The following is a 115,343-nucleotide window of genomic DNA, read 5'->3' on the forward strand; positions in this document are numbered from 1 at the left end:
AGACAGTGGCGTCACCAATGGCTCCTTGCTCACCGGCACCACCAGTGTCGATGGCCCGCTCAGCATTCAGAGCTTCAGCGTCGCCGGACAAACCGGTCCGTTCACCCTGGGCACCGCCTACGTGATCGCCGGCCAAGGCACCCTGACGGTCAATGCCAACGGCACCTACAGCTTTGAGCCCGCCGCCAACTGGAACGGCAACTTCCCGGTTGTCACCTACACCGTCACCGACGGCGTCAGCACGGACACYTCGACCTTGACTATCACGGTCACGCCAGATAATGACGGAGTTTCTTTAGGTGGTCTCAACGTCCAAGATGGTGAGCTAACAGTTAACGAAGCTAACCTTTCAACGGGTTCAGCGCCTAATAGCAATGCGCTGACTCAGACTGGTAACTTTAGTTTTACCTCTGTTGATGGATTAGCCTCTATCACCATCAAAGGACAAAGCTTTAATTTGGCGGCATTACTGGCACTAAGCCCCAATACTGCGGTAAATATTACAACTCCTTATGGTGTCTTAACACTGACTGGTTTCACAGGCGATGCAAGCGGTGGCTCCATCAGCTACAGCTACACCTTAAATAATAATGTCGACAATGACTCTCCCCCTGCAACTAACACTAGTTATTTAGATAGCTTTGCTGTAACCGTTGTGGATCAGGATGGTAGCCAAGCAAATGGCAGCCTTGATGTGAAGATTGTTGATGATGTCCCTAATGCCAAAAACGACACAGGCAGTGTCGATGTGATCGTGGATAGTTTTATCGTATCTGGCGTTGTGGCAAATTGGACATCATGGACAAATGGCACAAGCGTAACCAGGTTCGATGGTACAACTAGTCCTAATGGTGGTGGGACGGATAATGACAGTGGTTTAGATCAGATCAGATGGGGAAATCCAACTAATACCTATCAATCTGGCTATGGTTTTATTGATAATGACAGTGCATTAAATGGTCAGTTCTCATTAAACCAAGATATCATTTTAGGTACTTTTACCCACTATAATTTCCCAGTCTCTTCAGGAGGAGCAATTACCAAAGCAAGCATGGATGTCACTTTCTCGGTTACTGATGCCTATGGGGTAGTCACACCAGTGACCCTTAAAGTCAACTTTGAACACAATGAAACGCCTAACACCAACGATCCTGAAGCATCAAAGGATATTATTAAAGTCAGCAATACGAATGTAACCTTTGAATATCAGGGGGCAATTTATACTCTGCAGGTAATTGGTTTTAGAGATCCAATTACTAATCAAGTTGTGACTGAAATTAGGACTTCTGAAAATGATGCAAGTAGCTATGAACTAGTTGTTCGTGTAGTAGCTGGTAATGGTTATGAATTACCCTCAACTACTGGCAATGTGTTAGCTAATGACATAATCAGTGCTGGTGCTGATGATGATATCACGGTAATTGGTGCCGCAGCGGGCAACCAAACAGGTTCAGGTACCTCTGGCAACCTAGGAACCATTATTTCAGGGCAATATGGCACGTTAATCATCTTCGCCAATGGTAGTTACACTTATTCAGTAACAGCCAACGCCTCTGCGATTCCAGCTAATGCAACGGAAACCTTTACGTACACCATGCAAGATGCTGATGGTGATAAATCCAGTGCATTACTGACTCTAAATGTAAATACCGTTAATGCAAATACGCTTAAAGCGGCTCAAGATCAAGATAGTGGTCCTGAAGATACTACTGTAATCGGTAATGTGCTGGATAATGATGGCAATAAAAATACGTCTGTAACCCATTTCACTGTTGCTAACAATGCCGCTCAGCATGCCGCTGGTAGTAAAATCACCTTGGCAGAGGGTGAACTGACTCTCAATGCAGATGGTAGCTATACCTTCAAACCTGCCGCTGATTGGAATGGTCAAGTCCCAGTGGTTACCTACACCACTAATACGGGAGCAACAAACACGCTGACCATCAAGGTAACGCCTGTTGATGATCCAACGGTAACTCAGGCAGATAGCAAAACCATTTCTGAGGATGCCTTAGCTAATGGTAACGTGTTGGAAAATGATACGGATGTGGATAGCACATTATCCATTACCAGCTTCCAGGTGAATGGCACAACCTATAATGCCGGTAATGCTTGGTATCAATTACCTGAAGGCAAGCTGCAATTGAAGGCAAATGGTGAATACAGCTTTGATCCAAAAGATCACTGGAGCGGTTCATTGCCTGAAATCACCTACACCACTAATACAGGTGCCACAAGTACATTGAATATCACTGTTAAAGCAGTAGCAGATGTACCTAACCTGACAATTAATGGGTACACCTCTGTTGCTGCTATCAACTTTGAAGATGCCAAATTCTCTGGCAGTTGGGATGGTGTTAAGGCAAATGACATTAAGGGCCTAAATACTATCGGCACTTGGCATACCAGCAATAAAGGTGGCCAAGTTGAGATTGGTTATGAAAGTGTCTACGTCTCTGGTGGCTCCAATAGCAATAAAGTCATGGAAATTGAGTTCAATGGTGGCGATAAAACCTTATATACCGATATTCAAGCGGATGCTGGTCGATTCTACGAACTCGGATTTGATATTGCGGCCCGCTCAGGTAGCGTAAATACCTCTGGACTGACGATTAAGCTTATTCCGCTAGATGCTCAAGGCAACCCATTAAATGCTCAAGCCATAACGCTATACGATTTCGATCCAACGAATGCTAATTGGTTAAGAGATCAAAAGATCACCTTACCCATTGATCACTCAGGTAAATATCGTTTGCAGTTTGAAGGAGATAATGGGGACTCATACGGTGCCTTGTTGGATAACTTAGCGTTTAAAGTGGTAGACAATATGGGCTATCGCGGTGAGTTTATTAAACTCAGCAATATTTCGTCGTCGCTCAAAGATACAGATACTTCAGAAACACTGAATCTTAAGCTGCAAGGCTTACCTGAAGGCGCAGTGCTGAAAGATGCTGCGGGCAACGAAGCTACCGTAGGTGTTGATGGCACTGTGGATATCAGCAACTGGGATAAATCCAGCCTACAGATTAAAGTCACTAGCCATGGCAACTTCACCATCACTGTGGTGGCTACGGCGACTGAAACCAGTAATCAGGACACAGCGCAGAGCACTGCGGACTTCCAAGTCACCGTTCTACACCCCAACAATGTTGTCGGTGGTCAGAGTGTTGATTCATTCATCATGACCGATTGGATCAATAATACAGCTCAATTTGCCGTTAATTTAGGAGGATACGGTACTGTCGCTTCATCATCCAAGACTCAGTACATTGCTAAAGATACTGAGCTGCTGATTAACGCTGGCAATAGTAATGATTACATCGACCTTGGTGTTTCTACTGCTAACAATATTGTGAACACTGGCAGTTCTTTGCCAAACCTAAATAACCCTGTAGTCACTCAGGCAGAGATCCTTAGTAGCAAATTTATGGCTCAGGATGATATCACTACCGATGCAGGTACATTGATGGCTGATGTGCTGCAGCCACTGCAACCAAAAACTGACACTGTTAACCTTGGTAGCGGTGATGATACAGTCTATGGTGATCAAGGTAGTCAACTTGTCTACGGTGGTAGCGGTGATGACTTACTGATTGGCGGCGAAGGTATCGATGGCTTACGCGGCGGTGACGGCAACGACACTCTGATTGGCGGCCTTGGTAATGACGTTCTACGTGGTGATAGCGGTGCTGATACCTTCGTCTGGCGATATGCAGAAACGGGAACAGACCATATCACTGACTTTAATATCCATGAAGATAAATTGGATTTAAGCGATTTACTCCAAGGTGAAAGTAACAACACACTACACAGTTATTTAAACTTTAGCTTAGTTAGTGGTTCAACTGTGATTGATATCGATGGCAATAAAGATGGTGTGTTTGAGCAGCATATCGTTCTTGACGGTGTTGATTTGTATAGTGCGTATAACACTACAACAGAGACTGGCATTATTAATGGCCTACTAGGTACTAATGGCAGCGGTCCGTTAATTGTTGATACTCAGCCAGTCACACCAGAACCAAGTCCAGGTCTTGCTCCGTTGAATAGCAATGAGCAGCATAATATCCCTTAGATAAAATCGTTTGGATGGCCTATAGAAATATAGGCCATCATGACCGATACTTGCCATAACCATATAAAAATCCAAAGGATAAGTAATTAGGTGTCTGCTGCAGCTTCTGAAAAAATTGATCAATGGACCATTTCAGCCTCACAAAGAGTGTTAGTGGATCCTTTGCTGGATTGTTTAGTGTTACTCACTGAGCATTTTGGCAATCCGTGCTCGAGCGATTCGCTTGCGGCAGGTTTACCCTTGTCAGGTACCGTGTTATCACCTGATTTATTGCCTCAGGCAGCTTCAAGAGCGGGTCTAGCGGCTAAGCTGTCTCGAAAAGGCTTAAACGAAGTATCACCTATATTGCTCCCCTGTATTTTATTATTAAAAGACAAAAAAGCCTGTATATTGCGAGAACTTGATGTTGCATCAGATAAAGCAATTATTCAATTACCCGAGACGGGCGGTGAAGAGACACTGACAATTGAGTCGCTCGAAGCCTTATATGTGGGATATTTATTCTTAGTCAAACAAGAATACCGTGGCGACATGGGCTTTGATGTTTATCTACACGATAATAAAACCCACTGGTTAGTCCAAACCCTCAAAGATTCAGCACCCATTTATCGTGATGCATTAATCGCTTCTGTATTGGTGAATTTATTCGCCTTAGTTTCACCGTTATTTATTATGAATGTGTATGACAAAGTCGTCCCAAACCTCGCCTTTGAATCCCTTTGGGTTTTAGCGATTGGTGCGGCGATTGCTTATATGTTCGATCTTATCATGCGGCAACTTAGAAGTTACCTCATCGATGTTGCAGGAAAAAAAGTAGATATTATTGTGTCTTCGCAACTTTTTGCTAAAGCGATAGGTATTCCCCTAGAAAAACGTTCTCCTAGTATCGGCGGCATGGCGAAGCAGTTAGGTGAATTCGATAATATTCGTGAAATTTTAACTTCGGCAACGATCACAACTTTAGTCGATCTCCCCTTCGCGATATTTTTCTTAATCATTATTTTTATTGTCGCAGGTGATCTCGCTATAGTTCCAGTCATTGGCGGCATCATCATTATTGGCTTCACGCTTTATATTCAACCTAAACTCAAAGCGGCAATCGAAGAAGGCAATAAATTTTCAAGCTTAAAACATGGGCATTTAATCGAGAGCTTATCAGCGCTAGAGTCAATTAAAGCTAATGGTGCTGAAGGAATTGTGCAAAAAAGCTGGCAACAGATGATAGGCCACAGTGCAAACTGGCAATTAAGGTCAAAAAAGCTCTCCAACTCAGTATCGAACGTAGCGAACTTTACGGTGCAATTTACCGTTGTCTGTGTGGTGATTTTGGGCGTTTATCGTGTGGCTGATAATGCGATATCTATGGGCGGAATTATTGCTGCGGTCATGCTATCGAGCCGCGCCATTTCACCTATGGCACAACTTGCAGGCCTGATGACGAGAGCAAACCACACAGCCAGTGCACTACGCCAACTGAATGAAATCATGACTCAAGAAGATGAGTTTGAAAATAAAGGACATTTAGTTAGCAAACAAAGACTCATAGGCAAAATCAATGCTGATCATGTTGGTTTTAGTTATCCAGGTTCTGAAAAGCCTGTGCTGCATCCGATGTCGCTGACGATTAATCCTGGCGAACGCATTGCCATTATCGGTCGAAATGGTTCAGGTAAAAGTACGCTAGCTAAGCTACTGGTCGGGCTATTTCAACCCACGGCAGGAAGCTTGCGCTACGACGGTTTAGACTCAGCACAGATTCATCCGAGTGATTTACGTCGTAATTTTGGCTACCTACCCCAAGATGTCACCCTATTCCATGGTTCTATTCGCGACAATATTTTATTTGGTACACGTCAAGTCACTGAACATCAACTCATCCGCGCGGTACAGCTTTCTGGTGTGAGTCAATTCACCAACCTAGAAGCAGAAGGCCTAGACCAACAGGTCGGTGAAGGCGGCATGTCACTCAGTCGCGGGCAAAGACAAACTGTCGCCCTTGCTCGCGCCACACTGAATGATCCCCCTGTGTTACTGATGGATGAGCCTACGGCGAGTTTAGATGCTCGCGCTGAACAACAATTTATTCGTTCAATGCAAAATGTCAGCAAAGATAGAACGTTAATTCTTATTACCCACAAGATGCATTTATTGCAACTCGTCGACCGCATTATTGTACTTGAACGCGGCCATGTGGTTGCCGATGGACCTAAAGCAGAAGTGCTAGAAAAACTCAATTTTGGCCTAGTGAACGGAGAGGCTAAAAGATGAGTAAACATTTAACAACAAACGACTTAGACATGGTTGATGATGTCTATGGCGCCATGATGACAGACGCTCCCAGCGGACACAGATTAATCATATGGGCACTTGCTGCTATGGTAGTGTGTTTTTTACTGTGGGCGGGGTTTGCTCAATTAGATAAGGTTACTACTGGAACGGGAAAAGTGATTCCTTCATCACAAGTTCAAGTGATCCAAAGTCTAGATGGCGGCATAATGCAAGAACTCTACGTTCAAGAAGGTGAGATAGTCACAAAAGGGCAGCCTTTAGTGCGTATTGATGATACCCGCTTTCGCTCCGACTTTGCTCAACAAGAGCAAGAGGTTTATGGCTTAAAAACCAATGCTATCCGCATGCGCGCCGAACTCGACAGCATTCTAATATCAGACATGACCTCTGATTGGCGTGAACAAGTGCTAATCACTAAAGAAGCATTGATATTCCCTGAAGCTATCATTGCTGCGGAACCCGCCTTAGTGAAAAGACAACAAGAGGAATACAACGGACGCTTAGATAACTTAAGTAACCAACTTGAGATCCTCGTACGTCAAATTCAACAAAGACAGCAAGAAATTGATGATCTCGCCTCTAAAACAACGACATTAACGACGAGCATGCAGCTAATCTCCCGCGAGCTTGAACTCACTCGACCTTTAGCCAAAAAAGGTATTGTTCCTGAAGTTGAGTTACTCAAACTCGAACGCACGGTAAACGACTTGCAAGGTGAATTGAATTCAATGCGTTTACTCCGCCCTAAAGTGAAAGCTGCATTAGATGAGGCTATCTTAAAACGCCGTGAAGCCGTATTTGTTTACGCTGCAGAGCTGCGCGCGCAGCTCAATGAAACTCAAACCCGCCTCTCTCGAATGAATGAAGCACAAGTTGGCGCACAAGATAAAGTCAGTAAGGCGATTATCACCTCCCCTGTTAATGGCACCATTAAAACCACACATATCAATACACTGGGTGGTGTAGTGCAACCTGGGATCGATATTATCGAGATAGTACCGTCGGAAGATCAACTGCTGATAGAAACTAAAATCTTGCCTAAAGATATCGCTTTCTTACATCCAGGATTACCCGCCGTAGTGAAAATTACCGCCTATGATTTTACCCGCTATGGCGGCCTTAAAGGAACTGTCGAACATATTAGTGCCGACACTTCTCAAGATGAAGAAGGCAATAGCTACTATCTCATCAGAGTTAGGACAGCAGAATCTAGTTTAACCAAAAACGATGGCACACAGATGCCAATTATTCCGGGGATGTTAACTTCAGTTGACGTTATCACGGGACAAAGATCCATACTTGAGTACATTTTAAATCCAATTTTAAGGGCTAAGGACACAGCGCTCAGAGAGCACTAAGCCTTTTTTTTATAAACCGGGAGGTTGGTCATGAAGACTTCAGCAATACGACAATTTCAATGTTCAAAGATAGCCATAGTGCTGTCATTAATCCTGTTACCTTTATCGGCTCAAAGTCAGACGTTAGAACAAGCCGTTGCACATACGCTAGATACAAACCCAGATTTACGAGTGGCCTTCAACCGCTTTAAAGCGCGAGAAGAACAAGTTAATCAAGCGATAGCAGGCTATATGCCAACTATTGATGTCAATGGTGGCTACGGTTATGAACAAACCGACAGCGTATCGACACGTAGACGACCCAATATCGGCGAAGTCGATAGCAAAGGGGTGGCTGAATTAAATCCCGGAGAGTTTGGTGTTAGCATAAAACAAATGCTTTTCGATGGTTTCTACACCAGCAGTGAAGTTGATCGTTATAGTTTTGAAGCTAGCGCAGACCAGTGGGCACTGCTTGCTGCCGCTGAAGATATGGCACTCGATGTCAGTAAAGTCTATCTCAACTATTTACGCACCGATGAAGTGTTAAAATTAGCCGAGAAAAACCTTAACAGCCATAAAGAAATTTATGACCAGATTAAACAACGTACTGACTCAGGTTTAGGCTCAATCGCAGACCTATCACAAATCTCGGGACGTTTGGCGCGTGCTAATGCTAACGTTATTTCTGCTCGCAACAATTTACTTGATGCAAAAGCACAGTACGTCAAAATTGTAGCGGCGGCACCGGCAGACTTAATATTACCAGTGCCAGATGCAGACATGCTGCCAAAGGATCTTAGCTCTGGCATTATTGTTGCGCAAGAGAATCACCCCATACTCAAATCTGCAGCAAACGATATTAGTGCCGCAGAAAATGAACGCTCTTCAGTACAATCCAATTACTACCCTCAGGTTTCTTTAGAACTGAATGGTAACTGGAATAACGATATTAGCGGCGAAGATGGAATATCAGGTGCTGGTGCTTTCCGCAGTGATGTGGGTGGTCATAGTAACGATCTCGTCGCCATGGTGAGGGTGAGATACAACTTATTTGCGGGTGGTAAAGATCTTGCCCGTGAAAAAGAAACTGCTTACAAGTTAGGTGAAGCGAAAGAAATCCGCCAACGTGCCCAACGTGAAGTTGTTGAAGGGGTAAACCTAGCTTGGAACGCATTTGAAATGCTAGCGCCGCAAAAACAATATATTCGCGATCATGTCGTGGCCGCAAAGGATACTCAAACAGCCTATGCACAACAGTTCAACTTAGGCCAACGCAGTCTACTCGACTTATTAGATACCGAAAATGAGCTCTTCGAGGCGCGTAAAGACTACTTACAAGCTGAATATGATGAAGTTATTGCTAAGTATCGCGTGCTCAATTCTACAGGGCGATTATTAGACTCACTTAAAGTGACTAGACCTGATGCGTGGCGCGGAGAGCGCAATTATGAAGGAGGAGCTAACAAATGAAAACTCTCACATTTTTTCTAAGTGTCACTCTTTTAGCTGGTTGTTCGATGCGCGATACGGTTAATATTGACGAAATGGTCACAACTCAAACCTATGATCTATCAGATAAAGATAGCGATGGTGTCATTGAAGCCCGTGAACGCTGCAACGACACAGCCCAAGGGGCAGGTATTGATAACTATGGCTGTGGCAAAATAAAAGCGATTAACGAGCGAAAGGAAATAAATATTTTATTCCCGAATGACTCTGCTTATATTGCGCCTGAGTACTATCCTCAAATTGAAGAGGTGGCTATTTTTCTACGTCAGTATCCAACGACCAAAGTGACTATCGAAGGTCACACGAGTCGCACAGGAACCGATGAACGAAATACAGTATTATCTCAAGAACGTGCAAATGCTGTCACCGCAGTACTGGCTGAACGCTTTAGTATTGATAGAAGTCGATTAACTGCTATTGGATATGGGTCTAGCCGCCCAATTGTTTTAGAACAGACGCCGGAAGCAGAAATTCGTAACCGTCGTGTTGTTGCAGAAGTCACTGGTGATGATACGGCAGCAGACATGAAATGGACAATTTACTCGGTCGATGACAACTCAAAATAAAGGACTAACACATTAGGTTATGAACGGCAGACTTGATTATAAAGATTCATTATTGCGAGTCTGCCGCTTTAGCCTAATAGCGTCAGCCTTAGGCATATGTTGCCTATATGCGGCCCCCACACAAAACCTTGATGAAGTGAAGATAACTTCAACCCTAGAAAAACATTACGGCGAACGTGCTGGAATGCGAGCAAGGGCTTGGTTCAAAGTGTTATCGGAAGCGAGTACGCTAGATGAAAAAGAAAAGTTATTGAAGGTGAATAACTTTTTTAATTTATTCCGTTTTGTGGATGACAGTAAATTATGGGGAGACTCGAATTATTGGGCAACGCCGATGGAGTTTATTGGTGTGAATGGCGGTGATTGCGAAGACTTTTCGATCGCAAAATACTTCACCCTACTCCAACTTGGTGTTCAAGAGGACAAGATGCGGATCACTATGGTTAAAGCCACTACGGTTAATCAATACCACATGGTATTGGCTTACTATGAAACACCATCATCAATTCCTTTAGTGCTCGATAATCTTGACCATGAAATAAAACCCGCCACAAAAAGAAAAGATCTACTGCCTGTTTATAGCTTTAACGGTAAACAGTTATGGCTCAATAAAGAGCAAGGTCGAGGCGTACTGGCAGGGTCCTCAAAACGATTAGAAAAATGGAACGATCTTAACCATAGATTAGGTGTTGACCGTCTTAGGCAACCAAAATTAAAACTGGAGTAGCACCAAAAATGACACTGTTTAGACAGATTTATTCGCTGCTTTTTAGCCTATTCTTGCTTGTAGTTGCAAGCCTTGGCTATGTGCAATTCACTGAGACTCAAAGCTTTTTAACAAAGCAAATGGAGTCCGATCTAAACAATGCCAGCACTTCACTCGGTCTAATGCTTACCCCAGCACTCGAAGCCGGCGATACCGCGGCGGCAGAAACCTTAGTGAATGTTATTTTTGAAGGTGGTTACTATCAAAATGTAAAATTGACTTGGATGGTCGATGGTAAGCAACAAGAGTGGAATAATCCTTTAAAAATTGAAGATGTCCCTCAATGGTTTATCAATCTAGATCTGTTTAAAACCATCAAAAAACAAAGCACTATCACCTCGGGTTGGCTGCAGCTAGCGCAGCTTGAAATCACTGCTCATCCTGGTTTTGGTTATCATGAACTATGGCGAATCATGTCCAATACCATCATCGCCTTCTCACTACTTTTTCTCGTTGCTATTTTTACAGCAAGAGTAGGCTTAACATGGATATTGAAACCTCTCCACACCCTGTCTGAACACGCGAAAAGTATCGCAGCACGCCAATTTGGTCCAGACATGGCACTACCTAAAACAACCGAATTAAAAGACTTAGTGACTGCATTTAACAGCATGTCAGCTCAATTGAAACAAGTGTTCCATTCTCTTGACGAAGAGGTTGGCGCGTTACGTAAGAAGAATCTTGTCGATCCGGCGTCAGGCCTGCCTAACCGCCAATATGTAGTAAGTCGTTTAAATGGTTGGTTAAGTGAACCTAGCAGCGGTGCTTTATTCCTCGCCAAACTCGACTGGCTCGAAGAAGTGCACAGTAAATATGGCTATCAAGTTCGAGATGAAACCATACGGATCCTCGCAGAAAAGTTTCAACAGCAATTAAACGAAATAACACCTTCGGTCATAGGCCGTATTGCCGCCTATGAATTTGCATTTTTAGTGACCGATGTTGAACACGATCAGATCAGTAAATATTTACAAACACTTATCCGTACAATCAATCAAGAAATGTCAAAAGCAGGCTGTAAGCCCAACGAAGACTTTGCTATCGGTATTGCGGAACGTATTGGGCAAATGAATGTGTCGGATATTTTGGCCCAAGCCGACAATGCCCTTCAAAAAGCGTTACAAGAAAATAAAACCTTCCACTGGTTTGAAACCACAGAGCAGCAATTATTCACCCGCGAGCAATGGCGCGATAATCTCAGCCATGCTATCAGCAATAAGAAGTTTAAGTTTAGATGGCAACCCATCCAATTTTGCGATGGTGATGGCATAGCGCAACGGGAATTGTATTGCCAATTAGAGCTTGGTGATCAACTCGCTCATGCAGGGCAATTTATGCCGTATATCGAGTTATTATCACTTGGTGCCTTACTCGATAAATGCTTAATTGAAACTGTCTACGAGCAAAAACTGCTCGAGCGGAGCTATGAACCGCTCGCAATTAACTTAACCCACCAAAGTATTAACGATCCTCAGTTCCATGAGTGGCTAAATCAATTTTTGCGAAATGCCACATTTATTGAGCGCATCTGCTTCGAAATCCCTGAGGCTGGTGTTTATAGTGATCTTAAGTCATGCCAGCACTTATGTAACATCATTCGCGATAACGGTGCTAAGTTTGGTATTGACCACTTTGGTCGTCAGTTTGGCTCTATGTCTTATCTACAGGAATTAAGACCTAGCTATGTGAAGCTGGATCAATCCTTCGCCTACTATGATGAGACACACCACAATAGCGAATTGTGCCGCGCCCTAATCAACGTAGCAAAAGGATTGGACATTCAAGTCATAGTGACGGGTATTCAAGAAAAAGCTCAGCTAGAACGTTTTAACGAGCTTAGAACAGATGCCTATCAAGGCTTTATCGCCCCGCCAGTGAATCTTGACTAAGCCGTATTATTAAGAAGTGATGTTTGCAAACAAAAAGCTCCGTAAGGAGCTTTTTGTTTTTCTACGGTTGAGTGACTATGCCGATACAGTTCTGCTCTGCAAGTCTGCCAGGTGTAAATAAGAACTGTGGCCAACTTCTATACTCATTAAGGATGCGCTATCAAGCGACAACAAACATGATAATGTCAGTGAGTAGTTCCATTTCGCCAATGCAAAAAAGCCTCAGTGTATTCATTAATGAATGCTGAGGCTTTTCTACTTATTTGGTCGGTGATAGAGGATTCGAACCTCTGACCCTCTGGTCCCAAACCAGATGCGCTACCGGACTGCGCTAATCACCGTAAATTTTGCACTATTATTTACATACGCTTAGAGGGTTCACCCTCTCGTCCACTTTCATCCAAAACATCTGGATGCGTTATAGGACTGCGCTTATCACCGTAAAACATTAACTATTTACTTAACTTACATTAAGCTCGCTAGTCACACGAAGAATTTGGTCGGTGATAGAGGATTCGAACCTCTGACCCTCTGGTCCCAAACCAGATGCGCTACCGGACTGCGCTAATCACCGAGAATAAAAATCTTTATATCAAAGTAAATGAATGGGGTGACTGATGGGGCTCGAACCCACGACAACCGGAATCACAATCCGGGACTCTACCAACTGAGCTACAATCACCACTGATTTTTACTTACTTTGCTAACCTTAAAGCTCACAACTCTGTTCGGAAGTGGTGCGCCCAAAAGGATTCGAACCTTCGGCCTCACCCTCCGGAGGGGTGCGCTCTATCCAGCTGAGCTATGGGCGCTCGCCTTGGTTAGCGCCGCATATACTAGGGTCAAATCCCCTTTGAGTCTATAGCTGTTTTGCACTTTTTTTACTGACTGCTCAAGTTTTATCACATTAGCTGACTTTTAAAGCGGAATGCAGCCAAAATATGACTTGGATGTTACAGTATTTCATGCTAATTATAGACTTTGGTAAAAGCAAACATATATTTAACTAGTGAGTATCATGTTTAAGGATGAAGATGAAACTGGCCAGCCGCGTGTGAGTGAAACTGAACGCTTACGCAAAAAAATTATTCGCTTAAAACAATTAGCGCATAAATATAAGCATGCTGAGATCATTCAAAACGCATTACTCGAAATATCAAATATTGCGACTCATGCTTCTTCACTCGAAGAATTCTATGTAGGCGTACATAGCCATCTAAAACAGCTCATTCCCGCTGATAATTTTTTTATTTCAACCCTGGATACTCACACAGGTGAACTCGCCATCCCCTTTTTCGCTGATGAAAAAGATGCCCATCCAGCGGAGCTTTATCCTGAACAATCACTATCTACATTATTACAGCAAGGATTAACAGGCTACGTACTCAGAACTGGGAAAGCGTTGTTGTGTAACAATGACACAGTCAATGAACTGATTGCCGCTGGAGAAATTGTTAATTTAGGTTCTCCCTGTCATCTGTGGCTGGGCGTGCCCATCAAACAAGATGACATAGTAACGGGTGTGTTAGTGGTGCAAACCTATGACACAAACATCAGTTATGGTGAAATCGAACTCGAGTTAATGACGTTCATTTGTCACCATATTGCTGGGGTCATGGAACGGCTAAAACATCAAGAACAATTAGAACAAGCTATCCAGCAAAGAACAAAAGAACTCAGCCAAGCCTACGATAAGTTAAAACTAGAAGTCTATGAACGGCGTAGAGCTGAACGCTTACAAAAATCACTGTTCGAAATCGCCGAGCTAGCAAGTTCCAGTGCAGACAACCCAGACTTTTATACCCAATTGCATAATGTTATTCGACATTTAATTCCGGCTAATAACTGCTATATCGCCCTATTAGACGACACAGAAACCCATCTCACGTTTCCTTTTTATGTATCGCAATTAGCCAATAAGCACCCAGGCACTCGGCCGCTACAAGACGGCTTAACCGAATATGTGCTCAAACATAAGCGCCCACTACTGCTAGATCAAAGCAGTATCAATGCATTAATTGCCTCTGGTGAGCTGTATTCCCAAGCGCCAGCGTTAAATCATACTCAAACCATGCATCAGTGGATCGGAATCCCGCTTTTTATCCATGATCAAGTTCGTGGTGCGTTAACGATTTACAGTTTTAGCATGACACAGAATTACCAAGTTAAAGACTTAGAATTACTGACATTTGTATCACAGCATATAGGCTCGGCTATCGAGAAAAAGCTGTCCGCAGAGTCCTTACAACGCAGTTATGAAGAGCTAGAAGAAAAGGTTATTGATCGTACCAAAGCGTTAGCCGAACTCAATAAAAGTCTTGAGAAAGAAATTCAACAACGCCGTAGTATGGAAGCCAAGCTAGTTCACGATGCCAAACATGATGCACTTACAGGCCTGCCTAATCGCGCTATGTTTATGGAGCGTTTATCTCAAGCGATCAAGCATGTTCGTCGCCATAGCTTAGAACAGTTTGCCCTACTGTTTATCGACCTCGACCGCTTCAAACAGATTAACGACACTATGGGACACCTAGAGGGCGATAAATTCTTAATTGAGACGGCAAGCCGCCTCAAGTCCTGCATTCGTGATAATGACACCTTAGCGCGACTCGGTGGCGATGAGTTTGTGATACTGCTCGATAGCATTAACAACATCAACGACGCGAAAGATATATCAGAAAGAGTGATCCAAAAAATATCCCAGCCCTATCGACTTGGCACAATGGAATTTAGTTCTGGAGCCAGTATCGGTATCACCATCAGTGGCAAGCACAGAATTGATACCAGTGAATCTATGTTACGTAATGCAGATACTGCCATGTATCAGGCGAAAGCCAATGGTAAAGGCTGCTATGTTATTTTTGATGATAACGCCCAACATCAGGCCATGCAGGATGTCGAGTTAGAAACTGAATTTAGACATGCATTACACCATGCTGAAATCCAGCTTAGTTACTTACCAGTAGTCAATTTTAAAACAGGTCAAGTGCATGCATTAGAAAGCCGCCTGTTCTGGCAACATCCGCAGCGTGGGCTCTTACAGCAGGAACAACTTAGCACGCTTGCTGAACAGTCACACCTTACCGTTGAGCTCGATAAATATACGATCAACATCATAGATAGCAGCTATCCCCAACTCCTCAAGCAATATGATGAATCTGTTGAATTACATGTCATGCTTTCGAGCCAACATCTCAAGCATAAGCATGTACTGCGCAGTTTGAAAAACACTCTCAAGCAAACCCAGTTAAACCTGAGCCATTTGTGGTTATTCTTCAATGAAAAAGCCCTAGTGCAGGAAACTGAAAATCATATCAATGGCTTTGAATTGTTGCAGAAGCTCGGGGTAAAACTCGGTATCAGCCAGTACGGTAGCGGCTATAGTGCATTAAATAGCTTATTGTTTCTGCCGATAAAAGGCTTAAAACTCGATGCCAACCTCACCAAACAAATACAAGGCGAGCAACAGCTTAAGTTAATGTCAGCCTATCAAAAAACGGCATCAACCTTAGAGCTTCAAACCTTTGTCGATGGCATTGATAACCCTGAACAAAAACGTATCTTCAGTGAACTGGGTTATCAGCTGGGCCAGGGGGCTGCTTTAGCCGACACTTTTACCTTATGTGAAACCCAACCACAGATATGTGCTCAGCTCGAATATGCCTAGTAAAAAATAAGTAGCTGATTTAAAAGAATAGTAAGCGAAACCGCTCGCTATTTTTTAAACATATCTCTTAAGCTAGAAATATTTGCCCGCCCCGTTTGCATCCGCTCCTGTTCCGTTTGTTGTGGCTTACGATTTTCCCACACCACATCATCTTGAGGTAACTCAAGTAAGAAACGGCTTGGCTCACAACGCATGGTTTCACCAAATTGGCGCCTTTCGCGGCAGAGGGTGAACCAAAGCTCTCGTTGAGCTCGAGTGATACCCACATACGCCAACCGACGCTCCTCATCGACGTTATCTTCGTCTATGCTGGTTTGATGGGGCAAAATACGCTCTTCTACTCCAACCATAAACACGAAGGGAAACTCTAAGCCCTTAGAAGCATGCAAGGTCATCAACTGCACCTGATCGCCGCCTTCATCCTCACTATTGCGCTCCATCATGTCCCTGAGCGTCAATCGAGTCACCACCTCTGGCAAGGTCATAGGCTCATCTAACTCATCACCCGCGAGCATCTCAGTCACCCAACGGTAAAGCTCTGAGATATTCTTCATCCGCATTTCAGCGGCCTTGGCACTGGTGCTGGTTTCGTATAAGTAATCTTCGTAATTGATCTTACGGATCAAATGCTTCACCGCCTCGACGGGTTCACCACGTTCGGCATGATCCCCTGTCTCCACGATAAAACGACCAAACTGATACAAAGATGACATAGCCGCAGGCGGTAAATGATGATTCAGTTCAGGCTCAAAAATCGCCGCAAACATAGAAATATGCTTCTCGTTGGCAAAATTACCTAAACGCTCTAAGGTTGATGGCCCTATGCCACGTTTAGGTAAATTAACGATACGCAGGAAAGCGTTATCGTCGTCGGGATTCACCACTAACTTCAAATACCCCATGATGTCTTTAATTTCAGCACGGGCGAAAAATGATGTACCGCCACTCAATTTATAAGGAATACGATTCGTCATCAGTGCGCGTTCGAGTAACCGTGATTGATGGTTACCCCGATACAAAATCGCATAATCGCCAAACTGAGTACGGCCGACAAACTTGTGCCGCACAATTTCGGCAACAACACGTTCAGCCTCTTGCTCCTCATTGGCGGCAAACAGCACCCGCAACGGCTCACCATAGGCAAGCTCGCTAAACAGGGCTTTATCGTAAACATGGGGATTATTAGCGATAAGAATGTTAGCAGCCCGTAGGATCCGCTGGCTAGAACGGTAGTTCTGCTCCAATTTAATCAGCTTAAGCTGCGGAAAATCTTTACCCAATAACACGAGGTTTTGTGGCTTAGCACCGCGCCATGAATAGATTGACTGATCGTCGTCCCCCACCACAGTAAAGCGTGCCCGATCACCCACTAACAGCTTTACCATTTCATATTGGCTGGTATTAGTATCTTGATATTCGTCCACCAGCAAATATTGGATCTTGGTTTGCCAGCGCGTACGCACTTCTTCATGGTGGCGTAACAATAAGGTTGGCATCAGAATCAAATCGTCAAAATCTAAAGCGTTATAGGCTTTCATATGTTGAGCATAACGCTGATACAACATAGCAAATAAGTGCTGTTGCTCATCTTTAGCGATTTTGCGTGCATGCTCGGGAATAATTAAGCCACCCTTCCAGTTTGAAATCGTACTGGCAAGCGCTTTGAGTAAATCTTTATCTTCATCCAACTCGTCTTGGGTCAACTCTTTGAGCAGTGCCAAGGTATCTTGATCATCAAACAGCGAAAAGCCTGGCTTTAAGCCTAAGACCTTATGCTCGCGTTTAATGATCTCAAGCCCTAAAGTATGGAAGGTCGAAATCCACAGACCTCTGGCTTCCTTGCGGCCCATAGACTGAGCGACCCGCTCTTTCATCTCGCGGGCAGCCTTATTGGTGAAGGTCACCGCCGCGATATTACGCGCCTTATAGCCACATTTTTCGACCAAGTAAGCGATTTTATTGATAATTACGCGCGTTTTACCACTACCCGCACCCGCCAAGACTAGGCAAGGGCCTGAAACATAATGAACAGCATCGTTTTGGGCGGGATTGAGTTTCATCTTTGCGCAATATCCAAACAAGTCGACAGAAAGGGATGGGATCATAGCAGAATCGACAGTTTTAAGGCTAACAAATCCCCGCTTAGGTTGAGCAGAACTCAACTCTGTAGATAAGCTTCTCCGTGATATAAACCCCAACAACAGCCAACTAAAGTGTTCACGCGTCTGCTTTACTTTTGAAAGCTAACGTACTGAGTTACAATCGAGCTATTCAGTAAAGAGGCGGACAAGATTATGATCAATCCAAAGAAAATCGAAGAAATGGCGAAACAATTGAGCGAAAGTTTGCCCAGCGGTCTAAAGCAATTTGCCGGTGAATTTGAAGAGCGCAGTAAGCAAGTACTGCAAAATCAATTGCTCAAGTTGGATATGGTTTCCCGTGAAGAATTTGATGTGCAGCAACATGTACTACTGAAAACCCGCGAAAAATTAGAAGCCCTACAAGCTCAAGTCAATGAGTTAGAAAAAAAGCTCAACGCGGCGGGCTAACTTATCATGCATGTTTGAAAGAGCACAGTTAGCAATAGCGCAGCTGTGCTTTTTTGTTTTTAACACTTCAAGCATTGAGTCACTTGGGGAAATAATGCAACAACTCGCCAGCTATATCCTTGCTATTGAAGGCTATCCAAGCCCTGTCTACGTGGTAAGCCAATCAAACGAGCAGCAAACCTATCACGATGATAATGTGGAGATTTGTGAGTCCATAACGCTTTATCACTTCGATAACGGGGTTGTGATTAGCAAGCTAAGCGAGCAAGATAAACAAGTTTATGAGTCAGACATGGTTTGTGAAGATTATTGGCTCAGCTATCGGGTTGTAACAGCTCATATTGCGATTTCGCCGCAGCAAAAATCCTTTAGCAATCTATGTCAGCAAAGCTTTTGGCTTAAGATGCAGCAAGGGCTGGCAGTAAAGCTACCGCTGCAACCAGAGCATAAACAGACTTAATGCTTTAGCGTCGAACAATCAAGGAATGAAGCTACAATGGATGTCACAATCAGCACACACTATCAGGACTATCTTCTTTGGGGATTATTGTTGCTTGGTGGCCTGCCGCTACTCACTTATCCCGGTGTGCTTCTCGCCAGTTTGATGGGATTGGCCAGTCAATCAAGCATTAAACCCGCTTTTATCTATCGATTGATGAATCAGTGTTTTCTATGGGGAAGCCTAGTTTATCCCGCCGTGTATATTCCCTGTTATCGCATTACGAGCGATAGTACTGCGACTTCTTCATCTTTAGTCATTGCTGCGTTGCCACTGCTGTATCTAATCTTACTGTATGGCTGCTTTCGCTTTATGGATGCTCCAACTAAAGAGACAAATAGTTAAAGCTTTTGTTGGCGAGCATACTTTTGCTTAAGGCCTTTATGGTTAGCCTTAACTAACTTCCAGCGGTCACAACCATTGAAACGAGCATATTCACTGACTGCGATATCAAAGGCCGCACAGAAGTCCTCATCTAAGCCATTCACCATCACGCCCTCTTCTAAAATCAATTGCTGTAATAGCAATAGGTTAGCTTGACGATCGGCTTTAACATCCACGCGACCAACAAAAGTGTCGCGCCACAGAATTGCTAAAGAATAATAACCATACTGACGCTTTTCGGCTGGGACATAGACTTCAATTTGATAATCAAAATCAAACCATTGCTTTAATCTTTGCCGTTGGATCAATAAATTATCGAAGGGATTAAGCAGCCACACTTTATTAGGTAATGGTGCATTTAGCTGTAATGAAGGGCGATAAAAGTAGCTTTGGCCCGCCGTCTTAAAACACGCTAATAGCCCGTGAGCTAGCAGCTCTGCCAACTCTTGGGCTACTGCTGATTTCATACCTTTGCGTAAATAAGCCATTTGCGCCGCAGTACCGAAGGCGTGGGCATCGAGATAACGATCAATCAAATAGCGCGTAAACTCACTATCTGTCGGTGCTTTGGCATTTACATCTTGTGACAACACCCGCGCAGTGAGATCGTAAACCTTCTGGAATTTTTCCCGCCGCACCACCATCAGCTCACCACGCATAAAGAGCTGCTCTAGGGCTTTTTTCGCGGGTTTCCAATCCCACCAGGTTCCGTTTTTAGCTTCACTATGTTCGAAATCACTGGCCTTGAGTGGCCCTTCTGCAAGGATTCGCGCCCGCACTTCCTGCATTATTTTATCGTCGGGCTCAAACCAATGCTTACCGCCATTTTGCAGCTGCTGTTTACGCTGCAAACTAAAACGGTAATCGGCAATCGGTAAATAAGCTGCCGCATGGGACCAATATTCGAAAATCTCTCCTTTGGCTAAAGCCATATCGAGCATCTTTGGCTGATATTCTGGCATACGACTATGCAGCACATGATGATGCGCTCGCTCAACCACGTTGATAGAGTCAATTTGTACATAACTGAGACGTGAAATTGCCTCGGTGACAGAGGTATATGGTTGCAATAATCCTTGCTGCTGCATATTTAATTGCAGCCACTCGCGGGGTGAAAAGGGATTAGACATCGATTCTCCAAATTCAACGGCAAGCAAATATCTGACCAGAGAAAAAATATAACAAACTGAAAATAAAAGTATTTAGCACACTATTCAATGAGCAGGTTTGTGAAATGTACGCACAAGTCTACTCACTAGGCAGTATCTTCGGATAACATAAGCCATTTATACCTTAACGGCTATCGGTTTACCTGCCCGTTAGTTTCACGACTCGAAATAGAGCCTATCTGGCATAGGCTCTTCATTAAGGATTGATGATGAATATCTACTATCGCCAAGCACAACTCTGCGGCCGCAAAACAGGTAATGGCACTAAGCTGCCATTTTTAATGAATATCTTGTATTCACTTGCTGCTAAAAATGGCGATCACCAGCCCTTTTCAATGGATGACATTAACGCGGTACTGTTTAATCAGCATCAGTCGATTGGTTGCTCTATCGAGGCGCCGCTACCGATAGTGAGTTGGCGCACCGAAGCGATAGAGTATGAGTTATTTAAAGGCGAAGAGCTGGTGTACCTGCCCCAATGTATCATCTTTAGCAATGGCGCCATTGCCTATGTCATTGTCGTCATGGGTGATGAGTATGAGCTACGTATTTGGCCTGATTACAGTAACCGTGATCGAGAAAAACACCACTGGTTTTCCCACCATGCCGTAGTCTATTCCGCAGAACTTGACGTCTTTAAGCAAAGCTTCGAAGCACTGCTCAAGCATATTAAAAAAGAAAATGACTACGAGAAAAAACACCCAAAATTTGGCAAAGACATCCCACTATCAGATTCATAAACTTGAATAATGAGTATGGGTTTAGCGGCAATCGCCATAATGTTGCCACTATTGATCAGCAACTTGCCCGCAACTTTTGTAAGAAAATCTGTTTTAATACCCGCCGTGATACCGAGTTAACTCTGCACAATCTTAGCGGATAAGTCTCGATCGTATTTCATAGGGAATGAAATTCAATGTTCAGCATTATTTTCTGGGTACTCACCCTACTTAGTTTGGCCTTATTTGGTAGCGCAGCCTATTTAGTGGTGCGCGCACTCCTCAAAAAATTTAATCGAAGTCAAGGAATCGATATGTCAGCACAAGAACCGTTGGCAGTAGCCACCGCAAAGGGAACTGCATTAAAAAACACCACCTTATTAAAAGCCTTAACCATTGGCATACTCTCAATCCTCGCGTTGATCCCGCTGGGGATCATTATGGATATGACTTCTGATCGCCAAGCCCTTTACCACAGCGTTGTCGATGAAATCGGCCGTTCATGGGGTGAGCAGCAAACCCTCTCAGGTCCTGCGCTAGTGATCCCTTACAGCTATTTTGTGTTGCAAGAAGAAGTCAGTAACGACGGTAAAACTCGCCATGAAGTGAAGCGTACCTATCAAGATGAGCTAGTGATCCTACCGAAAAAGCTCACCCTCGACTTAGACCTAAAACATGATTTTCGCACCCGTGGCATTTATCAATCGCTGGTGTATAACGCAGCTCTACAAGGTCAGGCCGACTTCAGCCTTAACCGTTATGATATTCCTAACCTTATCGCCTTCGATAACAAAAATGCCCGGTTAGTCTTTGGGGTGTCATCGAATCAAGCAATTGATAAAGTAGAAAAAATTGAAATCACCGGTGAATCGACCTTACTCTCTGGCTCGCTGATGTCGGGCACGGGGTTAACCACTGGCGGTTTAGAAAAAGGCTTTAATCAAAAGATCCAAGTCAGCGAAGCGAGTGATTTTAGTGTGGATTTTGCCATGACACTACGCGGCTCTCAGTCTATCAGCGCATTGCCACTAGGCGAGCAAACGCTAATCAATATTCGCGCCGACTGGCCGCATCCAAGCTTTAAGGGATTATTACCCGCAGAACGGGACATCAACGCGCAAGGCTTTACTGCTAGCTGGAATATCAGCCACTTAACCCGTAACTATCCACAAGAGTTTATTAAGAGTAATCAATCGACTCTCACTGAAGTGTCGGCCAATGCGATTTTATTCGAACCAGTGACTCACTACGGCAAGATTGATCGCTCGGTAAAATACGGCCTACTGTTTATCGTGCTGACTTTTATCATGTTGTTTATCTTCGAAATCGGACAAAAAACCAGCCTAAGCACGATTCAATATGTGTTAGTCGGCAGCGCCATGGCCTTGTTCTATTTGCTACTACTCTCGCTATCTGAGCATCTAGCCTTCTTGCATGCCTATTTAATTGCCGCCTGTATTCCCGTGCTGTCGGTATCGGCTTATGTAGGGAGTGCCACAGCAAGTATTAAGCGCGGTGCATTAGTGGGCATTATGCTGGTGAGTTTATATGCAGTGCTGTACTCGATACTGCAACTGGAAGATTACGCCCTATTGATGGGTTCAGGTTTACTGTTAGTCGTACTGTTGATTTTGATGTTCGTGACTAGGCATCACCCTAAGAACACGGCGCAATAGCGCCCTACCGATCCACCCTTGAAGACCCCCGACAGCGCCATCTTTTGCTGTCGGGATTTTTTTATTGGCAAAACCATTGCCGCGTTGTAGCCTATGGCGTTTTATGAAGAGGCTTATATTTTGACCCATAGCGTCTATCTTTTACGCCGTTTAGGTTTAGCTTGGATACTGTTGGCAACCATTCCGGGCTTACTATTACTGACACAGAATCAGCTGTTTCCACTGATCGATCTGCACTCTACCTTAGCCAAAACCTTATATTGGATTACCATGACGGGCACTGCGCCCTATGGCGTCGCAACAGTCTTGTTTGTATTGGCGATCGCCTATCGTCATATGCCTAAACCACTCTTTATAAGTTTATTTTTTGCCATCAGCCTCAGCCAAGTTATCAGTTTAGGCTTAAGCCACACCCTCAAATCCTATTTTAAAGAACCCAGACCTAATCTCGTTTTTCTAGCAGAACAAGCACTGCCTAAGCATGAACCGCTTTCACTCGATGCCTTTTATCAATTGGATAAACAGTCACGTTCAAAGACAATTGCCAATGCACTCGATGGCTTGATCGCTGCAGAACCCGCCTTGAAACTCGACTCACGGATCCATCAGCATTGGGAAGATGAAATCGGCTATTCTTTTCCTTCGGGACATACCATTTTTGCTGTGACGCTAGTGCTTACCGCCAGCTACTATTTGCTACTCGCTGGATTACCTAGCTTAGTCATGGCGTTATGGAGCTGGGGATTTTTGATGGGATTAAGCCGTATGCTGCTTGGCATGCATTGGCCGCAGGATGTGCTGTTTTCAACCTTTTTAGCCGCCATCATCAGCGGATGTAGCGTGTTTTTTGTCAGTAAGTTGCGTCCACTCTCCCATGCGTTTGCTAAAGAATCTGAACGCTAACGCTGTTAATTCAGCGTCTCGATTTGGCTGTCGACTCAAATACGATAGCTTCAAACACTATGAAGTTAAATACTTAGGCATTGCTAAGCACTGCCTAAGTATTTTGCCACTAGGGCCTGATAAATCCCATTGGCCTTAATTCTAGCGAGCCCTTGATTGAAAGTATCCCGCGCCACTGAGTTGTGGAACACCATTCGATAGGATGTTGGGGGGAAAATAAAGTGGTAGCTTAATGCTTGCTGGGTATCAACATCATCCTCAACGAACTTATTCAGTTGAGCGAATATATAACGATCGGCAATCACAGTATTAATGCGACCTAAGTACAACATACGGTTCTGGCTTAATTGGCTATCGACTTCACGATAAATAGTCTGTTGCGCTACGGCATTAAACTCAGGGCCAAGTAAGAAGCGAGCATTTTCAAAAGCGGCGACACTGTACTTTTTAAGATCCGCAATACGTGTTATTTCAAGGCGTTGTTCGGCCAAACTGATCGCTACATTGGTATATTCAACATAATCATTAGACCAATAACCATCAACGCCATTCGCAGGGTTCATCGTCATTACAGCATCCAATCGATCTTTATTGAAATATAAAACTTGGCGTTTACGAGAGTAGAATTTGAAGTTGACTGGCTGCCCCATTTCCTTAAACGCGGCCTTAATAATATCGATCTCAAGCCCTGATTCAGCATCTTCGATAATATAAGGCGGTCGATTTAGAGCGCTACCAATGGTTAACGATGCAGAAAATGCATAAGTCGGTAATATGAATAAGCAGATTAGCAACAAACTCAAGCGCATACAGTGTCTCACTCTTATTAGTATCATAACAATAGCGGTAAATAACGGGAGTTCCAAACCGCGCGACTCCCAAAATCTCTATCCGTTATCACTGTCACAACCTTAAAATGTCTCATTTGATCAAGATTTTTGGCAAAGTCCGCTAAGACTGGCAAACTAGAGGCTGACTCAGTTAACCCTAAGCTTTCGATGACAGACACTCACCCCTACAAACTCGATCAACTCGATTTAACGATTCTGCGCTTACTGCAAACCCACGGCAGATTATCAAATCTCGAACTGGCCAATAAAGTCGGACTATCGCCATCTCCTTGCTCGCGCCGTGTTAAAGCCTTAGAAGAAGCGGGTTATATTGCCGATTATGCAACGCGTCTGTCGGCGGATAAGTTCAACCTGCATTTGACCGCGTATATCCATGTTCGAATGGAGAAACATACACCGGCGATTCTCAATCAATTTGAAACCAATGCACTCGCCTACGAAGAAGTCCAAGAATGCGCGCTGATCACGGGCTCAGAGGCCGACTATCAACTTAAAGTGCTAGTACAAGATATGGCGCACTTTCGCACTTTCCTGTTAGATAAACTCACGACCAACGTGCATATCGCAGGGGTGCATTCCAGCTTTGTCCTCAAAAAGGTTAAGGACCACACGGCCATTCCCTTAGGGCATGTCAACATTCAAGCATAAGCCAACACCCAACAGTCACAGCAAACACCGCAAACAAGACAGAGGCACAAGTAACAGTCATAGCACAAAATAGCGGTTAGACATCTGCCATACGGTATTTTTTGACCATAAGATCACAATTCAATGAATTTTTATCATCGCAATGATTCGCCAAATCTCAACCATCAGTCGCACCTGATAGCAATAAAATCTCGCACAAAACAGATAGGCGGCACACAACATCAACTTATAGCCAAAAACCGATAAATTATTGCAGATTAACACCAAATTAACGCACTAAAATTGCGTTGAAATCCTAATTTATCCGCCTAAGATACGCCTTCTTTTTACGGGAGGCACAATGCAATCGGCCAATACAAGTTCAACTAACCACTTCAGCTCACGCTTAGGTTTTATCATGGCGGCCGCTGGTAGCGCCGTTGGCGTCGGCAATATTTGGGGATTCCCCACCCAAGCGGCTACCCATGGTGGCGGCGCCTTTCTACTTGTGTACCTAGTGCTGATTTTCATCCTAGGCATTCCCATGCTGATGGCCGAACTTATGATAGGTCGCCACGGACAAACCAACCCCGCCGATGCCATGGGCAAACTCGGCTTCAACACGCTCACCCGCGGTTTAGGCAAGACCATAGGTTTGCTTTCCATAGTGACAGCGGGATTGATTTATACCTTCTACAGCATTCTCTCCGGCTGGTTTGTCAGCTTTGCCATCGCGCCTATCGCCACAGCCTTTGGCTCGAATGATACCGCTGCTTGGCTAGTGGATTTTTCGCTGTCACGTAATCTGGTGTTTACACTGATCTTCAGCACGCTGGTTTTTCTGGTATTACTGCAAGGCGTGCAAGAAGGCATAGAAAAATGGTCGAAACGCTTAATGCCGTTATTACTGATCATGCTGATCGCGGGCGTGGCGTATATCTTCACCCTAAATGGTGCGAGCGAAGGGATAAGCCCGCTACTCACACCTAACTTTACCAAGGCACTGGCACCGGATACCCTGATCAGCGCGCTCGGACAAACCTTCTTCTCCCTCACCATAGGCACAGGTGCCATGATGGTGTACGGCAGTTATCTGAGCCAAAAAGAGAATATTGCTAAACTGACCGTCTGGGTTGCCTTTACCGACAGCGGCATCGCCTTTCTCGCCGCCTTTTTAATCATCCCAGCCATGTATGTCGCCCAGCACAATGGCGTGCAGATTTTTAACGCTGAGGGCAAATTACTCGATTCGGATGCATTGGTGTTTACTGTCTTACCCGCGTTATTTTCGACCTTAGGCGATACGGCCAACCTCATCATCAGCGTGATTTTCTTTATTCTGTTGATCATCGCGGGTTTAACCTCGGCCATATCCATCGCCGAAGTGCCGACGAGTTATGTGATGCAAAAGTTCGGACTCAGCCGTCAACGCGCCACCTTGATCATCGGCCTATTGTTGACCTCATTATCCTTATTACTGGCGGTATTTTTTGAGACGCTATTTAGTTTCACTATAATGCTGACCACCCAAATCGCCCAGCCGCTGGTCGCCCTCGGTATTGCGGTTTACTTAGGTTGGATTTGGCGCCAAACCCAGCTGCTCAAGGTAATTCGTGGGCAAGAAGGTGTCGATAGCACAGGACTTTTCTGGCGCATTTGGCCAAAGTATGTGAAGTATATTTGCCCAGTGCTGATTATCGCCATAGCCATCAGACAATTTGTGTAACCATTTAAAAAAATAACAAAATCCCCGCTAAGTGCGGGGATTTTTTATTTAGCAATTGATGCACTAATTAACTACTTTAAAATAATCAGCAAAGTCTTGCTGCCGCCAATAGTGAATGCGATGACAGCCGGATTTTTTCAATCTATCGATGACGTTGAACTGCTAGGGTAAGGCTGGATTGAAACGAAAGGGGATGTAAACAGCAGCCTTAAGAGATTAAGGCTGCTTTAAACACTGGGCTGATTACTGTTCGATACCCACAATTAACCAAGGTGAATTGGCTTGTGTTACGTTACGCTCCAAATGCCAGATTTCCTTAATGTCCTCTTCTACGCTTTCAACAGTATCGCGGTAGCGGCCGCTAAATTTAACACTCACTTCCGCAAGATTGGCATTGTGCGTGGCGCGGACAAGTTCTGCATCCAAAAACATCACTTCTGTGTGCTGATCGCCAACTAACTCGCGACGTTGGTTGCTGAGTTCATTGTAAAGATCAATAGAAACATACTCTTGGATTTTGCTTAGATCGTTTTCATTCCAAGCCAATTGTAGAGTTTTGTAATGACTGCGAGCGCCTTCCAAAAAGCCGGGTAAATCAAAACCCGCAGGTAAATTAAAGGGCACATCACTTGTCGCTTGGCCAAAACCATTGCTGCCGCTGTTTGCATTGGTAGCAAAACCTGTTTGTTCAGTCTGTTGGCGTTGTAGATTAGGACTTGGCTGACTCGCCCCTGCATAGGCAGGTCTTGGCTGCACACCCGCTTTTGAGGCCATCACAGTACGGACGATTTTGAATAGCACGAATGCCAGCAAACCGATAATCAAAATATCCATGATTTGAATATTTTCAAAACCACCGCCCATAAACAGCGCAGCCAATAAGCCACCTGCTAATAAACCGCCTAACATGCCGCCCATCATACCTTTTTTGCCCGGTGCTCCCGCTGGCGCCGTAGTCGGTGTGTTGGTCGCCGCTGGTTGAGCCGGAGCCGTTTGATGGCTTTTGCCGATAGATTTACTACCGCCGAATTTTTTCGCTTCAACGACTGGGCTAGTAACTAAGCTAACCGCAAAAATCATCGCCAGCATAATAAATAACTTTTTCATTTATAGGATCTTGTTCGTGTAATCTGAGGTGCTGCCATAATAGCGGGATGACATTATATGTCAATTAGCAAAAAGCGAAGGCTGATTGTCCTGTGCATATTTAGTGAGTTGCGATTAGCACTGTCATTCCAGTGACGCGCCAACTTTGGTTTAAAAATAAATCATCCCTGCGGGCTCGACGGCGTCATCTGCTGCACACGGAAGTGCGAATGCCGCGATCACAGGACGTGAAAGAGCGTCCAAGCCGCCAACAGTCACTTACATGCCAGTGCTTAATCCCATAAACTGCCGTACATTCTGATAGCCTGAACTACCCAAACCGAAGTCCAGACAGAGGTGACCATCTCAGCAGTCATATCTTTTGAATCAAGATTTAGAATAATCGCCATGAAGAAAAGATGCGTTTGTCCTATATTTTTTTCATCTTTTTTAAAAAGAGATTATTTTTCTATTTTTCTATTTTTCTATCTTTATAGATAAACTTGCACAGTTAATTAGTCAAATCTTAAAATAAATGCCATTGAAATGGGTGCATCGTTTATTAATTTTGCAGAAGAGCTTTCTATTTCCTCAGACTCATCGTCGTCAGTAATTGAAACAAAACACACTGTCGAATTTAGCTCAACAGGCAGTTCTCTTTTTATTCTGATTAGTACATTTGATAATGTCTTAATTAGTTCATTTTTAAACTTTGCAAAGTTTATTTCTCGAGATGAGTCCTCTCGAAGCATCTTACTTATTTTGGAGAAGGCTCCCGCATTATATCCATCATAAAACCACTCAGATACTGCCCATCTATAGTAATTTTCACACTCTATGCTCTGATCTTCTTCAGCAACGAGAATGCTTTTAAGCTTACCCTCAGAGCTAGCACTTAATGATGCTGACATGGCACTACTGTCAGTGTAAAGAGATACCGCATAGAATGCCTCATCTTTATTTTCTAACAATAACATCTTGATTGTATCGTATGTAATTTCAAAGCATTTTTCTTCTAACTCAATCCAGTCCATTATTCACTCCTTGTACTTAGCTTCAATATTTTCATTTTATGATGCACTCAGCTCCATGCAGAATACTGATAATGTTCATTTATCTCCTTAAAACTCACCCCCGTTAAACCAAGAGCTTCGTACTCATTTTTAAACTGAATAGAACATACAGAAGCCGCTATCTCGTTACAAAAGAATAAATGTTCATGAATATTATTCTTTATTTTAAATTTATCTATAGACTCATAATATGTCTTCTTTAACCCACGTTCCTCTTGCGTGTTCAATTTTCCAGAATCTAAGTCAATCGAGATAGTATAAGTGGACTCATCCTTATCTAAGATAGACAAATAACTTAGTGGAAAAAATAAAAAGTACTTTTTCTGCGGACGAACTCCTCGATGCAAGTTAATATCGACAGGAATACGAATACACTTAATATTTAATTTTTCACACAAGTATAACATTTCATTAGAAACTAAATTTTCATCAACCAAATAATCACCATTCAGTTGATATGTTTTTGCTTTAAGAGAATAAGCATTTAAAAAATCAACCTCACATGGTGGTGAGTCATAAAACTCATAGTCAGGTAGCTCAGGAGTCCAATGTTTATCCATAAAATACGGTATTCCCTTACCATCAGGATCTGATTGCACAATAAAAAATGGTTGTAGATTTGTACTCAAAATAACTACCCTGTAATAGGTTAAAAGTTTAATGTCCCTAAGAAAGCATTAGCGCAAACTTAAATTTATTTTAAACATCGTTTTACTCTGTTGCTAGCCATAATATTCCTTCGCAAGTCAAAAAAGCTTAACGAGCCACCCATTGTTAAATTCTCGGAATGCATAATTGTAAATAACAGACTATCAGGCATACCAAGGGTTTAATGGGATTAAGCACTGTCGTGGAAGTGACCGTTGGCGGCATGATCGCTCATTCACATCCATGTGTTCGCGACATTCTAGTCTTGTTATAAATCTAGCCATATGCAGGAGATGTCATCGTCGAGCCTATTGGGATGACTTATTTTTAAACCAAAGTAGGTGTATCACTGGAATGACAGTGCTAAATCAATATTACCTGCTGCCAAAAGCGACTTTATTAACAAAATTAAAAAATCCCCGCATTGCGGGGATTTTCGTTTAATCAAAACCACTAAAACTAACTAAGTTACAAACACTTTCCATCCGATGAATCATCGGAAGAAAGTGCTCGGCTGATACTGCCGAAGATAACATTCAAGAAGCCGATACCGACATCCTTTTGCCGCTCATCGGCGCTGCCCGTATCGTGGCCGCTCGCGTCGCGCATGCTTTGATTATTGTTAGTTCCGCGCACAAAATCGCAGGAAACATTGCTGGTATTATTCACCGAGCAGGCACTGAGCAAAGCGATCATTAGCCCGCAAAAGGCAAGGCGTAATCTTGGCATATTAGTTCAACACTTCTTCTAATGCCTTGAGGCATAAGGCGACATTTTCACGACGGGCACCAAAACCCATGAGGCCAATGCGCCATGCTTTACCCGCAAGAGCACCAAGGCCTGCGCCGATTTCGAGATTGTAATCTTTGAGCAAACGAGCCCGCACCGCGGCATCATCGACACCTGCAGGAATATAAACTGCGTTAAGTTGTGGCAGACGCGAATCTTCGGCCACCACAAAGTTAAGCCCTAACTTTTCAAGCCCAGCACGCAGCACTAAGTGCATGTCATGATGGCGTTGCCACGCATTCTCTAAGCCTTCGGCCGCTAACATACGCAGGGATTCATGCAGTGCATAAAGCGCATTCACTGGCGCAGTGTGATGGTAACTACGTTTGCCTCCCGCGCTGGTCCAATAGGCCATCACTAAGCTTTGATCGAGGAACCAACTTTGCACTGGGGTCTTGCGATTCTTGAGTTTTTCGACGGCTGCAGGCGAGAAAGACACGGGCGATAAACCCGGTACACAGGAAAGGCACTTTTGACTGCCAGAATAAATAGCATCTATGCCCCATTCATCGACTCTTAACTCAACGCCGCCAAGGGAAGTCACCGCATCAACTATGCTCAAACAGCCATAGGTTTTGGCTAATGCGCACAGAGTTTTGGCATCGGACAAGGCGCCAGTTGAGGTTTCGGCGTGCACAAAGGCTAAAAATTTGGCATCGGGATTGGCTTTCAGCGCAGCTTCAACCGCTGCAGGATCAACAGGTGTGCCCCACTCATTGTCCACCAGCACGGCAATGGCGCCCATACGCTCGACGTTTTGGCGCATACGCTCACCAAACACACCGTTACGACAGACAATCACCTTCTCACCCGGCTCGACTAAGTTAACGAAACAGGTTTCCATGCCCGCACTGCCCGGCGCTGATACCGCCATGGTCATTTCGTTTTTAGTTTGGAAGGCGTATTGGATCAGACTCTTAAGCTCATCCATCATGCCCACAAACAGCGGATCTAAGTGGCCAACCGTAGGTCTGGACTGCGCCGCAAGCACTTCGGGATAAACATCCGACGGGCCAGGGCCCATTAAAATACGGCGAGGAGGATTAAAAGCGGTAAAACGCGGTGCTGGTAACATCATGTCTCCTTAATGCGTGTAGGTGTAGGTCGAAGTCTAGTTATTATTCGTTAGCCAATCGTCAGCGGATTAAGTCAGCGACTTAACTGTGGCGCGCTAATCGGCGGCTAGAGTATTAAGTCTACAAAACTACCACAAAAAGGAGCGCCTGTGCGCTCCTCCTTTAGCCTTAGTTATGACTAACATAACTATCACGCGCATGGTGAGCTAAGGTTGTAACGCCTTGTTGCCGTTACCCGCATTTAAAAACAGCTGATAGGCAGGGCTTTGGGTTTCCTCTTGATAGACAAAACCCAACTCAGTTAAAAACTGTTGGAACGGCAAGGCATCACTCGCGGGTACTTCAAACCCCGCCAGCACTCGGCCAAAGGCCGCGCCGTGGTTACGATAATGGAACAGACTGATGTTCCATTTGCTCTGCAAGGTCGTTAAAAACTTCAGCAGCGCACCGGGATGTTCAGGAAACTCAAAGCTAAATAAACGCTCCTCTAAAGGCTCTGGTGGATGACCACCGACCATATAACGCACATGCAATTTCGCGGTTTCATCCCCGGATAAATCCTGAACTTCAAAACCATTAGCCTCTAAGGTGGCAATGATTTGTTCTAGCTCACCTTGGCCTCGGCTTAAGCGAATGCCGGCAAACACCACGGCAAGATCACGACTACTGAAACGATAGTTAAACTCTGTCATCACCCGCTTATCGAGTAACTCACAGAATGTTAAGAAACTTCCCGGACGCTCAGGGACTTTCACCGCCAGTACCGCTTCTTTCTGCTCGCCAAGCTCACAACGTTCGGACACATAACGCAGACTGTGGAAATTCACATTCGCACCACTTAAAATCGCCGCGACCTTTTCACCATTGCCGCAATCACCACTGGCATTGGTGCTGACATATTTTTTAAGCCCAGCCAAGGACAAAGCCCCAGCCGGTTCGGCGATCGCTCGGGTGTCTTCGAAGATATCTTTTACCGCAGCGCAGATTTCATCCGAGGTGACAGTCACCACTTCATCGACATAGAGTTTCGCGACTCGAAACGGCTCAGTGCCGATACGTTTAACCGCCACGCCATCGGCAAATAAACCGACTTGCGCCAGCGTCACAGGTTCGCCCGCTTCCATCGCAGCCTTTAAACAGGCCGCGTCTTCTGGCTCGACGCCGACAATTTTCACCTGCGGCATAACCGCCTTGTAATAGGCAGCGATACCCGCGATGAGCCCGCCGCCGCCCACGGGTACAAATACCACTTCGAGATCGCGCTGCTGCTGCAACATCTCTTGGGCGATAGTGCCTTGGCCTGCGATCACAGCTTCATCATCGAAGGGCGCAATATAGACTCGGCCCTCTTCTTTGGCCATCGCCATCGCAAAACCATTGGCTTGATCGAAGGCTTGGCCGTGCAATACCACGTTGCCACCTAAACGGCGCACCGCATCGACTTTAATATCGGGCGTCGTCTCAGGCATCACAATCACAGCATCCACACCACGACTCGCCGCCGACATCGCCACACCCTGAGCATGATTGCCTGCCGAAGCACACACCACACCGCGCTGGCATTCTTCTTTCGTCAGCTGGGCTATACGGTTATAGGCACCGCGTAACTTGAAGGAATGCACTGGCTGCATATCTTCGCGCTTCAAAAATACCTGACAACCTAAACGCGCCGATAACTTGTTCATACTTGAAAGCGGTGTCACTTTCGCTATGTCATACACGGATGACAACAGGATTTTTTGCAAATAGCTTTGTGCCAACTGAAAATGGGCTAAATCCGCCTGAGTTTGCGATGAGAGTGGCAACATAGATGCAGTAAACATAATTAGTCCTCCAGTTTACTGCGATCGCGCACCGCGCCCTTGTCGGCACTGGTGGCGAGCATGGCGTAGGCCTTAAGTGCGAGTGACACATAACGCTGGCGACCAATAGGTTTCCACGCCATTGGGCCAAGACTGTGCATTTTTTCGCGGCGAGCATTGAGTTCAGCATCAGTTAACGCCAGTTTGATACTGCGCTTGGGGATATCAATTTCGATGCGATCGCCATTTTCAATCAAGGCGATTGTGCCGCCAGCGGCCGCTTCGGGTGAGACGTGGCCGATAGATAAACCTGAAGTGCCACCGGAGAAACGCCCGTCGGTGATCAGCGCACAGACCTTACCTAGCCCGCGGGATTTTAAATACGTAGTCGGATAAAGCATTTCTTGCATGCCCGGACCGCCTTTCGGGCCTTCATAACGGATAACGACCACATCGCCCGCCACCACTTCGCCGCCTAAGATACCCGCCACTGCATCGTCTTGGCTCTCGTAGATACGTGCCGTGCCGACGAAAGTTAAGTTAGATTCATCCACGCCCGCCGTTTTAACGATACAGCCGTTTTCGGCCACATTACCCGACAATACGGCAAGACCGCCCTCTTGGCTGAAGGCAAACTCGCGGCTACGGATACAGCCTTCTTGTCTGTCATTATCCAGTGACGGCCAGCGACAATCTTGGCTAAAGGCTTTAGTGGTCGGAATCCCCGCAGGTCCCGCCATAAAGAAATGTTTTACTTTTTCATCTTGCGTCTGCATCACATCGTATTTCGCCAATACAGACTTCAAATTGCCACCTTCATCGGCCGCCACATGGAACACATCGGTATGCAGTAATCCGGCTCTGTCTAGCTCACCTAAAATCCCCATCACGCCGCCCGCACGGTGCACGTCTTCCATATGATATTTAGGCGTCGATGGCGCGACCTTACAAAGGTGCGGCACCAAGCGCGACATGCGGTCAATATCCGCCATGGTAAAATCAACATCGGCTTCCTGCGCGGCGGCCAATAAATGCAATACGGTATTAGATGAACCGCCCATGGCGATATCTAAGGTCATGGCATTTTCAAAGGCTTTGAAATTCGCGATATTACGTGGCAATGCCGATTCATCATCTTGATGATAATAACGTTTTGCCAACGCCATCACGCGGCGACCCGCTTCCAAAAACAGCTCGCGGCGATCCGCGTGGGTTGCCAGCATAGAACCGTTACCCGGCAGCGATAACCCTAGTGCTTCGGTTAAACAGTTCATTGAGTTGGCGGTAAACATGCCAGAGCAAGAGCCACAGGTTGGGCACGCGCTACGCTCGATTTTGGCACTGTCTTCATCGCTCACGTTCGAATCTGCGCCCGCTATCATGGCATCGACTAAGTCGAGCTTGATGAGTTTATCCGACAGCTTAGTCTTGCCCGCTTCCATCGGTCCGCCAGACACAAACACGACGGGAATATTGAGACGCAGCGCCGCCATCAACATGCCAGGGGTGATCTTGTCGCAGTTGGAGATACACACTAAAGCATCGGCGCAGTGGGCATTAACCATGTATTCCACACTGTCGGCGATAAGCTCGCGCGATGGCAGACTGTAAAGCATGCCGCCGTGGCCCATGGCGATACCATCATCGACTGCGATCGTATTGAATTCTTTGGCGATACCGCCCGCTTCTTCGATGGCGCTCGCCACCAGTGAGCCCATGTCTTTTAAGTGCACATGACCCGGTACAAACTGAGTAAAGGAGTTAGCAATGGCGATAATTGGCTTACCAAAATCATTGTCTTTCACCCCTGTGGCGCGCCATAGCGCACGGGCACCCGCCATATTGCGGCCTTCGGTACTGGTAGCTGATCGTAACTTTGGCATTGACTGTATCCTTTATCTCAAATCGAAAATCGTATTCTTAATTCACATGTCTAATGCTTAAGCATTAGCCGTTTGTTGCAAGCTCAGCGGTAACAATACCTTACACTGGGTCACATCAATCAGTTTATTCAGCTGATTACTTAACAGTTCGATGGCACGTTCGCTATCGACCTCCATATCCAACGACAGGCTCGCATCGTCATTCATACGCATCTGCATTTGGGTAATCGTAAAGCCGCGATGGCGAGTCACGCGCAAAACACGCTCAAGCACTTCGGGGCGTTGTTGAACCGTTAATTCCAGAGAGTGGATCATGTTTGTTTCTCCATTTCGTCCATCATATCGCTGTTTGAGGCGCCGGGGGGCACCAGTGGCCAAACGTTAAAAGCATCGTCGATTGCAACGTGTAATAAATACGGGCCCTTAGCCGCTAACATTTCGGTTAAGGCTTCTTCCACTTCGTCGGAAGAAAAAATAGTGCGGCCGGGAATATCAAAAGCAGAGGCCAATAAGACAAAATCAGGGTTATCGAATAAATCCGTTTCACTGTAGCGCTCTTCAAAAAATAGCTGCTGCCACTGCTTCACCATGCCAAGCTTTTGGTTATCAACCAGCACGATTTTCACCGGCAGCTTACGGCGTTTGATGGTGGTCAGCTCCTGCACATTCATCATAAAAGAACCATCACCAGAGACAGTCACCACTGTCGCATCGGGACGGGCCACTTGCGCACCAATGGCGGCGGGCAAGCCAAAGCCCATAGTGCCTAAGCCCGCGCTGGACAGATGATCTTCTGGACGGCGGAACCACATATGCTGGGCCACCCACATTTGGTGCTGGCCCACATCGCAACAAACAACGCTGTCTTCGGGTAATTTATTGGCTAAACGGCGCAGCAGCGCAGGCGCATAGATCAAACTGCCGGAGTGTTGATAATCCCATTGATGCTTACGACATAAATGCTCCACTTCAGCCTGCCAAGGCGTAATGTTCATCGACATGGCTAAGGCTGGGAGGATTTGGCGTAAGTCACCGGCAATTGCCACCTCTGGCATACGTAATTTGCCCAGTTCGGCGGCGTCGATATCTAAATGGATCACTCTGGCCTTGTCGGCAAAGCTCGCTAAACGGCCGGTGACTCTGTCGTCGAAACGGGCGCCAACCACGATTAGCAAATCGCAATCCTGTACCGCTAAGTTAGCGGCCTTGCCGCCATGCATGCCTAACATGCCTAAGTAGCCGGGTGTGCCGTGGGCGATACTGCCCAGCCCTTTCAAGGTTGCGACCGAAGGTATGCCCGTCACTTTGATAAACTCACGCAGTTGATCGACCGCGCCCGCCATACCTACACCACCGCCGACATACAACATAGGCTGTTTAGCCTCAGCCAACAGCGCACGGGCGGCGTCGATATCACTCATCTCGGCTTGGGGTTCGTTCATGACGGCCAGCAAAGGTGTACGGTATTCGAGGTGAGCGAGTTGGATATCCTTCGGGATATCGACCAACACAGGGCCAGGGCGGCCGGATGCGGCGATCTCAAAAGCTTGATACAAGGTTGGGATAAGATCGTTGATGTTTGTCACCATAAAACTGTGCTTAGTGCAGCTCAGTGACATGCCCAGCACGTCGATTTCTTGAAAGGCGTCGGTGCCGATAACGGCGGTGGAGACTTGGCCTGTGATGGCCACGATAGGCACTGAATCTAACAGCGCGTCGGCTAAGGAAGTGATCAGGTTAGTCGCGCCTGGGCCTGAGGTCGCGAAGCACACGCCGGTTTTACCGCTGGCTCTTGCGTATCCTACGGCGGCAAAGGCGGCGCCTTGTTCGTGACGGCTTAAGAGATGTTCAACAGGGCTTCCATAGAGGGCATCGTATATTGGCATAATGGCACCACCTGGGTAACCAAACACTGTGGTGACTCCATGTGCTGCTAACACTTTGATTACCGCGTCTGCACCTCTGATCATCTGCCCTGGTTCCATATTCTCTCTCGCTACGTTAGTCCTGAATTGCCGAAAATCGACGCTAATTTTTTACTCTTTCGAAGCTTAGAACCTTGCTCTAGGCCCTGAAACGAAGAACCCCCCGGTCCTTTCGGAGCGGGGGGTTCTTTCGAAACTTTTAACCTTTTAGGTCTATCAGTTCGCCATGCGCCGCCCCCGCTGTGATTTAATAATCACGACGGTAATAATCACGAGAATGAGCTTGGCAGCTTGGTTAAACATCAATATGGATTCCTAATCGGTGTTTCTAAAATTGGGATATTGCATGAAAGTTAGTTTCGCTTTGGGCTTTGCCCTAGCGCGAGCTATTAGCTTTACCATAAAGCGACAGCCAAACACAATAAAAAATATCTTTTGTCAAAAAAATTCAGCTTCCCTGCCGAGACAATGCAAAACAACAAAGTAAAACGTTAACTGTTGAGCCTCAGTCGGCGCGATTCACCTACTGAACGATAGACTCACTAACTGTGTCGTTTTTGCCCGCTCGACAACCCACTGAACAGGAAAAAATTTGTTTCTCACTAACTGATTTATCACTAAGCAAGCTCAAGATGCGCGTTTCACTATCTTGAGCTTGCTTGGGAACCGAGCTGAGACCCAAGTCCTTTGAGTATCAACCCTCTCCCCCAATGCTGGGCTTAACTCACTATCACTTAAGCCTCAACAATGCTCTTCATATCTGTCATGTAACCGCGAAGCTCAGCGCCAACATATTCCACTGCCGTTTCACGAATCGCTTCGTTAACAGCGATGAGCGTTAGGTTGTCGACACCGGTTGCGCTGTCTTTCAGACCAGCACCTAAATACTCAGATGACATGGCATTAACGTAGTCGCGCAGCATAGGTACGGCGGCGTGATTAAACAGGTAGCAACCGTATTCGGCTGTGTCTGAAATCACTACGTTCATTTCGTACAAACGCTTACGAGCAATCGTGTTAGCGATAAGTGGGGTCTCGTGCAGTGACTCGTAATAAGCCGACTCTTCCACGATACCCGCAGACACCATAGTGTCGAACGCCAGTTCCACACCCGCTTTGATCATAGCAACAAGGAAAATACCTTTGTCGAAATAGGTTTGTTCGTCGATATGCTCGCTCGATACGGGCGCATTTTCGAAACCTGTTTCGCCAGTTTCGGCTCTCCAACGCAGTAAGTTCGCATCATCGTTTGCCCAGTCTTCCATCATAGTGCGTGAGAATTCGCCGCTGATGATGTCATCCATGTGCTTTTCAAATAATGGTTGCAGAATTTCTTTTAAATCTTCTGCAATTTCAAATGCTTTAATCTTGGCTGGATTAGATAAACGGTCCATCATGTTAGTGATGCCGCCGTGTTTCAGTGCTTCAGTGACCGTTTCCCAACCTTGCTGGATAAGCTTGGCCGCATAACCTGGCTCAACGCCATCGGCGATCATTTTCTCGTAACCTAAGATGGCCCCCGTCTGCAACATACCGCACAGAATGGTTTGCTCGCCCATCAGATCCGACTTCACTTCTGCGATGAAAGACGACAGTAAAACACCGGCCCTGTCTCCACCCGTTGCGCTAGCGTAGGCTTTAGCAATCTCTAAACCGTCACCGTTTGGATCGTTTTCTGGGTGAACCGCGATAAGGGTAGGCACACCAAAACCACGTTTGTATTCTTCACGCACTTCAGTGCCTGGGCACTTAGGCGCAACCATCACCACAGTGATATCGGAACGAACTTGCATACCCTCTTCAACAATGTTGAAGCCGTGTGAGTAAGACAAGGTAGAGCCTTGCTTCATCAGTGGCATAACCGCGTTAACTACGTTTGAATGCTGTTTGTCCGGCGTCAGATTAAGGACCAGATCCGCCGCGGGGATTAATTCTTCAAAGGTACCGACACGGAAACCGTTATCGGTTGCTTTTTGCCATGAGGCACGTTTCTGTTCAATCGCTTCAGGACGCAGGGCAAAAGAGATATTCAGACCCGAATCACGCATGTTCAAGCCTTGGTTAAGACCTTGAGCACCACAACCTAAAATAACAATATTCCAATCTTTGATGTAGTTACAGCCGTCGCTAAACTCAGAACGATCCATGAAACGACATTGGCCAAGCTGTGCTAATTGTTGACGTAAATTCAGAGAGTTAAAATAGTTAGCCATCTGATATACCACCTATAAGTCAGAAATTTTGGACGCAACCAAACTAACATAATGTTACGACTTGGTTGTGATTGAAATCACTATAACCCATGCTTATCATTGCTTAAAATGATATATTCGGAACTTCATATTGCATTATGCGCAACGTCAGCCGCAATAACGCTCAGTAACACTGGCAGCAACATCGGCGGCAATATGCAGCACTCAGGCTCAGGCTCAGGCTAAACAGGATAAGTTATGGATATTCGTACCCTCAAATTGTACCTGCACTTATGTGACAGTTTACACTTCGCCAAGACCGCGGAGCAGATGCATGTGAGCCCATCGACCTTAAGCCGAGCACTGCAAAGATTAGAAGAAGAAGTGAACGCTAAGCTGTTAGAGCGGGATAATCGCAGCGTGACCTTAACCCACGCGGGACACGAATTTAAGCGATTCGCCGAGCAGACCTTGAACCATTGGAGCACACTCAAGCACAGTATCGATCTCAAGCAGGACGTACTGCGCGGTCGGCTGAATCTGTATTGCTCGGTCACTGCTGCCTACAGTCATTTACCGGGTTTATTGGATTTATTCCGCCAAGAGCATCCCTTCGTCGAAATCGCCTTAACCACGGGAGATGCAGCCAACGCGCTAGCAGAAGTGCAGCAGAATCGCGCCGATATCGCCATCGCCGCCCTGCCCGATCCTTTCCCCAGCAGCTTACATTTTGCCAAAATCGACGATGTGCCACTGTCGATTATCGCACCGACGATCCGCTGTGCAGTACAGCAACAAGTGAGTCAAACGCCCATCGATTGGTCGAGCGTACCCTTTATCATCCCAGATCACGGCCCAGGACGGCGCCGCGCCGATAACTGGTTCAAACAAATGGGCATCAGCCCTAATATTTACGCCCAAGTGTCGGGCCAAGAAGCGATCGCCTCTATGGTAGCGTTAGGTTGTGGCGTGAGCATGAGCCCCGAAGTGGTGATCAATAATAGCCCAGTGCGAGATCGCATTCAGCTACTCTCGTCGCCGGTGGAGATTCCACCGTTCGAGTTAGGTTGCTGCTGCAAAGTGAAACGACTTGATGATCCCATCGTTAATGCGTTTTTGGATGTGATTTAAACGGGGAAAGTAATACAAAATAAAAGTGCGAGTGAATAGTTTCAACGAGATAGAAAACCGAAACGGCTCTCAAAAAGCTAAAAACTTAGCTAAAGAGAACCGCTTCACTATCGAACAGTTGCGATCAAATTGGTGCTAACGAGCTATTGCCACAGGATTTCTATCGCAAGGCAATCAACACAAGATAACAGGATTACACATCCGGCGAGTTGAGCTTATCAATAGGATCGATACGGGTCACCAATAGCTGATCGACCTTGTACGAATCGATATCGACCACCTCAAATTTATAGCCCGCATAGTTCACGAAATCCGTACGCTTAGGGATTTTACGCAGCATATACATCATAAAACCAGCAATGGTTTCGTAGTTCTGATTATGCGGAAACTCCTCAATACCAAAGGCGCGCATTACGTCGGTAATAGGCGTCACACCGTCGACTAACCAAGAGTTACTATCGCGGGCGATGATCTGCTCTTCGCTCTCGTGCAATGACCAAGCCCCCATTACGGCGCGCTGTAGATCGTTAGTTGTCACAATCCCCACCACTAAGGCGTATTCGTTCATGACCACGGCAAAATCGGCGCGACTATTTTTAAAGTATTCCATCGCTTCTGACAGGCTCAGCGTATCGGGAATGATCAGCGAAGTATGGATTAAGTTACTGCCTTTTAAGATGATATTCTCACCGTTGATCACACGGATCAGCAATTCTTTCGCATCCACGAAGCCTTTGATCATATCCAACTGACCATCGCAGACGAGGAACTTAGTATGGGGATCTTCAGAAATTTTACGCTTGATATCTTCTTCACTGTCTTGCAGTAAAAAGTACACTAAGCTTTCACGGGCCGTCATGGCCGAAGTCACAGAAACGGTTTGCATTTCAAACACATTTTCCATCATCTGTTGCTCACCGCGATCTAGCACCCCAGCTTCGGCACCCGCATTCATGACGGCATAAATGTCGTCGGAGGTGATGGCATCGTTACGCACGGTTGGGATCTGCAGCAGTTTAAAGATACCACTCGCCATGCCATTGAAAAACCACACTAATGGGCGTAATAGCACAATACAGAAAGACATAGGCCCGACAACAGCTAAAGCGACGGGCTCAGGCATCGCCATGGCAATGCGTTTTGGCATTAAATCGGCGACTAAAATAAAGGCGCTGGTTACCGTTATGAAGGATAAAACAAAGCTCAATTGGCTCAGCCAAGGCTCGGCAACTAAAGGGGAAAGCAACTGATAGAAGTAAGGCCGAAATGCCGACTCACCCACAATACCGCCCATGATGGCAACGGCATTAAGACCAATTTGTACTACCGTAAAAAAGCTCCCGGGAACGGCTTGTAACTGCAGCACTTTTTCTGCTCGTGCATCGCCCTCATCGGCTAACTGACGTAAACGAATTTTACGTGAAGCGGCAAGTGCAATTTCTGACATAGAGAAAAAACAACTCGCGCCGATTAGACACAATATAATCATCACGTTATCAAAGAGACTCATGTAACACCTTTCATTTAACACTGGACTAACTAGGACCAACCCGCGCCTTATTGCTCGCGAGTCAGTTGAATTCATTGTATTTGAGCAAAGTTTGCTTTGTCTGGTCGCTGCACAACAAGATTGTATTGACCACTTTCATCCCTAAGATGAATGAGCGCTTAGATGACAATCCTTAGGGTGCACTCAGTATATCTGCAAATTCACGAGTTATGCGTGACTCCGCTCTCGCAGCCCACGCATAGCGCTAATGCACTTGCATCATTTAAGTAATGTTTTATGTCAAAGAGACTGAATATACAGCATTTAATTATTTTACTCGACTCGATGGCATTAGACATCCGAGCGCGGTGGCTTTGATATTGAGCTGCTAGAACGTACATTTAAGCCAATAGAATTGACTATGCAGTCGTGGCTTTGCTTAGTTGCGTTACGTAAAATACGTCCAGAATGGCAGCATGGATGTCACTCAGAGTGCATCGCTAAATCGACAATAGGCGACAGATTATATCTCATCTGCCGCCTAATATTACCTCACCTTGAGTAATTTTTATCTTAGCGACTTATCTACCGCTATGTTTCATATAAATGTTATCAATTAGTTAGCATGATTGAGGGCGTCTGTGGCGTAGTGATGCAAACCGAATATGTCTCCAATTTTGCAGCATAGAGCCTAGACTCTTGAAGCTCAGTAGCCAATCCAGCAACGCGTTGGGATATCTTGGCGAAAGAGTAACATCACCTTCAACCGGCTCCCATTAAATCACTTCAACCTCGACTCTATTGCGACCCTTATCCTTAGCGCGATAGAGGCAAACATCGGCGCGGCGTAATACGTCGGCCATCTTAAACCCAGAGATCTTATCTAATGGCAAAAACACGCTGCCAATACTGATCGTCACCACAGCCAAGGGAGATACTTGATGGGGAATATTGAGTTGCTCAACGAGATAACACAGTTGCGTAGCAATAGCCGTTAACTGTGCTGGCGTGACCTGCTCGACGACCAAAGCAAACTCTTCACCACCAATGCGAGCCAATAGAGCATTGTGCGGCAGGATATCGCACTGTGCTAAGGCATCAGCCACCCGTTTAAGCACAGTATCGCCTTCAAGATGACCATAAGTGTCGTTGTAGGATTTGAAATAATCGATATCTAACATTAACAATCCCGCTGGAGTGTTAGCTTCTAGCACTGTAGCTAATCTTTCAGTAAAGGGTCGTCTATTAGCTAAGCCAGTTAACTCATCGGTTTCAGCCATCACCTTTAATTGGCTATTCGCGGCAACCAGCGCTTGTTGTAGCACTATCATCTGACGCTCTTTCTGTTCGCGTAGCAGTAACTCGTTCAATGCGGAGGCGAATTGGGTCAGCATATTCTTTTTCTGGGCGTTCCAATTTAATGGCCGAGACACAGTCGACAGCGAGAGCAATCCCAATAACTCCCCAGCATTTTTAATCGCAAAGGCGGCAATCGAACATATCCCCACGGATTTCATTACCTCATATTCCTGTGGTGAAAAAGCCTTTAACGCCTCAAGATCCTCAATCACTAAGGTCGATTCCGTCTCGAATTTTTTAGCCAGTTGAGCAATATTATCTACCGAAATCACTTGGACCTTATTTGCGTGTAAGTCACTGGTCCAAAAGCTGCGGTAATAGGCATGCTGCTGATTGAATTCGAGAAGACTCACCCTTTCAACATCAAATAACTGACCTATTTTGTGGCATACCTCAGTTAAGGTTTTATCCACATTGCAGGTATCTATACTCAAAAATTGCAACGAAATCTCTGCCAACAATTGATTCGACTGCGACTGCCAATCTAATTCTTTAGTTCGTTCTTTGACTAAGTCAGACAATAAATGCTGCTGTTGTTGCAGTGCACGTTGCTGACGTTTATTGATGGCTAAATCATTACGTATCCTTTGATACATACCCTTAAGTGACAATGCCACATGGGCTATTTCATCGGGTCTTGCGGTTACCGTCTCGGGCACAAATAACTTTTTTAACGAGTTAAGATTGATTTTATTAGTGAAATCTTCCAATGCCGACAATCTATCTGTCACCATGAGTCGCACTAAGGTCAAAATCAAATAAATCATCAATAGGGTCTTTAACCCATTACCGAGCACGATAAAAATCAACTGCCGCCACAGCTCGTAGTAAAGCCGATTGGTATCTAACCCTACGGTCAAAGTCGCTATCGACTGCTCTTGATAGGTCACAGGATAGTGAAATAGAGTTTGCGACTCATCATCGGTTAACAAAGGTTTACCCAGATGCATAGTGACGCCATCGATACTGTCTAAATGTACACTCGACACTAATGGCATCATCCCCAGTCCAGAGAGCAAATCCGATAACAAGCTACGGTCGACGTCCCACAGTGACTTAGCCACGCTTGGCAAAATAGATTCTGAATACTCGCGGATATCCGAAGTCGCATTATCGATACTATCCTGATAGTTCCAAATCAACTGTACCAGCATAGTTAACACAGCAAAAAACGAGCTCACCCCAATAATAATCAGCGTCATCTTGTGGCTAATAGAATGATTATGATGCTTCATGTACACCTGTTATTACGCCTTGAGGGGCAACTTATTCAAAATCTGAGACTGGAAAATCTGTGGCCAATCTCGAGCAACTAACATTTGATAAAATGCCGAATCTGGTTGCAAAACACCGAACAAGGCAACATTGTCATAGGGGAGATATTTTTTATGCTGCTGATAATATTGCAATTCGACCAAACCTAAAGCGCCAACCAAAAAATGCCCGCCACCAATAACACTCACAGAGTGCTGGCGACAAAGCTGTAAAATCTCAGGTGAAGTATTGATCGTACCGACAAATACATCTTTACCAGACACCAAACCTGTTTCCTTCAATGCCTTAAGCACCCCAATCGCCATACGATCACTGGCGGTCCAAATAACATTCAGATCAGGATAACGATTCAGCAGGGTTAACGCTTGCCCATAAGCCACAGCCTCACTCCATTGGCCATAAACCGTTTGAGTCAGAGTGGCATTGGACTGCATAAAGAAATAGTCACTGGCGCCTTGGGTACGTAGCACTGAAGCAGGCGTCGATTTATCGCCCGAAATCAACAGAACTTTAGCCGCCTTTCCTTCTAAATCGTCCATTAAGGCCTTAGCGGTCGCCGAACCAATAGCGTAATTATCGGGAATAATGGCGGGTAACAGATATTCTTGCCAATGGGGATCTTGCAGCAAGGCATCACGCTCGCCAGGGGAAATATCATTTAAAATCAATTGCACATAGACAGGGTGAGGATAAAGCGCCTGCAACATTTTTATCGCGGATTGTTTTTCATTAACCAGAATAACGTAATTAGGTAACGCCTTTGCAGAAGCTAACAACTCATCGAGTTGGGTTATCATCTTGAAGTGATTGCGATCGGAATGAATGATATCGAGTTTAATATCGAGTGTCGTCGATGCCGCCAACATCAATTGGTCGACATCTCCCCAAAAACTGTCATCGACAGCCCCAGGATTAAAAAAAACCACATCGAGTTTTGCCCATGCTGCCCCACCAAAACCCGCAGTACAGATAAACACACACGCTAACATCCACGAACGCATAGGCGAGTTCTCCTCGACCATGTTCCCTCAAATGTCATCCTTCACAAGAGGTCACTTTATTATTATCGATTCACAACCTTGTTACCGCATCGCCGCCCAAAATGTTGCTAAAATCGGCAGCAGATGTTTCGATTAAACCACAAAATGATACAAAGTATACTTTATATGCTGACTATTTATTCCGACACCCTGTCTGTATAAGGAGTTCGAGTGGCTCAGTAGCAGAATGTTTATGGGGATGGTAAGTGGCGGCCTTATGGTCAGTCTTGCAACCTAACCACGGAGAAAATGACGGGGACTTAAAAGGAATACAAGTTAGAACTCAGACGTTAATGCAGCCTAGCGGTCAAGTTGAATCAAGGTCGTGGGGAGGGGAACCATGATTTTCAGTGGAGGGTAAACCAAATGAGACTGCTCAACGATGCCCTCATATAATGGCATAGGTTGACAAATCTCTATTAACTGATTGAAATGATTAAATATAACTATCAAGCACTCAATCTATTCAGTGGTAATCATTTATCCCAGAATCAATCCTTTATAACTCATATTCATTCAAAGGCACTAAATTGTGCTTGTGACTCTTCTTTTAATCGGTCGCAACATACACCTTCAATCGTCTCGATGTACTCCTATTGCTGTGTAGCCCGTATCGCCCAGCAAAAAGGTTGGCTGTAGCCAACCTTTCAATGAACTAATAATCATAAATGCAGTAAATGCGATCGAATTTTCCTAACGTTAAATCGTCCCGGTGGATAATAAAATTCAATTGCATAGAATGCTCACTGTAGACGACTTTGAACAGTACTAGATAATCTTCGGCATTGCCGCCTAATTCAGCTGCGGCGCGGAGTTCGGGTGCTTTATAGCGGCTATCACCATGGCCATTAATGCTGGCTATCCCATCGAAATAGGGCAGCGGCTGCTCGGGAACGAGCAATTCCTGCAGGTTGGATGACTGCCATTCAGGTAGTGCCGCCCACTGCGCTTGAGTGAAAATCTGCCCGGGAATTAACCCATGCTTATTCATTTTCATCAGATCAAAGAAATAGAGCTGATCTTGCCACTCTGGTGCCAATTCATCTTCCGCAACCTCTAGGGCCTCCAGCACCATAGCTTGTTGCGGTTCTGGCAGTGCTTGTAAACGTGCCTTGGCTAACCGCAATAAATGCGGGTTGTCACTGTTAATCATGTCAGTGGCTATCATCTTAATGCTGGCAATCCCCTTAAGTTGATAAGCCGCCTCATACTCATAGTTTGCACATACCGCATCGTCGAACTTAAGCTCGGCAATCGCTTTCCCAGAGTTCAGTTGCTGATCCTCAGCGACATAATAGACATGGCCGCGAAGCATTTCTGAGAATCGCCAGCGCTCCAAAAAGAACAACAATCGCCCTTCTCGAGGCAAATAAGATTGAAACGCCTTCAGGTCGCTGCAGTTGAGCTGTGCGATAAATTGCATGGGCACACGGAAGGCTTGTGCCGCCTCGTCCCAATCCGAATCTTGCGACCAACAATAATGCTCCTCGATATACTCGCGAGTGTGGTCGAATTCCTCAGCGTAAGCATCCAGCATCTCCTCCCGTCCAACCAAAGTCACCGGATAATCCATGCCGACAGGCAAATCCGGCAATCCACCCAGCCGGCTGTTACCTAACTGAGTATAATCTTCGATTGCACAGGGATAGAGATCGACACTACTTCGAATAAATGCCGAAAGCCTATGGGCAAGATGCGGGTCTTTAAACTGCGCCAACTTTTGCTCTAGCAGCTGCTGACGAATGGGGGAATTTTCTGCTAACAACATATCCATATTTACCTCACGACTCCAATGTTTGTTTTTTATCATTTCTATCAACTATTTGCCATCTTCAAATAAGGCAAATTGCCAAGCCTATCACACGATTAGCAAAGCCGGAGTCAACGGCTTGCTAATGAGAAGGGCAACGACCTAGGCGATAGGAAACCCCTCCCATTAATTACTGCTACACTCAAATTCAGCGAAAAAGATCAACAAAAGGATTTGTTTATGGCGATAGCCTGTGTCAATACCCGAGCCAGTTGTGGGGTCGAAGCTCCACAAGTCACAGTTGAAGTGCATCTCAGCAACGGCTTACCAGCATTTAATCTTGTAGGCTTACCCGAAGCTTCGGTAAAAGAAGCCCGTGAGCGAGTACGCAGTGCCTTGATCAATGCGGGATTCGAGTTTCCGATGCGGCGGATAACAGTCAATCTCGCGCCAGCTGATTTACCTAAACAAGGTGGCCGCTACGACTTACCCATCGCCGTGGGCATATTGGCCGCTTCGGAACAGATTCCCATTAACAGTTTAAAAAATATCGAGTTTGTCGGCGAGCTGGCACTGTCAGGGCACATACGTTACTGCCAAGGATTATTGCCCGCGATTATCGCTGCAAAGCGCCAAGACCATACCTTGGTCTTACCGCTAGATAACCGCCACGATGCCGAGCTAGTCGGCTATCCCAATGTGTTGTTTGGTTCGCATCTGCAAAGTCTAGCCGCGTATTTACAAGGGCAAAATCAACTGCCCACACTGGCGCCACAGTTAGAATGGGTAAGCCAAGAGACACCCGAGTCTCATACTTGCCTGAGCGATGTGATTGGCCAATATCAGGCCAAGCAAGCTCTCGAAATTGCCGCTGCGGGTAACCACAACCTCTTGATGCTAGGCCCGCCGGGTACTGGCAAGACCATGCTTGCCAGCCGCATGATGGCACTATTGCCTGCACTCAATTATGAGGAAGCGTTAGAAGTGGCGGCAATTCATTCCGTTGCTGGACTCGACATTAAACCGCAGCATTTTTTACAGCGACCATTTAGGGCGCCGCACCACACGAGTTCTTCGATTTCCCTCGTGGGTGGTGGCAGTATCCCAAAACCAGGGGAGATCTCCCTCGCCCATCGCGGTGTATTATTCTTGGATGAAGTGGCTGAATTTCCTCGTAAAGTCTTAGATTGCCTGCGTGAACCGATGGAAACCGGCGAAGTGGTGATTTCCCGCGCCGCCGCTAAGCTGACATTTTTGAGTCGATTCCAATTAATCGCGGCGATGAATCCCAGCCCTAGTGGCGACTTGGATAGCCATCATAGATCCAGCCCTGAACAAATCCAACGTTACCTTTCGCGGCTTTCAGGTCCGTTTCTCGATCGTTTCGATTTAACCATTGAAGTCCCCAAACTCCCCGCGGGCACTTTGACTCAAGCCGCGCCGCAGACAGAAACCAGCCAAGATATCGCCAAACGAGTTAAGCTAGCACGTGAGCTACAACTCGCACGTGCTGGTGTGCTCAATAGCGAACTTACAGGGAAACAATTGAAACGCTTCAGTGGACTCAGTGATGCTGATTTAGTGTTTTTGGAGCAAAGCGTGGTCAAGCTTGGCCTTTCGGTTCGCAGTTTTCATCGTATACAAAGAGTCGCCCGCACTATCGCCGATCTTGAACAAGCACCTAACACCGAACGCCGCCATCTTGCCCAAGCACTGGGTTATCGTGCTATGGATAGGTTGCTAGCACGACTATCCCAGCAATATTGAATCAGCCGCTTTACAGTGAAGATGAACAAATGCACCGACCAGCAGTGCCTAAGATTGAGCCAAACGCCGACACCGAGTAACATAGGCCTCCAATTTTTGTCAGGGGGCTCGGATGGGAATGCTGTTTTCACAGATAAAAGGCTGTATTGCATTTTTAGGTTACGTTATAAATACCGTCTTTTGGACTATCCCAATCGTGTTAATCAGTTTTATAAAACTGATACCTATCAGTCCATTAAGGACTGCGACTAGCCATGTACTCGATTTTTGTGCCAGCGCTTGGATCAGTGTTAATGGCGTGATTGAGCGTTGCTTACATCCCGTTAAGATTGAACTGAGTGGTGACACCGACTTTTCCACTAAAGAGTGGTACATGGTGATTGCCAACCACCAGTCTTGGGTCGATATCCTGATCCTGCAGCGGATTTTTAACCGAAAAATCCCTTTCTTAAAGTTTTTCCTCAAACAAGAGCTGATTTTTGTGCCCGTATTAGGCCTAGCTTGGTGGGCACTCGATTTTCCTTTTATGCGTCGTTATAGCACAGCGCAGTTGCGTAAGAATCCTAAGTTAAAGGGCAAAGACATTGAAATTACACGTAAAGCCTGTGCTAAGTTTAAGGCTAAGCCTGTGAGTGTGATGAACTTTGTCGAAGGCACGCGCTTCAGCAAGGCTAAGCATCAAAAACAAAACTCACAATTCCAACATTTGCTAAAACCTAAAGCGGGCGGTATGGCCTTCGCGCTATCAGCCATGGGTGAACAGATCCACAAGCTAGTCGATGTCTCCATTTACTACCCAGACGCAGTACCGAGCTATTGGGACTACCTGACAGGCAAGTTGCCAAGCGTTAAAGTACACATCAAGGTCTCCGATATTGATCCTGCAATGCGCGGCGATTATATGAATGACCGCGATTTTAAAATTGGCTTCCAAGAACAGCTGAATCAACTCTGGCTCACTAAGGATCAAGTGTTAAGCCAACTCGCTAGCCAAGCGAATAAAGAATAAAGGTAACGCCACTATGTTGAATTTCCTGCCTGGTTCAGTGTTGTTTATGCTGAGCTTAAGCTTGCTGATCATTAATACCGCCGTTTGGGGCTCGCTTATCAGCATTGGCGGATTAGTGAAACTTGTGATGCCAGCACAAGGTGCGCGCAATGCGGTGACTACGGTCATGAACCGTTTTATGTGGGCTTGGGCCTGCTGCAACGGTGGCATTTTGTATTTGATCGCTAAAATTGAGTGGGATGTCAAAGGGCTCGAAGGACTCGATAAAAACAGCTGGTATTTACTGATCAGCAACCACCTCAGTGGATTCGATATCGCCGCGCAAACTTACGTGTTACGTAACCACATCCCTATGCTGAAGTTCTTCCTCAAAAAAGAACTAATCTATGTGCCGATTATGGGACTGGGTTGTTGGGCGCTGGATATGCCTTTCATGAACAGGACTAGCCCGGCAAAACTTAAAAAGAATCCAAAGCTTAAGGGCAAAGATTTAGCGACCACACGCCGCGCCTGTGCCAAGTTTAGCAATATGCCCACGTCAATCATTAACTATGTTGAAGGCAGCCGTTTTACCCAAGATAAACATCAGCGCCAAAACTCGCCTTATCAACATTTGTTACGTCCTAAAGCGGGTGGTATCGCCTTTACCTTATCAGCCATGGGCGAACAATTTACTAACCTGCTGGATATGACAATCGTCTACCCAGATGCGCCTGAAGATATTCTGTTTGGGGTGATGAATGGTAAGGTCAGTAAGATTATTGTGCGAATTAACGCCCTGCCCGTGCCCCAGGTAGATGCGGCACGTTATTTCTCTGAGTCTGAGTACCGCGTCGAATTCCAACGCTGGTTAAACCAAGTGTGGGCGGAAAAAGATCAACAAATTCATGCTTTACTCCAAACACATCAAAGTGTGAACAATAAGGCCACCAGCCCCAATCACACTCAAGCAAGCTAGCTCGTCTCTAGCTTTGCTCTAGTTCAGCAACGCATGCCGCTGCAGCGGATAACTCCAATTCATTGAATACGGTTATTCCTGCGGCACTGAGTTTTTCAGCCGTTAATCCTTGTCCCGCAATTAACTGTTTTACAAATTGACCATCGTAAATCTGCCTATTACCACAGGATGGACTGCGGGCTTTTAAAATCGCCACTTTAATCCCGTGTTGCTGCGCCAGCTTAAGCGCGAGATCGGCTCCCAGACTAAAAGCGTGGGTCACATCCTCACCTTGGGCAGTTAAGATGCGCTGTCCAATCCGCTCCGCTGGCGGTCTAGGTGTTGGCAAACCGCCTGCACATTCGGGACAAATCGCCACAATCCGCCCTTGCTCGAGCCACGTTTGCACCAGCTCGCTCTCCATCAAGTTATGGCCACCGTCGTAGCGCACCGCTTGTCCGAGTAAACAACTGCTCACTAACACTTTTTCCACTGTCATCCCCAAATGTCTCATTCCGCCCATAGCATAACGCGAAGGATAAACATGCCAAATGCATTTGGACGATTTTCTCCAAAACCATCAACATCCGCAACGAGGTTGGAAGGTTAAAACCACGTCATTGTTGACAATTTAATATTTAAATATTCATAACATAAAATATTAACAACGAGATAATTAAAATAAAATGATAAAAATCAATAATAAAAATAGAAATCCATTGAAATATAGACTTACGTCTAAGTAAACACATTGTTGACAATCCACCAAGGGAGGGCTATTTTTTACCCATTGTCGACAATCCTATTAATAGTGATGTGCTCTATGTTGAAGCAAGACACGACGTTCGTTTCTGATGACACTCAAGTTCCCCACCTGCACAAGGTCAAATCGACCTCGGCAGATAAGACGTCGACCACATTAGCCGATCAAATTTTGGTGCAGATCCAAACCAGCATCATCAAGGGCGAACTGCCTGCAGGCAGCAAGATTAACGAGCAAGCACTGGCCGAAAAATACGGCATCAGCCGCGGCCCTACCCGCGAAGCACTGCAAACCTTAGAAAGACAACGTTTAGTGGTGCGTGCGCCCCATGTTGGTGCCCGCGTCGCCCAACTGACGGTGAGTGAACTTAACGATTTATATCAACTACGTAGCGTACTTGAAGGCATGGCCTGCGAACTCGCCGCCAGCCGTATTACCCCAGAACAATTAGCCAAGCTAGAAGATCTGCTCGCAACGCAAGAAGCGGCGCTCGCCAAGGGCGATACTTACTTCCAAGAGGAAGGCGATGTCGACTTCCACTACCAAATTATTCAAGCCAGCGGTAACAAGCATCTGCAGGAAACCTTAGTCGGTGGTCTGTATCACTTGCTACGTATGTATCGCTACCAGTGCACTAATAAAAATCGCCCCGTGAAAGCGATTGCCGAACACAGACGCATAGTCGAAGCCATTGCCCAGCGCGATGGTGAGTTGGCCAGTTTGCTGATGCGCCGCCATATCGAACAGGGGCGTAAAAATACCGAATTACGCTTAATTGAATTGCAAGCCAATGCAGCCGCAAAAGAAACCTTAGCCAACATTAGCTAAGTTCTTACGGCTCACGATGCCCACTTCCCATAAAATGGAAAAGGATAAAACCATGACCCAAAGCGCAGGATTACGTTTTCGCCAAGCTCTTGCTAAGGCCAAACCGTTACAAATCGTTGGCACCACCAATGCCTATTTTGCCTTAATGGCAGAACAAACAGGCTTCCAAGCCTTGTATCTTTCGGGCGCTGGCGTTGCCAATGCTTCCTACGGTTTGCCTGACTTGGGCATGACCTCAATGAATGACGTGCTGATTGATGCCGGCCGCATCACCTCTGCCACGCAGGTGCCTTTATTGGTCGATATCGATACTGGCTGGGGCGGCGCATTCAACATTGCTCGTACCATTAAAGAATTCGAAAAAATCGGCGTAGCCGCTGTGCACATGGAAGACCAAGTGTCGCAAAAGCGTTGCGGCCATAGACCCAACAAAGCGGTCGTAAGTATTGAAGAAATGGTCGATCGCATTAAAGCGGCCGTCGATGCCCGTACCGATCCTAACTTTGTGATCATGGCACGTACCGATGCCGTCGCCGTGGAAGGTTTAGAAGCGGGTATTGAACGCGCGCAAGCGTATATCGCCGCCGGTGCCGACATGATCTTCGCCGAAGCCTTAACAGAACTAGACCAATATCGTCACTTCAAGGCTCAAGTTAAAGCACCGATTTTGGCGAACATGACTGAATTTGGTCAAACCCAATTGTTCAATAAAGAAGAACTCGCCGAGGCGGGTGCCGACATGGTGCTCTACCCACTCGGTACTTTCCGTGCAGCCAACCAAGCCGCATTGAACGTCATGCAAGCGCTGATGAATGATGGTCATCAACGCAACGTGCTAGACACTATGCAGACCCGTAAAGACTTGTATAAATACTTGGGCTACCACGCCTTTGAAGACAAGTTAGATCAACTGTTCAGCCAAGATAAATAACCGAAAAGCTGCAACCCTATAGGGTTTGGCGTTAATGCAGATTTAACGTTAAACACGTTACATAAAAAGTGCAGCCTTAACCAATAAATGTCGGCGAATGAACACTCAAAATAAGTGCATTCATCCACCAGCAATAATCATACAGAGTTAACGGAAGGGAAGGATTATGTCAGAAGCTAAAAAACTAAGCGGTGCAGGATTACGTGGCCAGAGCGCAGGCGAAACCGCATTGAGCACAGTGGGCGTGTCAGGCTCGGGCCTAACGTACCGCGGTTATGATGTGAAAGATCTCGGTGAAAATGCCACCTTCGAAGAAGTCGCCTACCTTATTCTTTACGGCGAGCTGCCCACTCAAGCCCAACTTGATGCCTACAAAAACAAACTCAAAGGCCTTCGCGGTCTGCCACAAGCATTAAAAGAAGTATTAGAGCGCATTCCTGCTGAAACTCATCCTATGGATGTGATGCGTACTGGCTGCTCTATGCTAGGTAACTTAGAAGCCGAGCACAGCTTTAGCGAACAGAGTGAAATTACCGACCGTTTACTCGCCGCATTCCCATCGATCATCTGTTACTGGTATCGCTTTAGCCACGATGGCGTGCGTATCGATACTGAAACCGATGACGATCAAATTGGCGCACACTTCCTGCACTTGTTACATGGTAAAGCGCCGTCGGCACTGCATGCTAAAGTGATGGACGTATCGTTAATTCTTTATGCAGAACATGAATTTAACGCATCAACCTTTACCGCTCGCGTATGTGCTTCCACCCTGTCAGATATGCATTCATGCGTCACTGGGGCGATTGGTTCACTGCGCGGTCCGCTGCATGGCGGCGCGAACGAAGCGGCGATGGAACTGATCCAAGACATGAAAGATGAAGCCGATGCGCGCGACATCTTAATGGGCAAACTCGAGCGTAAAGATAAGATCATGGGCTTCGGCCACGCAATTTACCGCGACAGCGATCCACGTAATGCCATCATCAAAGAATGGTCAGAAAAACTGGCTGCCGCCAATGGTGACGACCGTCTATACCGGGTATCGGTTGCCTGTGAAGCCCTGATGTGGGAACAGAAAAAACTCTTCTGTAATGCAGATTTTTTCCACGCCAGCGCGTACCACTACATGGATATTCCGACTAAGTTGTTTACGCCTATCTTCGTGTGTTCACGCGTTACAGGCTGGGCGGCGCACGTGATGGAGCAACGCTCTAACAACCGTATCATCCGCCCGAGTGCCGATTATGTGGGCGTTGCGCCGCGCAAAGTGGTACCGATTGCCAACCGTTAAGCAAAATTGACCACACTTGGCGCGAGATTTCACTCAATGTAAGTCTCGCGCCAACTTCATTTTCCGAAATGGATGATGTTATGAGCACTGCTATGAATACCCAATATCGCAAGCCCTTACCCGGCACTCAACTCGATTACTTCGATACCCGCGAAGCCGTAGAAGCCATTCAAGCTGGCTCGTATGCCAAGCTACCTTACACCTCGCGCGTTTTAGCTGAAAACTTAGTCCGTCGCTGCGATCCGGCCGTTTTAACCGACTCGCTAAAACAGATTATCGAATCTAAGCAAGAACTGGATTTTCCTTGGTTTCCTGCCCGCGTGGTGTGCCACGACATTTTGGGGCAAACCGCTTTAGTTGACCTTGCGGGTCTGCGTGACGCTATTGCCGCTAAGGGTGGCGATCCGGCCAAAGTGAACCCTGTTGTACCAACACAATTAATTGTGGATCACTCACTCGCTGTCGAATTTGGTGGTTTTGATAAAGACGCCTTCGCCAAAAACCGCGCCATCGAAGACAGACGCAACGAAGACAGATTCCACTTTATTGATTGGACGCAAAAAGCCTTTAAAAACATTGATGTTATCCCTCAGGGTAACGGCATCATGCACCAAATTAACTTAGAACGTATGTCGCCTGTGGTGCATTCACGCAATGGCGTGGCCTTCCCAGATACCTTAGTCGGCACCGATAGCCACACGCCGCACGTTGATGCGCTCGGCGTTATCGCCATAGGTGTCGGTGGCTTAGAAGCCGAAAGCGTCATGCTAGGGCGCGCATCCTATATGCGTCTACCGGACATTATCGGTGTCGAGCTCACGGGCAGACCACAGCCAGGCATTACGGCTACCGATATCGTATTAGCCTTGACCGAGTTTCTACGCGCACAAAAAGTCGTCTCCTCTTATTTAGAGTTCTTCGGTAAGGGCGCAGCGGCGCTGACATTAGGCGATCGCGCCACGATTTCGAATATGACACCTGAATTTGGCGCCACTGCGGCCATGTTCTACATCGACCAGCAAACCTTAGATTATTTGACCTTAACTGGCCGCGAAGCCGAGCAAGTTAAACTGGTTGAAACCTATGCCAAAACCGCAGGTTTGTGGGCCGACAGCTTGACCGAAGTACACTATCCACGCGTACTGCATTTTGATTTATCTTCGGTGGTGCGCACCATTGCAGGGCCATCAAACCCACATGCACGGGTGCCAACATCAGAATTGGCTGAGCGCGGAATTAGCGGCGTAGTCGAAAACGAGCCAGGCTTAATGCCCGATGGTGCTGTGATTATTGCGGCGATTACCAGCTGTACTAACACCAGTAACCCACGCAACGTGATTGCTGCAGGTCTCATTGCCCGCAACGCCAACGCTAAAGGCTTAAGCCGCAAACCTTGGGTCAAAACCTCACTGGCACCAGGCTCAAAAGCGGTGCAGTTGTATTTGGAAGAAGCCAAGCTATTGCCTGAACTTGAACAACTCGGTTTTGGCATTGTTGGTTTTGCCTGCACGACGTGTAACGGCATGAGCGGCGCGCTGGATCCTGTGATTCAAAAAGAAGTGATCGACCGCGACTTGTACGCCACCGCTGTGTTATCGGGTAACCGTAACTTCGATGGCCGTATTCACCCTTATGCAAAACAAGCCTTCTTAGCATCGCCGCCATTGGTCGTCGCCTACGCGATTGCAGGCACCATACGTTTCGATATTGAAAAGGATGTGCTGGGATTAGATAAAGACGGTAAGCCAGTAAAACTTATCGACATTTGGCCATCGGATGAAGAAATCGATGCCGTGATTGCGACTAGTGTTAAACCTGAGCAGTTCCGTAAAGTGTACGAGCCCATGTTCGATTTAGCCGTCGATTATGGCGAAAAAATCAGCCCGCTGTACGATTGGCGTCCGCAATCTACTTATATTCGTCGCCCACCTTACTGGGAAGGCGCATTGGCGGGTGAACGCGCACTCAAGGGTATGCGACCACTGGCGGTGCTGGGTGACAACATCACCACAGACCATTTATCGCCTTCTAACGCCATTATGATGGACAGCGCCGCGGGCGAATACCTACACAAAATGGGCTTGCCGGAGGAAGACTTTAATTCCTACGCCACCCACAGGGGGGATCACTTAACCGCCCAGCGCGCAACCTTTGCCAATCCTAAGCTTAAAAACGAAATGGCGCTGGTTGATGGCAAAGTGCAACAAGGCTCACTGACGCGTATCGAGCCAGAAGGTCAAGTGACCCGTATGTGGGAAGCGATTGAAACCTATATGGAACGTAAGCAGCCGCTGATCATCATAGCGGGCGCAGATTACGGCCAAGGTTCGTCCCGCGACTGGGCAGCCAAAGGCGTGCGTTTAGCGGGGGTTGAGGCCATTGTTGCCGAAGGTTTCGAGCGTATTCACCGCACTAACTTAGTCGGTATGGGCGTGTTGCCGCTAGAATTTAAAGCCGGTGACAACCGCGCCACCTACGGTATAGACGGCACAGAAGTGTTCGATGTCCTCGGCACGCCAGCGCCAAGAGCGGACTTAACTGTCGTTATCACCCGTAAAAACGGTGAGCGCATCGAAGTGCCAGTAACGTGTCGTCTCGATACCGCCGAAGAAGTGTCTATCTACGAGGCGGGCGGCGTATTGCAGCGTTTTGCTCAGGACTTTTTAGAGTCGAATCTGAAGTAAAACTCGCTTTCAACAGGTGGCGACTCCACACGTGAATCGCCACCTTTGATAGCAACGCTAACCTGTATCGCTATTCCCCTTGGAGTTAATAGCATGAGTAAGAATTTTTTCCCGCCACAAATCAAAGTCGCCGCGACTTATATGCGCGGCGGCACCAGCAAGGGCGTGTTTTTCCGTCTGCAGGATTTACCTAAAGCCGCACAAGTTGCAGGTCCCGCACGTGATGCCTTGTTACTGCGAGTGATAGGCAGCCCAGACGCTTACGGTAAACAAATCGATGGCATGGGCGGAGCCACCTCGAGCACCAGCAAAACTGTAATCCTCTCCCCTAGCACCCAAACCGATCACGATGTCGATTACCTCTTCGGCCAAGTGGCGATCGATAAACCTTTTGTCGATTGGAGCGGTAACTGTGGCAACTTGACCGCCGCTGTCGGTGCCTTTGCCATCAGCAATGGCTTAATTGATACGGCCCGCATTCCACACAATGGCATCTGCACAGTCCGAATATGGCAAGCCAACATAGGCAAAACGATTATCGCCCATGTGCCAATCACCAAGGGTGAAGTGCAAGAAACCGGTGATTTTGAGCTCGATGGTGTGACCTTTCCTGCCGCCGAAGTGCAAATCGAATTTATGAATCCGGCTGCTGACGAGGATGGCGGCGGTGGCAGCATGTTCCCTACGGGTAATGTTGTCGATGTGCTAGAAGTGCCGGGCATTGGCAGCTTTAACGCTACTATGATCAACGCGGGCATTCCCACCATTTTTATCAACGCAGAAGACTTAGGCTACACAGGCACTGAGCTACAGGATGATATTAATAGTGACAATGCCGCCCTTGCCAAATTTGAAACCATTCGCGCCTATGGCGCCGTGCGTATGGGCTTGATTTCGCATATTGATGAAGCAGTTGCACGCCAACACACGCCTAAGATCGCCTTTGTCGCTAAGCCTAAAGCCTATGTGTCATCGAGCGGTAAAACCGTCAATGCAGATGAAATTGACCTACTGGTACGCGCCTTGTCTATGGGCAAACTGCACCACGCTATGATGGGCACGGCTGCCGTTGCGATTGGTACAGCGGCGGCAATTCCCGGCACCTTAGTCAACTTAGCCGCAGGCGGAGATACTAAGGATAAAATTGATGCAGTACGTTTTGGCCATCCCTCTGGCACCTTGCGCGTTGGCGCTGAGGCGTCAATGGTCAACGGTGAATGGACGGTCATCAAAGCCATTATGAGCCGCAGCGCTCGCGTACTGATGGAAGGTTTTGTGCGGGTGCCCGCTGCGTAATTTTATCTAAGTAAACAGTTCAACCAAAGACCTTGCTTCTCCCCCTTCCGGCAAGGTCTTTTTTCTATTCTCGCCCATCATTTTAATCTGCTTCGCCCGTATTTGTCTTAGCATGATATGTTGACATACCTGAAACAATGCTAAGATCCTTTAGCAAAAACGCCAGAATACAAACTCGTCATAAAAAGAATATTGGTAGTAAAACGGTACAGTTAATATATTGCATGATCTATTACAGAATCGCGCCCATCGATTTTGGTTATTTTTAAACCAAGTCAGCAATTTAAGTCGCATTTTTACAGCAAAATGGCATGTAAGGTCTAGGCTAAGAACTAAACTAAATAGAAACCTAATCAGGATGGGTCCGTTTTTGGTAGGGGAAAATTTGAGTCAACTAATCCACAAGCTAATGTTAAGTACGCTTTTTATCCTAAGTTTGTGGGGGATCTCGTGCAATGGATTAGCTCAACCATTGAGCGCGGCTTCTACACAGCTCAAATTTGAACATATTCGCAGTGAAGATGGCCTTACCCAAAATACGATTACTAGCCTGTTTATGGACAATGCAGGTATGTTATGGATTGGCACTCAAGATGGTTTGCATGCTTATAACGGTCACAGCTTCAATATTTTCCCCCATTCACCCAATGATCCGAGGAGTATTTCTGAGAGCTATGTCTCTGACATTATTCAAGACTCAGAAGGTAATATCTGGGTTTCGACTTTCAGCCAAGGGGTAAATCGACTCGATTTGAGCACAGGGACATTTGAACACTTTGGCCAAGAACAAGGGCTTACCGATCCGCGCACAACCAAACTCAGCGTTGTAGGCAATACACTCTGGATTGGTACTAAAGCAGGACTATTTTCCCTATCGACCAAAACCAAACGCATTACCCAAGTAAACTTAGGTAATAGTGTTCAACCCCACATCACCAGCTTAGCCAATGTTGAAGACACTTACCTTCTGGCAGGAACACAAGATAGCGGCACCTTTGCTGTCAGTGCCAATACTATCACTCGCTTAAATGTCCCGCAGAATCTCACTGCACATCAAATTAGGGCACATTCCGCTAATGCGATCACTTTAGCTCTGGGAGAGCAATTATGGCATTACAACTTGGCCTCACAACAGGGCGAAATCCTCTGGCAGACAGACGATAATGTGCCTTACATTAAAGATTTTATCCAAACTGAGCAGGGTGACTTTTGGGTTGTTGGGCCAGAAGCCGGTCTTATTCAACTCGAGAGAAACGATAAGGCATTTACTGCGACTTACCACAGGTATGATCCTAAGCGTACCAACAGTATTAGTGAAAATAACATACTGAGCTTACTGCAAGATCCCTTTGGCAATTTATGGTTAGGTGCCAGTTATTCTGGTCTGGATAAAATTAATACCCGTCGTCAGTATTTTCAGCATATTTACGAATCCACCCCTAACCTGTCGCAACAAAGTAACAACATTCGCACCTTGTTCCGCAGCCAAGATAATGCGCTATGGATAGGCACCGAAGGTGCTGGGCTTAAACGCATGTTGGCCAATGGAAAATATGAACACTACACGGAGTTCTTTGCTAACGCCTTAGGGATGCATCAACGCAACTTGAATCTTATCCTGCGAGATATAGACCAAGACAAAAATGGCGTGCTTTGGTTTGCCACTAACTATGGGTTAGGTCGACTGGCGCTAGATGGCCAATTCCAGTTACTCAAGGTGACAGAACGCACTGATCAAGGCTCAGAAACCAATTATATCCGTAGTTTAGATATTGATGAGCAAGGTCGCCTCTGGGTGGCAACAACCAATGCCCTCTACCGTAAGGCGATAGATACCGATGAATTTACTTTTATCTCATTGGCACATATTGATAATTTCTATCCGGCACAAAACCAGTTTTTAATCCTCAGAACACACAAAGATACGCTATGGATAGGTACACTCGATGGCCTGCTTAAACTGGATATGAAAACAGGCACAGGTAAATCCTACTTCCATCAATCCTCAGACAAAAACAGCCTGATCAACAACCGTGTCCGCGATATTTTAGTCACAAAATCGGGCGAGGTATGGTTTGCCACCCATGGTGGGATCAGCAAGTTACCGTCTCAAGAGACTGATGCAGGTTTTAGCCACTATACCCGCAATCAGGGATTACCAAGTGATACCATCTATGCCTTACTCGAGGATCAAGAACACAACATTTGGTTTAGTAGTAATGCGGGGATAGGAAAGCTCAATCCTAAAACCAATCGTGTCATCATATTTAATGAGCAAGAAGGGCTACAAGCACTGGAGTTTAACGGTGGCGTAAAACTTGAAGACAGCGATGGCGATCTCTGGTTTGGTGGCATTAATGGCATAAATCGTTTCAATCCAAAGTCAATTCCAGATCAACGACCCGATGTTAAAGTCGCACTCACTGGCTATAGTATTGCGGGTAAAGGGCACACTATTCTCGATTTGAGCCATCCACCTAGCATAGTAATGGACTATAGCGATCAGCTGATCAGTTTTGAGGTGACCTCATTGGATTTCAGCTATACGGGTAAAAACCGCTTCAGCTATTTTCTTGAGGGATTTGATAACGAGTGGCATGAGCTCCCCACAGGTAATGAAATCACCTTCACCAATATTAATCCTGGTCACTACCAACTGCATGTTCGCCATGGGCTGCAATACAACACTCAAGGTGACTACGCCCTTTCTGTCGATCTTCATGTACAAGCGCCCTTCTATCGAACTCAGTTCGCCTACGCCCTCTATAGCTTGCTCTCTCTATGGCTGTTGGCTTGGATCATTATCTGGCGTAAAAGAAAACGCCAGCAACAGCGCGAATTTGAAACCAGTATCCGCGCCTCAGAGGAGCGACTCAAACTTGCACTTTGGGCCTCTGGCGATGGCATGTGGGACTGGAACATACCAGAAAATCGCGTCTATCGTACCAATATGGATTCTTCAGTCCCCCATTGGAATAGCAGCAATATAGCCCATGAGAGCATGCACTCAGAGGATAGGGAAAGATTCAAATTTGAGCTTAACGAACACCTTCAAGGTCGTTCGCCTTTCTTCGAAGCAGAGTACCGAGTCGAACGCTCCCCCGGTAATTGGGTATGGATTTTAGACCGCGGTAAAGTGGTGGAAAAAGATAGCCTAGATAATCCGATCCGCATGACAGGGACCAACCGTAACATTACCTCGCGCAAACTGATTGAAAACGAGTTGGTACTGTCATCACAAGTGCTCAACAGTATGAACGAAGCCGTTGTAGTGGGAGGATTAAACTATCGAATTCGTTCGGTCAACCCTGCATTTTGTGCCATTACAGGGTACACAGAACGCCAAATAACCGACAGGCATTTCATTCACTTAGCCTTTAGTCGCCAACAGCGGGAGTTGTTCAATACGATTGAACAACAGCTACTGCGTCACAAACATTGGGTCGGAGAACTGTGGATCCGCAATAAACAACGTCAGGCCATTTTAGTCTGGCTTGAAATCAACCAAGTGATCGATATTAAAGGCGAAACCAGTCACTTCGTTGCAGTATTTACCGACATCACAGAGCGGAAAAAAGCCGAAGAAGATCTGCGTTTTCTCGCCAGCTTCGACACATTAACTGGCTTACCGAACCGAACCTTATTTCAAGACAGGCTCAATCACGCGATTACTCAAGCGCACAGAGCGAATAATATCGTTGCCTTGCTGTTCTTAGACCTCGACCGCTTTAAACATATCAACGACTCTATGGGTCATCATGTCGGAGATTTATTACTAAAAGCCGTGGCAAGACGACTGCAAAATGCAGTGCGTGATGGCGATACTGTCGCACGCTTAGGTGGCGATGAATTTACTATTATTTTAGAAGGTGTTGCGAAAACAAAAGCCGCAACCCTGATCTCAGAAAAAGTACTCAGAGCATTCCAAACGCCCTTCCTATTGGACGATAAAACGCTGACCATTTCGACCTCAATAGGTATCAGCTTATACCCTAACGATGCGGACAATGCCGACTCACTGATTAAATTTGCCGATACCGCCATGTACCACGCAAAATCATCAGGTCGAAATAACTTCCAGTTTTATACCTCTAAGTTGAATGAAATCGCCACCCGTCATGTACAACTCGAAAGTGGTTTAAAGGAAGCTATCCAACGCAAAGAACTAAGCTTGGTTTATCAACCTAAATTCTGTTTACGAGATGGTTCACTCACAGGACTGGAAGCACTTTTGCGTTGGTATCACACTGAACTTGGTCCTATTTCACCTGTGGAATTTATTCCACTGGCGGAAGAAACGGGTATCATCACTCAAATTGGCCATTGGGTGATCAACCACGCCTGCCAGCAATTAGCCGAATGGAATAGCCTAGGATTTAACGGGATCACTATCGCCGTCAACCTATCGGCTCGCCAACTGAAAGCGGACATTATCTCCACCATCGAAGTTGCTTTAGCCGTATCAGGTCTCCCGGCTCAATCCCTTGAGCTTGAGCTTACTGAATCAATGATCATGGGCAATCCGCAGGAATCGGTCAGCATCTTATCTAAACTCAAGGCCCTAGGATTGACCATAGCCGTGGATGATTTTGGTACGGGTTATTCGAGCCTAAGCTATCTCAAACGCTTCCCGATAGACACACTGAAAATTGATCGAGAGTTCGTCAGAGACATCACCAATGATCCCGATGATGCGGCCATCACCAGCGCCATTATCGCCCTCGCCCACAGTTTAGATTTGAACGTAGTCGCCGAAGGCGTAGAGACCCAAGAACAGCTCAACTTCTTGGCGATGCAGGGTTGCGATCAAGTACAAGGTTTCTTACTCAGTAAACCCTTAAATGCCGAAGATTGCTTAACCTTACTCAAAAATCAATCTAAGCCACAGCCACTTTGATTTAAGGCATTATCGACAAAAACAGCCAATAAAAAAGGCTCCTAGGAGCCTTTAAACATCACCACAAATTCCTTACTTTGCTAAACGTTCAACACGCTTAACCCAGCCTTCAGGACCTTTAATATGGCCCTTTTGGATTTCGGTATACAGTTTATAGATGCGCTGAACATGCTCGCCCACTTCACCATTACCGACAGTGACAACATGGCCATCTTCAAAAATGTAGGAGCCCACAGCAGAAACCACGGCCGCCGTCCCAAAACCACCCGCCTCGATAATTTCACCTGATTCAATATCAGCGATAAATTTATCAAGCATGACAGTCTCTTGGCGCACTTCACAACCGAGCACCTCACCCAATTCCATAATGGATTGCGAGGTGATCGACTTCAAAATAGTATCTGTGAAGGTTGGAATAATCACAGTGCCATCTTTCAGAATGTGGAAATGGTTCATCGCGCCCGCTTCTTCAATCTGTTGATTGGTCGAATCGAGATATAACACTTGCGATGCACCAAAGGCTGCCGCTGCTTTACCCGCACGCAACGAAGCAGCATAGTTACCCGCGGCTTTTGAGGCGCCAGTGCCACCCGATACAGCACGATGGAAAGTTTTGCTGATCAGTAAGCGTATGCCTTTGTTCACGCCAGCCGCGTAATAAGCGCCACTTGGGCTTAACACGACACAGAAGGTATAACGCGAACTTGGGCTCACAGAGAGGCGGTCTTCGGTCGCAAAAATAAAAGGACGAATATACAGACACGCGCCTTCTTGCATCGGGAACCAGAGGCGATCGACATCGATCAACGCATTGATCGCATCCATCTGCATTTGTTCATCGATATTGGGAATACAGACGATATCGGCGGAGCGATTCATCCGCTCGGCATTCTTATTAATACGGAAAGTATAAATCTCGCCGTCTTCATGCATAAAGGCTTTAGCGCCTTCGAAGATCGACTGGCCATAATGCAACGCCATTGCACCCGGTGCCATTTCAAATGGTCCATAAGGAACGATGCGCGGATCGCACCATTGTCCATCATGATAATCCATCAAAAACATATGATCGGTTCTGAGGCTACCAAAGCCCACATTCCCCTCGGGCTTGAATTGCTCAGTACGGCGCTCGGACGCAGGTTTTAAATTGTAAGTTATTTCCATCGCATACCACCTTGATTACTGAACAAGCAGACTAGGGAGCGACAGGAATAAAGTCAAGAGGGGCGCGCATATCTAAAGGTCTAAGCAAATAAAAAACTCGCTAACACGCTTGGTTCAACTTTTCACACGGCCTCAGAGACAGGATAAAACAATCCGCATTGGGTCACACATAATGCCAATGGCAAGTATTTTTGCCACAATAGGGTCGAACTCCCAATGAGATGATCCAATGTCAGATTATAAAATGATCCCCTGCGCTCACTACGACTATCTCGAACTCGCCTGTCTGCGTGGTTATCAACTCAAAATTGAGCTTATTGATGGCACCCAGTGCCAAGGTAAAGCCATCACCACGCAGACAAGAGCCGACAAAACTGAGTGGCTTATCATCCAACTGCAACAAACTAAACAATCCCTTAGACTCGACCATATCGCCGCCATCACGCCCCTCGAGCCTAATGCTGAATTTAGCCGAGTACTCATTGCGGCCAAGCAACCCTAGCAAAGGATATAACATGGCAACTATGATTTTATCGGTTGAAATCGGTCACTGGATCGGTGGGCATAACGGCAAATACCCCCATCTCATTGAATTTGATATGGCACATCTGGATAGACCCTTTCAGGTCAGCGAAGGTTGGGGGCATGGTTTAGGAGGCTCCGCTTACTCACTCGCACAATTTGTCGAAACGCCTTATTTCCTCAAACTCAAAACCGAGGCTCCTTGGGCGTTTGCCATTATCGAACAAGGCTTAGCCCAACAAGATATTGAGACTATCGCCACCGCACTCTCAGAACAATATGGGGATCATCCGCCGCTTGTCCCTGCACATTTAATGGAATACTTATTAGGTTAAAGCTAAAGGGTTTTGTTAGAAGAGAGTGAACGTGCTGAACAATACAGGTTTAGTTAGTGAGGTGTATTGCGGAAAAGCTTCACCGAGTCATGACACTCGGTGACAGGGATCGAAACAGGCTTCTTAACTGGACGAAAAATAGCTTAGCGCTTAAACCGCAACCGCCGCAATCACAGAAACTTCAACCAAATATTCTGGCTCGGCAATAGCGGCTTGCACACAAGCGCGGGCTGGCGCATGGCCTTTAGGCACCCAAGCATCCCATACCGCATTCATTGCATCATAATCACCCATATCTTTCAGATAAATAGTCGCTGACAGTAAATGCTCACGCGAACTTCCCGCCTGCGCTAACAAGGTATCGACCTCCTCAAGCATAGTGACAGTTTGCTCGGTGATGCCTTGATACTTGTCCTTCGCCACTTGACCACACAGATACACAGTACCTTGGTGGATCACTATACTGCTCATGCGGGTACCTACATCTAAACGGGTAATACTCATATTGATAATCTCTTAAATCAGATGCACTTAAATAAATGGCTCAGCAAGAACCGAATCGGCCATTTTAGCGATAAACTGGCTTTATGTCTGCGCCACGAATCTGGGCAAAGGTGAATAAAAACGTGCCATCAAGACAAATAATCCTAGACTACAGCTCACCACGGCCAGCCACACTAACGGCGTCGCCACGGCTAAATTGACTAATTGAAATCCGACTAAGGCTGCACATGCCGCGATCAAAGCAAAGGGCAACTGAGTCACCACATGGTCATGGGGAGCGCAACCTGAGCTGGTCGCACTGAGCACGCTGGTATCTGAAATGGGCGAGCAGTGGTCGCCAAATACCGACCCCGCCATCACAGCGCCCAGTACAGGTAACAACAAATGAGGATCCAAGTTATGGGCAATCTCTGCGCCAATAGGGATCATAATTGCAAATGTTCCCCAGCTTGAACCCGTCGCAAAAGCCATTATCGCGCAGAGTAAAAACATTCCCGCTACCAGCAGGTGCGGAGAAAGATAAGCCTTAGCCCAAGCAGCCAACAATTTAGCGACGCCAAGATCTTGGATCACAGCGCCAATCATCCAAGTGCAGAGTAAAATCGCAATGGCGAAGGCGATCATGCGAACTCCGTGGCTCAAATCCCCCACTAACGCCGTTAAACGTCGCCCAGACAAGCCTAACATGGCAAGAGTGACTAAGGTTGCCAACAAACAAGCATCGCGCATAGAAGCGCCAATATCAGCCTTAGCAAGCCAAAGTGACACATCCCAAGAAGAGACCTGCTGAGCCCCCGACCACAAAGTTAATCCCACTGAAGCAGACAGCAGAGTCAGCATAGGGATTGCGAGCAGCCAAGGATTTCCCTTAACCTCGACCGTATTGGAGGATTCCACAGCAGTAGCAGCAACAAAAGAGTGAAAACCCACGCCATACCAAGCGACGAGCACGGACAAGCCTAAGGTCACTATGGCGTAAAAGTTAAATAAGGCCACCTCAATAAAGGCTTCCAGCGGCGACACGGGCAAAAAGCTGATCCCCGCGATAAGCGCCATCACATAGGGGCCCCAACTGGAGAAAGGCAATAGCGCACATAAAGGCGAAGCATTGGAATCAACTAAATAGGCGAGCTGCTCATGGCGAATACCATAACGCTGGCTGAGCGGCTGACACACATGGCCGACAGCAAGACAACTGAAAATCCCATCGATAAACACTAACCAACCGAGAAATACGACCCCAAGACGCGCCTGACGTTCAGTACGAATACGGCTATACAGCCAATCACCAAACTGCCCCACGGCACCGCCACGTGCTAACAATTGCGTCATGCTACCGAGCAATAACATGGCGAACAGCACATTGAGATGCCACGCTTGCCAAACACCTTGGGCATAAAATTGTTTTACACCGATATCAAGCAAATACAACCCAGTTTGCAGAGGATCAAATTGGGCGATTAATAGGGCACCAGAGACAATACCTACACCTAACGCCACCAGCGTGCGGCGTAAAAATAGCGCTAAAGTTAAGGTCAACAGTAGCGGGAGTATGGCGAGCAAACTAGGCGACATGGACCATTCCGATAAAAAATAAAACCAAGAATACTAACGAGTTAATAACAAATGCAAAAAAACTTAATTTAGAACCCAGTAATAGGGTGTTTTTTAACCAAACGGCAAGAATCGCTATTCCTTAAGTTCTAGGCACTGCTAGAATCACAGTCCCATCCAGAAACCATAGGACTCTCCAGATGAGCCTTGAATTACTGTCCAAACTGGAAACCAAAATCCAGGCTGCACTCGAAACTATCGAGCTTCTAAAAATGGAGCTTGAAGAAGAGAAGCAAAAAGCGTCTACGCTGAGTGAGCACAATCAACAATTGAATGCGCAAAACCAGCAACTACAAGAAGAACTCACTTCTTGGAACGAAAAAGTGACTGGCCTTGTTGGCTTGTTAAACAGCGAAATCTAAACTGCATTAGTTTGATGATGCTGCGCTTCGATCAGTTCGTTCAATTCTAAAATAGCCTGCTTCACTTTTGGCAGGCTTTTTCTTGGCAGTAAAAACCGTCCCTTCTCAAATTCCAATCGTCCTAAATCTTTAACCCAAATAACACCAGTGAGAAAAATACGCGCGTGCTTAACGATAAGCTTAGGTGCGTAGACAGGAAAAACTCTCATATGACCACCTACAAGCATTCTTGTTGTTATTGATTACAGTTGTTTGACAGAAGCTTTGCCACTTGAGTTTCATCGTTAGAGTGGTATTTTTTATCTTTTATCGCCAAAAATACTTAATCGTTTGATTTAGTTAAACTATGAATATGTCACCCTGTGAGCAAAAAAAGAAGATCGCCATAATAATGTCACTTGCCAATTTTTTGACACTCTGCTAAATTATTAGCGTTACTCAGGGTAAAAATGAGTCCTCTGGCTCAAGTCCGTACTTTCTTTTACAAGAAGTACGGTTTTTTTTGCCCATTTTTTGCCTCGTCTTTATTCCATAAGTTCAAACGACTAGCCTACAGAGGCCTAACTCAGTACGTTAAACTCCCTATCAAAGCTTTATTTGCCTTGTTGTTGCCAACCCCCCAATAAAAAAGAGCCCTTAGGCTCTCTTTAACATGCAATCGATACAATATTATCATCCGCTCATATGACAGCAGTGCGGGTAACGCCTATCGAACTATTTTTTTGCTAGGTAGAAAGCAATTTCTAACAGCTCGTCGTAGGATTTGATTGCCCCTGTTTCAACACGGTACTTACCGTTAACAACCAGAGCAGGTACACCCGTCAGCTTAGCGTTTTCAGTATCACGCTTCATCTTTGCCATTTGCGCCTTTACCATGAAAGACTCTGCGGCCGCATCGAAGGTTTTACCATCGACACCGTTAGCAATAAACACAGCACGAACATCATCGCGATTAGTAAAATGCTGTTTCTTCTCATGAATAGCAGAGAATAACGCCGCATCCATTTTCTCATCGACGTTTAACTGATGTGCGACTGCAAATGCGCGTGACATTTCAACCCCCATCTCTTTGCCGATAAAATCAACGTGTGCTTGGTTAAACGCAACGCCTTCTGGCTTATCGGTGAGAATTTTTGGCACTACGGTTTTAGAGAAAGTAAAACAATGCGGACAATAGAAAGAGAAAAACTCAGTAATCTCAGGCTTCGCTGTTGCTGGGCCATCGTTAATCACTGTGTAATGCACACCTTCTTGGTATTCCACAGCCGATACTGCCAGTGGCGCCAGTAACAGAGCCGCGGCCATGAGTAATACTTTTTTCATGAAAATTCCTTAAATCATTTTGATAAATTGGCTGGAGACTAACATATTCCATTTTTTGAGTGTAACTCAAGCTTAAGAGTTCAATCTAATGTCACAAGATACGTCTGTGAAATCATATTTTGCTCAATGCTAATACGGCACTAGGCTCAGTGGTGGTTCGCTAAGGGCAAATAATTGCTCTTTGAACGCCAAAATCTGCTGTTCCCAATACTTTTCATCCCCAAACCAAGGGAAGTTCATCGGGAAGGCCGGATCGTCCCAGCGACGGCCAATCCACGCGTTGTAATGCACCATACGCAGCGCCCGCAGCGGTTCAATCAAGGCTAACTGCCTTGTATCAAACTCACAAAATTCTTCATAGGCTTCGAGTAAGATCTCAAGCTGCATCATTTGCTGCGCTCTATCCCCGGTTAGCATCATCCATAAATCTTGAATCGCCGGTCCCATGCGAGCATCGTCTAAATCGACGAATCCGGGACCGTCTGGCGTCCACAAAATATTGCCTGGGTGTAAATCGCCGTGTAAGCGAATGGCCGCAAAATCTTGGCGATCCCAAATCGCATTCGCCTTAGCCAGCACCTGCTCTACTACGGTAAAGAACGGCAAGCGTAGGCTATTAGGCACCAGATTAGATTGCTTTAACCACGCGAGCGGCTCGGCGCCTAAAATCTGCGGATTCAGTGGTTCACGTTCAGCAAATACCGTTTGTGCCGCGTACTGGTGTATCCGACCGATGAACCGCCCCACTAATTCCAGCTGCTCTAAATTATCGACTTCGAAGGCGCGACCACCTAAGGAAGGAAACAGGGTAAATCGATAACCTTGGTACTTGTGTAACGTATGGCCTTCGATAATTACAGGTACGGCAATCGGGATATCTTCTGCCGCGAGTGCGAGCGCATAATCATGTTCCTCTTGGATCTGCGCATCGCTCCAACGGTCTGGGCGATAGAACTTCACCACATAGCGCAGTCCTTCATCGCTACGGAACTGATACACGCGGTTCTCGTAACTGTTCAGCGCGAGTAAGCCCGTTTCCGGGTACACGCCCAGACTTTCAATCGCATCTAAGATCAAATCCGGTGTTAGGGCTTGAAAATGGAACTCTGCACCACTGGAACTCGTAGTCGGTGGCGTCATATTCTGACTCATATTCAGTTCACTCTTAGGTGAGGTTGCAGCAAAGTGGCTAAGTATTCCAGCACCTCAAAATCGGCTTCTCGTTCGGTCGAGAGCCAGCAAATGTTGCCGTAAAACTCATAATTGAGCCATAACTGGCTGCCTTCAAATTCTAATAACCATTGATGCCTGTCGGCGCCCCACTGACGCTCGCGCACAGTGCAATCGAGCGCCGCTGCTAAAGGTTCGGCAAAGTCAGCGAAACGATCAAAATCGATATCCGCACTGACCGCTAAACTTAAGGCACTTCTATCTAAGCGAATAGTATCTAAACTAATGGTATCTAAGCTCATGGCTTTTAAATGTGTGCTTGGTAATTTCATGCTTGTTATCCCATCAACTACTACATGACATGATCAAACCTTGGCCCCAGTCCGGTGGACGCTTGGCTAAGTCTTCATGCTCTGCGTGTTCGGCAAAGGGCTGAGTTAAGATTTTTTGCAGCAAATGCAGCGGCGCAAGATTACCCTCTTCTACTGCGATTATCGCCTCTTGGGCTAAATAGTTACGCAAAATATATTTGGGATTCACACTATTGCGCTCAGTTTGCCACGCAGGGATATCCGCTACTGCGCCCAATCGCTGTTGATAGGCTTGATACCAAGCATCAAACTGACTGACATCGATAAAATCATCCCGCAGCGCACTGTATTTGCTGGTTGGATCTAACTTACCTAATTGACGCCAAGTCTGAGTGTAATCGAGTTGATTTTTCTCCATCAGCACAGTAAATCGACCTATGAGTTCGAGATCCTGTTTGTCCTGATCCGCCGACGGAACATCAACGGTAGAGAGACCCAATTTCGCCCGCATCAAGCGCAAATAAGGCTGCACTAGCGCCTCTTGGTATTGATTAAGAATGGCAATTAAGTCATCGGATGGGATCACTGGTGTGAGCGCCTGCGCTAAACGTTGCAAGTTCCACAAACCGACGCCCGGCTGCTGACCAAAGGCATAGCGACCTTCGGGATCCGAATGATTACAGATAAAGTCTTCTTGGAATGTATCGAGGAACGCAAAGGGACCGAAGTCAAAACTGTCGCCCAGAATCGACATATTGTCTGTGTTCATCACGCCATGGGCAAAACCGACCGCCTGCCAGTGGGCAATCATCTTAGCGGTATCTTGCACTACCTGTAAAAACCACGCTTTATAGCCTGCGGCATCACAACTCAAATGGGGATAATGCTGAGTAATAGTGAAGTTGAGTAATTGAGTCAGCTTATCGGCACGACCGCGCTCACTGTGGCAGAAAAACTCGAAATGACCGAAACGAATGTGGCTGCGAGCTAAACGTACGGTAATGGCTGCGGTTTCTTGGCTCTCACGCCATACGGGCAAGTCAGAGCCAATCACAGCCAAGGCGCGGGTCGTCGGCACATGCAGATGATGCAGCGCCTCAGAGACTAAAAACTCGCGCACTGCGGAGCGCATCACAGCACGGCCATCACCACGGCGCGAATAAGGCGTCGGACCGCCGCCTTTAAGGGCGACATCCCATACGCCATTTGGACCAATCGCTTCACCTAGAATGATCGAGCGTCCATCCCCTAAGCGCGGCGTGTAACCGCCAAATTGGTGGCCGCTATACACTTGGGCATAGTAAGTTGCGCCATCGACGGCAGCATTGCCAGATAAGCCCAATAACAACTCATCGGTGGGTTGGCTTAAGCCTATCAATTGGGCGGCGTCATTACTCCATGCCAGCCATTCAGGCTTAGTTATCCCTTGTGGATATACTTGCGAGTAAAACTCAGGCAGCTGAGTAAAAAAATCCTGTTTAAACTTCATCTTGTCCACCTATTGGCTCATGGTCTTGCAAACCAGCACCGACTTATCGTCGAACTCGCATAGGTGCCCACATTGATAAGATCCAAGGCCAAAACCACTCACGCCAGAACGACTTAGACGTTGCATACCATGAGCCTTGCTCTGGCATTGCTCTAGAGTATCGTAGTAACCATTAATATCTTCGGCCTGCAAAGGTGTCACCGGAATGGCACTCACATCGGGATAATAAAATAGGGTCCATTCTGGGGTTTTAGTACAGCCACTGAGTAGCAATAATCCAAGCCCGAATAAGACATTCGGTAAGGCATAACTTAGTTTCATTTTTCCCCTATTAAGCCCATAAAAAAAGCGAACCTTAGTTCGCCTTTTGCGCATTCAGTTAGCAGAGATTCTACACTGCTTAGACGAGGGAAATAACCGCTTTTCGACTAAGGGTTTACCCGCTAAGCGCTCCCTACAACATATCAAGCCGTGGTTGCTTTAGTCTGTGCTTTCTCAATCCGGTTGATTCGGCCCTCAAAGCCAGTGACAGTGCCATCGCTCAGCCCAAGCTCGAGTGCTTTGCGACAGATGACAATGGCGGCATTGAAGGCTTGGGTATCATTTAGCAAGGTGGCTAAATGCAGGAAACCGGAAGATTTAAGCTCAGTATCTTTGCCTTGCTCGGCGCTAGCCGCTTGGAACAGTGCAATATACTCTTCCGCTAACTGAGCACCATAGTTGAGATAATCCGCCGATTTACGCTGTTTGTAGCATTCAGCTATCATATTTTGCAGCGCGGTATAGCGAGCACTGGCTGACGTCGCTCCTTGATACTCCTCAAAGGCCCGAACTAAAGTCACATTCGCCCAAGCCCCTGGCGCACCGACCTCAGAACGTGTGTTCGATGCTGGCTCTGCGTCATCTTGGGCGTCAGCTTGTTCATCGGTAGGCGTAGTGCCTAAAATGATCACCACCTCTTCGTTATGGGCTGCAGGTATATCGACTTCGATGATATCTGTGTCTAGCGCCACCGAAATGCTCGCAGGGCTTTCGGTCTCACGGGGCATTAATTCGGCTTCAACTTCGATAACGGGCTCTACTTCAGCCACGCCAGTATCCTCAACCCTTTTAACTGGCTCAGGTTCTACACGCTCGGGCTCAGCAGCGGAGAAAATAGGTGCCTCTTCGGTGGGAACTACAGGTTTTACCGAGGTCGGCTTGGGTTTCATCGCCTCTTGTTCTTCTTTCGCCAATCGCTGCGCGCGAAGGAATAAAAACACCCCGACAGCAATCAGTATAAATACGACTAAGATCTTCATTCTTGTTCACCTTTGATGGCCGCTTCTCATCAGAAGCCGTGTCAATGGGTTTGCCAACGTCCATCAGGACAGTGTCCATGGCAACCGAGTCTAGCTAAAAATTGAGCAGAGATTAACCGCTATTAAAGTCCATTGTGTCGGTGCAAATCAAGTATTTATGCCTTTTTATACGATCTTGCGCTCAAATAGTTATAGCCAATTGCGCTAGACTGGCACAATCGAGTTCCCTAATCCCCCCATCCACCTGCTTATAACAAACATAAGGAAAACCTGATGCAAAGTATTCTTATCGTGGCCCATGCCAGTCCCTACGGAACAGAAAAGCTATTTAATAGCTTACGCATCGCATTAGCCCTGAAGGATCAGGACGAGCAAGCGGTCGATCTTAAACTTTTTCTCATGTCAGATGCCGTGTTTGGCGCACTCAAAAATCAAACCACACCTGACTTAAGCTACAACCTGCAGCAGATGTTTGAAATTCTCTCGGCACAGCAAGTTCCGATTCTACTTTGCAAGACCTGCGCTCAAGCACGAGGCGTCACTGCGGAAATGATTATCGAAGGTGCACATATAGGCACACTGCAAGATTTAACTCGCTGGACACTGGCCGCCGACAAAGTGATGCATATCTAAGGTTTATTTTTAGGTGTGACATTGGGGATAGTTGGATTATTTAAAGCCCCATTTTGTGCGCACCTTCATAAATTGGCGCTTTCGTTTTGTCAGCGCCAATTTCACTGCCTATGATGGGATATCCGAGTGACAAGCTAAGGTATTCCAATGGGCACAGCCACACTGCTTACGGGCAAACTCCTGTACGAACACCAAACCATTGCCGCAATGGTGACAATTTATTGCAAGGCGAAACACCAAGGCCAAGACGCGACGAGCCTATGTGCAGATTGCATTGAGTTATTGGATTATGCCGCAACACGCCTAGATCGCTGCCCCTACGGACAAAACAAACCCACCTGTAATAAATGCCCAGTGCATTGCTACAAACCCGCGCAGAAACAAATCGTCAAAGAGATCATGATCTTTTCTGGTCCACGGATGTTATTACCGCATCCCGTTCGTGCAATCAAACACTTACTCGCGGAACGCATCCCTGTTCCCAGCGTTGTGCCCGAGGCGGCTTCAAATCGTCATCAGCGCATAGCAAGCCAACAGAAAAACTAACGGCGATACTTTTACCGAGCCGATTTCCCTGATATAACAGGGCTCGAGGTATCGCATATGAACGAGTTTCATAGTTTTTTCACTCAAGCTTACTGGTGGTTGTCATTATTTGGAGGCGTACATTGCCTTGCGTTAGCTATTTATATTCGCTATTTTTATCACCCAGACGCTAACCAAAAACTCCTCGCCGCTTTCTTAAGTCTTATTGCTTTATACTTCCTCACGGGTATGTTAAACCGCGATAACAGTCCAATTCCCATTCATATCCTATTCAATCTGATTAACCCCATCTATTTTTTGCTCATGCCTTTGCTCTATCTCTATTGCAAACGCAGTTTAGCACCAACCAATAAACCGCTAGGGTTTTCAAAGCATTACTGGCCATCTGCATTAACATTAGTTTTCGCCATTTTAGATATTGCCCTAAGATTAACTGCGCATCCCATTAACGAGTGGCAACCCATAGCTCTGATGCTTAAAGAAATGAGTATCAGCCAATGGGGTGCTCTACTCCCAGCGCTGTTATCTGTACAAACCTGTTTTTACTTTATCGCGCTGTGGATGTTGTTTCGTCGACATAAACGCAATCAAAGAGATGTCACTCAAACCCAAGAGGCGCTCGGCACCATTCGGTTTCGTTGGCTGATAAGCTTGACCTTGGCCATGTTGTTGAATTGGTTAATCCGCGTATTTGTGGTGATTTTGCCTTTCTATCTTGGTGATAATCTATCGCTACTTTCCCACGCATTGCCAAGGCTGACCTTACTACTGAGCATGTATATGCTGGCGGTATATGGGCTAAAGCAAATCACCCGCTCTGCCTACTTAAAAGGCCGCATGGCCGAACCAGAGCTAGAGCAACGCCCACTCGTCATTGAAAATATTCTCACCCCAGAGGAGTATGAATTTTTGCATCAAGTTCAGCAGGACGATGCAGAAAAAAACCAAGGTTCTTCGCCACCTAAGAACTAATTGGCGAAACTGCACTCCAATCATCACCACCAATATCACTCCAACCATTAAGTCGAACACTGAACCTAAGCTGACACATATGTCACTTTTGGCTGTCATTTGTGTCGATAAAGGCTAGTCTGGAACAACTAAAGACTTGAAGAGGCGTTACCATGAAATCATTTTTAACAGCCATTGCGGCATCAACATGCCTTATTGTGAGCCTATTTGCTGCCCCAACTGTACATGCAGATGAAAGCTACGATCAGGCAGTAGTCAATTTCCAAAAAGCGAAAGAAACCAGTAAATTTTTCGACACAGCCTATGGCTATGCTTTATTCCCAACTGTGGGTAAAGGCGGAATTGGGATCGGTGCAGCCTATGGCAAAGGCCGAGTCTACCAAGGCGGTGCCTATATGGGTGATTCGAGTCTGACTCAATTATCCATCGGTTTTCAATTAGGTGGGCAGGCCTACAGCGAGATCATCTTCTTTAAAGATGCCAAAGCCTATGAAGCCTTCACGAGCGGCAGTTTCGAGTTTGACGCCCAAGCGTCGGCAGTTGCCATCAACATGGGAGCAAGCGCTCAAGCAGGAACCACAGGCAACTCAGCAGGCGCAGGCCAATCGGGTGGTAATCGCTCAGCAAGCGGCTCTTATATCAACGGTATGGCGGTATTTACCGCAGCAAAAGGCGGCTTAATGTTTGAAGCCGCTCTTGCGGGTCAAGCCTTTAGCTTCGAGCCTAAAGCTAACTAACACGAACCATTCGACTGTGATATCAAACGGCGAGCCTAAATGCTCGCCGTTTTTTCTTAAATGATTACCTCAAGCTTCTGACTCAGATGTTCTAACTAAAACCAAGTCATTAGGATTGAGCGAAATAAGTTGAAATGCATATTTAACTTAGCGAAGTAATAACAAGGGGATATGGCTTTTACTGATCATCCTTGTGGTATTACTACCCACAAAAAACTCCCGAATACGCGAATGACAATAGGCGCCCATCACCATAAGATCGATTTGATGCTCAAGTTGATAGATCTCAAGAGCCGTTTGCACTTCTCCCTGACAAACGGCGGTAACCACATTGAAATCCGCCGCAATCAGAGATTCGGCCACCAACGCCAGTTCAGCTGTCGCCAGCGATTGATCATCAGACACCATCACTAAATGACATTCGAGCCCTTTAAGTAGCGGACTGCTTACAACTCGATCGAGAGCTTTTCTTGCGGTCACACTGCTATCATAGGCGATCATAAATCGAGTCGGTGCAGTAAACTCGTCCATCACCACTAAAATAGGCTGCTTAAGCGTGCGAATGACGTTTTCTAAATGGCTGCCAATGGCCTGCGTCTGATCTTGATGCTGCTCCCCTTGACGGCCCATCACCACCAGTCTGGCATGGGATTCTTGCTCTAACAGAGTTTCGACTAAATCGCCGTGACGCTGCAAGGTTTCAACCACGACTGCGGGTTGTGCCTCCACGATGCGCGTTTGCGCATCTTGCAACATATACTTACCCTGCTCGAGTGCCAGCTTGCCTCGGCGCGCTTCGAGCTCAACCATTTCATTGAGCAAGTGCTCCCGTGTACCTAGGCCAATATTTCCTGACAGATTTGACTCTATTGGATAGGCTGACTTATCCAATACATGCAATAGAGTTACTGAGGTATCCAGTTGCTGAGCGGCCCAGCTACTGGCGTCACATACGGCGAGTGTCACTTTTGAACCGTCGATACAGGCAATCACATTTGTCATCGTTATTTTCCTTTTCCTGTGTTGCTAAGGGCTTAGTGACCAGACATCATGTTTTCAACGTCTTCAGGCTTATCGTGCACCCCAAATTTATCGACTATGGTTGCACTGGCTTGGTTAAGGCCAATTAACTCCACTTCAGTTCCCTCGCGACGGAATTTAATCACCACCTTGTCTAGGGCCGATACCGCAGTAATATCCCAAAAATGCGCTTGAGATAAGTCGATAGTCACCTTATCAACCACTTCCCTAAAATCAAATGAATTACTGAACTTATCTGCCGAGGCAAAAAAGACTTGCCCAATAACTTGATAATGGCGACCTGCGTCGGCAGCAGCCGTTACACTCTTAACCACCATAAAACGGCCCACTTTATTAGCAAAGAACAGAGACGCGAGTAATACCCCCACAAATACTCCCATAGCTAAGTTATGGGTAGCGACCACCACAGCAACGGTCGCCACCATCACAAGGTTGGTTGATATTGGATGATGCTTAAGATTACGAATTGAATCCCAAGAGAAAGTACCGATAGACACCATGATCATCACGGCAACCAGTGCCGCCATAGGGATGAGCTTTAACCATTCGCCGAGGAATACAATCAATATGAGTAGAAATACCCCCGCTGAAAAAGTCGATAACCGTCCGCGGCCACCCGATTTAACGTTGATGATCGACTGACCAATCATAGCGCAACCGGCCATACCGCCCATTAAACCCGCGCCGATATTGGCAATACCTTGGCCCTTACACTCGCGATTCTTATCGCTTTGGGTATCGGTTAAGTCATCAACTATGGTGGCGGTCATCATAGATTCCAGCAAACCCACCACGGCAAGGCCGGCCGAATAAGGGAAGATGATCATCAGAGTTTCAAGGGTCAATGGCACTTCAGGCCAGAGGAAAATAGGCAAAGTATCAGGCAGTTGTCCCATGTCGCCGACAGTACGAATATCTAACCCCATATAAACCGCAAAAAGTGTTAATCCGACAATACACACGAGAGGCGAAGGTACGGATTTACCAATCACAGGGATGAGTGGGAATCGGTAAATGATACCGAGGCCAGCTACCGTCATCGCATATACGTGCCAAGTCACATTGGTCAGTTCGGGCAACTGGGCCATAAAGATCAAAATCGCCAACGCATTCACAAAGCCCGTCACCACAGAGCGGGAGACGAAACGCATCAAGCTTCCTAGCTTTAAGTAACCCGCGGCAATTTGCAGTACACCGGTTAATAAGGTCGCAGCGAGTAGATACTCGAGGCCGTGTTCCTTCACTAAGGTCACCATCAACAACGCCATAGCGCCCGTTGCGGCAGAGATCATACCAGGACGGCCACCTGTAAACGCGATGACCACTGCGATACAGAATGAAGCATACAGGCCGACCTTAGGATCGACGCCTGCAATAATAGAAAAGGCAATCGCCTCAGGGACTAACGCCAGTGCAACCACAATACCGGCTAACAGATCTCCGCGTATGTTGGAGAACCACTCTTTTTCCATGGTTTGTATCATGTCACTCACTCTGATTGAAATTTAATCATATCTTCCAATAGCTAATATCAACACTTGACTCAAATGTCAGCGCATAGCCAATAAGGTACTTATGCGTCAAGGTGACGAAATGCAATTGGGATTATGGGGTACTGCAAAACAACTACCGAGTCGGTAGCTACTAAGGACGGATCTTAACGATCCAAGAAGGAAGGATTAAACTAATGCGGCTTAATGATCATCACCGAAAAATAACCTCACTTATATGAGCCAACTCAAATTTGACTGCATTAAAAATAGTTGTGCTATTGAGAATAGCGACATAATGACGTGTATAAAACAGGCCGGAGTATAGAGAGTTGTTTGCTCAAAATCAAAAAACTTCAGTTAACATCAGAGTGATTAAAATACCCAACATACTTTGGTCGGCATTGAATAAAAACAACCGCAACAACTCAGGGATAGCTTAGGTAAGTATTAAGCACCATCTGATATCGCTTTATGCCGAGGCAGTTTGATTGAGATAAGCGCCGCTAACGCAATAAATGCCGCCGATATCCACAGACAAGCCGCCATGCCATACACTTGATACACCCAGCCAGACAACACAGTGCCGATCAAGCGTCCCATAGCATTCGCCATGTAGTAAAAACCCACATCTAACGATACGCCATCTTCATCCGCATAACTGACGATAAGATAGCTGTGTAATGAAGAGTTGATCGCGAATAAGGCGCCAAACAGCATCAATCCCCAAATCAGTATATTCTCGGCATGAAAGTCATAACTTATCGCCAGCGCAATGCCTGCTGGCACTATGCTCAATATCGCCGCCCAACCTAAGGCGCTACGTCCATCGGGAACCTTGTTTTTGCCCGCCGACTTTGTCCCCGTCAATCGAGGCGCAAAGCCTTGCACTATGCCATAACCTATCACCCAGAGTGCGAGAAAACCGCCGACATACCAATGATCCCAACCAAAGGTTGAGGCCAAATAAACGGGTAAAGCCACCACAAACCACACATCCCGCGCACCAAACAAAAACATGCGTGCGGCAGAAAGCGTGTTTACCGCCGGACTCTTAGAGAAAATTTCCGTGAACTTAGGTTTGTTTTTGGCTTTACCTAAATCGCGCTGCAAACTTAACAGACTAAAAATCCACACCAGCAATAGGCCAATCGCCATGCCTAACACGGCCAGCTGGAATCCAAACAGGGTCAGCAAGGCGCCGCCCAAGAAGAACCCCGCGCCCTTTAGCGCATTTTTGGATCCAGTGAGCATGGCAACCCACTTATACAGCTCACCCTGAGCATCATTGGGCACCAACAACTTGATACTGCTTTTTGCACTCATTTTATTGAGATCTTTAGCGATACCCGACAAGGCCTGCGCCGCCATCACCCAAGCAACCGTCAGCATACCGCTAGGCACAAGCAGCATGCTAAGGGCAACAATCTGCATAAATAGGCCCACATTCATGGTCTTATTTAAGCCTAAACGCGCCCCGAGCCAGCCGCCGACTAAGTTCGTTACCACCCCAAAGATTTCATAGAAGAGGAATAGCATGGCAATTTGCAGTGGGCTATAACCTAAGCCATGAAAATGGAGCACCACTAACATACGTAATGTGCCATCGGTGAGCGTGAATGCCCAATAGTTGCCTGTGACCACCAAATACTGGCGGATCTCGGGTGATATGTTAGACAAAAAACCAGTCAGCTTACCCATAAAGCTTATGCCTTATCCATCAGACCGACCATGCGGGCCAGTTCGACGGTGCGATTGGCATAGCCCCACTCGTTGTCATACCAAGCGTAGAGTTTGACCTGAGTGCCATTGATAATCATGGTCGATAACGCATCGATAATGCTCGAACGCGGATCGGTTTTATAATCGACCGAGACTAATGGACGTTCCTCATAACCTAAAATGCCTTTTAGCGGTCCGTCTGCCGCTTCTTTTAACAGGCGATTGACTTCAGCTTCGGTCGTTTTGCGACTCACCTCAAACACGCAATCGGTTAATGAGGCATTCGCTAATGGCACCCGCACCGCATGGCCGTTAAGCTTACCTTTGAGTTCAGGGAAAATATGGGTAATTGCCGTCGCTGAGCCTGTTGTCGTAGGGATTAGGCTTAAACCACAGGCCCGTGCACGGCGGAGGTCTTTATGCGGCGCATCTAAAATTGTTTGAGTGTTGGTAATATCATGAATGGTTGTCATGGAACCATGCACTATACCGAGGTTTTCGTGGATCACTTTGACGATTGGCGCCAAACAGTTAGTGGTACAGGAGGCCGCAGTCACAATCGGATGAATGGCTTTGTCATAGAGTTGATGATTCACCCCCATGACAACGTTTAACACGCCCTCTTCTTTAACGGGCGCTGTGACCACAACGCGTTTAACGCCTTGATCTAAATAAGCTTGCAGCACTTCTTTGGTTTTCATCTTACCCGAGGCTTCAATCACAACATCACAACCGGACCAATCGGTTTCCCCGATGGTTTTATTGCGTGTACAGCAAATACGCTTGCCATCGATAATGATGTCATCACCATCGGCATTGGCTTCGTACTGCCAGCGACCATGCACAGAGTCGAATGTCAGCAAATGGGCTAAGGTCGCCGCATCCCCTGCGGGATCATTAATCTGCACAAACTCAACCTCTTCCCAGCCCCAAGCGGCGCGTAATGCTAAACGTCCCATACGGCCAAAGCCATTTATCCCGATTTTGATTGTCATACCTGCATCCTTCACACTCAGTTTGATATTAGGTGTTTTATATTATTTTTTTAAGATTAAAGCGTTATCTGTTCGATATAGCCGCGCTAATGCCCTTCTAGTTGGCAATGGCGGTAATAATCTCAGCGGTTTTAGTGTATTTAGCGCATCCACTACCTAATACTTTGATATTTAACATTTTTATAATTCTCACGGAATGGGACCTATAGCGTTAAAGATCCAACCGATTAAGGTGAATGAAATCAATAAAATAGCAAAAACGATGGCCAGCAAACGCCATTGCATCACCTGCTTGAGCAAAATGAACTCGGGAAAACTGGCGGCAACCGTAGACATACAAAATGCCAATGTCGTCCCTACGGGCAAGCCATTAGTGATAAGGCTCTCCATGATAGGAATAACCCCAGTCGCATTGGAATACAGAGGAATACCAATCAATACCGCCGCAGGAACCGACCACCATTGACCATCGCCTAAGTGGGCTTCGATCCAACCGTCAGGCACAAATCCATGGAGTGCGGCGCCAAGCCCAACCCCAATAATGACCCATTTCCACACTCGGCCAAAAATCTCTAGGGTCTCGCCTTTCGCAAATTCATGCCGTTCCGTTAACGTCATGGATATTGATGTCATACCCTCGTTATTATCGTGACTTGCTTGCGCCTTACCTTGTTCGAGTGCTTTGGCGGCAAAGGACTGCAGCCAACGCTCAGCGCGAATCGTGTCCAAAAATGCCCCCGCCAACATACCCACTGACATGCCGACTAGCACGTATATCACAGTAAACTTCCAGCCCAGCAGACTCACAAGCAACAGAACGGCGACTTCATTAATTAACGGCGAAGTGATCAGAAATGCCATAGTGATCCCAACAGGGATCCCCGCGGAAGTGAAACCTAAAAAAACAGGAATGCTCGAACATGAGCAGAATGGGGTAACAGCGCCAAAACCCGATCCCATAAAGTAACCGACAAAACGATTTTTACCCGCCAAGTAATCCCGAACACGCTCAACATTGAGCGAAGCCCGCATCAAAGCGATGCCATAAATCATCAGCAACAGGAGCGCAAAAATCTTAGTGGTATCTTCAATAAAAAAATGGATGGCGTCGGCGAGCTTAGTATTGGGCTCTAAACCCATCAAATCAAAAGTTAACCAGCCCGCTAAATCTGAAAATATTTGCAGCATTGTTACGCCACCTTAATATTAAGCAAAACTTTAGACACGTAAACATATGAAAAAACGTATATTTGAGGTTAAATTTTTGCTGCTAGTCTTCTAGCAGCAAGCTTTAGCACGGTCAGGACGCCCGCCCATCTTGCACAAATTACGCATATTTTCTTCAAGGAATACAGTGTTTTGGTTGGTAACTTCACTCAGCACTAACTGACTCCATTTGGGTAAGTCATTATTGATACGATAGAAAATCCATTGCCCCTGACGGCGATCAACTAATAAACCGCATTTACGTAATTGGGCCAAATGTCGCGAAATCTTAGGCTGGGTCTCTTGCAATGCCTCGGTCAATTCACAGACACAGAGCTCCCCCTCTTGCTGTATCAACATCATGCAACGCAAGCGGGTTTCATCGGCTAAACATTTAAAAAACTGGGTTGGATTAATCATTGATGCCCTTAGACTGAACTAGTACAAACATTTTGATCCTTTTGTTAACTTTCCTAAAGGCTCATTCAAACAGCAAGCTGTGAGCGGTAAGGAACAACACTCGTTTTTCATGGCTATGGATCTTTTGGAAAGACCTTGTACAATATATACGAATTTTCATATATGTAAATATCCGTATATAAGATCACCTTAAGTTTTACGCATTAGTCAAAATGGTGTTTGAGTATAGTGTTCAACACTAAGATATATAAGAAAATTCACATGTAAAAAATCATTCAAACCCACCGACAATATCGTTAGGTGAGGGCATTATTTTATGGTTACGGGTAGACAATCTCTACTCTTTGAGGAGCTTGTATGTGGTTAGCAGGGGCAATTTTTGTTCTCACCATAGTGTTAGTAATTTGGCAACCTAAGGGGTTAGGCATAGGTTGGAGTGCTACCTTGGGCGCCGTATTGGCCCTACTACTGGGTGTGGTGCACTTAGGGGATATTCCTGTGGTATGGAATATTGTCTGGAATGCGACCGCCACCTTTATTGCCGTGATCATCATCAGTTTATTATTGGATGAGTCGGGATTTTTCGAATGGGCCGCGCTGCATGTGGCCCGTTGGGGCAAAGGTCGTGGGCGTTTACTCTTTACTTACATAGTGTTACTCGGCGCGACTGTTGCCGCCTTATTCGCCAATGATGGCGCGGCGCTGATCCTCACCCCCATAGTGATTGCTATGTTACTGGCTCTTGGCTTTAGCGCCGGAGCGACCTTAGCCTTTGTGATGGCGGCGGGTTTTATTGCCGATACCGCGAGTTTGCCGTTAATTGTCTCTAACTTAGTGAATATCGTTTCCGCGGACTTCTTCAACATAGGCTTTAACGAATATACCGCTGTGATGGTGCCTGTCGATATTGCCGCTATTATCGCCACCTTAGTCATGCTGCATCTGTTTTTCCGCAAAGATATTCCCACGACCTACGACTTGCAAAAACTGCGCGAGCCTAAGGCCGCCATTCGCGACCCTCAAACCTTTAAAACCGGTTGGGGCGTATTAGTCTTACTCTTGGTGGGCTTTTTTGGCTTAGAACCCCTCGGTGTGCCCGTGAGTTTAGTCGCTGCCGTGGGTGCCCTGATCCTGTTTATTGTCGCGAAAAAAGGCCATGCCATAGATACCACTAAGGTACTGCGCGGCGCGCCATGGCAGATAGTGATCTTTTCACTCGGCATGTATTTGGTTGTTTATGGTCTTCGCAACGCAGGCTTAACCGATTACCTATCAAGCGTATTAAATAGTTTGGCTGAACAAGGGCTTTGGGCTGCCACTATGGGCACAGGCTTCTTGGTCGCCTTTTTATCGTCCATCATGAACAACATGCCAACGGTGTTAATTGGCGCCCTGTCGATAGACGGTAGCAATGCAACTGGCGTGATTAAAGAGGCCATGATTTACGCTAACGTGATTGGTAGCGATTTAGGTCCTAAAATCACCCCCATCGGCAGTTTAGCAACCCTGCTATGGCTGCATGTACTGGCGCAGAAAAATATTAATATTACCTGGGGTTATTATTTCCGCGTCGGCATTGTGATGACGCTACCGGTGCTATTTGTCACCCTAGCGGCACTGACGCTGCGCCTCTCCTTCTAATCTTCGTCCATGGGCACTAGAGCATCTGTTTAGTGCCTATGGATAAATTTATAAGCGATTATTTATCAGAGACATGTTATGACTAATATGATTGATGACAGCATTAAGATTTACCACAATCCAGCCTGTGGCACATCGCGCAACACTTTAGCATTGATCCGTAATAGTGGAGTCGAACCCCAAATCATCCACTACTTAGAAACGCCGCCCTCCCGCGATGAATTACTTAAGTTAATTAATGAGATGAAAATCTCTGTGCGTTCATTGTTACGCAACAATGTTGAACCATTTGAACGACTAGGACTTTCTGAAGACACATTTACTGATGAAGAACTGGTTAACTTTATGCTGACTTATCCCATTTTAATTAACCGTCCTATCGTCGTTACGCCGCGAGGCACAAAACTCTGTCGCCCGTCTGAGACAGTGCTTGATATTTTGACCAAAGCACAACAAGGCCCTTTCACCAAAGAAGATGGCGAAATCATCATTAATGAACAGGGACAAAGAGTTCGCACATGAAACCACTAAACCACGATATGCCAGCACTCAAACAAGAATTAATGGTTAATAACATGGATATGGACTGTTTTAATCTAACTCCTCTAACCCATCCGCCTAGAATACTGATGCTTTATGGCTCAGTACGAGAACGCTCCTATAGCCGACTGACGACGGAAGAAGCCGCTCGACTATTAACACACATGGGCGCAGAGGTGCGTATTTTTAACCCTTCTGGACTTCCACTTCCTGATGATGCGCCTGACAGTCATCCCAAAGTCATGGAACTAAGAGAAATGGTACGTTGGTGCGAAGGTATGGTGTGGTGTTCACCAGAACGCCACGGTGCGATGACCAGTATTATGAAAGCCCAAATCGATTGGATCCCTTTGGCTGAAGGTGCTGTCCGGCCTTCACAAGGTAAGACATTAGCAATAATGCAGGTGAGTGGTGGTTCACAGTCCTTCAACACACTAAACCAAATGCGTATATTGGGACGATGGATGCGCATGTTCACCATACCCAACCAGTCTTCAATCGCAAAAGCTTGGTTAGAGTTTGACGAGGCAGGCCGAATGAAACCTTCGCCTTACTACGATCGCGTAGTTGATGTTATGGAGGAATTGATGAAATTCACTTTACTCCTGAGGGGCAATGTTGATTTCCTCACGAACCGATATAGCGAACGCAAAGAAAGCGCTTCAGAGCTATCAACCCGAGTAAATCAAAAAGAAATATAGATTAAACACTAAAAGTATTCACCCACCTTCTGGATTGATGAAGACGCCATGTACAGGATAAAGTATCTGCGAGGTGGTACGCTGAGGATGCGAAATGATAACGCTCAGGTGGGAGAGACTTACACCATGATAAAGGCTCTGAACAAGCTTATAGTGCTATTTATGCCTGAAACCCAGCATATCGTCCAATATTTAAACAGCCATAAAAGTTCTGCTCACTGAATCTGCTTAGGAAACAATGAGTTGACTGAGTTTAATGCAAGGCTGAGCCCGTGTAGTGTCGTTATCCACATAAACGGGCAACATAAGCAGGTGATGAACACAATTTTGAGCTAGCTTGATAACAACACTAGTCGTGTCCCCAAGGTTTGGGCGGTAATGCTACTGGCTGGGTAAGATCAAAATCGACTTTGAAATCGCGGTTTTCGCGCGTGAGTTGATAACTAAACGTTGTTGGCGTAATTTCCATGTGCCACACATTGGTAATCGACTGAGTGAGTCCATTCTTGACGAAGTTATCGATAGATTCCCTATCAATGGGAAATGACTGTTTCTGTACTGTCCCATCATTCATAGTGTCGCCGCCATACATGGTCACAGCATCTTCACTTCCATCCTGATGGCGATGGTCGTGCTTCAACTTAAGCCCTTGCTGGGTTTTAGTCAGCACCCAAGTACGCGAGTGGTTATCACCCACATGGAACGGGATCTTGAGCTCAGTGTCGCTACATTCACGCACGTGCATAATTAACGACTTGCCGCTAAAGGCCGAATCAGCCGTGTCACCCGATACCACTTTTCCCGCAAAGGCTTGGCCACAATGGGCCGCGATTTGTGCGAAAAAAGTATTCTGCGTCTTGGTGGATAGCGACTCAACTTGAGCGGCGATGGATGGCAACGCGATAAAAGACAAACTGATGAGCCCGAGGCTCGGTAGGGTAATGTTGGGATTCATTATGTTCTCCACTTTTTTAGATGGAAAACACCCTAACACTAGGAAATAAATTCAAACTGAATTTCACCTAGTGTTAGTGATGATAAACCAAAGTGATTACCAGCCGATATAAGTACGCGATCGATTACCCAGACGCTTTTTGATAAAGCGAGCCGTCATAATACTGCCTACCATCATGAAAATGAAAATCCCAGCGGAAAAGAGCACGCTAGTCACAGCAGAATCTGGTGGGAAGCGGAAACGCATTACGGTTGCAGCTGTGTTAAATAGCATATCGAAGAGTGGATGAATAAAGAAAATTGCAAAACTCATCTCGGCGACTTCGACTAACCAAGGCAAACGACTTCGTCCCGACAACCATTCACAGAAATTCAGTACTAATACACATAAACAAAGTTTCTGAATAAACTGCCAATCGATACCGTTATACTCAAACGGTGCCTTATGATAGTTACCAATATGCTGCACTATGTAAGTTTGTTCGACTAAGCTCACCACTAAAAAAATCATCGCTAGTGCGGTAAAAATAGAGCCAAAGCGCGTCACAATATGTTCATCTTGCGAATATAAAATACCAATCAAATAGAAAGGTACAAAATACACGACTGAGTGGATGAAATTGACGTTACCTATAGGTCTATGCAATAGGATTGCTACCACACAGCTCAGTACAAATAGTGTCCAACGCATCTGCTGCGAGCAACGGATAAACCATAAAAAAATCGGCGAGAATAAAAACACCGCCATGATGAAGGGAATGTACCAGTGCGGATACAGAATATAACCGTTACGCACAGTATAAAAAATACTCAGCAAGACATTATCGAGCGGCTGATGCTCCATAAATATCCAGCGCAAACACAAACAAAATAGACCAATCAATGACACAACTAAAAAAGGATAAAGTACGTTTTGTACTTTGTTCTTCATAAACTTGCTGTAGTCGAAATCCTTATAAAAAATGCGGTGGAAAAAGTATCCCGAGATAAACACAAATAACGCCGTGCCACCACGCAATAGATTTTCCAGCAACAGCGGGAAACCTTCACCAGAGTTGTAAATACTGTGGCCAAGCACGATAAAGATAATCGCAATGCCACGCATATAGGTAAATTCGAGCTGATTTTTTCTCATTATTAATTCATCGCACAGTAGAGGGTTCTTCCATCAACAACACTCGCAGAAACCCTAATAGTTCCATGGACTTCCGCTTCGTTGAATACCAGATACTGACCCTCACGCTGAAAGGGGAATGCTAAAGGTAACAGAGTTGCCGCCTCAATGCCCTCACAAAAATTTTGTACCGGAACATCGAGTAATGGACTGCCACTCACTGACAAGTTACTAAATTGCGCACTCATCCCTAAATAAGCTTGAGTCATTTCCTCTTGATAGGGCACCACATAAAAGCCAGAACGTACGTCACCCACATCGATAAAACTGCTGCTATCGCTCACGCTCGGCATAACCAATAACGGCACTTTTGGATCCTGCACATTCAACAACAACTGAGACAATTTTGCTTGAGTGGCAGGGTAATACGCTAGCATCTCCTGCAGCTGTTTCTTTTGTTTAGCGTCTTTCTTGTCTAGCGGGGATACAGGCTTTACGCGGTTCAGTAGTAAATCCACAGGTAACATACCCGACATGACCGACTCTTTCCACACATAAGGGTCTTGAGTGCTATCCAACAATATGCCCGCCAGAGCGCCAATATTTGCCGCCTCAGCCGTCCAACCAACCCACATCTTCTGCTGTTGATAATAGTCATACACATATTTTGTCAGTATTTGCTGATAACCAAGTAAAGTTTGATTTTGACTCAACACACGCGCACCAGCGGCCAATTCCACATACTTAGCGCTGCCTTCAACAAGATCATTGATGTAACCGACTCGATCTTCATTCGGCGCAATTTGGCGCCATTGCTGCAACCAATAGGCTGCATAGCTAAGGTATAATGACTGTTGCTCGGGTTGTGCCAGCGCCGCCATTAAGGCATCAAATAACTGTAAACGATAATAGCGAGCATCGAAGTTGAGCGGAAAGACTTCGCCCTCATAACGCTTACCGTCTTCCAATACTCGCCATTCGGATTGGGCATAAAAATGGAAGGCTTCATGCAAGCCATTGCTCGCCCAGATTAAAAAAGCTAAATCCGTTGGCTTAGTGTCGCGAGTAAATTGGATGTTCGGCACTTCGAGCTGGATCAATACGCCTGGCTGGCCATTATATTGTGGAAAGCCGAAACTCACCGATAGACCAGAGTGCAGATTGACCGACTCTAACACACTGTTATCTTGAATTATTTCGCCACCAGGCTGTCGAAGCCAGACATTACCAGCATAACTAAAAAGGTGTACTTTATCTTCAAGGCGAAAACTGGGCCACAAAGCTTCGCTCTGGTGACTATTCTGTGCCATAAAATCGAGGTAAAGACGGGCGAGTTGTTCCGGAGAGGCCTCATCGGCAAACGCGGGGGTAGCGGCAGAGACACCTAAAAGCCATAGGATCACTACCATAATATTTTTCATTTATCTGCCTAAACAAACACAAGGGGTTTACAAAACAGCGCTAGCATATAGCGCAATCAAGCAATAGTGAAACATTTGCAAAAAAATATTTTTACCCCAGAAAATCTCAGTCAAAACCAAATCAACGACTCCTAATGAAATCATATTTTTAGCACAATTTTGCATCACTTAGGCGATTGCGTTCGCAATAGGCTTAAGTCTTAGGTTCGGTCGGCTTATCTCCAAACCACAGTGCGAGTTTATCCGCCGCAAGGGATTTCACTTCATCATCGATATATAAGGTCACCATAGTCAGGGCAGCGGCAAGAGCACCTAAATCATCGGTAAAGCCAACTAAAGGAGTCAGATCGGGAATCGCATCTAAAGGCAAAACAAAATACGCTAAAGCGCCGTAGATGACTGACTTAGCCCACTTAGGCGTATTGGGTTGTTGCGCTGCATAATAAAGCCATAGTGCCCGCTCGATGACCTCTCTACCTGCTTGACGGCTAAAGAGTTTGATCTTGTTCCAAAATCCGCTGTCAGTAAATTGCTCATCCGCCATCATATCTCTCCAGTACCCTAAAGTTGTTTGGGTATATACCCATGCCACTTCACAGTGTACGACGATAAGCCGCAGGGGTCAGGCCAAATTGTTGCTTAAAACGTAAGGAAAACTTTTCCGCAGATTGATAACCACAGGCCAAAGCCACTTGCAATACTGGCTCGCTCGAATTCTGCAACATGGCTAAACCATGACAAAGCCGCACTTCTGCCAGTAACTGCCTAAAACTGGTGTCTTCTAAGGCCAATTTACGCCTAAGGCTTGCCGTGCTCATGTGTAACTTGTCGGCAATATCCTCCTGCTGCCATGACGCCGCAGGACTCATACTCATCAAGGCCAAGGCCGCTTGAGTCACGCTGCGTTGGGTGTGTCCATACAACCAGTTCACACTGCGTTTATCCGGCAAACTTAACAGTAACGCGGCCAAATAATGTAGTTGAACAGGATCGGCCAGAGACAAGGTCAAACTCTGTAATAGCGCATTCCAAGCTAAGTCCACAGCGCGTGATATGTTTTGGACTGGCATAGGGTCACGCCAATCGGTAGCACTTGATAAAATACCTTGGGGTAAATCGTGGGGGAGTAATAACTGCACCGCCCGATAACGCCCAAGAAAAGGTCGATTAACAAAGCTAATATGCGAACCAGCAGGAATTAACAGTAACTGCCCTTGGCCTACTAAAACAGATTCATCTTGCCAGAGCAGAGACTTTTCACCATAGATAACCCGAATAATCGACGGCTGATGTACAGGGACTTGAGATAAAGATTGTGCCTGCTTCGAATCATATTCAAACATACGGATCATGACACCAGCCTAATTATCAATGGATTATCGATTATATACCGCAGTCAACTTGGCGTTGCCGAGCGCTTGTGCCCTGAGCATAAAGCCCAATAAGGCAGGGCTAGCATCCTTTGGCAATTCTAAAGCACTGGGTAATGCCCACACAGTAAATTCATACCTGTGAACGCCATGACCTTGGGGCGGGCATGCGCCACCAAAATTTGTAGTACCAAAATCGTTCTTCAAGGCAATGGCGCCTTTGGGCAGAGCATCAACATGCGAGCCCGCACCTTGTGCGAGCGAAGTTTGCGCTACGGATAAGTTATATACGGCCCAGTGCCACCAACCGCTGCCCGTTGGCGCATCAGGATCATAAGCTGTCACTGCAAATGCTTTAGTTCCTGTGGGCACCTCAGTCCAAGTCAGTTGCGGCGAAATATTTTCCCCTTGGCAACCAAAGCCATTAAACACTAATTGCGATGTCAGTTTATTGCCCTCGCTCATATCTTTGCTCGTTAATGTCATAGCACTTGCTTGTCCAACGAATAACCCAAGCACTAAACTCGCCCCTAACCACCCTTTATTCATGTCTATCTCCTATTCATGTTCGACCTGACTCACTTTACGTCAATCAAAAAAATAACATCTGCCCTAAAACGACAACTTTCTGCCCCAAATGCTCAAATGTGAGAAAAAAGTTATCATTTTTGCATTTTTCAAGCAGGAAGATGATTTTGTAACGAAAATATCTGCATAACAATGCAAATATGGAATGCGGTATAAATCGGAATGATGATTACAGCAGCCTTTAAATTAAGATTAGATATTTGAAATAAGATATTTTATGCAAATAATATTATTTAAATAATGCTGACAATATTTACTTTCATAATTTAGATAAAGATACTTAAGCATGATTGACTCCATTTAATATTGATAAATTAAGTTAAATTGACGTGCTAATTATTTAAAAATAAGACATAGGTCATGATTTTATTTATAACTCGCATATAAACTTCATTACGTAATAAAAACCTAACCATTTTCTCTAAGTCATAATGGAGTCGTATATGAAGAGGAAATCTAAAATTATGGCGCATATCAGGCGCACACGGCATATCATGATGCCTAGTCAACGTGACTATTTCGATCACTCCTTTATCTTCCTCCGCTAACCTTAGCGTAGGTAGTAGGCCAATTAACAGGTCTAAAGTGCTATTGCTCTAATAGGCGCAAACACTTATCGTACTGTTTTCATTTGGTTTATTATCTAACACCTTAATCAAAGCATTCTTTTATCAGTGCAGTTTTACTGCGGCTAAGCTATTCATACGCTCAATAAATATATTTCTACTTATATTTATTTCGTAACTTTGGCATAACCACATTTAATCTGCGCACGGAATAGCTATATCTAATTTTCATACCATTAATGTTTTTAATTAGGTATAGGCACACTTGTATCTATTTTTTATAAAGTAAAAGGGAAATTAACTATGAAATCATTAAAAGTAGCCGCTAGCTTATCTGTTAGATCTTGTTTCGATATCGACAGAGAAGTTGTCAATGTATTAACCACAGATTTTTGCGATGTGGGCGCGGCTGTCGTCTCTGTTGATGATGTTAGAAATGGTATTGTTGAAAAGATTAAAAACACCGGATTGAAACTGCCCATTTTCGTTTCAGTTTGCTGTGAAGAAACCTTCCCTGATGATGTTTGCTCATCGATTACAGGGGTATTTGAACTCTGCGGTGATAACACTGACTTCTACGGAAAACAGGTTGAGACTGCAATAAGTAAATATGAACAAGCGCTATTGCCACCTTTCTTCGGTACGTTAAAAAAATACGTCGAAATGGGTAACTCTACCTTTGCCTGTCCTGGTCACCAAGGTGGACAATTCTTCCGTAAACACCCTGTGGGCCGCCAATTCTTCGACTTTTTTGGCGAAACAATTTTCCGCGCGGATATGTGTAATGCCGACGTGAAACTGGGTGATTTACTGATCCATGAAGGCGCTCCACTGGAAGCACAGAAATACGCTGCCAAAGTTTTTAATGCCGATAAAACCTATTTCGTACTTAACGGCACTTCGTCATCAAATAAAGTCGCGACTAATGCGCTGTTAGCGAAAGGCGACCTCGTGTTATTCGACCGCAATAACCACAAATCAAACCACCATGGCGCATTAATTCAAGCTGGTGCTACACCTGTTTATTTAGAAACGGCACGTAATCCCTTCGGATTTATTGGTGGCATTGATGCCCACTGTTTCCAAGAGTCCTATTTAAGAGAGCAAATTCGTGAAGTCGCACCAGAAAGAGCAGATGAAAAACGCCCGTTCCGCTTGGCGATAATCCAACTCGGCACCTATGACGGCACCATCTACAATGCTCGACAAGTGATTGATAAAATTGGCCATCTTTGTGACTACGTCTTATTCGACTCGGCTTGGGTGGGTTATGAACAGTTCATCCCTATGATGAATGACTGCTCACCACTCTTGCTCGAACTGACTGCTGAAGATCCAGGCATTATCGTGACTCAGTCGGTGCATAAACAGCAGGCGGGTTTCTCACAAACCTCACAAATCCATAAAAAAGATAAACATATCAAAGGCCAAGATAGATATTGCAACCATAAACGCTTCAACAACGCCTTTATGATGCATGCCTCTACCAGTCCCTTCTATCCTTTATTTGCGGCGCTAGATGTAAACGCGAAAATGCATGAAGGCGCAAGTGGTCGTTATCTGTGGCGCGAAGCGGTAAAAGCGGGTATCGAAGCACGTAAGCTATTGCTCAAAAAGTGTAAATATATCAAACCATTCGTGCCAACAATGATCGACGGCCGCCTATGGCAAGACTATGAAACCGAACAAATGGCCGATGACTTACGCTTCTTCGAATTCGAACCTGGTCAGAAATGGCACTCCTTCGAAGGTTATGAAAAAGGCCAATACTTTGTTGACCCTTGTAAGTTCTTATTAACAACACCGGGCATAGATGCTGAAACTGGCAAATATACCGAATTTGGTATTCCAGCGACTATTCTGGCTAACTTCTTACGGGAAAATAATATTATTCCAGAGAAGTGCGACTTGAATTCGATTTTATTCCTGATGACACCTGCTGAAGATATGGCCAAGATGCAACATCTGGTATCACAAATATCTCGTTTCGAGAAATTAGTCGATGAAGATGCGCCATTATCTGAAGTATTACCTAACGTTTATAACGCCAATAAAGCCCGTTATAAAGACTATTCTATCCGTCAACTCTGCCAAGAAATGCACAATCTCTATGTCAGCCATGACGTAAAACAACTGCAGAAAGAAATGTTCCGTAAAGCGCATTTCCCAACAAAAGTGATGGACCCGCAGGAAGCAAACCTAGAGTTTATTCGTGGCAAAGTAGAATTAGTCCCACTCTCGCAAATTGAAGGAAGAATTGCAGCAGAAGGCGCACTCCCTTACCCACCAGGCGTGTTATGTATGGTGCCAGGTGAAATATGGGGCGGTTCTGTTCAGCGTTATTTCCTTGCCCTTGAAGAAGGCATCAACCTATTACCTGGATTCTCACCAGAACTGCAAGGTGTTTATCTCGAAAATACCGCAGACGGCAAAATTCAAGCAATGGGCTATGTACTAAATAAATAATGAAGACTGACTGCAGAGTTTATTAACCCCACTCTGCAGTCAAATTCATGCCTCCTATAATAAGTCACCTAAATTAGGTTATTAGTATGAGTAAATCAGAAAATAAAATTGGCGTCGTCCAATTAACTATTATCACCATAGTCAACATGATGGGTTCGGGCATTATTATGCTGCCAACCCAATTAGCTCAAGTCGGTACTATCTCCATTTTATCTTGGTTAGTAACAGCAGCAGGGTCAACGGCCCTCGCCTTCGCCTTTGCTAAGTGCGGTATGTTCAGTAAAAAATCCGGTGGTATGGGCGGTTATGCCGAGTATGCCTTCGGCCGTTCTGGCAACTTTATGGCCAACTACACCTATGCCGTCTCGCTGTTAATCGCCAACGTCGCGATTGCCATCTCTGCCGTGGGTTACGCTGCCGTGTTGCTGGAAGTTAACTTAAGCCCGATGGCAATTTGTCTTGCGACCATTGGTGTACTTTGGTTGGCAACCATTGCTAACTTCGGTGGTGCCCGCATCACGGGTCGCGTCAGTAGCGTGACTGTGTGGGGAATTATTCTGCCAGTGATTGGCGTATCTTTAATTGGTTGGTTCTGGTTTGACATCGACCTCTATAAAGGCGCATGGAACCCGCATGATATGCCATTCTTCAAAGCGTTAGGCGGTTCTATCGCTATGACTTTGTGGGCGTTCCTCGGTTTAGAATCGGCCTGTGCAAACTCAGAAGCCGTCGATAACCCAGAAAAAAACGTACCTATCGCCGTGATGGGCGGTACCTTAGGTGCAGCAGTGATTTATATCGTTTCCACTAACGTCATTGCCGGTATTGTGCCAAATGCCGAGCTTGCCATGTCGAATGCGCCATTCGGCTTAGCCTTCGCACAAATGTTTAATCCAGTAGTTGGTAAAATCGTGATGGCCTGCGCCATTATCTCCTGTACTGGATCACTCTTAGGTTGGCAGTTCACTATTGCCCAAGTGTTTAAAGCCTCTGCCGATGAAGGATTTTTTCCGAAAATTTTCTCTAAAGTCAGCAAAGCCGATGCGCCAATTTGGGGCATGACTATTATCGTCTCGATCCAAACAGCACTATCGCTGATGACCATTAGCCCATCACTGAGTAAGCAGTTCGAAGCACTCGTTAACCTCGCCGTCGTCACCAACATTGTGCCTTATATCTTATCTATGGCCGCGCTTGGCATAATGCAAAGACAGCAAAAAGTGCCCATCAATAAAGCCCGCGTTGCCAACGTGATCGCCGTAATCGGTGCGTTATATAGCTTCTACGCTCTGTACAGCTCTGGCGAAACCGCAGTGATGCTTGGCGCCATAGCCACCTTCTTCGGTTGGACAATTTTCGGCGTGATCTCTAACCAAGCGCCTGTTGCCGACACACGTCCAGCCTAAATACGGCTAACGCATGATCGAAAACGATTAATACCAACATCCACATCAAGACTAACGATAACTCAGGGATCATAGGCCAAACCTATGATCCCCTGGAGAATACTTGCTCATTATCGGGGGATTTATGAATAAGACTTGTCTCGCTTTAGTGTTACCTATGCTATTAACGGCCACCAGCAGTCAGGCGGTTGAACTCTATAAAGATGAAAAAAACACATTAAATTTAACGGGTTGGTTAGGGTTTGCAGCATTAAATGACAGCCACGATACTTCAGTTATCGACGACTCGTCACGCCTAAGATTCAGCTTCGAACGCAGCGAGAAAAATGGTTGGACCGCTTTTGCTACCACAGAATGGGGGATCAACATGGTCTCCAGCGACGATGGGCTAGTGATGCAAGGGGGCAAACTCGCCGCCGAAAAAACCGATGATTTTCTCTATAACCGCTTAGGTTATGTTGGCATGTCACATGATACATGGGGCAACCTGAGTTTCGGTAAACAATGGGGCGCCTATTACGATGTCGCAGGCACTACAGATTTACCGAACGTATTTGCAGGTTACAGCGTTGGCGCTTACACCTTCGGTGATGGCAGCCTCACAGGTACAGGCCGTGCCGATTCCGCCTTCATTTACCGTAATAATTTAGGCCCAGTACAAATCGCCCTGCAATATGCCGCCAAAACCAATGGTGATGTCAGCCTAAAGAACGATGATGGTAGCGAGATGACCAACTCAGAACTGAGTTTTGACAGCAGCTACGGCGCCAGTATCACTTATGCGGTAACCGATAAATTTAAGCTACTCGCAGGTTTTAACCGCGGTGATTTTGAAGGCCACTTAGGCAACACTCAAGTCGATGAAACCAATGAAATTGTCGGCATTGGTGCCATGTATGGTGACTACTATCACTATGCCGAAGGACGTGAGGCCAACGGTCTCTATGTGGGCTTTAACGCTCACAAAAGTAAAAATAATGAACTGGTCAACGGCGATCTCTACGACGCCACTGGTGCCGAGTTGATGACGGCCTATCAATTCGACAACGGTTTTGTGCCCATGGTTGTACTCAGTTATTTAGATTTAGACACAGATGCAACTACGCCTATCCAAGGTAAATGGACTCGCCAATTTGCCATGCTGGGACTGCATTATCGCTACAGTAACGACACTGTGATGTTTGCCGAGATGAAGCTAGATTTCAGTGATATGGATGATCCTGCACTCGAAGCACAGGAAGACAACAGCTTCGCAGTGGGGATCAACTACTTTTTTTAGGACTAAAGGAGATGTTAGCTAAGGTTTCTAAAGCGCTCATTCTACTTTGGCATTGCTTAATCGCATGAAGCAGGACGATTTTGAGTATAAGTCTTTAGTGACAGTTCTAATCATATGTTGAGTTAAATCATGTTTAGCAAGATAGGCAGCTCGCGTCATCGCTCATATGCGTGAGCTTATTTGAGACTGAGGTGCGGCGCACGTTCCGTCTACAAACGCTCGCCGTAACACTCATTAGATGGTACCGCAGGCTTACCATTATCTCTACGCCACTCCAAGTTAGTTTCTGGAGTGGCTTTTTTTCTAAAAAATTGAGCGGTTTAAGCCGATGTGCATTACGACTTTGCGCTTGACTTCAATGGCCAACGTTGACCTTACCCTTCGCCATTTATCGCATTAATACAGCGTTGTACGACTTCTTCGAAAGTGCCATCTATACTCACTTGGATAACGTCAGCTTCATCAGTCGCGGGCATTTCCAGCGTGTCGAACTGACTCTTGAGTAGCTCAATCGGCATGAAGTGGGCTTTTCTGGCAAACATGCGTGTTTTGACTAATTCAAAATCTCCGTATAGATGAATGAACACCAGCTTGCTGTTGTTCTGACGGATTAAGTCACGATACTGGCACCGCAGTGCAGAGCAGACAATAACCCCCTGCTCCCCCTTTTGCTCAATGCTATACACAGCGTCGTTGATACGCTCAAGCCAAGGAGCGCGATCGCTATCGTTGAGCGGTGAGCCAGATTTCATCTTGATAATATTGGCTCTAGGATGCAGATCATCACCATCAATAAATTTCGTCTCTAACGCCTTTGCGACCGCGGCACCAATCGAAGATTTGCCACAACTAGAGACGCCCATGAACACATAGCTATTGCCTTTTTTTCTCTCAGTCACTTTGTTAACCTCATGCCAATTCTCGAATTTAGTCACTTCCCACTCTACCATATTACGGGTAACATGTTACCGGTAACCTACAAAAATGTGGACAACTTAACTAACAAGGAAAAGTCCTCTTATGTCTGATATGTCATTGATTCTGACAGCACTGGGTTCAATTGCCCTGCTACTGTTCTTAGTGATGAAAGTGAGATTACATGCAGTAGTATCACTGATACTGGTGTCGATCATTGCCGGCCTTTTCTCTGGCATGAACCCAGCCGATATCACCAATACGATTCAACAAGGTATGGGGGGAACACTGGGCTTTGTGGCGGTAGTGGTCGCTTTGGGAGCCATGTTTGGCCGGGTAATGGAAGAGACTGGCGCGCTAGATCAGATAGCCCATACACTGCTGAATAAATTTGGTAACGACAAAGCTCACTGGGCCATGACCTTTACAGGCTTTATCTGTGCACTCCCCCTCTTCTTCGATGTTGCTGTGGTACTGCTGATTGGCATCGCCTTTGCCGTGGTTCGTAAAGGGGGCGGCAGTGTCGTTAAAATTGGTATTTCACTGCTCGCGGGTATTGCCACTTGTCAGGCATTTCTCATCCCTGCACCAGGGCCTATTTTGGTCGCTTCCCAGCTCAATGCCGACTTTGGCTACATGATAGTCTTCGGTTTATTGGCATCGATTCCGGCGATGATTCTAGGCGGCCCGCTCTTTGCCAGCCTCATCTCCCAAAAAGTCCATGTTGAGCTGCCTGCCCACGAGCAGCAGGAAAAAGGTGAACGAGAAGGCGGACCGATCCCCTCATTCGCGCTATCAATCAGTATTGTGGTGTTCCCACTGCTGCTTATCGGTTTAAAGACAGTGGTGTCACGCTTTATTGATGAAAAATCCGATCTGCATAATTGGCTCGCCTTGATAGGTCATCCCTTCACCGCCATTTTGCTAGCCTGTTTAATCGCATTCTATGTGCTAGGCGTTAGACGCAATATTCCCAATGAGCGCATCATGGAAATCTGTAGCAGTGCGTTACAACCTGCTGGGATCATTATTCTCGTCACCGGTGCTGGTGGCGTGTTCAAGCAAGTGCTGATTGACTCGGGGGTCGGCGATGCATTAGGCAATATGTTGGCAGGTTCGGGATTACCGATTGTAATACTGGCATTTATTTTGTCGGCGTCGGTGCGCGTGATCCAAGGGTCGGCAACCGTGGCCATGTTAACGGCTTGCGGCCTTATCATCCCGATACTTGAACCACTAAACTTAGATGGTGCTCAATTGGCGGCAATTACGATTGCCATTGGCGGTGGTTCGATTGTGCTCTCGCATGTCAATGATTCAGGTTTCTGGCTCGCTAACCGTTTTCTTGGATTGTCAGAAAAACAAACACTGCAAACTTGGACTGTAATGGAGACCATTATTGGTACGACGGGCGGCATAGTCGCAGTCATCATCTCTGCGTTTCTCTAACGATAACCTGTGATGACAAACATAAGTCGTTAAGCGAAAGAACAAGGGGAAGTCTACAGTGTTTCCCCTAAATCAATACGATAGCCCAGGTCGATAACCGATTCTGCTATCTCTTTGCCATTTAGCCTGTCTAATAGCTCAGTGGCAGCAATTCGACCAATCTCTTTTCTCGGCGTAATAATGCTCGCCAATTTTGGCGTCATAGATTGGCCAATATCATGGCCATGAAACCCTGCAACGCCAATTTGTTCAGGGATCTTGATGCCTTGTCTTTGACACTCAAATATCACCCCCGCAGCCAAATCATCGTTGGTGCAAAAAAAGCTATCCACATAGGGATATTTCGCTAATGTTTGTTGCAATAACGACGCCCCCAAGGAAAACGACGAGGCCTCATTTGTGGTCATCGCCAAAGGTGTAAGCTGAGCCTCCTGCATCGCTAACTCGTAGCCTCGCATCTTAAGCTGAGTGCGAATATCCATGCGCGCGCCTAGGTAGGCAATGTGGCGATAGCCTTGTGCAATCATGGCCTTAACCATTTCGCATGCGGCCGCTGTATTATCGAAACCCACACACTGTTGAATCGAAGGCGACACGCTATCCATCATTTCGATGACCGGAATGCCCGCCGTTTCAATCATTCGCACGGTACGCGGCGTGTGGTAACTTTCGGACAAGAGTAAGCCATCGATATTGTAAGAGAGCAGTGATGCAACCCGCTCTTCTTCTAATTCGGCCTGATACCCGTAGTGAGCCAGCATGGTTTGATAACCGCGTTTGCCGGTCACATTCTCAATACCGCGCAGCACTTCAGCAAATACTTGGTTGGTTAACAAAGGCACTAACACGCCAATAGCGCGACTGGTTGCTTGCGCTAAAATTTCCGGCGCGCGATTAGGAATATAACCTAAGGTTTCTAGTGCGACAGCAATCTTCTCTTGAGTGCTTTGCGCCACCCTTGTTGGATTTTTTAAATAGCGACTCACCGTCATTTTGGTGACCCCAACTTGATCGGCAACGTCTTGAAGACTGGGTCTACGCTTTTTATTCATAATATCTAATGTTAGTTAACGAACCGCGGATATGGGTGAGATGTATAGCTAAAATATCGAATATAAACAAATAGTAGACATAAACATCAGACAGGGATCTTATAATAGTTCGCCCAGCGATACCAGTTGAGGACTATTTTAGCGGAATGACCATGCTAGCTAGGCCACTCCAAACCATATCTGGAGCAGCCTTTAAACATTATTTGTGATGTCGAAAAGTGTTACTTAGCCTGTTGGCGCCCCTGAGAGGGCTTGCCTGCAGATTTGCCACCCGTTTTTGATGGGTTTCCGCCTTTAGCCTGAGAGCCTCCTGCCTTAAAACCAGACTGGCCGAAAGGCGCTTTCGCTCCCGGACGGCTCGAATGGGCTCCACTGGGTTTAGAGCCACTGGGTTTAGCTCCCGCTGGCTTAGCGCCATTCGCTGCAGGTTTTCCGCCTTTAGCGGCGGGTTTTGACTCAGCACCAGCCTGAGCTTGCGCGCCGCCTTTCGCCGCACCTTTAGATTTGCCATCGCCCTTGCGGTCATCAAATTGATTGCCCGAGAAGCGAGTAAAGGCTTTTTGGCCTTGGTTGGCATCTTTCATCCACTTAGGTCCGCGCTCATTTCGACCTTCTGGCGGCACTAATTGATGCGGACTATTACCGATCAAGTCTTCACGCCCCATGGCGGTTAACCCTTCACGGATTAATGGCCAACCCGCAGGATCGTGATAACGGAGCAATGCTTTGTGCAAGCGACGTTGGCGCCCTTTCTTCGGCACAGATACCACTTCGCTGGTGTGCTTGACGTTTTTCAGCGAGTTTAACTCGGTATGATAAATCGTGGTCGCATTCGCCATCGGTGACGGATAAAAATTCTGTACTTGATCGAGCTTAAACTTACGTTCCTTCAACCACAACGCTAAGTTCACCATGTCTTCGTCGGTCGTACCTGGATGCGCCGAAATAAAGTAAGGGATCAGGAACTGCTCTTTGCCCGCTTCCTTAGAAAACTTATCGAACAATTCTTTAAACTTATCGTAGGCGCCCATGCCAGGTTTCATCATCTTGCTGAGCGGACCTTCTTCGGTATGCTCAGGGGCGATTTTTAAGTAGCCGCCCACATGGTGCTGCACTAACTCTTTAACATAAGCCGGATCTTCGATCGCCAAGTCGTAACGCACGCCAGAGGCAATCAATACTTTCTTGATGCCAGGTACGGCACGCGCAGCGCGATACAAGTCGATAGTATGTTTATGATCTGTGCCTAAGTGGCCGCAAATTGATGGGAACACACAGGATAAACGCCTACAGGTTTTTTCAGCCTTTTCGCTGGTACAACCTAAACGGTACATGTTGGCTGTAGGGCCGCCTAAATCGGAAATCACTCCAGTAAAGCCGGGCACTTTATCCTGAATATCTTTGATTTCTTTAACAATCGACTCTTGTGAACGACTCTGAATGATTCGGCCTTCATGCTCGGTAATCGAGCAGAAAGAGCAGCCACCAAAGCAACCACGCATGATGTTGATAGACGTCTTGATCATGTCATAGGCAGGGATTTTTTCCTTGCCATAGATAGGATGAGGAATGCGCTGGTAAGGTAAATCGAATACGGCATCCATCTCATCGGTATTAAGCGGCCATGCAGGCGGATTCACCCAAACGGCGCGGTCGCCATGGGGTTGAAATAACGCACGGGCACAACCTGGGTTTTGCTCTTGGTGCAAAATCCGTGAAGCATGGGCATATAAATATTTGTCTTCAGAGACTTTTTCAAACGCTGGCAGCAGCACATAGGTTTTATCCCATGGCTTAGGTTTAGGCGGTTGAACGCTAATAGGCTTAGGGGCTTCGTTATCGAAAATTTTCACATCCGACGGGCCGGACAAGTTAGCACAACCCACATCATCGGCGCCGTAAGGATTCGGCAGCGGCTCTATCTTGTGCAATTGGTCAATCTTGCGCGAGTCCATACCGCGCCATTCGGGCAGTGGCTCTTTACGGATAACGGCTGTGCCGCGCACATCGTGCAACGAGCTTATCGGTTCACCGGCAGCTAAGCGGCGTGCCACTTCGACTAAAGGACGCTCGGCATTGCCGTACATCAGAATGTCGGCCTTGGCATCGAAAATCACACTGCGGCGTACTTTATCCGACCAATAATCGTAATGGGCGATACGGCGTAAACTGGCTTCGATACCACCAATAATCACAGGCACATCTTTAAAGGCTTCTTTACAGCGCTGGGTGTACACAGTCACGGCGCGATCTGGGCGCTTACCACCAATATCACCCGCGGTATAAGCATCGTCAGAACGTAAACGACGGTCGGCGGTGTAACGGTTAATCATCGAATCCATGTTACCGGCGGTGACGCCAAAAAACAGGTTTGGACGACCCAATTGCATAAAGGCGTCTTTGCTCGACCAATCGGGCTGGGAAATAATGCCGACTCGGTAACCTTGGGCCTCTAACATACGGCCGATCACTGCCATGCCAAAGCTTGGGTGATCCACATAAGCGTCGCCTGTGACTATGATGATGTCACAGCTATCCCAACCAAGCTTATCCATCTCCTTGCGAGACATAGGTAAGAAAGGCGCAGTGCTGTCGCCCGTGGCCCAATACTTGGGATGACTAAAGAGTGTGGATTCAACTTGCATGGATTGTGACCCGAAAACGTAATGTCAAATAAAGGCGCCACGAAAATAAGTTACGCCAATTTAGGGACGCGGAGTATAGCAGGGAACGGAGGATAGATGCGATTAAAAAAACACCAATCGAGGTATTTTCAGGGGTATTTGAGCCAGAAGCGTAATACCCCTAAATCCGCTATGGATATGGCTTAGGGCGGAATTGACCGCCCAAACCTGCCAGCCTAGAGACCCTTTCCTAAACCTTGAGCAAAATGCAGCAAATTCACCAGCGCCAAACTGATAATCACTAGCCAAGTGAGCAATACGCCCCAAAAACGACCAAAATGGTAACCACCTTGGCCTTGAGTTAAGCCAATAGCATGAAGTAAGCGCGCCACTATCCACACAGTCCCAAAACAGTGTAAATAAAATGCAGGCAAGCCACCCGCTTCGGCCACCAGCATTAAAATCAATACGATAGGCGCATTTTCGATCAGGTTAACATGTACTCGATTAGCCAAAGCTAAGGTGCTGTTACCACCATCGCCTAGGCCGATTTTCTGACCTCGCCTTAATTTCACTACTCGATAAGCTAAAGCGACAATTAATAGCCCTGTGAGGCTAGCGTAAAGACCCGTTACCATCAAAGACATGCATATTTCCCCTTATCAAAAAGCTGACTATAGCCCGAGCTGCAAAAAATCAGCAATTTATTTGTATTAAGGTTAAAAGCCATTAACCTTTTATAGACAAGATAGGTTAATATGCGCGCGTCATTCCCTACAACTTTTTATACAGTGAATACCCCGATTGGATAACGACGAGTTTATCGAAAAACGCAGATTTATCATAAAGCTAGGCAAAGCCTTGCATAAGTTTGGCACACCCGCTTATCGTCTAGAAACCCACTTACAAACCGTTGCTCGCACCTTAGGTATCGAAGGCTATTTCCTTATTTCTCCGACGTCGATGACCTTCGTTTTGCAACATGATACCGATCAAGAATATAACCATGCCGCTCGAGTTAAGCCCGGTGAACTCGATTTAGGCTCACTCGCCCGCACCGATGAATTGGTCGATGAGTTAACCTCAGGTAAACGCACTTTGGCCGAGGCCTTAGATCGCTTAGAAGAAATTGCCAATAAACCCAATCCCTATGGCCCTGTATTAACTTGCTTTTCTTTTGGAACTTCTGCCGCCGCTTTCGCTATGCTGATGGGCACGGGTTGGAACGATGTATTTTGGTCAGGATTATTAGGCTTATTCGTCTATGGCTTGGTATACCGTGCCGAACGCTCGGCCCGCATGGCCGAAGTGCTCGAACCCTTCGCCACTATCCTTTGCGCCATCGCAGCCTGTGGCATAGCGCGTATCGATCCAAATATTAATATCCCAGTAGTGATCCTCTCCTCCATTATTATTTTTATTCCCGGCTTAGCCTTAACCTTAGGTTTAGCCGAACTCGCCGCACGGGATTTAATTTCTGGCACGGCGCGCATCATGGATGCGAGCATGCAATTATTTAAGCTGTACTTTGGCGCAGTGCTCGGCATGGCAATCGGTAAGGCTATGTTCGGCGAAGCGATTCATATTGAACCTGAGGGTTTACCTCGCTGGGCAATTTGGTCGGCGGTTCCGATTCTATCTATGGCGCTGGTTTTTATCTTCAAAGCAAGGATGCAAGATTCGCCTTGGGGCGTATTGGCAGGGATAGTGGCGTTTTTCTCAGCCATGCTCGGCGGACATTATTTTGGTGATTCGGTGGGGATCTTCTTTGGTGCCTTGGCAGTAGGAATTTATTCTAACCTCTTCGCCCGCTGGATGAAGGCGCCAGCCTCCATCGCCCTGTTGCAGGGAATAGTGATCTTAGTCCCCGGCAGTAAAACCTATATCGGACTCAATGCACTGATCTCAGGTGAGACCATGCTCAATCAGTCGCACATAGGCTCGCAAATCTTTTTGATTTTTATGTCGCTAATTGCGGGGCTCATCTTTGCTAACGTCGCTGTCCCACCTAGGCGTACACTGTAACAATCGCTAATCCGGCTGGAGCCCGCGCCCAGCCGCTACCTCAAGATAATCTTAAGCTAACCTTAAGTAAAATAAGAAACTTATTAAAATGTTTCCTTGACTAACACTCGTTTTCCATGTGTTATTAAATTGTGAATTGCAACGTGAAATTGTTTTCGCTGCAGTCGTCGATTTCATGGGAGTGGCCTTTTATGCAGAAATTTTTTCAGTATGCATGCATCCTATCTTGTTGTGTTGGCAACCTAATCAGGATTGCCCAAGCAGAAGAGGCTAAGCTCGCCGATCCCGCAAACCAAGATCAAACAAAACAAAAAGTCAGCAAGATTGTGGTGGTCAATAACCCCATTTTTGATGAGTCAGATCCCGATGCTTTTTTCATTCACCGCTGGGCTAACGCCCTGCATATCAATACCAAAGAATATGTGGTTCTCGATAATTTAACCTTCAGCGAAAATGATACTGTTACACAAAAAGATCTCGACGAATCCCAACGACTTTTACGGGCAATGCCTTATATTCGCGATGCGAAAATTTATATCGCAGAAAAAGATCCCCAAACCGATGTCGATCCATCCGTTGAGTCCGTGGTGGTGGAGACTTGGGATAATTGGTCATTATTACCGACAGCGAGTTTGAGTAGTTCAGGTGGCGACACCCGTTACTCCTTCGGGCTCAAAGAAGACAACTTGCTTGGAACGGGGATCCGCACTCGACTTAAATATCAATCTAATGAATCCCGGAATGGCTATAAATTTGCTTTCGAAGCTCCGCTCAGCATTATTGAGCACGGCACAGTTGCCGCTGAGTTCTACGACAATAGCGACGGCCAAGCTAAACACGTTTATGTAAGTAAGCCCTTCTATTCCCTCAATACGAGTACCATGTATTCGGCGGAGTTTTTAGACGATAACCGTACAGATACCCTCAGACAAAATGGGCAAGAGGTGAATGAGTTCACACACACAGTCGACTATCTCAATCTGCAATACGGCTGGTTAATTAATAAAAACAGTCAGCACCTTTCTCGCTTTATTACCGGTGTTACCCAAGACAAACATGAGTTTGCCAATTCAGATCTCTACCCCAATTCGATGCTGCCTCAAGACAGGGACTTTATGTACCCTTGGGTCGCCTACGAGTTTATCGAAGATGATTTCCACGTACTGAATAATGTTCACCTGATCACCAACAATGAAGACTTTAACTTAGGTTGGCATCACTATGTGCAATTCGGTATAGAAACCAATGATATAGGTGATAATAATCCCTTAGGCTACCACGTTAACTGGCAAAGCACTGGCGGGTATAAGTTTAACGATCAACTGTGGCTGTTAGAAATGGGGGGAACAAGCACTATCGGCACCACTCAAAAAGATACTTATAAGGTTGATATTCAAGCCGAATACTTCTATCAAATTCATCCTAAGTGGACGGCTTATGGCAAAGCTTGGGCTAGCCTTTCACAGAACACTTATCTGGATCTAACGAAAGGATTAGGGGATGAAACTGGCGTGCGCGGTTATCCAAACGAATACCAGCAAGGGGATAATCAGTGGTTACTGACCGCCGAGATACGCAACTACCCCAATATCAACTTATACCAACTGGCTGAATTAGGCTGGGCAGTCTTTGCCGATTTGGGTCAAGCTTCCGGCGGCCAACTCGCCGAGAATAACGAAGTCAGCGGACCACTGGGTAGCATAGGCATAGGCGCACGGATTTATTCCTCTCGATCCAGCTATGGCAACGTAGCCCATATTGATTTTTCACTCCCTTATACGGGCGGCGAGTCAGTAAACAGCTGGGAATGGCGATTCCTAGTGAAAAGCAGTTTTTAAACCTAAGCTACATAATAATCTTATGAACTATGTACTTTTTAAGACAATCTTTGGCGCCTTGTGGCCTAAAATAATCCTGACGCTATCAGCCTGACCTCCTGCTCAACCCTCTGTACCAAAAGAGCATCAGCCAATATAGGTGAGCCACAATTAAAGGGAGGTTTAGGATCATATTCAAACAATAACTGCAGTGTTTTAGCCTGTTGTTCACCCGCTATATTGGCAATGAGTGCCAAAGCAAAATCGAGCCCTGCAGTAATACCGCCGCCACTGATCCTATTACGGTCAATCACAATACGTTTATTTTCAAAGGTAATTTGAGGATATTGTGCCAACACTGAAGCATAAGCCCAGTGAGTGGTCGTGCGATAACCATTAAGTAAACCTGTTGCCGCAATAATCAAGGCACCAGTGCATACAGATGTAATGTATTGCGCTTGCTCCCCCTTGCATTTTAAGAAAGAAATGACTTGCTCATCCTGTATTTGCGCCAAAGGATTTGCGCTCCCAGGCACTAACAGGATATCTATCGGCGGACAATTATCGAAATCGTAATTAGGTTGTAAGTTAACGCCCGCATCACAGGGTAATAGCGTGCTGGTTTTCGCAAAAGTGAAGGTTTCAAATGATGGCACAAAGGCTAAAAACTGTAGTGGCCCATAGGCATCGAGCATCGTCATGCCTGGATAAAGGAAAATACCTACTCTTAATTTGTGCTTGATTGGATGATTTGTTTGATCACTTTGAGCCACTTCAATATTTTCACTCATCACAGATTCTCCATCGGTAGTGACAATTTCATATTTCAGGTAACACTGTCGTTGCAGTTAACCCTATGACCGTCACTATAAAGCCCATTATTCCCAACCATCAGGCACAAACTCGCCCGAATGTTTCAAATGGTACACCTGAGCCTATCTGTTCCACTTAAGCAAAAATCACAACACAAGAGCCATTGAGGCTAATGTATAATCAAACGCCTGAATTGAATTTGGAGCAAAATCCAGTATGCACACCAAGCCCCACATGCGCATAGAACAAAGCCCGCGAGCGATGCTCAAGGTTCTCCACGTTTTCAAGGAAATGCTTAAACAGCAAGATTATCGTGATATTGCAGTGGCAGATATTGCGCACAAAGCCGATGTCGGGCGCACGACGTTTTATCGCTACTTCAAGCGTAAGCTCGATATTCTTATTGCACTCCATCAAAATATTTTTGAAAATATCTTTGAAGATCTACAGTCAACCGAAGACTGGCTTTCAACTAATACCCCCCCCTCATTGGAAAAACTGCTTATTACTTTTAGCCGAAACAGCATGTTTCGCCGTTCCATGTCATTTAGACTAGGTAGCGACCTCGATGCAGCAACTAAACAATTACAAACTAAACTTGTGCAACATATTGAAAATAAATTGATCAACACCTTCAACACTGACGAATTTATTATTCCAAGCTACACATTAGCCCATAGCATAGCAGCTCTTTATTTATGCCAAATTCAACAACTTATCGCCAGTCCCACGCCTTGTCCGACACAACAAGCAAAATACTTACACTTACTGACTCGAGGCATGATTGTAGCTGCATTGACGACAACTAATAACAGCGAAACCCACACCAATGGAAATCATTAAGGTAAAAATCACAGCATTTACATCATTCTCAAGCGATGAGTTTGGTAATCCAACGCAAACCAAAAGTGCTACGCAGTAGTTTTACAGTGCTGTTGTGGCGCATTTGAAACAGGCAGCCAAGGCTAAAACTGACGATTAAACCTGGTGTCGACCCTATAAAATCACGACTGCTTTGCGCTAATTGTCGTTTCCTCATCAGTAACAAATCATGCTGCAACTGGCCTTGTTCCGTCAGCACAGTCAGCTTCAACTGCTGTTTTTTAAGTAAATGTTGAATTAGCATAGTCGCGCCTCCTATTTTTGATGTTCCGACTCTCGAGTCGAGAGCAAAAGCTGTAATTGCTGCCAAGTCTTCGAAAAGCCAGTTTGTGACAGCACATAGCCAAGACTACGCCAACACCAAAGCAATAAAACAAACTGTAGCACCACCAAAGCGATCACCGAGGCCAATAACGAACCGCTCAATTGAAACAGCATATAGCCCAACAGCAATAAAATACTGCCCCAGAATAACGTAATGCCAGTACCAAAACAGACGACTAAAGCCGCAGCGATAATCAGGCTACGCCCTGTTAACCGCCATTCTGCCGTTGCTATTTTCCCGGCCAACTTCAACTGCTCGAGATAGGCTTGCTTCACTGAACTGCTAAGAACAGCTATTTCAGCCAGTTGCTCCATTGCCTGATCAATAACTTTATGCTGGGCAGCAGCTGATGCTGTCTGCCCAGTTTTGGCGGTTTGCGCACTATGCTGGACGGGCCTTTGTTCTGGCGCCTCTGACCTTGCACGGTTTTGCATAAATCCACCTTAGCGACGGCGCAATAAAGCCGTTAATACCACACCAGCGGCAAAGGCAATCCCAGCTGTGGCCAATGGATTTTGCGCTGCCAACTCACGGGTTTTGCTATAAGAACTTTGCAGTTGTAATTTGATTTCCTCCTGCTTGAGCGCCAGAGTTTCCTGTGAGCTAGCTGCCGTTTTACGCAAAGTGTCTTCTGCAACTGCGGCTTTCTCTGCCACTGCATCAACGGCATGGTGCGTCACTTCAGTTGCTTTCGCTGTTGTGGGTGAATTTAAAGCACCGCTATCTTTACTGTTAGTTTGTTCTGCTACGCTTTTTGAACTGGCCATAGAAAGCCTCCTTGGTGAACACTGTGCAATGCAACAAGATGCTGCACTTTGCGTACAAACCAATGCAATGGCTATACCAAACAATATAAACGCATAAAAACAATAAGTTATAACTACTTTATTTCTATTAACCCTCCCAGTTAACGGTAGATGTTACCTGCATTGAGTAATTTTTACCTGCGACGAAGAAAGGCGAGAAATGGCTGTAATGGCGGCTAAACTGAAAGCTAAATAAGCGATAGACTGAAGGGCCGGGAGAACGAGATAACTCTTATTTTTTAATGAGTTAATCAAATAAAATTTATCATTACCGTATAAATTAAAAAACAAAAAGCCCGTTTGTCATTACGACAAACGGGCTTTTTGTTGAATGAGGTGAGTTGGCCGATAAGCCGGGTCCTGTCTTGGACAGTCATTCATCTAGGCCTGCAATCGCTCACAGGCTCAAGCGACCTACCCGGTTCCAACGCGAGCCACGCCATACGGAACCCTATTTGGTCTTGCTCCGGGTGGAGTTTACCTTGCTACGAACTATTGCTAGCCGCACGGTGCGCTCTTACCGCACCCTTTCACCCTTACCGACCTGATAAATCAGGCAGGCGGTCTACTCTCTGTTGCACTTGTCGTCGGTTCGCACCGCCCAGGCGTTACCTGGCACCCCGCTCTTTGGAGCCCGGACTTTCCTCCCCGTTCTTGCGAACGCGGCGACTGTCTGGCCAACTCGGCGCGGATTATAGCCTAAGCCACCCTGATGCACCACAGATAATCCGCTCGTAACCGTTTTAGCGCTTATAAATCAGACTCTAGGCCGTATTTGTACAGAGCGTTCTTTTTAAGTCCATGAATTTGCGCGGCAATTGCTGCGGCTTTCTTCAATGGTAATTCTTCACATAAGAGTTTGAGCGTATTAATAGCGACGGTGGGAATCGCTTCGTCATCACTCAAATGGTAGCCATGCACCATAAGCACGATTTCACCCTTCTGCTGATTCGGGTCAGTACTTACGGTGGCAAGCACCTCTGAGACAGGGCCAGATAAAAAAGTTTCGAAGGTTTTGGTCACTTCACGCGCCATGACGACGTGGCGTTCGCCACCAAGCACTTCAACCATAGTCGTTAGACTGTGCTCAATGCGGTGGGGTGATTCATAAAATATCAGCGTGCGCGGATCTTCTTTCAATGCTAATAACTTATCAGCGCGGGCTTTTTCTTTAGAGGGCAGAAAACCTTCGAAAGAAAAACGGTCCGATGGCAAACCCGAGGCGCTCAGGGCGGTAATTGCCGCGCAAGGGCCGGGCAAAGGGATCACATTAAACCCAGATTGGCGCACATGGGAGACCAAGTGATAACCCGGATCGGAAATCAACGGGGTACCCGCATCTGAAATTAATGCAATCGACAGCCCAGCTGCAAGCTGATCGACAATCCACTGGGCACGAGCACGCTCGTTATGATCATGCAGCGCCGTAGTTTTTGTAGTAATACCAAAGTGGCTCAATAACTTACCGCTGTGGCGAGTATCTTCACAGGCGATCAATGAAACCTGATTCAGCACCTCTATTGCCCGTGAGCTCATATCGCCCAAATTACCTATGGGAGTAGGAACTATGTAGAGTGCGACGCTTTGGTCCATATATACCTCTGTAATGACAGTGCCAAGACTTTCGTCAAGCGCGAGAGAAGGTTAAACTAGAGGCTGCATCTTACCAGAGTGAAGCCCAGTGTTAAAAAGCCTGAATACAACTAAGTTCGTTTCCGTGGCCATTTTATCGGTAATCTTGGCGGGTTGTGGCACTTCAACGCCCACCTCGACCGGAACTGCACCCACAGTGGCCACCTCTTTAGCATCTGCACCTTTGTCGGCCAATGTGTATTTGGCACAAGCCGCCAATAGCAAAGATCCGCAGCAGCGCGATACTAATCTGCTGCTCGCAGCCCATGCCTATATCAATGCCAACGACTACGCAGCGGCGCAGAAGCTACTAAAATCGATACAGCCAAGCTTGAATCAGAGCCCAACATTTCTGGCCGAACATAAATACTTGACCGCGCGCGTGCTTGAACACACGTCCACCTATAGTGATGCACTTAAAGTTCTCAATTATCCAAGCAATTGGAGTTTGCCAAGCTGGCAGATGACGGCCTATCACCAATTCAAGGCACATTTATATCAATTTAATAAACAACCTATTGAGCAAGTGCGTGAACTGAGTTTACTGACGACTTACTTGCCCCCCGCCCAAGCCAACGAGGTGAATAACGCGATTTGGCAAGTTCTGCAGCCAATGCACGAACAAACCTTAAAAGCCTTTACCCAAGATGCTAAGACTCCTGTGTTTACGGGTTGGTTGCAATTGGCTTATATCGCGAAGCATTATGCTGTCGATCCGACACAGTTAGTACGCTACTTAGGCGAATGGCAGAAACAAAATCCTTATCATCCTGCAGCGGCTAAGCTGCCCGCCGATCTTGACAGAGCCTTAAACGCTAAGCCATTTACGCCAAAAAACATTGCTGTGCTGTTGCCGCTGACGGGCCCAAGAGCTAACGCTGCCAATGCAATTCGCCAAGGCATATTAGCCAGTTACATGGCCAAGCAAAATGACCAAGTCGCAGTCAACTTTTATGACACGGCAAACGATGCTGCCAGCGCTTACCAACAGGCGCTAACTGCGGGAGCCGAATTTATTATTGGCCCATTATTGCCTACTGAAATTGAACAACTGCAAGTGATCAATGCGGCAAACACAGCCACCACTAATACGGTGACTAATACTACCAACCCAGACAAAACGGCCAATACAGCAACAGCACCTGCTGCGCCTGTACCACAACTATTTTTAAATCAAGTTGATAAGTTCACCCCCGATCCGAATAGGTTCTACTTTGCATTATCTCCCGCACAAGAGGCGGCCGATGCGGCGGAGCATTTATATCAAGATGGCGTAACTATGCCGTTACTGCTCGCCAGTAACGATGCCCTTGGCAAACGCATGGCCGAAAGCTTTATTCAAGCATGGAAAAAGAAGAGCGATAACCCTGTCGAAGTTCACTACTTCGATGGCGGTGATAAAATGCGCACCACAGTACAAGATGCCCTTGGTGTGCGCGATAGCCAAGAGCGGATCGCCCGTATTAAAGAGCTGTTAGGCAATTCAGTACAAGCCGACTTCCGCTCGCGCCAAGATATTGATGCCATTTATATGATTTCAACGCCACAGGATCTAACCCTGCTCAAGGCCTTTATCGACGTAAATTTTAGCGTTTTCACACAACCTGTGCCTTTATATACCTCAAGCCGCAGCCGAGTTGAAAATGAAAGCACACAAACGGCGCAGGATTTAAATAACCTGACCCTAAGCGACGCACCTTGGCTAATGCAAAACGGCGAAGAAAATCTGATGGTCAACACACTATTTTCGGGCTGGAATAACAGTCAGAAACGTTTGTTTGTTATGGGTTATGATGCAATGGATTTGATCGGCCGTTTAGCGCAAATGCGCTCATTCACGGGTTATCAATTCAATGGTCGCAGTGGTGCTTTATCTGTCAGTCCAGATGGCATAGTCAACCGCCAATTAAGCTGGGGACGTTATGAAAGAGGTAGCTTCCGCCAGTTATGACACTCGGACAGCAGGCAGAATCGCACGCCCAACGTTACCTTGAACAACAAGGCTTAACTTTTGTCGAACGTAATGTCCGCTATCCGTTTGGGGAAATTGATTTAATCATGCGCCATAAAAACCATTGGGTATTTGTCGAAGTGAAGTATCGTTCGGCAAATCAATATGGCGGCGCATTACAGGCCCTAAGCAGCGCGCAGATTTCGCGAATTCGCAAAGCGGCTAGCCACTATTTACAACTCAATAGACTCGATGTGCCCTGTCGTTTCGATGTCATCGCCATGGAAGCCGATCAAATTCATTGGCTAGTCGATGCCTTTTAAGTGCCAATAGTGAAAGAGTGACTACACAAATTATTTTAACGTCTGTGCCTCAACACGCTTGTGGAAATATGGCATGATAGCAACACTTTATCCTGAAAGGATGTATCCATGTTAGAACGCATTAAAGACAGCTTTACTGAATCTATCCAGACAAAAATCGATGCAGCCGAAGCACTGCCAGAATCCATCGCCAAAGCGGCCGAGATGATGGTGCACTGTCTTTTGGGTGGCAATAAAATCCTTGCTTGCGGTAACGGCGGCAGTGCTGGTGATGCGCAACATTTCTCAGCAGAACTACTAAACCGCTACGAGATTGAGCGTCCACCCTTACCAGCCATCGCTCTGTCTACCGATACTTCAACCATCACAGCTATCGCCAACGACTATAGCTATGATGAGATTTTCTCAAAACAGATTTTTGCCTTAGGTCAACCGGGCGACATTCTGCTAGCAATCTCGACCAGTGGTAACTCAGGTAACGTGATTAAAGCCATTGAAGCCGCATTAAGCCGCGACATGACTATCGTAGCGCTAACAGGTAAAGATGGCGGTGCTATGGCTGGCCTACTGAGCGTGAACGATGTGGAAATCCGCGTACCTTCAAATGTCACTGCACGTATCCAAGAAGTGCACTTACTGGTGATCCATTGCCTGTGTGACAATATTGACCGCACCCTCTTCCCACAGGACGAGCAGCA

96 protein-coding genes, 4 tRNA genes, 1 other RNA gene and 1 pseudogene (1 of these 102 running past the window's edge) are annotated in these 115,343 nt (G+C 46.2%); 48 read left to right on the forward strand and 54 right to left on the reverse strand.

The genetic code is table 11. From position 1 onward, the window contains the following. The 7 genes from L5M40_RS17715 to L5M40_RS17745 form a co-directional block, all read left to right on the forward strand. Positions 1-4,075 (forward strand): Ig-like domain-containing protein (locus tag L5M40_RS17715; protein ID WP_263256973.1); only part of this gene is annotated, 4,075 nt, incomplete at its 5' end. A 90-nt stretch (positions 4,076-4,165) separates the two neighbouring features. Next, complete coding sequence (locus L5M40_RS17720) at positions 4,166-6,343, forward strand: type I secretion system permease/ATPase (RefSeq protein WP_173496184.1); 2,178 nt, start codon at positions 4,166-4,168, stop codon at positions 6,341-6,343. Next, positions 6,340-7,722, forward strand: a complete 1,383-nt coding sequence (locus L5M40_RS17725; protein WP_168825932.1) for an HlyD family type I secretion periplasmic adaptor subunit — start codon at positions 6,340-6,342, stop codon at positions 7,720-7,722. The genes L5M40_RS17720 and L5M40_RS17725 overlap by 4 nt, the downstream gene beginning before the upstream one ends. 30 nt (positions 7,723-7,752) lie before the next feature. Then, on the forward strand, positions 7,753-9,174 hold the full coding sequence (locus tag L5M40_RS17730) for a TolC family outer membrane protein (RefSeq protein WP_105250448.1): 1,422 nt from the start codon (positions 7,753-7,755) through the stop codon (positions 9,172-9,174). Beyond that, positions 9,171-9,779, forward strand: coding sequence for an OmpA family protein (locus L5M40_RS17735; RefSeq protein WP_105250449.1), 609 nt, complete (start codon positions 9,171-9,173; stop codon positions 9,777-9,779). Before L5M40_RS17730 ends, L5M40_RS17735 begins: the two co-directional genes overlap by 4 nt. A 19-nt stretch (positions 9,780-9,798) precedes the next feature. After that, entirely contained in the window at positions 9,799-10,506 is a 708-nt protein-coding gene (locus L5M40_RS17740) for a transglutaminase-like cysteine peptidase (protein ID WP_105250450.1), read from the forward strand. Positions 10,507-10,514: 8 nt separating this feature from the next. Then, positions 10,515-12,434, forward strand: a complete 1,920-nt coding sequence (locus L5M40_RS17745; protein WP_105250451.1) for an EAL domain-containing protein — start codon at positions 10,515-10,517, stop codon at positions 12,432-12,434. A gap of 264 nt (positions 12,435-12,698) precedes the next feature. On the opposite strand, the gene L5M40_RS17750 is transcribed toward L5M40_RS17745, so the two are convergent. The 4 genes from L5M40_RS17750 to L5M40_RS17765 form a co-directional block, all read right to left on the reverse strand. After that, positions 12,699-12,775, reverse strand: a tRNA-Pro gene (locus L5M40_RS17750). Between the two features lie 156 nt (positions 12,776-12,931). Beyond that, a tRNA-Pro gene (locus L5M40_RS17755) sits at positions 12,932-13,008 on the reverse strand. Between the two features lie 32 nt (positions 13,009-13,040). Further along, positions 13,041-13,116, reverse strand: a tRNA-His gene (locus L5M40_RS17760). A 53-nt stretch (positions 13,117-13,169) separates the two neighbouring features. After that, positions 13,170-13,246: transfer RNA gene (locus L5M40_RS17765), tRNA-Arg, on the reverse strand. A 206-nt stretch (positions 13,247-13,452) separates the two neighbouring features. Here L5M40_RS17765 and L5M40_RS17770 point away from each other — a divergent pair. Next, positions 13,453-16,101 carry a diguanylate cyclase domain-containing protein gene (locus tag L5M40_RS17770; protein WP_263256975.1) on the forward strand — a complete coding sequence of 883 codons (2,649 nt, stop codon included), beginning with the start codon at positions 13,453-13,455 and terminating at the stop codon, positions 16,099-16,101. 47 nt (positions 16,102-16,148) lie between these two features. On the opposite strand, the gene rep is transcribed toward L5M40_RS17770, so the two are convergent. Next, complete coding sequence (gene rep, locus L5M40_RS17775; RefSeq protein ID WP_113940857.1) at positions 16,149-18,161, reverse strand: DNA helicase Rep; 2,013 nt, start codon at positions 18,159-18,161, stop codon at positions 16,149-16,151. Between the two features lie 234 nt (positions 18,162-18,395). On the opposite strand from rep, the gene ubiK reads away from it, so the two are divergent. The 3 genes from ubiK to L5M40_RS17790 all read left to right on the forward strand — a co-directional run bounded on the left by ubiK (position 18,396) and on the right by L5M40_RS17790 (position 19,494). After that, positions 18,396-18,650 (forward strand): ubiquinone biosynthesis accessory factor UbiK, encoded by a 255-nt coding sequence (gene ubiK / locus L5M40_RS17780; RefSeq protein WP_006083441.1) that lies wholly within the window; start codon positions 18,396-18,398, stop codon positions 18,648-18,650. Positions 18,651-18,744: 94 nt separating this feature from the next. Then, the gene (locus L5M40_RS17785) at positions 18,745-19,110 is read left to right on the forward strand and encodes a hypothetical protein (protein WP_263256977.1); all 366 of its coding nucleotides are present in this window, start codon (positions 18,745-18,747) and stop codon (positions 19,108-19,110) included. A 36-nt stretch (positions 19,111-19,146) separates the two neighbouring features. Continuing rightward, positions 19,147-19,494, forward strand: a complete 348-nt coding sequence (locus L5M40_RS17790; RefSeq protein ID WP_173496177.1) for a hypothetical protein — start codon at positions 19,147-19,149, stop codon at positions 19,492-19,494. On the opposite strand, the gene L5M40_RS17795 is transcribed toward L5M40_RS17790, so the two are convergent. Further along, positions 19,491-20,663 (reverse strand): winged helix-turn-helix domain-containing protein, encoded by a 1,173-nt coding sequence (locus L5M40_RS17795; protein WP_263256978.1) that lies wholly within the window; start codon positions 20,661-20,663, stop codon positions 19,491-19,493. The two genes, L5M40_RS17790 and L5M40_RS17795, sit on opposite strands and share 4 nt — an antisense overlap. 248 nt (positions 20,664-20,911) lie before the next feature. On the opposite strand from L5M40_RS17795, the gene L5M40_RS17800 reads away from it, so the two are divergent. The 3 genes from L5M40_RS17800 (at position 20,912) to L5M40_RS17810 (ending at position 24,000) form a co-directional block, all read left to right on the forward strand. After that, entirely contained in the window at positions 20,912-21,442 is a 531-nt protein-coding gene (locus tag L5M40_RS17800) for a hypothetical protein (RefSeq protein WP_168825954.1), read from the forward strand. A gap of 176 nt (positions 21,443-21,618) precedes the next feature. Then, positions 21,619-23,097: a cell envelope integrity protein CreD gene (gene creD / locus L5M40_RS17805; protein WP_219234870.1), complete on the forward strand. Its 1,479-nt coding sequence runs from the start codon at positions 21,619-21,621 to the stop codon at positions 23,095-23,097. A 93-nt stretch (positions 23,098-23,190) separates the two neighbouring features. Next, the gene (locus L5M40_RS17810; protein WP_263256980.1) at positions 23,191-24,000 is read left to right on the forward strand and encodes a phosphatase PAP2 family protein; all 810 of its coding nucleotides are present in this window, start codon (positions 23,191-23,193) and stop codon (positions 23,998-24,000) included. An 83-nt stretch (positions 24,001-24,083) separates the two neighbouring features. Here the strand turns inward: L5M40_RS17810 and L5M40_RS17815 are convergent, their stop codons facing one another. Next, complete coding sequence (locus L5M40_RS17815) at positions 24,084-24,809, reverse strand: substrate-binding periplasmic protein (protein ID WP_198573143.1); 726 nt, start codon at positions 24,807-24,809, stop codon at positions 24,084-24,086. A gap of 189 nt (positions 24,810-24,998) precedes the next feature. On the opposite strand from L5M40_RS17815, the gene L5M40_RS17820 reads away from it, so the two are divergent. Together L5M40_RS17820 and L5M40_RS17825 are read left to right on the forward strand one after the other, a co-directional pair. After that, entirely contained in the window at positions 24,999-25,499 is a 501-nt protein-coding gene (locus L5M40_RS17820) for an Lrp/AsnC family transcriptional regulator (protein WP_105253008.1), read from the forward strand. Positions 25,500-25,839: 340 nt separating this feature from the next. After that, complete coding sequence (locus tag L5M40_RS17825) at positions 25,840-27,204, forward strand: sodium-dependent transporter (RefSeq protein WP_263256981.1); 1,365 nt, start codon at positions 25,840-25,842, stop codon at positions 27,202-27,204. A 243-nt stretch (positions 27,205-27,447) separates the two neighbouring features. Here L5M40_RS17825 and L5M40_RS17830 read toward each other — a convergent pair whose 3' ends face one another. The 10 genes from L5M40_RS17830 to ilvC all read right to left on the reverse strand — a co-directional run bounded on the left by L5M40_RS17830 (position 27,448) and on the right by ilvC (position 39,699). Further along, the gene (locus tag L5M40_RS17830; protein ID WP_263256983.1) at positions 27,448-28,311 is read right to left on the reverse strand and encodes a Tim44 domain-containing protein; all 864 of its coding nucleotides are present in this window, start codon (positions 28,309-28,311) and stop codon (positions 27,448-27,450) included. A 494-nt stretch (positions 28,312-28,805) separates the two neighbouring features. Further along, positions 28,806-29,324, reverse strand: coding sequence for a DUF4303 domain-containing protein (locus L5M40_RS17835; RefSeq protein WP_263256984.1), 519 nt, complete (start codon positions 29,322-29,324; stop codon positions 28,806-28,808). 47 nt (positions 29,325-29,371) lie between these two features. Then, a complete protein-coding gene (locus L5M40_RS17840) occupies positions 29,372-29,992 on the reverse strand; it encodes an imm11 family protein (RefSeq protein WP_219251765.1) in 621 nt (206 codons plus the stop codon). A gap of 487 nt (positions 29,993-30,479) precedes the next feature. After that, the gene (locus L5M40_RS17845; protein WP_219251766.1) at positions 30,480-30,740 is read right to left on the reverse strand and encodes a hypothetical protein; all 261 of its coding nucleotides are present in this window, start codon (positions 30,738-30,740) and stop codon (positions 30,480-30,482) included. A 1-nt stretch (position 30,741) separates the two neighbouring features. Next, positions 30,742-31,875: a pyridoxal-phosphate-dependent aminotransferase family protein gene (locus tag L5M40_RS17850; RefSeq protein WP_263257026.1), complete on the reverse strand. Its 1,134-nt coding sequence runs from the start codon at positions 31,873-31,875 to the stop codon at positions 30,742-30,744. 207 nt (positions 31,876-32,082) lie between these two features. Beyond that, complete coding sequence (gene ilvA / locus L5M40_RS17855; protein WP_168826081.1) at positions 32,083-33,684, reverse strand: threonine ammonia-lyase, biosynthetic; 1,602 nt, start codon at positions 33,682-33,684, stop codon at positions 32,083-32,085. A gap of 17 nt (positions 33,685-33,701) precedes the next feature. Continuing rightward, positions 33,702-35,561 (reverse strand): dihydroxy-acid dehydratase, encoded by a 1,860-nt coding sequence (gene ilvD, locus L5M40_RS17860; RefSeq protein WP_263256986.1) that lies wholly within the window; start codon positions 35,559-35,561, stop codon positions 33,702-33,704. Positions 35,562-35,618: 57 nt separating this feature from the next. Next, the gene (ilvM, locus tag L5M40_RS17865; RefSeq protein ID WP_006083459.1) at positions 35,619-35,876 is read right to left on the reverse strand and encodes an acetolactate synthase 2 small subunit; all 258 of its coding nucleotides are present in this window, start codon (positions 35,874-35,876) and stop codon (positions 35,619-35,621) included. Continuing rightward, positions 35,873-37,546 carry an acetolactate synthase 2 catalytic subunit gene (gene ilvG, locus L5M40_RS17870; RefSeq protein WP_263256988.1) on the reverse strand — a complete coding sequence of 558 codons (1,674 nt, stop codon included), beginning with the start codon at positions 37,544-37,546 and terminating at the stop codon, positions 35,873-35,875. The genes ilvM and ilvG overlap by 4 nt, the downstream gene beginning before the upstream one ends. Before the next feature lie 674 nt (positions 37,547-38,220). Next, positions 38,221-39,699, reverse strand: coding sequence for a ketol-acid reductoisomerase (ilvC, locus tag L5M40_RS17875; RefSeq protein ID WP_131524931.1), 1,479 nt, complete (start codon positions 39,697-39,699; stop codon positions 38,221-38,223). A gap of 237 nt (positions 39,700-39,936) precedes the next feature. On the opposite strand from ilvC, the gene ilvY reads away from it, so the two are divergent. Then, entirely contained in the window at positions 39,937-40,809 is an 873-nt protein-coding gene (gene ilvY / locus L5M40_RS17880; protein WP_263256990.1) for an HTH-type transcriptional activator IlvY, read from the forward strand. 193 nt (positions 40,810-41,002) lie between these two features. Here the strand turns inward: ilvY and L5M40_RS17885 are convergent, their stop codons facing one another. The 4 genes from L5M40_RS17885 to L5M40_RS17900 form a co-directional block, all read right to left on the reverse strand. After that, entirely contained in the window at positions 41,003-42,319 is a 1,317-nt protein-coding gene (locus L5M40_RS17885) for a hemolysin family protein (protein ID WP_105250472.1), read from the reverse strand. A 755-nt stretch (positions 42,320-43,074) separates the two neighbouring features. Then, entirely contained in the window at positions 43,075-44,859 is a 1,785-nt protein-coding gene (locus tag L5M40_RS17890; protein ID WP_263257028.1) for a GGDEF domain-containing protein, read from the reverse strand. A 45-nt stretch (positions 44,860-44,904) separates the two neighbouring features. Then, positions 44,905-45,933, reverse strand: a complete 1,029-nt coding sequence (locus tag L5M40_RS17895) for an ABC transporter substrate-binding protein (protein ID WP_198573256.1) — start codon at positions 45,931-45,933, stop codon at positions 44,905-44,907. A gap of 694 nt (positions 45,934-46,627) precedes the next feature. Continuing rightward, positions 46,628-47,746, reverse strand: a complete 1,119-nt coding sequence (locus L5M40_RS17900; RefSeq protein WP_263256992.1) for a YwqG family protein — start codon at positions 47,744-47,746, stop codon at positions 46,628-46,630. Between the two features lie 216 nt (positions 47,747-47,962). Here L5M40_RS17900 and L5M40_RS17905 point away from each other — a divergent pair, with 216 nt between their 5' ends. The 3 genes from L5M40_RS17905 to L5M40_RS17915 all read left to right on the forward strand — a co-directional run bounded on the left by L5M40_RS17905 (position 47,963) and on the right by L5M40_RS17915 (position 51,456). Beyond that, positions 47,963-49,489 carry a YifB family Mg chelatase-like AAA ATPase gene (locus L5M40_RS17905; protein ID WP_105250475.1) on the forward strand — a complete coding sequence of 509 codons (1,527 nt, stop codon included), beginning with the start codon at positions 47,963-47,965 and terminating at the stop codon, positions 49,487-49,489. Between the two features lie 112 nt (positions 49,490-49,601). Further along, positions 49,602-50,498 (forward strand): acyltransferase, encoded by an 897-nt coding sequence (locus tag L5M40_RS17910; RefSeq protein WP_105250476.1) that lies wholly within the window; start codon positions 49,602-49,604, stop codon positions 50,496-50,498. Between the two features lie 13 nt (positions 50,499-50,511). Further along, positions 50,512-51,456, forward strand: coding sequence for an acyltransferase (locus tag L5M40_RS17915; RefSeq protein ID WP_263256994.1), 945 nt, complete (start codon positions 50,512-50,514; stop codon positions 51,454-51,456). Positions 51,457-51,463: 7 nt separating this feature from the next. Here L5M40_RS17915 and L5M40_RS17920 read toward each other — a convergent pair whose 3' ends face one another. Continuing rightward, positions 51,464-51,958: a DUF523 domain-containing protein gene (locus L5M40_RS17920; protein WP_113941620.1), complete on the reverse strand. Its 495-nt coding sequence runs from the start codon at positions 51,956-51,958 to the stop codon at positions 51,464-51,466. A gap of 300 nt (positions 51,959-52,258) precedes the next feature. On the opposite strand from L5M40_RS17920, the gene L5M40_RS17925 reads away from it, so the two are divergent. The 6 genes from L5M40_RS17925 (at position 52,259) to L5M40_RS17950 (ending at position 64,128) form a co-directional block, all read left to right on the forward strand. Then, positions 52,259-53,026 (forward strand): GntR family transcriptional regulator, encoded by a 768-nt coding sequence (locus L5M40_RS17925; protein ID WP_006084449.1) that lies wholly within the window; start codon positions 52,259-52,261, stop codon positions 53,024-53,026. A gap of 52 nt (positions 53,027-53,078) precedes the next feature. Next, the gene (gene prpB / locus L5M40_RS17930; protein WP_006084450.1) at positions 53,079-53,957 is read left to right on the forward strand and encodes a methylisocitrate lyase; all 879 of its coding nucleotides are present in this window, start codon (positions 53,079-53,081) and stop codon (positions 53,955-53,957) included. Between the two features lie 166 nt (positions 53,958-54,123). Next, positions 54,124-55,251, forward strand: coding sequence for a 2-methylcitrate synthase (prpC, locus tag L5M40_RS17935; protein WP_173248017.1), 1,128 nt, complete (start codon positions 54,124-54,126; stop codon positions 55,249-55,251). 80 nt (positions 55,252-55,331) lie between these two features. After that, positions 55,332-57,935: a Fe/S-dependent 2-methylisocitrate dehydratase AcnD gene (acnD, locus tag L5M40_RS17940; protein WP_263256996.1), complete on the forward strand. Its 2,604-nt coding sequence runs from the start codon at positions 55,332-55,334 to the stop codon at positions 57,933-57,935. A gap of 93 nt (positions 57,936-58,028) precedes the next feature. Next, on the forward strand, positions 58,029-59,231 hold the full coding sequence (gene prpF, locus L5M40_RS17945) for a 2-methylaconitate cis-trans isomerase PrpF (RefSeq protein ID WP_263256998.1): 1,203 nt from the start codon (positions 58,029-58,031) through the stop codon (positions 59,229-59,231). A 370-nt stretch (positions 59,232-59,601) separates the two neighbouring features. Further along, the gene (locus L5M40_RS17950) at positions 59,602-64,128 is read left to right on the forward strand and encodes an EAL domain-containing protein (protein WP_263257030.1); all 4,527 of its coding nucleotides are present in this window, start codon (positions 59,602-59,604) and stop codon (positions 64,126-64,128) included. A 72-nt stretch (positions 64,129-64,200) separates the two neighbouring features. Here L5M40_RS17950 and L5M40_RS17955 read toward each other — a convergent pair whose 3' ends face one another. Further along, entirely contained in the window at positions 64,201-65,292 is a 1,092-nt protein-coding gene (locus L5M40_RS17955) for a branched-chain amino acid aminotransferase (protein WP_263177008.1), read from the reverse strand. Positions 65,293-65,521: 229 nt separating this feature from the next. Between L5M40_RS17955 and L5M40_RS17960 the strand changes: the two genes are divergently transcribed. Together L5M40_RS17960 and L5M40_RS17965 are read left to right on the forward strand one after the other, a co-directional pair. Further along, positions 65,522-65,794, forward strand: coding sequence for a Rho-binding antiterminator (locus L5M40_RS17960; protein ID WP_131524943.1), 273 nt, complete (start codon positions 65,522-65,524; stop codon positions 65,792-65,794). A 13-nt stretch (positions 65,795-65,807) separates the two neighbouring features. Then, entirely contained in the window at positions 65,808-66,149 is a 342-nt protein-coding gene (locus L5M40_RS17965) for a hypothetical protein (RefSeq protein ID WP_113941614.1), read from the forward strand. Positions 66,150-66,299: 150 nt separating this feature from the next. Here the strand turns inward: L5M40_RS17965 and L5M40_RS17970 are convergent, their stop codons facing one another. Together L5M40_RS17970 and L5M40_RS17975 are read right to left on the reverse strand one after the other, a co-directional pair. Then, positions 66,300-66,653, reverse strand: coding sequence for a RidA family protein (locus tag L5M40_RS17970; RefSeq protein WP_173248029.1), 354 nt, complete (start codon positions 66,651-66,653; stop codon positions 66,300-66,302). An 81-nt stretch (positions 66,654-66,734) separates the two neighbouring features. Beyond that, positions 66,735-68,228, reverse strand: a complete 1,494-nt coding sequence (locus L5M40_RS17975) for a Na+/H+ antiporter NhaC family protein (protein WP_263257000.1) — start codon at positions 68,226-68,228, stop codon at positions 66,735-66,737. 179 nt (positions 68,229-68,407) lie between these two features. On the opposite strand from L5M40_RS17975, the gene L5M40_RS17980 reads away from it, so the two are divergent. Next, positions 68,408-68,629 carry a cell division protein ZapB gene (locus tag L5M40_RS17980; protein ID WP_006083484.1) on the forward strand — a complete coding sequence of 74 codons (222 nt, stop codon included), beginning with the start codon at positions 68,408-68,410 and terminating at the stop codon, positions 68,627-68,629. Here the strand turns inward: L5M40_RS17980 and L5M40_RS17985 are convergent. The 7 genes from L5M40_RS17985 to L5M40_RS18015 form a co-directional block, all read right to left on the reverse strand. Then, on the reverse strand, positions 68,626-68,838 hold the full coding sequence (locus L5M40_RS17985; protein WP_006083486.1) for a DUF1107 domain-containing protein: 213 nt from the start codon (positions 68,836-68,838) through the stop codon (positions 68,626-68,628). The two genes, L5M40_RS17980 and L5M40_RS17985, sit on opposite strands and share 4 nt — an antisense overlap. Positions 68,839-69,343: 505 nt before the next feature. Further along, positions 69,344-69,952 (reverse strand): thiol:disulfide interchange protein DsbA/DsbL, encoded by a 609-nt coding sequence (locus L5M40_RS17990; RefSeq protein ID WP_168826000.1) that lies wholly within the window; start codon positions 69,950-69,952, stop codon positions 69,344-69,346. Between the two features lie 129 nt (positions 69,953-70,081). Next, entirely contained in the window at positions 70,082-71,104 is a 1,023-nt protein-coding gene (locus L5M40_RS17995; RefSeq protein ID WP_219254229.1) for a serine/threonine protein kinase, read from the reverse strand. A gap of 2 nt (positions 71,105-71,106) precedes the next feature. Further along, positions 71,107-71,454, reverse strand: coding sequence for a DUF3630 family protein (locus L5M40_RS18000; RefSeq protein ID WP_219254227.1), 348 nt, complete (start codon positions 71,452-71,454; stop codon positions 71,107-71,109). 13 nt (positions 71,455-71,467) lie between these two features. Beyond that, positions 71,468-72,922 carry a protein adenylyltransferase SelO gene (locus L5M40_RS18005; RefSeq protein WP_263257001.1) on the reverse strand — a complete coding sequence of 485 codons (1,455 nt, stop codon included), beginning with the start codon at positions 72,920-72,922 and terminating at the stop codon, positions 71,468-71,470. A gap of 9 nt (positions 72,923-72,931) precedes the next feature. Next, complete coding sequence (locus tag L5M40_RS18010) at positions 72,932-73,243, reverse strand: hypothetical protein (RefSeq protein ID WP_113941607.1); 312 nt, start codon at positions 73,241-73,243, stop codon at positions 72,932-72,934. Between the two features lie 143 nt (positions 73,244-73,386). Next, complete coding sequence (locus tag L5M40_RS18015) at positions 73,387-74,223, reverse strand: hypothetical protein (RefSeq protein WP_263257002.1); 837 nt, start codon at positions 74,221-74,223, stop codon at positions 73,387-73,389. A 273-nt stretch (positions 74,224-74,496) separates the two neighbouring features. On the opposite strand from L5M40_RS18015, the gene L5M40_RS18020 reads away from it, so the two are divergent. The 4 genes from L5M40_RS18020 to L5M40_RS18035 all read left to right on the forward strand — a co-directional run bounded on the left by L5M40_RS18020 (position 74,497) and on the right by L5M40_RS18035 (position 77,111). After that, complete coding sequence (locus tag L5M40_RS18020) at positions 74,497-74,856, forward strand: DsrE/DsrF/TusD sulfur relay family protein (RefSeq protein ID WP_006083495.1); 360 nt, start codon at positions 74,497-74,499, stop codon at positions 74,854-74,856. A gap of 147 nt (positions 74,857-75,003) precedes the next feature. Beyond that, positions 75,004-75,402 (forward strand): nitrous oxide-stimulated promoter family protein, encoded by a 399-nt coding sequence (locus L5M40_RS18025; RefSeq protein WP_071940633.1) that lies wholly within the window; start codon positions 75,004-75,006, stop codon positions 75,400-75,402. A gap of 57 nt (positions 75,403-75,459) precedes the next feature. Beyond that, entirely contained in the window at positions 75,460-76,374 is a 915-nt protein-coding gene (locus L5M40_RS18030) for a hypothetical protein (RefSeq protein WP_168826004.1), read from the forward strand. A 152-nt stretch (positions 76,375-76,526) separates the two neighbouring features. Beyond that, the gene (locus tag L5M40_RS18035; protein ID WP_105250489.1) at positions 76,527-77,111 is read left to right on the forward strand and encodes a YSC84-related protein; all 585 of its coding nucleotides are present in this window, start codon (positions 76,527-76,529) and stop codon (positions 77,109-77,111) included. A gap of 147 nt (positions 77,112-77,258) precedes the next feature. Here the strand turns inward: L5M40_RS18035 and L5M40_RS18040 are convergent, their stop codons facing one another. From L5M40_RS18040 to L5M40_RS18065, 6 genes are all read right to left on the reverse strand, one after another. Continuing rightward, complete coding sequence (locus L5M40_RS18040) at positions 77,259-78,113, reverse strand: universal stress protein (RefSeq protein WP_263257003.1); 855 nt, start codon at positions 78,111-78,113, stop codon at positions 77,259-77,261. A gap of 32 nt (positions 78,114-78,145) precedes the next feature. Beyond that, the gene (locus L5M40_RS18045; protein WP_263257004.1) at positions 78,146-79,636 is read right to left on the reverse strand and encodes a SulP family inorganic anion transporter; all 1,491 of its coding nucleotides are present in this window, start codon (positions 79,634-79,636) and stop codon (positions 78,146-78,148) included. A 456-nt stretch (positions 79,637-80,092) separates the two neighbouring features. Next, positions 80,093-81,343: an organoarsenical effux MFS transporter ArsJ gene (gene arsJ, locus L5M40_RS18050; protein WP_168826005.1), complete on the reverse strand. Its 1,251-nt coding sequence runs from the start codon at positions 81,341-81,343 to the stop codon at positions 80,093-80,095. 5 nt (positions 81,344-81,348) lie between these two features. Beyond that, on the reverse strand, positions 81,349-82,359 hold the full coding sequence (locus L5M40_RS18055) for an ArsJ-associated glyceraldehyde-3-phosphate dehydrogenase (protein WP_263257006.1): 1,011 nt from the start codon (positions 82,357-82,359) through the stop codon (positions 81,349-81,351). A gap of 189 nt (positions 82,360-82,548) precedes the next feature. After that, positions 82,549-83,547 (reverse strand): permease, encoded by a 999-nt coding sequence (locus L5M40_RS18060; RefSeq protein ID WP_263257007.1) that lies wholly within the window; start codon positions 83,545-83,547, stop codon positions 82,549-82,551. Positions 83,548-83,637: 90 nt separating this feature from the next. Further along, positions 83,638-83,985, reverse strand: coding sequence for a metalloregulator ArsR/SmtB family transcription factor (locus L5M40_RS18065; protein WP_263147605.1), 348 nt, complete (start codon positions 83,983-83,985; stop codon positions 83,638-83,640). 357 nt (positions 83,986-84,342) lie between these two features. Here L5M40_RS18065 and L5M40_RS18070 point away from each other — a divergent pair, with 357 nt between their 5' ends. The 4 genes and pseudogenes from L5M40_RS18070 to L5M40_RS18085 all read left to right on the forward strand — a co-directional run. Further along, complete coding sequence (locus L5M40_RS18070; RefSeq protein ID WP_263257009.1) at positions 84,343-85,626, forward strand: arsenic transporter; 1,284 nt, start codon at positions 84,343-84,345, stop codon at positions 85,624-85,626. An 87-nt stretch (positions 85,627-85,713) separates the two neighbouring features. Further along, positions 85,714-86,148 (forward strand): glutaredoxin-dependent arsenate reductase, encoded by a 435-nt coding sequence (gene arsC, locus L5M40_RS18075; RefSeq protein ID WP_198573266.1) that lies wholly within the window; start codon positions 85,714-85,716, stop codon positions 86,146-86,148. 17 nt (positions 86,149-86,165) lie between these two features. Next, on the forward strand, positions 86,166-86,867 hold the full coding sequence (arsH, locus tag L5M40_RS18080; RefSeq protein ID WP_105253012.1) for an arsenical resistance protein ArsH: 702 nt from the start codon (positions 86,166-86,168) through the stop codon (positions 86,865-86,867). A 33-nt stretch (positions 86,868-86,900) separates the two neighbouring features. Continuing rightward, positions 86,901-87,089, forward strand: a pseudogene (locus tag L5M40_RS18085) (hypothetical protein); the annotation flags it as partial. Positions 87,090-87,216: 127 nt separating this feature from the next. Here L5M40_RS18085 and L5M40_RS18090 read toward each other — a convergent pair. From L5M40_RS18090 to L5M40_RS18115, 6 genes are all read right to left on the reverse strand, one after another. Continuing rightward, positions 87,217-87,822 (reverse strand): hypothetical protein, encoded by a 606-nt coding sequence (locus tag L5M40_RS18090; protein WP_263257011.1) that lies wholly within the window; start codon positions 87,820-87,822, stop codon positions 87,217-87,219. Between the two features lie 96 nt (positions 87,823-87,918). Further along, positions 87,919-88,956: an acyltransferase family protein gene (locus tag L5M40_RS18095; RefSeq protein ID WP_212600605.1), complete on the reverse strand. Its 1,038-nt coding sequence runs from the start codon at positions 88,954-88,956 to the stop codon at positions 87,919-87,921. Positions 88,957-88,958: 2 nt separating this feature from the next. After that, positions 88,959-90,356, reverse strand: coding sequence for a hypothetical protein (locus L5M40_RS18100; RefSeq protein ID WP_263257013.1), 1,398 nt, complete (start codon positions 90,354-90,356; stop codon positions 88,959-88,961). Positions 90,357-90,549: 193 nt separating this feature from the next. Continuing rightward, on the reverse strand, positions 90,550-90,900 hold the full coding sequence (locus L5M40_RS18105) for a YkvA family protein (RefSeq protein ID WP_263257032.1): 351 nt from the start codon (positions 90,898-90,900) through the stop codon (positions 90,550-90,552). A gap of 49 nt (positions 90,901-90,949) precedes the next feature. After that, on the reverse strand, positions 90,950-91,708 hold the full coding sequence (locus tag L5M40_RS18110; protein WP_263257014.1) for a helix-turn-helix transcriptional regulator: 759 nt from the start codon (positions 91,706-91,708) through the stop codon (positions 90,950-90,952). A gap of 24 nt (positions 91,709-91,732) precedes the next feature. Continuing rightward, the gene (locus L5M40_RS18115; RefSeq protein ID WP_263182444.1) at positions 91,733-92,275 is read right to left on the reverse strand and encodes a YbhB/YbcL family Raf kinase inhibitor-like protein; all 543 of its coding nucleotides are present in this window, start codon (positions 92,273-92,275) and stop codon (positions 91,733-91,735) included. A gap of 503 nt (positions 92,276-92,778) precedes the next feature. Between L5M40_RS18115 and speFL the strand changes: the two genes are divergently transcribed. The 4 genes from speFL (at position 92,779) to L5M40_RS18130 (ending at position 98,031) form a co-directional block, all read left to right on the forward strand. Next, positions 92,779-92,862 carry a leader peptide SpeFL gene (gene speFL / locus L5M40_RS22630; protein WP_224022194.1) on the forward strand — a complete coding sequence of 28 codons (84 nt, stop codon included), beginning with the start codon at positions 92,779-92,781 and terminating at the stop codon, positions 92,860-92,862. Positions 92,863-93,183: 321 nt separating this feature from the next. Next, the gene (gene speF, locus L5M40_RS18120; RefSeq protein ID WP_105250508.1) at positions 93,184-95,346 is read left to right on the forward strand and encodes an ornithine decarboxylase SpeF; all 2,163 of its coding nucleotides are present in this window, start codon (positions 93,184-93,186) and stop codon (positions 95,344-95,346) included. Between the two features lie 86 nt (positions 95,347-95,432). Beyond that, positions 95,433-96,752: a putrescine-ornithine antiporter gene (potE, locus tag L5M40_RS18125; protein WP_105250509.1), complete on the forward strand. Its 1,320-nt coding sequence runs from the start codon at positions 95,433-95,435 to the stop codon at positions 96,750-96,752. A gap of 124 nt (positions 96,753-96,876) precedes the next feature. After that, entirely contained in the window at positions 96,877-98,031 is a 1,155-nt protein-coding gene (locus L5M40_RS18130) for a porin (RefSeq protein ID WP_263257016.1), read from the forward strand. Between the two features lie 374 nt (positions 98,032-98,405). Here L5M40_RS18130 and L5M40_RS18135 read toward each other — a convergent pair whose 3' ends face one another. Next, positions 98,406-98,981, reverse strand: a complete 576-nt coding sequence (locus L5M40_RS18135) for a gluconokinase (protein WP_411569088.1) — start codon at positions 98,979-98,981, stop codon at positions 98,406-98,408. 70 nt (positions 98,982-99,051) lie between these two features. Here L5M40_RS18135 and gntU point away from each other — a divergent pair, with 70 nt between their 5' ends. Beyond that, a complete protein-coding gene (gntU, locus tag L5M40_RS18140; RefSeq protein ID WP_105250511.1) occupies positions 99,052-100,395 on the forward strand; it encodes a gluconate transporter in 1,344 nt (447 codons plus the stop codon). Positions 100,396-100,448: 53 nt separating this feature from the next. On the opposite strand, the gene gntR is transcribed toward gntU, so the two are convergent. The 3 genes from gntR to L5M40_RS18155 all read right to left on the reverse strand — a co-directional run bounded on the left by gntR (position 100,449) and on the right by L5M40_RS18155 (position 104,718). After that, positions 100,449-101,447 carry a gluconate operon transcriptional repressor GntR gene (gntR, locus tag L5M40_RS18145; protein ID WP_263257020.1) on the reverse strand — a complete coding sequence of 333 codons (999 nt, stop codon included), beginning with the start codon at positions 101,445-101,447 and terminating at the stop codon, positions 100,449-100,451. Positions 101,448-101,668: 221 nt separating this feature from the next. Further along, entirely contained in the window at positions 101,669-104,092 is a 2,424-nt protein-coding gene (locus L5M40_RS18150) for a YgiQ family radical SAM protein (protein WP_168826037.1), read from the reverse strand. 215 nt (positions 104,093-104,307) lie between these two features. Further along, a complete protein-coding gene (locus tag L5M40_RS18155) occupies positions 104,308-104,718 on the reverse strand; it encodes an MAPEG family protein (protein WP_113941441.1) in 411 nt (136 codons plus the stop codon). Positions 104,719-104,875: 157 nt separating this feature from the next. Here L5M40_RS18155 and L5M40_RS18160 point away from each other — a divergent pair, with 157 nt between their 5' ends. Together L5M40_RS18160 and L5M40_RS18165 are read left to right on the forward strand one after the other, a co-directional pair. Beyond that, positions 104,876-106,096: a threonine/serine exporter ThrE family protein gene (locus tag L5M40_RS18160; protein ID WP_105250515.1), complete on the forward strand. Its 1,221-nt coding sequence runs from the start codon at positions 104,876-104,878 to the stop codon at positions 106,094-106,096. 191 nt (positions 106,097-106,287) lie between these two features. Then, the gene (locus tag L5M40_RS18165; protein WP_263257022.1) at positions 106,288-107,934 is read left to right on the forward strand and encodes a hypothetical protein; all 1,647 of its coding nucleotides are present in this window, start codon (positions 106,288-106,290) and stop codon (positions 107,932-107,934) included. 65 nt (positions 107,935-107,999) lie between these two features. Here L5M40_RS18165 and L5M40_RS18170 read toward each other — a convergent pair whose 3' ends face one another. Continuing rightward, the gene (locus L5M40_RS18170; protein WP_263257024.1) at positions 108,000-108,704 is read right to left on the reverse strand and encodes a DJ-1/PfpI family protein; all 705 of its coding nucleotides are present in this window, start codon (positions 108,702-108,704) and stop codon (positions 108,000-108,002) included. Between the two features lie 238 nt (positions 108,705-108,942). Between L5M40_RS18170 and L5M40_RS18175 the strand changes: the two genes are divergently transcribed. Next, entirely contained in the window at positions 108,943-109,569 is a 627-nt protein-coding gene (locus L5M40_RS18175) for a TetR/AcrR family transcriptional regulator (protein ID WP_263177066.1), read from the forward strand. Between the two features lie 28 nt (positions 109,570-109,597). Here L5M40_RS18175 and L5M40_RS18180 read toward each other — a convergent pair whose 3' ends face one another. The 5 genes from L5M40_RS18180 to rsmI form a co-directional block, all read right to left on the reverse strand. Further along, positions 109,598-109,852 carry a hypothetical protein gene (locus L5M40_RS18180; RefSeq protein ID WP_263177067.1) on the reverse strand — a complete coding sequence of 85 codons (255 nt, stop codon included), beginning with the start codon at positions 109,850-109,852 and terminating at the stop codon, positions 109,598-109,600. A gap of 11 nt (positions 109,853-109,863) precedes the next feature. After that, positions 109,864-110,367, reverse strand: a complete 504-nt coding sequence (locus tag L5M40_RS18185; protein ID WP_263177068.1) for a hypothetical protein — start codon at positions 110,365-110,367, stop codon at positions 109,864-109,866. Between the two features lie 9 nt (positions 110,368-110,376). Further along, positions 110,377-110,700 (reverse strand): DUF883 C-terminal domain-containing protein, encoded by a 324-nt coding sequence (locus L5M40_RS18190; protein ID WP_113941447.1) that lies wholly within the window; start codon positions 110,698-110,700, stop codon positions 110,377-110,379. Between the two features lie 372 nt (positions 110,701-111,072). Further along, positions 111,073-111,424, reverse strand: an RNA gene (gene rnpB / locus L5M40_RS18195) — RNase P RNA component class A. A 65-nt stretch (positions 111,425-111,489) separates the two neighbouring features. After that, positions 111,490-112,332, reverse strand: a complete 843-nt coding sequence (gene rsmI / locus L5M40_RS18200; RefSeq protein WP_105250522.1) for a 16S rRNA (cytidine(1402)-2'-O)-methyltransferase — start codon at positions 112,330-112,332, stop codon at positions 111,490-111,492. A gap of 88 nt (positions 112,333-112,420) precedes the next feature. On the opposite strand from rsmI, the gene L5M40_RS18205 reads away from it, so the two are divergent. The 3 genes from L5M40_RS18205 to L5M40_RS18215 all read left to right on the forward strand — a co-directional run. Then, on the forward strand, positions 112,421-114,322 hold the full coding sequence (locus L5M40_RS18205) for a penicillin-binding protein activator (protein WP_263177069.1): 1,902 nt from the start codon (positions 112,421-112,423) through the stop codon (positions 114,320-114,322). Then, the gene (locus L5M40_RS18210; RefSeq protein ID WP_105250524.1) at positions 114,319-114,645 is read left to right on the forward strand and encodes a YraN family protein; all 327 of its coding nucleotides are present in this window, start codon (positions 114,319-114,321) and stop codon (positions 114,643-114,645) included. Before L5M40_RS18205 ends, L5M40_RS18210 begins: the two co-directional genes overlap by 4 nt. 108 nt (positions 114,646-114,753) lie before the next feature. After that, positions 114,754-115,343, forward strand: partial view of a phosphoheptose isomerase gene (locus L5M40_RS18215; RefSeq protein ID WP_105250525.1) — the 5' portion only. It continues 4 nt past the right edge of the window; 590 of the gene's 594 nt are visible here — the first part of the coding sequence; it begins with the start codon at positions 114,754-114,756; the stop codon falls past the right edge of the window.

Source organism: Shewanella sp. SM68, from assembly GCF_025653925.1.
Lineage (GTDB): Bacteria > Pseudomonadota > Gammaproteobacteria > Enterobacterales > Shewanellaceae > Shewanella > Shewanella oncorhynchi.

Coding starts and splice junctions, on each gene's coding strand:
- L5M40_RS18055 (WP_263257006.1), bottom strand. CDS start 82,359: ATGACAATCAAAATCGGGATAAATGGCTTTGGCCGTATGGGACGTTTA.
- prpB (WP_006084450.1), top strand. CDS start 53,079: ATGACCCAAAGCGCAGGATTACGTTTTCGCCAAGCTCTTGCTAAGGCC.
- L5M40_RS17745 (WP_105250451.1), top strand. CDS start 10,515: ATGACACTGTTTAGACAGATTTATTCGCTGCTTTTTAGCCTATTCTTG.
- L5M40_RS18045 (WP_263257004.1), bottom strand. CDS start 79,636: ATGATACAAACCATGGAAAAAGAGTGGTTCTCCAACATACGCGGAGAT.
- prpF (WP_263256998.1), top strand. CDS start 58,029: ATGAGTAAGAATTTTTTCCCGCCACAAATCAAAGTCGCCGCGACTTAT.
- L5M40_RS17905 (WP_105250475.1), top strand. CDS start 47,963: ATGGCGATAGCCTGTGTCAATACCCGAGCCAGTTGTGGGGTCGAAGCT.
- L5M40_RS18010 (WP_113941607.1), bottom strand. CDS start 73,243: ATGAAACTAAGTTATGCCTTACCGAATGTCTTATTCGGGCTTGGATTA.
- L5M40_RS17795 (WP_263256978.1), bottom strand. CDS start 20,663: ATGTCTAATCCCTTTTCACCCCGCGAGTGGCTGCAATTAAATATGCAG.
- L5M40_RS17885 (WP_105250472.1), bottom strand. CDS start 42,319: ATGAGTCTCTTTGATAACGTGATGATTATATTGTGTCTAATCGGCGCG.
- speF (WP_105250508.1), top strand. CDS start 93,184: ATGAAATCATTAAAAGTAGCCGCTAGCTTATCTGTTAGATCTTGTTTC.
- L5M40_RS17900 (WP_263256992.1), bottom strand. CDS start 47,746: ATGGATATGTTGTTAGCAGAAAATTCCCCCATTCGTCAGCAGCTGCTA.
- gntR (WP_263257020.1), bottom strand. CDS start 101,447: ATGAATAAAAAGCGTAGACCCAGTCTTCAAGACGTTGCCGATCAAGTT.
- ilvG (WP_263256988.1), bottom strand. CDS start 37,546: ATGGAACCAGGGCAGATGATCAGAGGTGCAGACGCGGTAATCAAAGTG.
- L5M40_RS17735 (WP_105250449.1), top strand. CDS start 9,171: ATGAAAACTCTCACATTTTTTCTAAGTGTCACTCTTTTAGCTGGTTGT.
- speFL (WP_224022194.1), top strand. CDS start 92,779: ATGGCGCATATCAGGCGCACACGGCATATCATGATGCCTAGTCAACGT.
- ilvA (WP_168826081.1), bottom strand. CDS start 33,684: ATGTTGCCACTCTCATCGCAAACTCAGGCGGATTTAGCCCATTTTCAG.
- L5M40_RS18100 (WP_263257013.1), bottom strand. CDS start 90,356: ATGAAAAATATTATGGTAGTGATCCTATGGCTTTTAGGTGTCTCTGCC.
- L5M40_RS17990 (WP_168826000.1), bottom strand. CDS start 69,952: ATGAAAAAAGTATTACTCATGGCCGCGGCTCTGTTACTGGCGCCACTG.
- L5M40_RS17730 (WP_105250448.1), top strand. CDS start 7,753: ATGAAGACTTCAGCAATACGACAATTTCAATGTTCAAAGATAGCCATA.
- L5M40_RS18110 (WP_263257014.1), bottom strand. CDS start 91,708: ATGATCCGTATGTTTGAATATGATTCGAAGCAGGCACAATCTTTATCT.
- L5M40_RS18105 (WP_263257032.1), bottom strand. CDS start 90,900: ATGGCGGATGAGCAATTTACTGACAGCGGATTTTGGAACAAGATCAAA.
- L5M40_RS17770 (WP_263256975.1), top strand. CDS start 13,453: ATGTTTAAGGATGAAGATGAAACTGGCCAGCCGCGTGTGAGTGAAACT.
- arsJ (WP_168826005.1), bottom strand. CDS start 81,343: ATGGGTAAGCTGACTGGTTTTTTGTCTAACATATCACCCGAGATCCGC.
- L5M40_RS18190 (WP_113941447.1), bottom strand. CDS start 110,700: ATGGCCAGTTCAAAAAGCGTAGCAGAACAAACTAACAGTAAAGATAGC.
- L5M40_RS18040 (WP_263257003.1), bottom strand. CDS start 78,113: ATGACAAATGTGATTGCCTGTATCGACGGTTCAAAAGTGACACTCGCC.
- L5M40_RS17790 (WP_173496177.1), top strand. CDS start 19,147: ATGGATGTCACAATCAGCACACACTATCAGGACTATCTTCTTTGGGGA.
- gntU (WP_105250511.1), top strand. CDS start 99,052: ATGTCTGATATGTCATTGATTCTGACAGCACTGGGTTCAATTGCCCTG.
- arsC (WP_198573266.1), top strand. CDS start 85,714: ATGATTGATGACAGCATTAAGATTTACCACAATCCAGCCTGTGGCACA.
- L5M40_RS18000 (WP_219254227.1), bottom strand. CDS start 71,454: ATGAAATTACCAAGCACACATTTAAAAGCCATGAGCTTAGATACCATT.
- L5M40_RS18180 (WP_263177067.1), bottom strand. CDS start 109,852: ATGCTAATTCAACATTTACTTAAAAAACAGCAGTTGAAGCTGACTGTG.
- rsmI (WP_105250522.1), bottom strand. CDS start 112,332: ATGGACCAAAGCGTCGCACTCTACATAGTTCCTACTCCCATAGGTAAT.
- ilvC (WP_131524931.1), bottom strand. CDS start 39,699: ATGGCTAACTATTTTAACTCTCTGAATTTACGTCAACAATTAGCACAG.
- L5M40_RS18095 (WP_212600605.1), bottom strand. CDS start 88,956: ATGAGAAAAAATCAGCTCGAATTTACCTATATGCGTGGCATTGCGATT.
- acnD (WP_263256996.1), top strand. CDS start 55,332: ATGAGCACTGCTATGAATACCCAATATCGCAAGCCCTTACCCGGCACT.
- L5M40_RS17960 (WP_131524943.1), top strand. CDS start 65,522: ATGTCAGATTATAAAATGATCCCCTGCGCTCACTACGACTATCTCGAA.
- L5M40_RS17925 (WP_006084449.1), top strand. CDS start 52,259: ATGTTGAAGCAAGACACGACGTTCGTTTCTGATGACACTCAAGTTCCC.
- L5M40_RS17995 (WP_219254229.1), bottom strand. CDS start 71,104: ATGAGTCAGAATATGACGCCACCGACTACGAGTTCCAGTGGTGCAGAG.
- prpC (WP_173248017.1), top strand. CDS start 54,124: ATGTCAGAAGCTAAAAAACTAAGCGGTGCAGGATTACGTGGCCAGAGC.
- L5M40_RS17835 (WP_263256984.1), bottom strand. CDS start 29,324: ATGGACTGGATTGAGTTAGAAGAAAAATGCTTTGAAATTACATACGAT.
- L5M40_RS18165 (WP_263257022.1), top strand. CDS start 106,288: ATGCAGAAATTTTTTCAGTATGCATGCATCCTATCTTGTTGTGTTGGC.
- creD (WP_219234870.1), top strand. CDS start 21,619: ATGTTCAGCATTATTTTCTGGGTACTCACCCTACTTAGTTTGGCCTTA.
- L5M40_RS17910 (WP_105250476.1), top strand. CDS start 49,602: ATGGGAATGCTGTTTTCACAGATAAAAGGCTGTATTGCATTTTTAGGT.
- L5M40_RS18115 (WP_263182444.1), bottom strand. CDS start 92,275: ATGAATAAAGGGTGGTTAGGGGCGAGTTTAGTGCTTGGGTTATTCGTT.
- L5M40_RS17955 (WP_263177008.1), bottom strand. CDS start 65,292: ATGGAAATAACTTACAATTTAAAACCTGCGTCCGAGCGCCGTACTGAG.
- rep (WP_113940857.1), bottom strand. CDS start 18,161: ATGAAACTCAATCCCGCCCAAAACGATGCTGTTCATTATGTTTCAGGC.
- L5M40_RS17850 (WP_263257026.1), bottom strand. CDS start 31,875: ATGTTACCAGCACCGCGTTTTACCGCTTTTAATCCTCCTCGCCGTATT.
- L5M40_RS18060 (WP_263257007.1), bottom strand. CDS start 83,547: ATGCTGCAAATATTTTCAGATTTAGCGGGCTGGTTAACTTTTGATTTG.
- L5M40_RS17970 (WP_173248029.1), bottom strand. CDS start 66,653: ATGAGTATTACCCGTTTAGATGTAGGTACCCGCATGAGCAGTATAGTG.
- L5M40_RS17740 (WP_105250450.1), top strand. CDS start 9,799: ATGAACGGCAGACTTGATTATAAAGATTCATTATTGCGAGTCTGCCGC.
- L5M40_RS17800 (WP_168825954.1), top strand. CDS start 20,912: ATGAATATCTACTATCGCCAAGCACAACTCTGCGGCCGCAAAACAGGT.
- L5M40_RS17785 (WP_263256977.1), top strand. CDS start 18,745: ATGCAACAACTCGCCAGCTATATCCTTGCTATTGAAGGCTATCCAAGC.
- arsH (WP_105253012.1), top strand. CDS start 86,166: ATGCCAGCACTCAAACAAGAATTAATGGTTAATAACATGGATATGGAC.
- L5M40_RS18020 (WP_006083495.1), top strand. CDS start 74,497: ATGCAAAGTATTCTTATCGTGGCCCATGCCAGTCCCTACGGAACAGAA.
- L5M40_RS17890 (WP_263257028.1), bottom strand. CDS start 44,859: ATGACGCTGATTATTATTGGGGTGAGCTCGTTTTTTGCTGTGTTAACT.
- potE (WP_105250509.1), top strand. CDS start 95,433: ATGAGTAAATCAGAAAATAAAATTGGCGTCGTCCAATTAACTATTATC.
- L5M40_RS18130 (WP_263257016.1), top strand. CDS start 96,877: ATGAATAAGACTTGTCTCGCTTTAGTGTTACCTATGCTATTAACGGCC.
- L5M40_RS17920 (WP_113941620.1), bottom strand. CDS start 51,958: ATGGGCGGAATGAGACATTTGGGGATGACAGTGGAAAAAGTGTTAGTG.
- L5M40_RS17965 (WP_113941614.1), top strand. CDS start 65,808: ATGGCAACTATGATTTTATCGGTTGAAATCGGTCACTGGATCGGTGGG.
- ubiK (WP_006083441.1), top strand. CDS start 18,396: ATGATCAATCCAAAGAAAATCGAAGAAATGGCGAAACAATTGAGCGAA.
- L5M40_RS17830 (WP_263256983.1), bottom strand. CDS start 28,311: ATGAAAAAGTTATTTATTATGCTGGCGATGATTTTTGCGGTTAGCTTA.
- L5M40_RS18150 (WP_168826037.1), bottom strand. CDS start 104,092: ATGCAAGTTGAATCCACACTCTTTAGTCATCCCAAGTATTGGGCCACG.
- L5M40_RS18015 (WP_263257002.1), bottom strand. CDS start 74,223: ATGAAGATCTTAGTCGTATTTATACTGATTGCTGTCGGGGTGTTTTTA.
- L5M40_RS18170 (WP_263257024.1), bottom strand. CDS start 108,704: ATGAGTGAAAATATTGAAGTGGCTCAAAGTGATCAAACAAATCATCCA.
- L5M40_RS17725 (WP_168825932.1), top strand. CDS start 6,340: ATGAGTAAACATTTAACAACAAACGACTTAGACATGGTTGATGATGTC.
- L5M40_RS18185 (WP_263177068.1), bottom strand. CDS start 110,367: ATGCAAAACCGTGCAAGGTCAGAGGCGCCAGAACAAAGGCCCGTCCAG.
- L5M40_RS18175 (WP_263177066.1), top strand. CDS start 108,943: ATGCACACCAAGCCCCACATGCGCATAGAACAAAGCCCGCGAGCGATG.
- L5M40_RS18025 (WP_071940633.1), top strand. CDS start 75,004: ATGGGCACAGCCACACTGCTTACGGGCAAACTCCTGTACGAACACCAA.
- L5M40_RS17825 (WP_263256981.1), top strand. CDS start 25,840: ATGCAATCGGCCAATACAAGTTCAACTAACCACTTCAGCTCACGCTTA.
- L5M40_RS18035 (WP_105250489.1), top strand. CDS start 76,527: ATGAAATCATTTTTAACAGCCATTGCGGCATCAACATGCCTTATTGTG.
- L5M40_RS18070 (WP_263257009.1), top strand. CDS start 84,343: ATGTGGTTAGCAGGGGCAATTTTTGTTCTCACCATAGTGTTAGTAATT.
- ilvD (WP_263256986.1), bottom strand. CDS start 35,561: ATGCCAAAGTTACGATCAGCTACCAGTACCGAAGGCCGCAATATGGCG.
- L5M40_RS18030 (WP_168826004.1), top strand. CDS start 75,460: ATGAACGAGTTTCATAGTTTTTTCACTCAAGCTTACTGGTGGTTGTCA.
- L5M40_RS18155 (WP_113941441.1), bottom strand. CDS start 104,718: ATGTCTTTGATGGTAACGGGTCTTTACGCTAGCCTCACAGGGCTATTA.
- L5M40_RS17820 (WP_105253008.1), top strand. CDS start 24,999: ATGACAGACACTCACCCCTACAAACTCGATCAACTCGATTTAACGATT.
- ilvM (WP_006083459.1), bottom strand. CDS start 35,876: ATGATCCACTCTCTGGAATTAACGGTTCAACAACGCCCCGAAGTGCTT.
- L5M40_RS18090 (WP_263257011.1), bottom strand. CDS start 87,822: ATGAATCCCAACATTACCCTACCGAGCCTCGGGCTCATCAGTTTGTCT.
- L5M40_RS17915 (WP_263256994.1), top strand. CDS start 50,512: ATGTTGAATTTCCTGCCTGGTTCAGTGTTGTTTATGCTGAGCTTAAGC.
- L5M40_RS17845 (WP_219251766.1), bottom strand. CDS start 30,740: ATGCCAAGATTACGCCTTGCCTTTTGCGGGCTAATGATCGCTTTGCTC.
- L5M40_RS18135 (WP_411569088.1), bottom strand. CDS start 98,981: ATGGTAGAGTGGGAAGTGACTAAATTCGAGAATTGGCATGAGGTTAAC.
- L5M40_RS17895 (WP_198573256.1), bottom strand. CDS start 45,933: ATGCGTTCGTGGATGTTAGCGTGTGTGTTTATCTGTACTGCGGGTTTT.
- L5M40_RS18065 (WP_263147605.1), bottom strand. CDS start 83,985: ATGATTAATCCAACCCAGTTTTTTAAATGTTTAGCCGATGAAACCCGC.
- L5M40_RS17810 (WP_263256980.1), top strand. CDS start 23,191: ATGGCGTTTTATGAAGAGGCTTATATTTTGACCCATAGCGTCTATCTT.
- ilvY (WP_263256990.1), top strand. CDS start 39,937: ATGGATATTCGTACCCTCAAATTGTACCTGCACTTATGTGACAGTTTA.
- L5M40_RS17985 (WP_006083486.1), bottom strand. CDS start 68,838: ATGAGAGTTTTTCCTGTCTACGCACCTAAGCTTATCGTTAAGCACGCG.
- L5M40_RS17815 (WP_198573143.1), bottom strand. CDS start 24,809: ATGCGCTTGAGTTTGTTGCTAATCTGCTTATTCATATTACCGACTTAT.
- L5M40_RS17975 (WP_263257000.1), bottom strand. CDS start 68,228: ATGTCGCCTAGTTTGCTCGCCATACTCCCGCTACTGTTGACCTTAACT.
- L5M40_RS18005 (WP_263257001.1), bottom strand. CDS start 72,922: ATGAAGTTTAAACAGGATTTTTTTACTCAGCTGCCTGAGTTTTACTCG.
- L5M40_RS17980 (WP_006083484.1), top strand. CDS start 68,408: ATGAGCCTTGAATTACTGTCCAAACTGGAAACCAAAATCCAGGCTGCA.
- L5M40_RS18210 (WP_105250524.1), top strand. CDS start 114,319: ATGACACTCGGACAGCAGGCAGAATCGCACGCCCAACGTTACCTTGAA.